This is a genomic window from Sphingopyxis sp. (assembly GCF_016704835.1).
GTDB lineage: Bacteria > Pseudomonadota > Alphaproteobacteria > Sphingomonadales > Sphingomonadaceae > Sphingopyxis.
The window spans coordinates 1-115,343 of record NZ_JADIZJ010000005.1 but is presented as its reverse complement, the minus strand read 5'-3'; the positions used below and the strand labels follow the sequence as shown (position 1 = coordinate 115,343).

Genomic DNA, 115,343 nt, shown 5'->3' with positions numbered 1-115,343 from the left:
TGGCGTGGCTTATCCTCACCTTGCCGCTCACGCGCGATCGCGTCGAGCCGCGCGGCAAGTTCGGCCTCGGGCACCACCTCTTCGCCGATATACAGCGTGTCGTCGGCGTTGATCGACAGTTGCACCGGTTCCTGTTCCTCGGTCTCGACCGGCTTCGCACGGCTTTCGGGCAGGTCGATCGGCACGGCGGAGGCGAGCAAGGGGGCGGTGATCATGAAGATGATCAGCAGCACCAGCATGACATCGACGAGCGGGGTGACGTTGATGTCGGCGATCGGGGCACGGCGGTGGCCGCGACCGCGCCGTCCGCCGAAGCCGCCCGAGGGGCCGGACATCGCCATCAGGCTTCGACCTCGAGCTCGCGGCTGAAGGTCGCGTGCAGCCCGTCGGCAAAGCGGCCAAGGCGCGATTCGAGCCGGTTCAGGCGCTGCGAAAAGGCGTTGTAGGCGATCACTGCGGGGATCGCGGCGAACAGGCCGATCGCGGTCGCAAACAAAGCCTCGGCGATGCCGGGGGCGACGACCGCCAAGCTGCTGTTATTCTCGGCCGCAATCGCGGTGAAGCTGCGCATAATGCCCCACACGGTGCCGAACAGCCCGACGAAGGGCGCGACCGATCCGATGGTCGCCAGCGTGCCGATCTTTTCGGCGAGCCGGTCGACTTCGCCTGCAACCGCGCTGTTCATCGCGATACCGAGGCGCTCGCGCGTGCCGTCGCGATCGACATTTTTGGTCTTGGTCGAACGGCGCCATTCGCTGATCCCGGCGCCGAGCACCTTGGCGCTTGGCAACTCCTCGCTGCCATTTTTATCGAAGAATTTGTCGATATTATCTGCGCGCCAGAAATCGCGCTCGAAGTTTTCGGACGCCCGCATCAGCGTGTTGACGCTGCGGCCGTGCGTGAAGATCACCGCCCAGACATAGATCGACGCCAGCAGCAGCCCGATCATCACCGCCTTGACGATGATATCGGCCTGGAGGAACAGCGCGACGGGGGAAAGCGTCGCCGCGTCGGCGGCCAGCGAGATATTGTCTAGCAAGGGATTTTCTCTCCATTCATGATGGCGGTAAAGCGGTCGGCCCAGCCCGCGGGCTGGCGGCGCGGCCGACCCTCAGGCGACAGAAAGGCAGCGGTGACCCGCCCGTCGGTCAATGTCTCGCCGGTTAACGTGTCAGTTCCGCGAAGGATGCGCTGTGCGATGATCACGCTGGCGCCGCGCACCGCTTCGACGGTGCTGACGACGAGCAGGTCATTGTCGAGCCGCGCGGGGCTTCGGTATTTGATCGTCAGGTCGGTGACCGCCCAGCTGCCGTCGCCCGCGTCCATCGCCGCACGCTGGTCGATGCCCGCGATCCGCAGCATGTCCGACCGCGCCCGCTCCATATAGCGCAGGTAATTGGCGTGGTAGACGATGCCCGACAGGTCGGTATCCTCGAAATAGACGCGCGCACGGTAGTGATGCTCCGCCCCGACGAAGGCGCCGGGGATGAAGGGGGGCGGGGCGTTTACCATAGGGTTGATCGATAGCGGGCCTTCGACTCGTCGCAAAGGGGTGATATTCGGTTCGTCGCACACGAGGCCCTATTCGCGGGGAAAACGCGGAAGTAGGCGACGGCTGCGCGTAGCGATCGCGACGACGCGATTTGACATGTGTCACCTATAGGTTACATATGTCACCCTTAGGTTACTTAGGGGGGATGGCCGATGACGAGCGACGATTTTGCTTTAGCCGAAAAATTGAGCGCGCGGCGGGCGCGGGTTTCGACCGTGCTGGCGGTATTTTTCCTCGCCAGCATGGCGACGAGCCTGGGCACCGATGTGCCCACGTCGCGGCCCGAGACGGTCAAGCTGGCGGCGTGGATCGTTTGGGCGGCGGCGCTTTTGTTCCTGCTCGCGGTGGGTGGCGGGCTGCTGCGGGGTCGCAACGTGCGCGCGCTGATGAACGACGAGACGACGATCGCCAACCGCCGCGACGCAATGGTGAAGGGGTTCTGGGCGATGATCGCAACCGCGTTCGCACTTTACGCCTTGAGTTTCTTCGAAGATATTGCCGCGCGCGAGACATTGCGCCTGATGCTGAGCGCCGGGGTTGCGACGGCGGTGCTGCGCTTTGGCATACTCGAACGGCGGTCGATGCGTGGCTGAACAGCTTGGTAATGACCTGCGCAGCGCGCGTGAGGCGTGTGGTTGGACGCAGGCCGAACTGGCCGAACTGATCGGGGTGAGCCGCAAGACGATCAACACCGTCGAAAACGGGGTGTTTGTCCCCTCAACGCTGCTCGCGCTTAAACTGGCGCGGGCGCTGGGGCGGCCGGTCGAGGCGTTATTTACCCTCGTCGAATAGCCCGTCCTGCGACCCCGCAGGCGGATTGAGGCCAAGATGTTTCCACGCACTGGCGTTGAGCATCCGCCCGCGCGCGGTGCGCGCGATCAGGCCGACCTGGAGCAGATAGGGCTCGATCACATCCTCGATCGTGTCGCGCGGTTCGGACAGCCCCGCCGCCATCGTCTCGACCCCGACCGGACCGCCGCGGTAAATATCGGCGATCATCGTCAGGTAGCGCCGGTCCATCGCGTCGAGGCCGAGCGCGTCGACTTCGAGCCGGTTGAGCGCGGCGTCGGCCGATTTGGCGTCGACGATGGCATGGCCCGCGACGGTCGCGAAATCGCGCACGCGGCGGAGCAGCCGCCCGGCGATGCGCGGAGTGCCGCGTGAGCGCTTGGCGATTTCGAGCGCCCCGTCGGAGGCGATCGGCAACGCCAGCAGGCGCGCGGCGCGGGTGATCACCTGTTCGAGCTCGCCGTGCGTATAAAAATTGAGCCGCACCGGGATGCCGAAGCGGTCGCGCAATGGCGTCGTCAGCAGCCCCTGCCGCGTCGTTGCGCCGACCAGCGTAAACTTCGGCAGGTCGATGCGGACGGAGCGCGCCGACGGTCCTTCGCCGATCATGATGTCGAGCGCGCGGTCTTCCATCGCCGGATAGAGGATTTCCTCGACCGCGGGCGACAGGCGGTGGATCTCGTCGATGAACAGGACATCGCCATCCTCGAGATTGGTGAGCAGCGCCGCGAGGTCGCCGGCCTTGGCGATCACCGGACCGGAGGTGGCACGGAAGCCGACGCCAAGCTCGCGCGCCACGATCTGCGCCAGCGTCGTCTTGCCGAGGCCGGGCGGGCCGTAGAACAGCACATGGTCGAGCGCGTCGGAGCGCGACTTTGCCGCCTCGATAAAGATCCGCAAATTCTCGCGCGCCGCCGCCTGGCCGACGAATTCGGCGAGCGTTTTGGGGCGCAGCGCGGCGTCGGCGTCCTCGGGGGTGCGAATGGGAGTGGTGAGGTCGGTCAAATCAGCATCCCAGTTGCGCCGCCAAGGCGGTCAGGCTGTCGGCGCTATACTCCCAATCCTGCGCCGCGTCGGCATCGGGTGCGCGAGCACCGCCATATTCCAGCGGGCGGTCGATATGGGCGGTCATCAGCCCGCAAGCACGCGCGCCGGCAAGGTCGCTGTGATGCGAGGCGACGAGGCAAAGCTCTTGCGGCGGCAGCGCCAGCGCGTCGGCGGCTGCGAGATAGGCGGCGGGTTGCGGTTTATACGCTCGGGCATATTCGGCGCCGAGGATGGCATCCCATATGATGCCGGCGCGGCGCGCCATATCGATCATCAGCGACACATTGCCGTTCGACAGCGTGACGACGGGAAAGGCGGTGCGCAGCCGCGCGATCCCCGCGACGCTATCGGGCCAGGGATCGAGCCGGTGCCAGGCGTTGGTCCAGTCGGCGAGCAGCGCAGGGTCGAGCGCGGCGGGGTCGATGTCCAGATCGTGCAGCACCGCGTCGAGCATCTCGCGGTGTAGGATGTCGAGCTTGACGAAGCCGCGCTGCCCGCCGCTGACCGCCGCCATCGCGGGCAAATAGCGGCGACGCCACTGGTCGGCGAATTCATGGGCGTCGATGTCGCTGCGGTCGATCTTTGCGAGGAAGGTCGCGGATTCGCGGGCGATGCTGCTCCGCCAGTCGACAACGGTGCCGAAGACGTCAAAGGCAAAGGCTTTGGGGCGGCGGGCGGCGGCGGGCTCAGTCATGATGGTCTATTGCATCGCCGGTGATCGAAACCCAAGGTTCCTTGCGGTCCTCGTACACCGAATAGTCGGGAACGAAGCCGTGGCCGGGTTCGAAATTGCCGAGCGGAATAGCATAGGCGTCATGATAGGGGTGCGCCCGGTACCAGACGCCCGAGCCGCAGGTGGCGCAGAAGTAGAAGTCGGCGCTGTTGCCGCTGTCGCCGGTATATTGCCACATCCGCGCCTTCGCCTCGCCTTCGGTGCGAACCTGCTCGGCGGGGAAGCGGACCTGCGCGGCAAAGGCGCTGCCGCTGCGCGCCTTGCACTCGCGGCAATGGCAGACGGACACGCGGATGGGTTCGCCGGAGCAGGCGATGCGGATCTGGCCGCAGCGGCAGGAGGCGTTGCGGGTGGGGGCGGTCACTTTGCCGCTTTCTTGAGCGCCACACGAACGAGCGCATCGAGGCTGGCATCCGCGCCCAATTCCTCGCTTGCAGCCGCAACCGCGGCGCTCGCTTCGCCGGGTTTGAAGCCGAGGCCGGTGAGGGCGGTGACGGCGTCGGCGAGGGGGCCGGGGGTGGCGGATATGTAGGACGCGCCGCTGCCCGATATGCCGCCAAGCGCGCCCGCCTTGTCCTTCAGTTCATGCGTGATCCGCTGCGCCAGTTTCGGGCCCACGCCGTTGGCGCGCGCGATCATCGCGCTGTCGCTGCTCGCGAGCGCGCGTTGCAGGTCGGTGATTTCGAGCGCCGAAAGGATCGCGAGCGCGACCTTGGCGCCGACGCCCTGGACGCTGGTAAGCAGGCGGAACCAGTCGCGTTCCTCGGCCTTGGCGAATCCGAGCAGGCGCAGGAAATCCTCGCCGACCAGCATTTCGGTATGGATGGTGACCTCGCCGCCGGTGGCGCCGAGCGCGTCGAGGGTGCGCGCCGATGCCTCGACCAGATAACCGACGCCGCCGACGTCGATCACCGCATGGCCTGCGCCGCTGGAGTCCAGCCGTCCGGTGAGTTTCGCGATCATGCTGAGGGGTTAGCGCGCCCTCGCCGCTGCCGCAAGAAAAGAGAACAGGACGCGAACTTAACCCTCTCTCGTTGGGAGAGAGGGGCTCATCGCGGGCGATGGTTCGCGTGGCAGATCGCGACCGCCAGCGCATCCGCCGCATCGGCTCCCACCACCTTTGCTCCGGGCAGCAACACGCGCAGCATCGCCTGCACCTGTTCCTTTGCAGCAGTACCTGTGCCGACGATCGCTTTCTTGACCAGCCGCGGCGCATATTCTCCCACCGTCAGTCCGGCGCGCGCGCAGCCGAGGAGGACGACGCCGCGGGCGTGGGCGAGCTTCAGCGTCGATTGGGGGTTATCGTTGACGAAGACTTCCTCGACCGCGGCGCACTGCGGCGCGTGGTCAGCGATTACCGATGCAAGCACGGTGTCAATGTGTGCCAGCCGATCGGGCAGGGCGGCTTTTGCGTCGGTCTTGATCTGGCCGTTCGCGATGTGGCTGATCCGGCTGCCCTCGATACGGATGATCCCCCAGCCGGTGCAGCTGAGCGAGGGGTCGAGGCCGAGGATGATCATCGCGAACCCTCTCCCCTTGGGAGAGAGGCTTGCCAGCGTGTCTGGCTAGCCGGATTTGGTGAGGGCATAAGGGCTTCGTATACCCTCACCCAGCTGCGGCTAGCGGGCAGAGCCCGCAAGTCTGGGCAACCCTCTCCCCCAAGGGGAGAGGGGTAAATCAACCCAGTTTCTCCATCACCGCGTCGGGGATTTCGTAATTGCCCCACACGGTCTGCACATCGTCGTCGTCGTCGAGCGTGTCGATCAGCTTGAACAGCGTCTGCGCCGTCGCTTCATCGGCGATTTCGCTCTTCATCGTCGGTCGCCACGCGAGCTTCACGCCCTCGGCCTCGCCCAGCTTGGCTTCCAAGGCCTTGGCAACTTCGTGCAGGCCGTCGATTTCGGTCCAGATGTCGTGGCCGTCCTCGGACGATTCGACGTCGCTGGCGCCGGCATCAAGTGCCGCTTCGAACACCGTGTCGGCGTCGCCTGCCTTGGCGGGATAGCTGATCAGCCCGAGACGGTCGAAGCCGTGCGCGACGCTGCCCGACGTGCCGAGGTTGCCGCCGTTCTTGGCAAAGGCGGTGCGGACGTTCGTGGCGGTGCGGTTGCGGTTATCGGTCAGCGCCTCGACGATCAGCGACACGCCGCCGGGGCCATAGCCCTCGTAACGGATCTCTTCGTAATTATCGCCGTCGCCGCCGGTCGCCTTGTCGATCGCGCGCTGGATATTGTCCTTGGGCATCGACTGCGCTTTGGCGGCGTTGACCGCCGCGCGCAGGCGCGCGTTCGCGTCGGGATCGGGCAGCCCCATCTTCGCCGCGACGGTGACCTCGCGTGCGAGCTTCGAAAACAGCGTGCTGCGCTTTTTGTCCTGCGCACCCTTGCGGTGCATGATGTTCTTGAATTTACTATGGCCGGCCACGGGAGGATCCTGCTTGAAAGTGATTTGATGAAGCGGCCTATCGCGTAGCGGGCGACAATTTTCAACGCCCTTGCGCCTCAGCCTTTGCCTATTCAGCCGGTTTTCCTGTGCGCAGATCGATCACGCGCCCGCGTTCGTAGCCCAAGATGCCGGGAACCGGGGCAAGCCGATTGATCCAGTCGGCCCCAGGTTCGGGAAACAGCCCCACCGCGTGATAGTCGGCGTTCTCCAAGGGAAGGGCGGCAAGCGAAACCGGTCGAATAAGAGCATCGGTTGGCGGAACAAGCGCTTGCCCCAAGGTGAAGCCATAGGCGAACATCGACGGTCCCAAATTGTCCTCGAGATGCGGAATCGGTGATTCTTTGTGTACCTTGTCGGCGAACAGCGAGCCCATCTCGGTAATCACTCCGGGGCGCGCCGCAAATTTGACGGTGCCAAGACAATTACAGGTGGTGATGCCGCGTCCGCCCACCGAAACGCCGTAGAGAATATAGGTTCCCACAGGCACCTCGACCAGAAAGGTGCGCATCGCGCCATCTTCCAGAAAATCCCCGGCATCGACGGCAAAGGCGTTTACCGGCCCATCATAGGTAAAGGCATATTCGTCGATCGTCGGCGGCTTCCCGTCCCTCGCCTTTTTGGTGAGCTTTGGCAGATCTGCCGCGTAAGCGGCTTCCTTCGCGTTGCGATAGGCGGCGATTTCCGCCTCGGCCGGGATACGCAGGAAAATATGCTCGATGTTGATCATGCCCGATTTCGCGGTGCTCGACCGGAACAGCAGATAGGCCTTGGCGGGATCGAGAGTGGCGGGCGCGACTGTGTGGTTGAGGACGCCGTCGCCGCCTTTTGCCAGCGCGATTCCGGGTGCGAACACCAGCAAACAGGCAAGGAGCAGGCGGATCATTCGCTGACCTCCGTCGTCGAGGGTTTGGGGCCGGACGCGAGTTTTGCCTGCATCGCGATGAGGGTCGCCGCATCGCCGTCGTTCAACCGGTCCCAATCCGCCTCGGCGATCGCGTAGCGGGCGTAGCCGCGGGGCTGCATGCAGCGGCGCAGCTTGTTGTTGCGCTGTCCGCGTTCCAGCTTCGGCACGATGATCGAAGCCATCGCTGCGCCGACGAGACCATAGGAGCCAGCGGTATAGCCTTGGGGCTTGCGCTTGAGGGGTTCGGCCCAGGGCCGGAAGGTCGGCAAGGTCGTCACGCCGTCGCGAACCAGAAAGCTGCGGCATTCGGCAATGTCGGCATAGGCTTGGGCGAAACTGACGGCCGGATTGTGAAAGAAGAAGAATTTATACCCTTCCTTTTGCACCTTGGGATCGGCTGACGGCGCTATGTCGGGGACGTTGATCGTCGCAGGATCGGGCAGGGTATCCCGCGCCGCGACCTGTCCGCCGAACATCGCCGCGGCGAATATCAGCGCCGCCCCCCTCGTCGATCGGGCCCCCATAAACACTCCTGTCAGATGATGACCGCCGTCCCGCTGGCCGATACCATCAGCATCGACCCGTTCTGGCCGAGTACTTCATAGTCGAGGTCGACCCCCACCACCGCATTGCCCCCGAGCCGCGCGGCTTCGGCTTCCATTTCGCTGATCGCTTCCTTGCGGGCGCGGGCGAGGACATCCTCATATTTGCCCGAGCGGCCGCCGACGATGTCGGTGATGGACGCGAACAGGTCGCGGAACAGGTTCGCGCCGACGATCACTTCGCCGGTGACGATGCCCAGATATTCGCGGACCGGACGGCCTTCGACGGTATTGGTGGTGGTGCTGAACATCGTCATTCTCCTGTGCTGATCGTTGCTGGGCTCAGTCGATGCCGAGCGCCGATTTATACACGTCGAGGATCGCTTCCATTTCCTTGCGGTCGTTGACGGGCAATTTGCGTAGGCGCACGATCTGGCGCATGATCTTCGGGTCGTAACCCTGTGATTTCGCTTCGTTATAGGTGTCGCGAATGTCGTCGGCGACGCCCTTTTTCTCTTCTTCCATCCGTTCGATGCGCTCGATGAAAAGGCGCAGTTGTTCGTCGGATACGGTGGCTTCGCTCATTTTATGCTCCGGTGATTGGGATGATGCGTCGCGAGAATCGCGGTTGGCGCGTCCTAAAGCCCCGGAGGATTTTTGGCCATGCTTTCTTGGTGGCGCCGCGTCACTCGGGCGGAAAGGCCTGGCGCTTGCCGTCCAGTCTGTGGACGACGCCGCGCCGCATCACAAAATTGACCTTTTCGAGCGCGGTGACGTCGGCCAGCGGGTCGCCGCCGACGGCAATGATGTCGGCCTCGCGCCCCGGCAGGATCGCCCCGATCGGCCGGGCGAGTTCGGCCGCATTGTCGCTGGTCGCGGCCTTGATTGCCTGCGCCGGGGTCATCCCGGCCTTGACCATCAGCGCAAATTCCTTGGCATTGTCGCCGTGGGGCGCAACGCCCGAATCCGTGCCGAACAGGATGCGGACATTGCCCTTGATTGCCCGCGCCATGCTGGCGGCGTGCGACGCTGCCGCTTCCTCGGCCTTGGCAAGCTGCGGACCCGGCGCGTCGCCGCGCCGCGCCTGCGCCAGCGCAGCGATCGGCGCGACCGCGGTCGGCACCAGCGCCGCATTGGACGCCTTGAACAACTTGACCGTCTCATCGTCGATGAAGCTGCCATGCTCGATCGAATCGACTCCAGCGCGCAGCGCGGCATCGATGCCTTCCTTGCCATGCGCATGAGCGGTGACCTTCCGGCCAAAGCTGTGCGCGGTGTCGACCACCGATTTCATCTCGGCATCGGACATCTGCTTGCCCAGCCCGCCCGCGACATTTGAGCGCACCCCGCCGGTCGCCGCGAACTTGATGACCTCTGCGCCGAGCGAAATCTGGGCGCGGACGGCGCTGGCGCAGCTGTCGGGTCCGTCGCAGATATTGGTCCGCTCGGCCGCAACCGCATGGGTCAGCGTGCGGTTCAGTCCATTGACCCCACCGTGGCCGCCGGTCACCGAAATCATTGTCCCCGCCGGGATGACGGTCGGGCCAACGATCACGCCGTTGTTGATCGCATCGCGCAGCGTGGTCGTGGTCCGGCCATCGCCGCCCAGGTCGCGCACGGTCGTAAACCCCGCTTCCAGCGTCTTGCGGGCATTGTCCTGAGCGATGACGAACACATCCTCGACGTCGCGCCCGGAGGATTCGAGGCGGCTACGCAGCAGGTTATCGTCACTCGAGATATGAACGTGCATGTCGATCAGCCCGGGCAGGACAAAAGCGTTTGTCAGGTCGATGACCCGCGCACCGCCTTCGGGAGCGGCAAAGCCATCGCGCACTTCGGCGATCTTGCCGTCGCGGACGATGATCGTCGATTGTCCGCGCGGCTCTCGTCCCGGCTGGTCGAGCAAACGCCCGGCATGGATATAGGTGGTGGTGGATGGTTGCGCGGCGAGCGGCGTACTCGCGATCAGTCCTGCCGCGATCGTCGCTGCGGCCCATGTCATACGCATCCCGATAGTCTCCCTGTTGGCCGTGTCGGTCCGGCCGGTTGCTCGATCATGTCGCGAAAGCCGGGCCGTAGCAAGGTCAGCGGCCTGGGTTCTTCGCCATGCTCTCTTCCATCCGGGCGAGTTGTTCGGGGGTAGCCGCGGTGTGATGCAGTGCCTTCCACTCCGCGGTCGGCATGCCGTGGACGATCGCGCGGCCGGTTTCCTTGTCCATGCCGCCCGCCTCGGCGATCCAGTCGCCCAGACAGTTGCGGCAGAAACCGGCGAGGCCCATGAGGTCGATGTTCGCGGCGTCGCTGCGATGCTGGAGCAGCCGGACCAGACGGCGGAAGGCCGCGGCGGCAGCCGCGTTGTCAAGCGTATCAAGGGCGTCATTCTTAGCGGCCTGATCGTCGCTGCAGGACATGGCGGATTTCCTTCTGATGGTGGCATGAATAGCTATACGTGGCTTGCCTTGCCGGGGGCAACGCGCCTACGCAAGCGACCCCAGCTTTTTATCGGTTCGGAGCATTTGTGGTCCAGAGTTTTACCCCCCGCCAGCGCAAGGTGCGCATCTTGGCGACGCTTGGCCCTGCGAGCGCGAATCCCGAGATGATCGCGGCGCTGCACCGCGCCGGTGCCGACGCATTTCGCGTCAATATGAGTCATGGCGATCATGCCGGTCATGCCAAGGTCATCGCCGCGATCCGCGCGCTGGAGAAAGAAACCGGCCGCCCGACGACGATTCTCGTCGATCTGCAGGGGCCAAAGCTGCGCGTCGGCGCGTTCAAGGATGGCCCGGTCGAACTGGTCAAGGGCGAGCCGTTCGCGCTTGATGCCGACACGGCACCAGGTGACGTGGCCCGGGTTCATTTGCCGCACCCCGAATTGTTCGCCGCGCTGGAGGCAGGCACGCGGCTGCTGATCGACGACGGCAAGCTGGTGCTGCGCGTGAAAGCGGTGTCGCCGACGCGGATCGACACGGTGGTCGAGGTCGGCGGCAAGATTTCGGATCGCAAGGGGGTCAATGTCCCTGACGTCGTTGTGCCGCTCGCGGCGCTGACCGAAAAGGATCGCAAGGATCTGACCTTCGCGCTCGAACAGCATGTCGACTGGATCGCCTTGTCGTTCGTCCAGCGGCCCGAGGACGTCGCCGAGGCGCGGACGCTGATCGGTGGCAAAGCGGCGCTGCTGGTGAAGTTTGAAAAGCCGTCGGGGGTGCAGCGGATCGAGGAAATCCTCGAGCTCGCCGACGCTGCCATGGTTGCGCGCGGCGACCTGGGGGTTGAATTGCCGCCCGAAGCGGTGCCGCCGTTGCAAAAGCGCATCGTCGCGACCGCGCGCCGCATGGGCAAGCCCGTCGTCGTGGCGACCCAAATGCTCGAATCGATGATCGTTTCGCCGTCGCCGACGCGCGCCGAAGTGAGCGATGTTGCCACCGCGATCTACGACGGCGCCGATGCGATCATGCTGTCGGCCGAAACTGCCGCGGGCGCCTGGCCGATCGAGGCGGTGACGATGATGGACAGCATCGCGCGATCGGTCGAAAGCGACCCCGATTATTTCCGCCGCTTGCATTTCACCGAAACGCTGCCCGATGCGACGACCGCCGATGCGCTGGCCGAAGCCGCGGGCAGCATCATCGCAACGATCGCCGCCGACGCGATCATCTGTTTCACCGCGTCGGGATCGACCGCGCGCCGCGTCGCGCGCGAGCGGCCGAACGCGCCTTTGCTGGTGCTGACGCCGAAGAAGGAGGCGGCGCGGCGGCTCGGGCTGCTGTGGGGCGCGCATGCGGTGCCGACCAAAGACATCGGCAGTTTCGAAGAGATGATCGCCAAGGGCAAGCGCATGGCGCTGCGCCACGGCATCGGCAAGGCGGGCGCCAAGCTGGTGATGATGGCGGGGGTTCCGTTCGGTACCCCGGGGTCGACCAACGTGCTCCACGTGGCGACGCTGACCGGCGACGAACTGCGCGGGTATAGCTGAGCAGCTGTCGTCATCCCGACCTTCGCCGGGATGAAGGATATGGGGGCTTGAGACCGGGGAGTGTCAAAGCCCGACCCCTTTGATTCAAAACGGCACAATCCTTACCGCGCGATTCAGATAATTTTCGACCTGAGTCAGAACGGCACGACTAAAAATGGTAAACAGACTTTGCACCATTGACGCCGCGCGGCATAGTTGGTGGGTGGTGATCGTCGGACCCGCGTCGGGGGGATTCCGCATCGCCTTTCTGGAGGTCCAAACCGCGTGTCCGCACCGTTCCGTTTTCCAAGATTTTTCGTCACCAGCCCGGCGCCTTGCCCCTATCTGGCGGGCAAGACCGAGCGCAAGGTGTTCACCGAGCTCAGCGGCAATACGGCGAACGAGCTGAACGACGCGCTCGGCCGGATCGGCTTCCGGCGCAGCCAGTCGGTGGCGTACCGCCCGAGCTGTGCTGATTGTTCGGCATGCGTGTCGGTGCGCGTCTGCGCGAGCGAGTTTGTCCCCAGCAGCTCGCAGAAACGTACCATTCGCCGCAACAGCGACCTGGTCGCCACCGCGTGCAAGCCATGGGCGACCGAAGAACAATATAGCCTGCTGCGTTCGTATCTCGGCGCGCGCCACCCCAATGGCGGCATGGCCGACATGGACGAGCAGGATTTCGCCGACATGGTCGAACAGACCCCGGTCGATAGCTACATGATCGAATATCGCGAGCCGACCAGCGACGGCAGCAAGGGCCGACTGATCGGCTGCTGCCTGACCGACCGGCAGGGCGACGGATTGTCGATGATCTACAGCTTCTTCGACGCAGCGCATCCGTTGCGCGAGGGGCTGGGCACCTATATCATCGCCGACCATGTCCAGCGCGCCGCGCGCGCCGGACTGCCTTACGTCTATCTCGGCTATTGGATCGAAGGGTCGGCGCGCATGGCGTACAAGGCGCGATTCCGCCCGATCGAACGGCTTGGCCCCGATGGCTGGGCGCGGTTCGAGCCGACCGCGTCGACCGGCGTGGCAGCGATGTTCGAACTCGCCTGACCGCTGCCGCCGCCGGCGGTGTGCGAGTTGTGATGTCCATCACAGGCGCCGTTTGAATGGCGGCTTACGTCCGTCGCATGCACGGCGACCGGGCGAGATACATCCTTGGCGTTTCACGCTATTTGGGCATGGCCTTCGATATTGACCTGGGTCATGCGGAACGATGACGCCATTTTTCGTAGCGCCTAAACCCATGCGTGAAGAAGCTTGCCTCGCGTCTTCGCAGTGGAAAATATTTATATGAATTTGTTCAATGTTGTTGGCTTGCCGGTCATTTTGGGTCTGACAGCCATGGTGCCCAGAATGGCGCATGCTCAATCCGCCGAGCAACATGCCCGCGATATGAACGACATCGCTGCGAGCCCGCCACAGGGTGGGGACAAAGGATCCGCCACGAAACCCTACGAGATGCCATCGGCTACGCTTCGGCCGCGCCCGATGAGGCCGGGCCTTGTCGCCACCGCCTATCATGTCGACACGGGGTCAATATGGGCGTCGTCTACGGTGGACACCTTGCAGTGGCTCGGCACCTAGGTCGCCTTTGGCTTGGTATGCTTTTCCTTTGGAAATAGCGGTCGCGGTCGCCGCAGCGGCTGAGCTTTGCTGTACCGCTTTGTCATGTCGCGTCCGTTGCGGCGGTATATTCTCGGTTTCGACGGACATTTCCATGCCACCGGTTGACCTTTCCCCGCTTTCAAGGGCATAGCTTTGCGTCCAGGACATATAGTCCGGGTCGCATCCGTTATGAATTCGCCGGGGGGCTGGCGAGAGGGGGGTAGGATGCCCGTGCGCGCGTTCGTCAGCATCACGACCAGCGATTGCGATAGCGGCTTTTGCCGCCGCTTGGTCGCACGCGCATGAGCGAGGCAGTCAAGGTCGCGATCATCGGGTCTGGGCCGGCGGGGCTGAGCGCGGCATCGCGCGCCGCACAGCTGGGTCTCAGCCATATCCTGCTCGAAAAGACCGACCATCTGTCGGACACCATCTTCAAATATCAAAAGGGCAAGCGCGTGCTCGCGACGCCCGAGCGGCTCGACCTGCGCTCCGACTGCCGCTTTGCCGAGGGTGCGCGCGAATATATCCTGGGCAATTGGGACGAGGACGCCGCGAACAACAAGGTGAATGTAGCGTACCACGCCGAGGTGACCGAGGTGACCGGCGAAAAGGGCGCGTTCGCGATCAAGACCGCCAAGGGCGACGTCTTTCACGCCGAGAATATCGTGCTGGCGATCGGGACGCAGGGCAATCCGAACCGGATGCGATGCGAGGGCGCCGACCTGCCGCACATCATCTATCAGGTCGACGATCCCGAGGATTTCAAGGACAAGCATATCACCGTGGTCGGATCGGGTGACGCGGGGATCGAAAACGCGCTCGGTGTCGCCGAAGAAGCGCTCGAAAACACCGTCACCATCCTCAACCGCTCAAAGGATTTCGCACGCGCCAAGGCGAAGAATGTCGCCGACATGACCGAGGCGGGCGAGAACGGCTTCATGTCGATCCGCACCGAGACGCAGCCGACGAAGGTCGAGCCCGGCTGGCTGACGCTCGACACCCCGAACGGCGAGGAAAAGATCGAGTGCGACGTGATCGTCGCGCGATTGGGATCGGTCGCGCCGCGCGGCTTTGTCGAATCGATGGGGATCGAATTTACCGGCCCCGACCGTGAGGCTTTTCCGAAACTGTCGCCGACGTTCGAGACGACGGTCCCCGGCCTCTATGTCATCGGCGCGCTCGCGGGCTATCCGCTGATCAAGCATTGCATGAATCAGGGCTATGACGTTGTCGAGTTCCTGAACGGCAACGCGGCGCTCACCTCTGCGGACGAAAAGGATCTGGCGGCGATTTTTGCCGGCCTGCCGCAGCAGAAATCGGTCAGCGAGTGGCTGGAGTATCTGCGAGCGCGGGTCAGCATCTTTGCCGATGTTTCGCCGCTGCAGATGCGCGAGTTCATGCTCGATTCGAAGGTCGCTTTTTATCGCAAGGGCGACGTCGTGTTCGAAAAAGGCGAGCCGGGGTCTTCGCTGTTCGCGATCGCCGACGGTCATGCGGTGGTCGAGGTCGGCCCCGATTTCACCGTATCGATTGAGCAGGGGTCGATCTTTGGCGAGGTCGGGCTGATTTCGGGCCGCAAGCGCGGCGCGACGATCCGCGCCGGCGAAGACAGCATTTTTGTCGAAGTGTCGCGCACCGCGGCGCTCAAGCTGATGGCGTCGGTGCCGGGCGCGAAGCGGGTGATCAACCGCATCTCGCTCGAGCGCCAATTGCTCCAGATTTTCAAGGGCGGGCTGACCGTCGATGATCTGGGACCGGTGGTCGATACCGCCGAGGTCGAGCGTGTGCCCGCGGGCAAGGTCGTGCTGACCGAGGGCGAGCAAGGCGACGACGTCTATGTGATCCGGTCGGGGTCGATGGTGGTCGAGAAGGACATCGGCGGCAAACCGATCTTCCTGCGCTATCTCCCCGCGGGCAGCTTTTTCGGCGAAATGGGCGTGCTCAGCGGGCAGCCGCGCAACGCCACGGTGAAGGCCGCGGTCGGCGCCGAATTGATCAAGCTGACCGGCGAAAGCTTCCGCAAGATGCTCGCGGCGCGCCCGCAAGTGCGCGCCGCGACCGAGGCTGCGGTGGCCGAGCGCGCGCAGATGAACGACTTCATCGAATCACGCAAAGCCAGCTATTCGAGCGCGGTCGATCTCTATTCGGACACCGCGACCTTCATCATGAGGGAGGGTCTGGGCGAGGCGACCGATGCGCTGCTGATCGATGAGAATCTGTGCGTCGGCTGCGACAATTGCGAGAAGGCGTGCGCCGACAGCCACGAAGGCTTGTCGCGGCTCGACCGCGAGGCGGGCAAGACCTTTGCGCATCTGCATGTGCCAACCAGCTGCCGCCACTGCGAGCATCCGCATTGCATGGCCGACTGCCCGCCCAACGTCATCCACCGCGGCCCTGACGGCGAAGTGTTCATGGAGCCGGGGTGCATCGGGTGCGGCAACTGCATGCGCAACTGCCCCTATGGCGTGATCCGCATGGAAGCGGCGCCGCCCGAAAAGCCGAGCCTGCTGCGCTGGCTGCTAACCGGTTTCGGCCCCGGCCCCGGCGAGCCGTCGCCCAAATGGACCAAGCAGCAGCTGGGTGACGAGAAGCCGAAGAAGATCGCGGTCAAATGCGACATGTGCAAGGGCATCGCGGGCGGCCCGGCGTGCGTGCGCGCCTGTCCGACCGGCGCCGCGATCCGCGTATCGCCCGAAGAGTTTCTGTCGATCGCGCGGCTGGAAGAGGGGACCGACTGATGGCCTTGCTCTTTCAACGGCGGCGCAACAAGGCGACCCAGACCGAGCGGGTCCGCGAGCGCAAGCATGAGGGATTTCTGCGCTATGCGGGCTTTCGCTGGGCGAAGATTTCGGGCGGGATGTGCCTGCTGATCATCATCTCCTACGCGCTGGTCGATGCAACACCGCGGCACAATGGCGGCAGCTGGTACGGTTATACGTTGGGGACGATCGGCGCGGGACTGATCCTGTGGCTGACCGCGCTCGGCTATCGCAAGCGCAAGATGACGAATGACTATTGGTCGCTTAAGGCATGGACCTCGGCGCATGTCTATCTCGGGCTCAGCCTGATCGTCATCGGCACCTGGCACACCGGGTTCCAGCTGGGCTGGAACGTCCACACGCTGGCGTGGGCATTGATGATGCTGGTGATCCTGTCGGGGCTCTATGGGGTGATCGTCTATGCGACCTTGCCCGCAGCGCTGTCGAACAACCGCGACGAGATGACGCAGATGCAGATGCTCGAGGCGATCCGCGCTTTCGACCGGCAGCTGCATAGCGCGGCGCAGCCTCTGACGCCGGAGGATACCGCGCCGGTGCTTGCCGCGCTCGATGAAGATCCCTTCGCTGGCGGCATCGTCGCGCGCCTGGGCGGGCGCTATCCGAACTGCGCGACGGCGGCAGCGCTGCGTACGCTGGCGGCGTCGCACAGCAGCGATGCCGCGGCGCGCGAAAAGGTCGTCGGGCTGCTCAAGCAGAAGGTTGCGGCGCTGGCGCGATTGCGCGCGCATCTGCGGCTGCGTGCGCTGCTCGAAATCTGGCTCTATGTGCATGTGCCGCTGACCTTTGCGCTGATCGCAGCGCTGTCGGCGCACATCATCAGCGTCTTTTTCTATTGGTAAGGCGGGGATCATGAGCTTCATCCTGCGCCGTATTTCGACGACGAAAACCGGCAAACAGATCATCCGCGACACGCCATTGCCCGGCGACGCGATCACGCTCGGCCGCGAGGGCAGCAATATCATTCACGTTGCCGATCTGGCGGTGAACCCGCACCATGCGACGATCAGCAGCGCCGATGGCCGTCATGTCCGCGTCGCGGCGAGCGAGGGACTGGGGTTCGACCTCAACGGGCGCAGCGAGACCGTCGCCGACATCGACAGCGCCGCGGGCGGCGAGCTGCGTTTTGGCGGGCATCGGCTGACGATCGCACGCGAGGGTGAGGATATCATCCTGCTCGTCGAGCGGATCGATGAGCTGTCGCAGTCGTCGAAGGATGTCGACGAGGCCAAGGCCTTCTCGCTGCAGGGCGTGATGCTGGGCAAGCGGATGGGGGCTTGGGCGTTCGGTATATTGATGCTGCTGGCGTTTCTGATCGGACCAATCTGGGCGTGGTACAGCTACAAGAATGTGAACGAGCGCCCTGACGGTTATCATGCCGACAGCGCGTGGCTCTCGGGCCCGCTGTCGAGCGCGCATGCCAGCCTGAAGAACGACTGCCAGTCGTGTCATGTCGAACCATTTGTCGCAGTGACCGACAAGGCCTGCGTCGGCTGCCACACCGGTGAGCACAAGGCGATGAGCATGGCACACGCCAATGCACCGACCGCGATGCTGCTGGCGGCGCGGCATCCGCCGGGCGTCGGCGAGCGCATCCTCGCGGGCTTCGCGAAGACCTTCAACAAGCCACAGGGGCGCTGCGTCGAGTGCCATACCGAGCATGAGGGTTCGGGGCCGATGCCCGCGACGCCGCAGAAATTCTGCGCCGATTGCCACGACGGGATGTCGGCTCGGCTCAAGACGGCGGGGCATCCCACCACGCTCGCCGACGCGGCCGATTTTGGCACCAGCCATCCAGAATTCCGCCCGGTCGTCCGCGCTGCACCCGGCGCGAGGCTGGCGCGCGCGGCGCCGGGCAAGGGGACGGTCGACTATAACGGCCTGAAATTCCCGCACGACATGCATTTGCAGGCGACCGGCGGGGTCGCGCGGATGGCGGCGAGTTTCCGCGGGCGTTACGACTTCGGGCAAAAGCTGGAGTGTGAAAATTGCCACCGCGTCGAGGCCGACGGGGTGCGCGTCAAGCCGGTCGAAATGGAACGCGACTGCGCGATGTGCCACAGCCTGGCATTCGAGACCGTCGGCGGCACGACGCGCACGCTGCGCCATGGCGAGCCCGATCAGGTTGTCGCCGACCTCACCGCCTATTACCGCTCGACCCCGCCTTCGCGGCCGCTCCAGCTGGGCGGGATGCAGCGGCGGCGCCCCGGCGCTTATGCCGAGGGACAGGTGTATAATATCTATTTCCGCGAAGTCGCGGTTCGGCCCGGCCGCGCCGAGGACGCGGTGCGCGCGGTGTTCTCAAAGGGCGGCGCCTGTTACGACTGCCATACGATCTTTGCCCCGCAGACCGGGAACAGCTGGCGCGTGGCAGCGGTGGTTCAAACCGCGCGCTACCTGCAAAAGGGCTGGTTCGACCATGACGCGCACCGCGAAACCGACTGCGCCGATTGCCACACCGCTGCGACGGGGTCGAAAACATCGGCGGACCTGCTCGTGCCGGGCCTGCGCCAATGTCGCGATTGTCATGTCGGCGAGGGCGGGGCGCGGATCGTGAAGGTCGAAACCGCGACCGAATCGCCGTGCGCGATGTGCCACGAATATCATTCGGATGGTGGCCAGCCATGGGTTCCGAACCGTCAGCGGAAGGTAAATGCCGCAGCAATCACAAATAAACCTCTGCGTGGTACCTATGATGTGAGCTTGATCACAGTCACCGGGGCGCGGGGTCTTTACAAAGTGATGTGGCGCACACCTGCTTTGCACGCGGCAAGTCGGGGCGGATAGGTTTAGGACCGGGGCCGATAATGGACCGGAGCAGGGGACGGATGTGCTGATCGCCCAGATCACCGATATCCACTTGGGATTTGATCCGGACAATCCGGCCGAGTATAACCGCAAGCGGCTCGACGAGGTGCTCGACGTGCTGATCGACGGGCCGAACCGTCCCGATCTGCTTCTCGCGACGGGCGACATTACCGATCGCGGCGACGAAGAAAGCTACCGCCGCCTCGCCAACGCCTTTTCGCGCTGCCCCTTTCCGGTGTGGGCCAGCGTCGGCAACCATGATCTGCGCGACAATTTTCATGCGCGTTTTCCCGGCCTCGATGACGGTAACGGCTTTGTCCAATATGCGATCGACCTGCCCGAACTGCGGCTGGTGACGATCGATACACTGGAGGAAGGGCGCCATGGCGGCGCCTTTTGCGACACGCGCGCCGCGTGGCTCGACGCCGAACTGGCGAAGGATCCGGCCAAGCCGACCTATATCGTCATGCACCATCCGCCGATTGAAAGCGGCATCGAATGGATGAACACGCATCCCGACGAGCCGTGGGTCAAGACCTTCACCGATGTCGTCAGCCGCAATCCGCAGGTGCGCGGGCTGATCTGCGGTCACCTGCATCGCAGCGTCACCGTGGCGTGGGAGGGGCGCACTGTCGCCATCTGTTCATCGACCGCGCCGCAGGTCTCGCTCGACCTGCGCCCGATCGATGCGAATCGACCCGACGACCGGCCAATGATCGTTGCCGAAGACCCCGCCTACGCGCTCCACCGCTGGAACGGGCGCGAACTGGTGAGCTTTTACGATTTTGCCGGCGCGCACACGATGCTGGCGAAATATGATGCGAACTTGCAGCCGCTGGTGCGGGAGTTGAAGGCCGAGCGGCCGCGCTGACCCGCGACCGCGACGTATCCATGTCGATCGTCACAGCGACGCCGTCTCCGCGTTAACGTCATTTTTATCGCGATTTCATATCGATACGTCGAACCGCGCAGTTTGTTTTCGAACGATGGGTGGCGCACCTGACACCGTTGGATCCGAATGCAGACACGCCCTTCCCCGGACAGATTGTTGCGACTCGACGGATTGCGCGGGTTAGCGGCCTGCTTCATCAGCTTTGTCTTCCATCTACGGATATTGTTCAGTCAAGAATCCAACCCGCTCAACGGCGTTCCGGGATTGGGTTGGTTTCAGCATTGGGGCTGGTCGATGGTCGATCTCTTCTTCGTACTGTCCGGCTTCGTCTTCGCACATTGCTATCTTGATGGCTGGCGCCTGCGCGCCGGGACGACGATTTCGTCTTTCGCCTTGTCCCGGTTTGCCCGTCTTTGGCCACTGCATGCCGTTTCGTTGGCCTGCATCATATTGATACTACGAGATGCTCCTGAAACCACGGTGGCGAACGCGATGACCTCGCTTGCCATGCTGCATGTTTTTCTTCCAGCACCGACCCAGACGTTGAACGGTCCAGCTTGGTCTCTTTCGGTGGAGGTGTTTTGCTACGCCGTGTTCATCCTTGCGGCGACGGCCGGTGCGCGGGCGCTTCGAGTCAGCGCTGTGGTTGCGATCTTCGCCGGAACCTATTGCATCTTTGCGCTAGGGGCCTGGGAAGCGCTCATCGGCCGCGGCCTGTTGGGGTTCTTCTGCGGGGTCATTCTGCGGCGGTATGTGAAGTTTGCCGATCCAATACCGGGCGCTGTTCTAATTGTTCCAGCGGCCTTGCCTTTTGTCATAGTCCCGGAAGGCGCTTGGTTGATCCTCACCAGCGTAGTGGCTTGGCCGGCTACCATTCTGTTGGCTTTGCGGACCAAAGTTCTGGAATCTCGCGTGATGATCTGGTTCGGCGATCGCAGTTATTCAATCTACCTGATTCATGTGCCGGTATATTTACTGGCCGCTACAGCCGTTTCGCAGCTCGGGGAACTGGGTCGGACCGGATCGATGGTCGCGACAATCATGGTTTGGATCCTGATTTTGCTCATTGCCGATTTATTCTACCGCCACCTCGAAATGCCCAGCCAAAAAGCCATATTGCAGTGGTTTCGGAAACGAGAGGGCGGTGTGCAACAACCTGCCAATGCGCTCGGTATGGAATGACCGTTCGCCCGGATTTCGCTAAAGAATCCTGAGCTTGCTCTGCCGCGCCGTTCAATAGCCCAGGGTCAGATCGACTCGCGGCTCAACCGCCGCCCCGTTATGCCAGCGCTCTAGATTCTCCAGAAACCGCTGCGCCGACCGCACGAACATCTTGTCCTGCGCGCGGCCCGACAGGTGCATGGTGATGTGGGCGTTGTCGAGGCTCCACAGCGGGTCATCGGCGGGGAGCGGTTCGGGGGTCGTGACGTCAAGGAAGGCGGACGCGATCTGCTTTTCGTTCAGCGCGGCGACGAGCGCATCCTGATCGACGACGCTGCCGCGCGCGATGTTGATGAGGGTCGCGGTCGGTTTCATTGCCGCCAACTCCTCGGCGCCGATCATGCCGTCGGTTTCAGAAGTTGCGGGGACCGCGAGGATCACCCAGTCGAAATTGCTCAGCTGTGCGCGCCATTGATCGGGTGCCAGCGTGTTCGGACCGGGCGAACGGCGCACGACGGTCATGTCGACCGCGAACGCCTTCAGCCGTTCCTCGATCAGCTTGCCGATCGCGCCATAGCCGAGCAGCAACGCCTTCGACCCGAACAGTTCGACCTTGCCCGGCGAGTCCATCAGCCATTCGCGGCGTTCCTGCGCGCGGACGACATCGCGGTATCCTTTGGCAACGGTCAGCATGCCCATCACGACATATTCGGCGATGGTGATCGCGTTGATTCCGGCGCCGTTGGTGACGACCGTGCCGCGCTGCCCAAGCAGATCGAGCGGCATGCCGTCGACGCCGGCGTAGATCGAGTTGAGCCATTTGAGGTTCGTCGCTGCGGTAATGATCGCCGCCATGTCCTTCTTGTCATACATGTCGAACCAGCCGATTTCGGCGTCGGGTGCGAGGCTGAGGGCTTCGTCCTTCGACCGGAAAAAGCGCGGCTCGACCCAGTCGGGCAGGCGGGTTTCGACGAGCGGCCGGATGAGCCCCGACAGGACGGTGACGGTCTTGGTCATAAAATCCCTACTGCTGAAATGCGTGCCGGCCTGCCCAAGCGAGCGGGACGAGGCCGATCAGATCGACGAGCGCGATGGTGGTGAGTTGAGCTGGGCGCCCGTATGACTGGTAGAGAAACAGGAAGCTGAGCATCGAGATCGCGGCGAGCATGGTCGCGATCTTGCGCCCGCCGGGGTCGAAGGCGGCCCAGACGCACGCGACGAGCACCGCGAAGAACAGCGCCGCGCGGTGATGCATCAAGAGGAAGAGCGCACTGTCCGGCGCGACGCCATAAAGCCGCGTGATCAGCGCCGGCCGGACCAGCGCGAGCGCGGGGACAAGATGGGCAAGACCGACAAGCAGCCAGCAGATCAGTTGCGACATGCAACGAAGCTAGCAGTCCGCCGAGTCAGGGCAAGTCTCTAATTGGCGTCGAGCCGCCAATCCCACCCGAGCGGGTCGCCATCCATCACCTCCACCCCCGCGGCGATGAGCTCGTCGCGGAGTGCGTCGGAGGCGGCGAAGTCCTTTGCGGCGCGCGCGTCCTGGCGGCGCCCCAGCGTGGCTTTGATCTCGTCCTCGCCGATCGTTGTGGACTTGGGCCGAACGCGCAGATCGCTGCGCTCGATGGTCAACAGGTCGAGCCCGAGCACGGCATCCATTGCTGCGAGCGTTGCGCGCTTCTGGCCTGCGTCGATCTTTTTCATCGCCGCCGCTTCCTCGATCAAGGTCAGCGCGACCGCCGTGTTGAGATCATCCGAAATCGCCATGTCGAATTTCGCGAGCAGATCGGTTAGCCGGTGGTCGGTGACCTCGGCGCTCTCGGCCTCGCGGACCGGCACGGCAGCCATGACGAGCCGTTTGAGCCGCGTCAGCGCGGCGCCAAGGCCTTCCCACGAAAACTCCAGCTCGCTGCGGTAATGCGCCTGCAGGCACATCAGCCGAAAGGCGAGCGGGTGGTAGCCCTTATCGATCAGCAACTGGACGCGCAGGAATTCGCCGCTCGATTTCGACATCTTGCCGCTGCGTTCGATCAGGAAATTATTGTGCATCCAGATGCGCGCGCCGCTGGCGTCGCTGCAGCTGTGCGCCTGGTTCTGCGCGATCTCGTTTGGGTGGTGGATCTCGCGGTGGTCGATGCCGCCGGTGTGGATGTCGAAGGGGAAACCGAGCAACGCTTCGGACATCACCGAACATTCGAGGTGCCAGCCGGGGGCTCCGCGGCCCCAGGGCGAATCCCATTCCATCTGGCGCGTCTCGCCCGCCGGGGTTTTGCGCCAGATCGCGAAGTCGGCGGCGTGGCGCTTGCCTTCGACCTCTTCGATACGGCCTTCACCATCCTCGGTTTTTGCGCGTGCGAGAGCGCCATAGCGGGCGACCGTTGAGGTGTCGAAATAGAGGCCGCCCTCCAGCTCGTAGCAATGCTTGGCCGCAATCGCCTTCGCAAACTCGATCATCTGCGGCACATAATCGGTGGCGATCGACCAGTGCGCCGGCTGGCGGATGTTGAGCGCTTTCACATCGGCCCAATAGGCCTCGGTATAATGGCGCGCGATGTCCCAGATTGACTGCGCCTTTTCTGCCGCCATCTTTTCCATCTTGTCTTCGCCCGCATCGGCGTCGTCGGTCAGATGGCCGACGTCGGTGATGTTGATGACGTGGGTGAGCTTGTAACCCTTGAACGACAGCGTGCGGCCCAGCGTGTCGGCAAAGACGTAGGCGCGCATGTTGCCGATGTGCGGGTAATTATAGACCGTCGGGCCGCAGCTATAGACACGCGCCTCGCCGGGGTGGACGGGCTGGAATTCTTCCAGCTGGCGCGTCAGGCTGTTGAACAGCATCAGCGGCTGCGGGGCAGGGGCGTCGGTCATATCCGCGCCCATGCCCCGCCCCACGCGGCTGCGTCAACCGAAAGCCTTACGGCTGCTCGGTCGGCGTCCACAGATCGTCGTTGCCCGCGCCCGTAACCGGATCGTCGAGCAGCGGCTCGCCGCTCAGCGGATCGAGGTCGCGCATCGTGATCAGCGGCACTGGCAGGCTCTGGCCGTTGCCGTCCTCATCCTCGGCATCGGCCTCTTCCTCGATCACATCCTGGACCGGGAAGCTCGATTCAAACTCGGGTTCCGGGGGCGGCAGCACGCCGCAGGCGGCAGGGTTGGCGATGAAGCACCCGTTGAAGGTCGAGCGCGGGTCGAAGCTCCCCGCCGACGGCGCCGATCCGCCGATGGTCAGCAACGGCACGGTGTCGAGCCCTGTGACCTGACCATTCGGCCCGATTTGAACGCCATTGACGACGATCCGCGAGCCGCTTCCTTCAGTCAGGACGTCGAGCCCACCAGCGCCAAAGGTCAATCCGCGGCGGCTGGCGAAATCGGTGCCGCTGCCGCTGTTCTGGACATAGAAGCCGCCGATGATTTCGGCGCGGATGCCGCGCGCGAACAGCGAGCCTTCGTCGAGCACCACGCCGTCGTTCTGCGCAAGGCGGGCTTCGATCGCGTCGGTCGTCGTTGCCGCGCCGACATCGTTTATCGCGGCAGTGGTTGCGACGATGATGTCGTCGGACACCATGTTGAGCTGTCCGGCGGCGGCGCTGCCGTTGACCAGCCGCACCGTGCCCTGGCCCAGAATGACTTCGAGTGCATCGTCGGCGAACAGGTTCAGCGCGTTGGTATCAGACAGTCCAGTCAGCCGGACATTGCCGATGACGCGCATCTTGCCCGGGGTGCGGATGGTCAGCGCACCATTGGCGCCAAGGTTCGACCCGGCAGCCCCCCCGGCGACCGTGAAGCTGTCGATGATGACATCGGGCGGAGCGCTGCTGCCAACCGATGTATTGTTCGCCGCTTCGACGTTCGGCGCAAAGACCTCGATATTCGTGCCGAACAGCCGCGTCAGTTCGGCGGCGTCAAGGTGGAAGCCGCTGCGTGTTCCGGTGCCACCGACGAAGGTCTGGCGGAAGACGTCGTTGTTCTCGATCGACAGCGCTTCGGTGCTGCCCGCGGTGCCGACGCGCGCGCCGCTGGCGATGGTGATGTCGTTCGATTGCAGCGCGATATTGCGCGCGGTCAACACGTTGTTGATGATGATGTCACCTTGCGTCGTCGCGTTGGCGACGTTGGCCGCGAGTTGATCGATGACGATATCGCCGCTGCTCAGCGAACTGAGTGCCGCCCGTCCGGCCACGACGCTCGACGTAATCGTCAGCGAGCCCGAGGTGCTGGTCACCGCTGCGTCGCCGACATCGGCGTCGAGCACCGCAAAGACAATGTTGCCGTTGGTGCGCAGGTCGATGCTGTTGCCCGTCGCAGTCACCGGACCCCCGGAAGCCAGCCCGTTGGAGGTCACCGCGCCATTGCTCGCATCGAGCAACGTCGCGCCGCCGGCCTGGATGCTGTCTGCGTTGACCCCGTTCGGTCCGGTCAGCGTCAACTGGCCGGTGCCGGTGGTCTGGGCGCGGACGATGGCGATGCTGTCGCCGGTGAGCAGCAGATCGCCTCCTGCGCTGACGCGTCCGCCGGTAATGTCGCCCGATGTCGTGATCGTCAGGTTGTTTCCGGCGCGCACCGTGTCGATGAACGTGCCGCCGGGGGTGGCCAGTGCCTGGAGATCGGCGGCCAACGCGGTCATCGTGACGTTGCGCCCGGCTTCGACGGGTCCGGTGATGTTGATCGCACCTGTCGAAGCGACAAGGACGTCGGTGAATGCGTCCAGCCCCGCCAGCGTCGTGTCGCCGCCCTGCGTCTGAATATCGCTGCTGCTGCCGATGACACCAAGACCTTGCGTGGCGGCGCCACTGATCGCGATCGTGCCGGGCGTGAAGGCGAAAATATCGTCGCCTGCCGACAGCGCCGATGCGCCGATCGACCCTCCCGCCGAAAGGCGGACATCGGACCCGTCGGTCGCCGAGACCCCTTCGCCCGAACTGATCGTAAAGCCGTTGCCCGCGACAAACCCCAGAATGGCTGTGTCGGCGCCGGCGCCCGTCGAGTTGACGCCGGTTGCGGTCAGATCGCCGCCCGCGCGTACATCGACATCGTCGCCCGCCGTAATGCCATTGAGCGATGCCGTCGTGCCTGCGATGACCAGCATGTCTTCACCCGCATTGCCGCCCGTGATGGTTGCCGACCCACCGGCGCTGACACCGAACATGCGGGCCGCGGCGCTGTTCGCCAGCACGACATCTCCCGCGGCCTCGACGAACAGATTGCCCTGGGTCGCAATTCCGCTGGGATCCGCGAAGCCACCATTTGCGGTTGCCGAAGCATTGACATTCGCGTTGGAATTCAGACGGATGTCGCCACCTGCGATATAGGTTCCGGTCAAATTCCCGTCGGCAAAGATCGAAATCGTTCCGGCGACATCGGCCTGATTGACAGCCACTGCGCCGCCCAATCCCAACGCGAAGAGCGAGGCGCCGCCCGTCACGGCGCCGGTGAGCGCGATGCTGTCGCCGGTCAGGTTGATGTCGCTGCCCGCCGCAATGTCGGCGCCTGAGATCGCGTTCACGGCCGAAAGATCGACCGTGCTGCCGGCATCGATCGCCGCAAAGCCGATACTGTCGCCGTCGATGCTGGTCGCAAGACCCGATGCCAGTGTGCCGGTGGTGGTCACTGCGCCCGCCGCCGTCAGCGCCAGATTGTCGAACGCCGCCATGTTGCCGCCGCCGATGCCGCCCGCCGATGCGGTGAGCACGATGTTCGAGTCGTTGGGGGGCGAGAAGTTGATCTGGAAGAAGCTGGGGCCGGGTGGGCTGAACGGTCCATAGGTCAGCGTGCCGTCGTCGGGGCCGGTACCGGTGGTTGCGATGCCGTTGGCGATAATTCCGCCCGGTGCGGTCACCGTCAGATCGTCGCCCGCGGTGATGTCGGTCAGCGTTGCCGTCGTTCCGGCGAGCACGAGCAGATCTTCACCGATGTTGGCCCCGTTCATCGAGGCCGACCCGCCCGCGCGCACCCCGAACATCCCGGCGGCGCTGCTGTCGGTCATGGCGACATCGCCGTCGGCGTCGACAAAGACGCTGGCGGCGATAGGCGTGCCGCTGCTCGAGCTTTCAAATCCGGTCGCATTCGCCGAGGCGCCGATATTGGCGCCGGAGGTGAGGCGAATATCGCCTTCAGCGTTATAGGCACCAGTAATATCGCCGGTCGCGACGATCGTAATATCGTCGACGACATTGGCGAGGGCGATGGCCACCGGACCGGCGCTGCCGCTGGCGAACAGCGAGCCGCCCGCCGCGAGCGTGCCGCCGATCGCAATCACGCTGGCGTTGAGGTTGATGTTGCCGCCCGCGGCGATCGACCCGCCGGTGATTCCTTGGGCCCCAAGCGTGTTGCCGGTGGCGTTCAGGAATACCGAGAACCCGGCGTCGATGTTGTTAAAAACGATCGACTGGCCATCGACCTGCACAAAGCCGCCCGCGGTCGAATTGCCCAGATCGACTGCGCCGGGCGATGTAATGAGGATGTCCCCGCCGGTGATGATCGAGTTGAGCCCGGTCCGGAAGCTGGCGCCGCTGGCGGTGAAATCGTTGGTCGCTTCGGCATGTTCGACCGACGCGGCTCCCGCGGCCGCGATGACGATATTGTTGCCGTCGAGCCGGTCGATCCCGATGCCGCCGAGCGTCGAGGTGAGCGACAGCGTGCCGCCTGCGTCCAGCAAGCTGCCCGGCGCACTGCTGATGCTGCCCGCGGTTGCGGTGAGATTGCCGCTCGCGGTGATTGTCGGCGCGGTTCCTACGCGCAAATCGTGCCGGATGTCGATCTGATCGGCGGCGGTGATGCTGAGGTCGCCGCCGACGGCAACGGTGCCGTTCGATTGGGCATAGGTACCCAGCGAACTGTCGGTGGTCAGCGTCATATCGCCGCTGGTCGAAATCGTGCCGCCCGTTGCAGCGAGAAAGATTCCCGCGGGCGCTTCGTCGGTGTCGTTGTTCGTCGGCGGTGCGGACCCCAATGCTTCGGCCGTCAGGCTGGCGAAGCTGATATTGCCCGTGTTGCGGATTTCGATCCGGCCTGCGGAGTCGCCGTTCGCCGCGATCGTGGTCGTGCCAAGCGCGATCGCTCCCATCCCCGCCGACGTGACGGAGGTGTCGATGACAGCCCGCCCGCCGGTTGTGCCGAACACCCCGCCGGCGGCGCCATTGCCCGCCGTTCCGGTGCCGCCGCTGCCCTCCGCGCCCGACGCGCCGCTGACCGTGATGTCGACGGCACTGCCATTCGAGGTGATCGTGCCGCCATTGGCCGACAGGCGCACCGTGCCGCCCGCACCGCCGCCGCCGATGCCGCCATCGCCGCCAACGCGCATGCCGCCGAAGCCGTTGAAAGCGCCGTTGCCGCCGTTGCCGCCGGTCGCCGCGCTACTGAGCGACACGATGCCGCTGGTTTCGGGTGTCATCGCGACCGTCGCGCCGTTGCTCGCTGCGATTTCGAGGGTGCCGCCGGTCGCATCGCCGCCGTTGCCGCCAGCGCCGCCAACGATGTTATCCGAAAAGAAGTTGCTGTTCGCGCTGCCACCGTTGCCGCCAGTGGCCGCGGTGACGAAATTGGCTTGAGTGACGCTGATGTTCGCGTTGGCACCGTCCGCCTCGATCCGCCCGGTGCCGCCGCTCGCGGTGCCGCCGTTGCCGCCTGCACCGTCATCGCCAAAGCCGCCGTTACCGCCATCGGCCGACGCATTCACGGTCAACGCCAGTGCGCCCGCATCGAAATCGGTTACGATGACTTGCGCTAGCCCGCCGATGCCGCCGCCGCCGCCGCCGCCCACGGTTCCAAACCCGCCCGCCCCGCCTGAGCCGGTTGAAGCGCTGTTGACCGTCCCGGTGGCGGTGAATCCCGTCGCGAAATCGATTGTTGCGATGCCGCCCTGACCGCGTCCGCCAGTCCCGCCGACGCCGATTCCGGTCACCGATCCCGAACTGCTCGACGCCAGCACATTGCCGCCGTCACCCCCGATGCTGCCGGCATCGACAATCAGGTCGTTCGTCGTCAGCGTACCCGATAGGATGTTGATTGTCGCAGACCCACCCAGCCCATCGCCGCCATCACCGCCATCGCCGGCCACGCCGTTAAAGACAAAAAAGGCGCCGCCTTCGCCGCCCTCGCCACCGGCATAGGCGGCAAGCGTCGCGGTTTGCACCACCGCGGTGCCGTCAATGTTGATCGTTGCGGTACCGCCCTGGCCGTTGCCGCCCCTCCCGGTCGGCGTCGGCAGTGCCGGATCATCGTCGTCGCCGTTCGCGCCGTTGCCCCCAGTGCCGTCGGCGGAAGCCGAAACATTGCCGCCGGTCAGGGCGCCGCCGAACAGGTTGATCGTCGCGGTGCCGCCGATCCCGAGGCCGGAAACGGCGGTATCGAAACCGCCGCGACCCGATGCCGAAACCGACAGCGTGCCGACCGTGACGGTGCCGCCGGTTTGGGTAAATGTCGCGGTGCCGCCGCGCCCCGTTCCGGCGACGATGCCGCCAATACCATTTGCGCTGATGTCGAGCAGGGTGGCGGTAAAGGTGCCGCTCTGCATGTCAAAGGTCGCGGTGCCGCCGACGGCGCCAGCGGCACCATTGCCGGCGTTGATGCCCTCAGAAAAGCTCTGGGTGGCGCCATTCGCATTAAAAAAGATATCATCGAACGTCATGCTGCCGGTGCCGGTGGCGCTGTTGCGCACCCGGATCAGCACCGTCCCGCCGACGCCGGATTCAAGCGGCGACGCCGCTTCGGTCAAGTTGCCGCCTGATACGCCGCTGGCCGAGAAGCTGGCGAAATTGGCCATCGAAATTGTGCCGCCGTCGGCAATCATCTGGATTGTGCCGCCGCGGGCAAGGACGTCATTGGCGGCGGCGCCGCTGGACGCCGTCGCCAAAAATTCGTTGAAGCCGCCGGAATTGGTTGCGCTGATCGTGCCGTTGTTGATTGCGGTCAGGTCGATGGTGCCGCCGGTGACCGCCCCGCCGCTGGTGTCGGCATTGGGGCGCTGGGCGCCGGCATCGACAAAAAAGGATCCCGTGGTGATCGTGCCGCTATCGGCGGTCAGGTCGATATTGCCGCCCAGCGCGGTGCCCGCGGCCAGCGCTCCCGACGACACGAAATTGCCGCCTGCCGCATTGATGTTCGTATTGCCATCGGTGGAAAACAGGCCGCCGGTTGTCGCACTGATTACGACATCGCCGCCCGTACCGTTTCCGATGCTTTCGCTGACGCTGGTAAGGCCGCTGACGTTGATCGACGTGTTGCCGTCGTTGATGATGCTGCTGCCGTTCGCGACGGCGAGCATGACGGTGCCGCCGACCGCGTCGCCCGACGCGGCGGTCAGGTTGCTGGGCGACAGTGCGCCGCCGCTGCCGGCGACCGCGCTGAGCGCCAGATCGGTCATATCGACCGCAATGCCGCCATCGACCGACAGGCTGACCGTGCCCCCGGTGCCATCGGCGCCGGTCGCGCCTTCGATCCCGCTGCTGTCACCGCCGATCCCGTTGGCGGACATGGCGACTGCGCCCATATTGACGATTGTCGTGGCGGGTGCGTTGATCTCGATCGCGGCGCTGCCGCCGGTTCCTGCGCCGCCATTTTCGGTCGGTATTGCGGCCAGCGATTGCGAAATGCCGGTGCCGCCTACGCCATCGGCGCTGACGCTGGTTCCCAGCGTATTGAACGATGTTCCGTCGCCCGTTACGTTAATCCGCGTGGTCCCGCCCGTTCCGCTGCCCGACTGGATATTGCCCGTCTGGCCGATCCCGGCCGCGGCGACGCTGAGCTGGCCGTTGATCGAAAGCGCGCCGCCGTTTTCGACGGTCAGCGTCGCATTGCCGCCGGTGCCATTGCCGCTGTTGTCGACCGCAGTCCCCACGCCACTTGAGTCGAAGGTGACGCCGCCGCCGATGCCCGTCGATTGAATATTCAGGCCGTTGGCAGTGAGCGTGCTGCCGGTACCCGAGATCAGGACGGCCGCGTCGCCTCCCGCCCCGTCGCCGCCGTCGCCGCCGGTTCCGATGCCTCCCGCGCCGATCGATGCGACGGTGATGAAGCCGGCCGTGACCGAGCCGCCGAGGGCCGACAAGGTCGCGTTGCCGCCCTGCCGTGACCCGTCGGCCTGAAGCTGTCCCAGCGACTGGAGCGACAAGGTGCCGTCGACTTCGATCGCTTGATCGGCCCCGGCGGTCAGCGTCGCGCCGGTGTCGCCGCCGAAATCGGCGTCGCCAAGGACGATGATCTTGCCGGTTTGCGGGGTCAGAGGCGCGCTGGGCGGGATCATATTGTCGGGCCGACCGGCAAAGGTGCCGCTGGCGTGCGCCACCACGCTGCTGCTGAACAACGTATCGCCGACGGTGATGTTTGCGGCGGTCGCGTTCACCGGTGTATCGTTGAGCTCGCCATTGGTGATGTTGTACCCGGCCGACAGGCGCACCGCGCCGTTGGGATCGACCTGCGCCGATACGGCGTCATAGCCGATCTGCCCCGACACCAGCATCGTGACCGCCAGATTCTTGGGGATCGCGACCATATAGACGCGGCTGTCGTTCGGGTTGCTGTCCACATGTCCGGGGCCGCCGGTGGTGCCGGTGTGGGTGATGACGTTGCCGCCCTCGGCGCCGACCAGCACATTGATGTCGAAGAGACCGCCGTTGATGCGGATGTCGGCCTGTTCGGCGGCGACATAGCCGACCGATCCGTCGACGCGAACCGCGCCCGCCTGAACCACGCGCGGGGCGACCAGTGCGACATAGCTGCTCCCGGGACTCAACGCATTATTGGCGTTGATCGCACCGTTGACGGTGATCGCCGACGTACTGCCTGACGCGCCACGGAAGCGGATTTCGCCCGACGGGCCAAGCAGGCCGCCAGCGGTGAGGACGTCGTTTGCTGTCAGCACCAGGCTGCCGACGTTGAGGACCCCGGTCGCGCCGATCAGGATCCCGCCGGCATTGTAGAACCAGATATTGCCGCCGCGTCCGCCCGAAGTGGCGAAGTCGATGCTGTTGACGGTGCCGTTGATCGCGATCTGATCGGCGATCGGCAGGCCCGCGCCCGATACGAAGCGGTTGAGCACGATATATTGCCCGGTGCCCGTAAAGTTCAGCGCATTGCCGGTCGGCAGAAAATCGATCACGCCGCCGACCGGCGCGTTCGACGGCGTCCAGTTGATGATCGTCTGATCGCCTGTCGTGGTGACGGTGGTTGGTCCCGGTCCCGGCGGCGAGATGGTCGGGGTGCTGAGCCCGGGACCGGTGACGCCCTGTCCGGCACCCGCGACTTGCGCGAGGGCGGGGCCGCCATGGGCGAGCGCGGCAAGCCCCGCCATGATGGCGCAACTTTCGAGGAGGTGGCGCCTGCCGTTGCGGGTCGGTGCGAAATTGGCCGTGGCACGCATGTCTGTGGTCCTCGAGGTCATCGTCATGGGTCAGCGCGCCTTCACACCAAATTGAGTCGTCAGCGACACCAGCAAGCGCGGATCAGGCTTTTGCGCCAGGAAACCACCGCGGTTGAGCGGCACCGCCGCCGTCACGTCGAGCCGCGCGACATCCCCATAGGCAACGCGGACCCCGCCGCCTGCCGAATAGAGTTTCTGCGGATTGATGCCGTTAAAGGCGGTGTCCTTGTTCCACACCCACGCAGCGTCGAAAAAGGCGAAGGGCTGGATCGCAAACGCCTTGGTATTGGCGGGAACGAAAGAGCCGTAGCGCGCCTCAAGCGCGACCCCGACGCCGCTGTCGCCGATGATCGTGCCGGGGTCGAAGCCGCGCCCAACGGTGAAATTGCCGCCGGAAAATTCTTCATAGGCAAGCAGCGGGTCGCTCGCCCATTGGGCGCGCGGCGCAGCGGACAGGGTGAACAATTTATGCGGCCGCCATTCGGCGAGCGCGTTGGCGCGCAGCAGGAACGCGTCGGGCTTGCCCTCGACGCGGGTCAGCGGCACCGCGCCGGGCAGGAAACAGGTGGCGCCGCCCGGACCGCAATTGTCGCTGGCGCCGAGGAAATTGACCCCCTGCCGCGCTTCGAGCGCGGTCGATAGCGCCCAGCGCGGTTCGCTGGGGCTGAACCCGTCACGGCCGGCGACCGATCCCGTATCGATCCAGCTGGCATCGGCGCGCAGATTGAACACGCGCAGCCGGTCACGGTTGATCGGTACGCCGCCAAGGCCGATGTCCTGATCGATCAGGTCGAGACCGCCCCCGATCGTCAGGCGCCGCGCTTGCGTCAGTGTCACCGGATAGGAGGCGAACAGGCTGGCGATCTGCGTTTTCGATTTGATCGGGAAGGCGGCAATGTCGGGACGCGTCCACGCGTAGGTGTAGCTGGCACCCAAGCGCAGCCCTTCGCCGCCGACGCGGAACTCGTGCGCCAACTGGACAACTTGCTGTTCGTCGAAATCGGGGGTCGAATAGAAGCTGGCGGTGGTAAGGTCGCCCATGCCGGTCAATCCGGCAAAGCGGACGCGCGCCACGCCGCCCCAGCGTCCGACGTCGCGCGAGCCGAAATTCTGGACGTTGAAGTCGACGAGGATCGGGGTGCGCGCCACCGTGACTTCGCCGACCACCTCGCCCGGCGCGCTGCCGGGGCGCAGCGTCAGCCGCGCATCCATCCCCGGAATATCGCGCGCGAGGAGCAGATAGCGTTCGGCATCGATAATGTTGAACACCGGCTGGTCGTCGAGGCGCGAGAGATAGCGTTGCAGCAGCGGTTCGTTGGCGCCGGCGTCGCCGCGCACTTCGATCCGCGACATCCGCGCCGCGAGAATGTCGAGCCGCACGACCCCGTCGTCGATCGTTTGCGGCGGCACGCGAACCGCCGCCAGATAGCCTTGCGCGCGCAGCATCGTCGCCGCGCGATCGCGAATGTCGCAGACGACCGAAATCGGCAGATCCTGACCGACCCGGTCGGACCAGCTGGGTGCCAGCATCGCGTTATCAATGCCCTCGACGCTCGAAAATTCGACCCCGCGCAGCGTGATGCGGACGTTGGCGAATTCGGGATTGGCCAGCGGACAGGGCGCGCGCTCGATGCCGTCGTCGGCAGTCACCACCTGTTCGGTGGGGGGAGCTGGTGGGGGGAGCGTCGGTTGCTGGATTTCCTCGCGGGTCGGAATCTGCGGGGTGGCCTGCGCCAGCGCCGCGCTCGGCAATGTGGCGGCGGCGATCAGCGCCGCCGAACCGCAAAGTCTGTTGCGAAGGGTGGCCCGTTGCTCTCGAACCCCCTCAAATATCCCCTGAGCCCCCGTGAACATCATCACCCCTTGTGTACGAACGCAGCCGCGAAATCGCGGTCCGGAAATTCTTCAGGCTCTGCCGAACAGTGGCAGCGCGAATTTTTCGACCCAAGGAAAGTTTCCACCGATAAATCGATAGGTTTTCTTCTTATTGTTATCAGATGGTATCAGCACGTTCAATATTTCTGCATTTTGGTTAACCTTATCCTGCTTCAGCTTCCGACATTGCATCGACGAGGCGGTTGAGCTGCGGTGCACAGCCCTTTGCCATTAGCATATCCACCGATCCTTCGATCGTGTCGGGGGCATTTTCCAGCGGGGTGAAGCGTACCTTGACCGGCGCGGACAGGCCGCCGCCCGACAGGCGGTAATCGATGCCATATTGCACCGGCAGGGTGTCGGTCGGCCATTTGCGGAAGTTGGCCCCATCGACGATGGCCACTGTTGTCTTCTTGCCTGCGCTTTCGATTTCCAGCGCTGTGTCACCTTCCATGTTCGGACGCCACAGCATCAACGTGGCGGGATCGGCAACGCAAAAGGTGCCGCCTTCGCGATAGTCGAGCAGCCACAGGTTCGGCGCGCGCGATTCGACCGGTGCAGCATCGCCCGGGCCGCGCGAAAATCCGCCGCGTGAGCGCAACGTCGGCCCCTTGGCGAGCATGCGCGTCACGGTGCCGCTCATCGACTGGCTGGCCTGGATCGTGCCGCTGGCGCCAAAGGTGCCGGGGCCGGACAGGGTGCGCGTCTTGCCGGCCTGCATCAACACGACCTTGTCGCCCGAAACCAGCGTCAGCTTGTCGGCCGACTTCAACTTGGCGCCGGTCGGATATTTGCTCGCCGACGGCCCGGTCGAGCGCACAACCATCGATTGTGCGGCAGCAGTGCCGACGACGGTCATCGCCATAATGGCGGCGGCGGTGAGGCTCAGGCGGCGCATGGGCAGGTCAGGAAAGGACATAGCTTTCTCCTTTTTCGGTATTGTTCAGGCGTTCTATCAGAAACATGATGGCTGGATCCTGACCGAATTCCGCCTGTATTGCTGTGGCACAGGTCACATAGGCATTCTTATCGCCTGCCGTGTGCGCTGCGACCATCGCCGCGATCCGGGCGCGTTGTTCGGGGGCGATGTCGGCGCGTGGGGTGAGCACATCGACCGGCTGGGCGCGACCGCGCAGCGTCACCCGCCCCATTTGTATCAGGTCGTCGCGGCCCGATCGCGCCGCCGCCTCGGCCGAGATCAGGACGCCCGTTTTCAAGCCCTTGTTCGCCGCTTCGAGGCGCGAAGCGGTGTTCATGCTGTCACCGAGCGCGGTATATTGGATACGCCCCTCGCCGCCGAAATTGCCGACGATCGCGTCGCCGACGTGCAAGCCGACGCGCGTCATGCCGAGCGGCGGCACGCCCTCGGCCAGGTCGACGCGGAATTTCTCGCCAGCCTGATACATCGCCAGTGCCGCGGCGGCGGCGCGCGGACCATCGTCGGGGCGGCTGAGCGGCGCGCCCCAAAAGGCCACGATGGCGTCGCCGACGAACTTGTCGATCGTACCGCCATGGTCGAGCACGATGTCGGACAAGCGATCGAGATAGGCGTTAAGCAGCCGCGCGACGGTTTCCGGCGTCACCGCGTGGCTGAGCTTGGTAAAGCCTTCCAGGTCGGTGAAAACGCAGAAGATGTTGCGGCGTTCGCCGTGCAGCGACAGCTGGTCGGGATCGCGCATGATCTGCGCCGCAACGTCGGCGGGCAGATATTTGCCGAGCGCTGACTGGGCAAAGGCACGCTGGCGCGACCCAATGGTGCGCGCCGCGGTGCCCACTGCGGCATAGCCGAACAGCCAGCCAATCGCCCAGCCAAAGGTCGGCAGCGTCGTTGTATCGACGCCGCGGCCCTGCAACCAGAAGGGAAAGGCGATGAAAAAGGCCAGCTGCCCCAGAAATACAAGCGCGACCCAGCGCGCGCGCAGATCGATCAGGCTGGTCAAGCCGCCCGCCAGCACGATCAGCACAGCGAGAATCCACAGCACCGGCCCAGCGAGCGGGCGCGACCAGGCGTTGTCGAGCTGCTGTGCCAGCATATGGGCGTGGACCTCCAGCCCGATCATCGTTTCATGCTGGCCGGTAATCGGATCGGTAAAGCGGCTGAGCGGCGTATTGAACTGGTCGTTGTCGATGATGTCGCCGCCGATCAGAACGTAGCGACCCTTGACCAGCTCCGAGAAGCCCGCACGCATGTCGGCGTCCATCGGCATGGCGAAGGTATCGATCGGAATATTGGCAAAGACGGGTTCCTCCTGACCTTTTGCGGCGCGCGCGGGGGCAAGGAAGCGGATATTCCCCTGAAAATTCGTGTGCGCCGGATCGACCGGCGCCATGGCGTTCGACATCAGTGGCGGCAGATTCCTGGGCCGGTCGGGCCAGTTGCGGATCACGCTGTCGTCATCGGTGCGGAACAGCACGCTTGTTGGCTTGGTCTTGTCGGTCGTGACCGCGGCGATGAAGGCTTCGAGAAATTTCTGTTGTTCGTAAAAGATGGTGTTCGGATTGCTCGCTTGCTCGGCATAGGCGAGCCAGGTCGGCGTCGTCATCGCGCGCAGCTGAGTCTTCAGCACCTCGTCGTCCGGGCGCGGCGAATCGAACGCGATATCAATGCCGATCGCCTTGGCGCCCATCTGGTCGATATTGCCAAGCGCATTGGCAAGCAGGGTGCGATCTAGCGGCGAGCGGATGCCGGTGTTGAACAGAGTTTCGTCATTATAAGTGATCAGGACGATACGTTTGTCCTGATCGACATGCGGCGCCATCAGCGTCACCCGCGCGTCGTACAGCGCCCGTTCGGCGGCATCAACCAACGGCATTTGCCAGCTAAAGCGCGCGATCAATATTGCGACGATGAGAAACAGGATCGTCGCCGCCATGCGCGACGGGCCAAGCTGCATGATCAGTCGGCGCACGCGCTTGCCCAGCGGAACCGCGGGCCGCTGACCGTCGGGCGCGGCCGGATCAGCCGCGGGTGGCATGGTGTCGGATAGGTCCATCGGTCTAGCGGGCGGCGCGGCCAGCCACCTCCCCGATTGGCGCGGCAGCGGCGGCGGTGTTGCCGTGCAGCAGCGCCTGACCGCCGTCACCGATGATTGCAAACCCCGCCCAATAATAGGGATGCGACGTTTGCTTGTCGTCCATCAGCGTCTTCTGCGTTCCCCACATCGCGTCGGCGACGCTGGTGCCTTGACCGACGGCGAACAGCCCGCCGATCAGCCGCTTGGTTGCATCAAAATCATCGGGAGCGGGCCAGTGGCTTGCGATCACTGAACGGCCGCCGGCACCGATAAAGCTGCGTACCAGTCCGTCGAGCGCATTGCCGCCGCCAGACAGTCCAGCTTCGCGCGTCGCTGCGATCGATGCGGCGCCCGCGGTGTCGCACGCCGACAGGATGACAAGGTCGGCGTTGATCTTGAGATCGAAGATCTCCTGGAAGGTCAGCAGCCCGTCCGAATCGCCGTCGCCGAACGAGGTAACCAGCGCCGGACGCGCGGGGCAGGCAGGGCGCGGCGCGGTCACGAGCCCGTGGGTGGCAAAATGGATGATGCGATAGTCATTGAGGTCGGTGCGGTTCTTGACCGCGCTGTCGGTGAAGGCGCCGCCGGTCAGCAGCGTCGCAGCGTCGCGGCCCATTGCGTTGCGCGCGGTAACGAGCTCATCAGCGGAAATCGGCCGTGCCCATTGGGACACGTCCCATTGGCAGTCGCCGTCGATGCTGCTGGCTGCTGCGCCGCGGGTGCCGAGCGACGGCAGCGACGTGCCGTTCACCGGCAGATTCTGCCCCAGCCCGAAATATTGGTTTGTCGCTTTCGACGGTGCCGCCTGCCGCGCATTGCGAAAGGCGAGCGTGGAAACCGCGGTGCTCGGCCGCGTCGTGCGCCCGAGCCATGCGACCTGGCGCATGTCGAACGGATCGGCGTTGGGATCGAGCAGTCGCTGCTCATAGGCGGCTAGGCCCGTATCGGCGGTGACAAGCAGATTGATCGGCAGTCGCAGCATGGCGCCGTCGGGTTCGAAAATCAGATGCGCGACCGTTGGCAGCCTGGCCGCGACCGGACCGAACAGCTGGCCATAGAGTTTGTAGGCGGTTGCGGCGTCGAACGGATAGGTGACGCGGCGGCCGTTTTCGACGATCGAGATGGTCGATCGGATTGTATCAACCGCGGTGTCGAGCGCCGCCGCGCTGATGTCCGATTTCCACAGCTGCGCACTGCCGGGCTCGATCAGCATCGCATAAACCGCATCGCTGACGACGAGCATTTTCAGATAGGCTTCGTCAGGACGCAGCACCTGCTGCAATTCGGGCAGGTCGAGCTTGCCGGGGGCGACGACGCGATATTGCGGGAAGGCGGCAAGGGCGATGATCGTTTCGGCCTGCTGGAACGACAGATTGTCGATCTGGGTCTTCAGATCGGCGCGCAGCGCATTGATTTCAGGCGAAACCGGCAATTGCCCGAGCCGCGCATCCTCAATCCGGGCGCGTTCGATATCGCGGTTCAGCGTCGTCGCCTGCCGGAACAGCCGCGCGCCGTCGTCGCTTCCGCTCGACAATTCGCGCGCCAGCACCGCTTGCGTGTCGGCGACGCCGGGGCGAACCTGCAACTGGCTGGCGACGAAAAAATCGCCGACGGCGGCCGGATCACTCGCTGCGCGGCTGGCGAGCAGCCGGTAATAGGGCGCCATCATGTTCGCCATGCCGGTGGTCGAGCGCTGTGACTGCGCCAGCGCGGTGACGACTTCGCGATAGATGGTGAGCGCTTTGTCGTCCTGACCATGGCGGGTGAGGAACGCTGCATAGCGCGCGCGCGCCGAGGCGAGCGCGTTGGTTTCGGGATATTCGACGGCCAGAGCGTTTACCGACTCAAGGAAGCGCGCATCGGCGGCGGCGGTGTCGCCCAGCGCCTCTTCGGCGAGCGCGAGTTCGCCGAGCATCTGCGAACGGAGGCGCACGATCGAGGTGACGCGGCCTTCGCGCACCGCGAGCGCATCGGAAAGGCCTTTGAGCTGCGCCGCCTTGGCCGCTGCGCCATTGCCGCGCAGCCGTTCGACGATGCCGAGCAGGTGGACCGCCTGCGCGTCGATGATCTGGGCGCGTTCGAGCGGGGTCAGTCGTTCGCGGTCGGAACCTTGCTGGACGGCGCGGGCATTGCTGCCGCTGTTGACCCCGGCGACAATCGTCGGCGTCAACGTGACGCTGGCGCCATCGACGGTGACCGCGCTGGTCAGCGGCGGGATCGGCCGCTGCAGCAGGTCGGCCGCGCCGTCATAATCGCGCTGGTTCAGCGCATGGATGGCGCGGAAGTTGCGGCGCAGGCGCAGCTGGACGGGGTCGCTGGTCGGGGCCGCCTCGGACTCGGCGAACAGCCGCTCGGCTTCGCCGAACTCGCCGAGGTTCGAGCGTTGCAGCGCGCGATTCAGCGTGAACTCGGTGGGGTCGATGTCGGCGGCGTCCTGGTCGCCCTGCGTGCGGCGCGACAATGTTTCGAAAAATTCGGCGGCTTCGGCATAGTCGCCGCTGTGGTTGCGCCGGTATCCCTCGGCCAATGCCTTATCGACATCGATCGCGCCCGCCAGCGTGCGGGCGAAGCCGTCGTTGGCGCCGACCGATGTCGTCGCGACCTTGATGACGCCGGGGACGACCTTCCGCTGCCGGATCGATTCGAGCGCGAGGTTCAGCGCGTCACCGTAGGCGGCAAAACCTTCGACCGTGTAAGCGGTGTTGCCCTCAGTCTCGATCCGCGTTTGCCATACAACGCTGCTGTCCTTGACCGTGCAAGTGCCGTCGGCGGCGCAGGTGACGGTGGCGGCGCGGCCGCGTTCGATCCGCGTGCGGGCTTGGTCGGATCCGGCGCGGAGCATACGGACAGTGCCGACCGGCTGACTGGCGTCGCGGCAAAGGATCACCCAAGCGCGGTCGAACATGCCATCGATCACGCTGTCGCGCACCGTCGCCTGCACCGCGCAGAGCGAACCGCCCTGATCGCCGATTGAAAAACTGTCGCGGAGCGTGGGGTCGGTGCCCTGCGCCTGCGCGGCTCCGGGCGCCGCCAAGGCGAGCGCTGCCAGAATCGGCAGGCAAAACGGACGTCGAGCGGTCATCACCTATCCCCCAAACACAAGGCTAGAGGCGCCCTGCCGATGCATATGCGGCAAGGCGCAGTCTTCATTGCTGCGGTACGACCCATTCCCTGATCGGACCCTAACCCCTCCGTCCGTAAAAGGGAAGTGATCAGCGGCACAGGTCGCTTGCGCCCTTGGGGCGCGCAACCTATCTGCAAGGCGACAGTTTCAAACCCATGAGGACATTATGAGCGGATTCGACGATCGTGAACGCGCCTTCGAGGCCCAATTCGCCCGTGATCAGGACGTGCAGTTCCGTATTACCGCGCGGCGCAACCGGCTGGTCGGCGAGTGGGCGGCCGAGCGCATGGGGCTGACGCCTGAGGAAACCGACGCTTATGCCAAGGCGGTCGTACAGGCCGATTTCGAGGAAGCGGGCGACGAAGACGTAATCCGCAAGCTTGCGGGCGATTTAACCGCAGCGCAGGTCGAAATCAGCGACGCTGAAATCCGCGCCGCGCTGAACGACAAGGCCGTCGAAGCCCGGCGTCAGTTCATGGACAAGCAGGGCTGATCCGATGGGCATGCGCGCCGATGATCTGCGGGCGATGATCGCTGCGGCGTTTCCCGATGCCGAGGTCGCGATCACCGATCTGGCGGGCGACAACGACCATTATGCGGCGCATGTGATCAGTGAATCCTTTCGCGGCATGACGCGGGTGGCGCAGCACAAGGCGGTCTATGCGGCGCTCGGCGGACGCATGGGCGGCGAACTTCATGCCTTGCAATTGACCACGGCCGTCCCTTCATAGGGGCCAGCATCAAATTTCTGGCGCAACGCGCCAACGGAGACGATTATGACCGAACCCACGCATGACCGCATCGCCAAGCTGGTCGCCGACAATTCCGTCCTGTTGTTCATGAAGGGCACGCCGCTGTTTCCGCAGTGCGGCTTTTCCTCGCGCGCGATTGCGATGCTCGACCGCCTGGGCGTCGAATATGAGACCGTCGACGTGCTGCAGGACATGGAAGTCCGGCAGGGCATCAAGGAATTTTCCGACTGGCCGACGATCCCCCAGCTCTATGTGAAGGGCGAGTTCGTCGGCGGCAGCGACATTATGATGGAAATGTGGGAAGCCGGCGAGCTGCACACGCTGATGACGGGGATCCCGGCACGGGCGGAGTAAGCCGCGCCCAACGACGACAGGCCCGTCGGAGCATGCGTTCCGGCGGGCTTTTGTTTGGCTGATTGGGGTTGCGAGCGGACTTTCCCTTTTCGCCGGGATGACGAGGTTGTGGGTGACCGACCTTCGTTGTTGCCAACCGTCGGCCGTATTCGAGAATCCTGCAAGGCAGCGCGTCCGGGGGGCGGGGCCTTTCGGCCGCTCCGCCCCCCGTCTGCATCGGGGGCAAGTGGAGATTTCCCGGTGGGGGCAGGGGGCATCAGGGACCAGACCGATGCCCCCCACCGCTCCAATTGAGCGGAACACTCGGGAACATCTGATACCATTCAATTGCCGTGCCAATCTGGCGCGGCGACGGATATGCGCGCGAGACGGTGGTTAGCGATTCCTTACCAGCATCCGAGCTTGTCAAAAATCCCGACACATTGGCGATCTCCCTGTTTCGTCAGCTCGCCGAAAGCCGGGATCTCAACCTCGCGCCGAACGCATCGTCGCGATTCCGGCATTCACCGGGATGAGGGATGCTGGGCCGTTCAGTTTCGTTCATCGACCATTCAGCCCGTTGACTACATTTGTAGTCGCATCGCAGATGAGCGGTGCCAATAGGAGGGGTTCTGATGGCAGAAAGAGCAAGCGAGTCGGAAATGCAGGTGCTGTCGGCCCTGTGGGACGACTCCCCGCAGACCGCGGCCCATCTCACCACCCGGATCGGCAAGGCCAATGGCTGGACGCAGGCGACGGTCAAGACGTTGCTGGCGCGGCTGGTCCAGAAAGGTGCGGTGACCGCCGCCGCCGATGGCCGCCGTTACCTGTATAGCCCGGCTATCGAACGCGCCGACGCCGTCGGCGAGGAATCGCAGCGCTTCGTCGACCGCCTGTTTGGCGGCCGCGTCAGCCCGCTGATCGCGCATCTTGCCGATCGCGAGGCGCTGACCGACACCGACATCGCCGAGATTGAAGCGTTGCTGCGGAAGCTCAAGTCATGAGCGCCGCGACATGGATGCAGGTGTGGGGCGACACGATGCTCACCACCGCGCTGCTGGTGCTGGCGGTGCTGCTGGTCCGCAAACCTTTTGCGCGCCATTTCGGGCCGCGGCTGGCTTACAGCCTGTGGCTGATCCCGGCGCTGCGGCTGGTCTTGCCGCCGCTGCCCTTTGCCGACCCCGTGACCGTGTCGGGCGCCAGCGAGGTTATGATGATCGCGGTCGATGCGCCAGTGATGGTGCCGGCGACACCCGCCTGGTCAATCGCCGATGCCATGCCCTATGCTTTTGTGCTGTGGGCGATGGGCATGGCGGCAGTGCTGGCGATGGCGTTGTTGTCGCATCGCCGCTTTCGCGCTTCGGTGCTGGCCGAAGCGGTCGAGCTCGAACCGATCGGAACGATCCGGCTGGTGATGACCGACGCGGTCGATGGCCCCGTTGCTTTCGGTCTGTGGCGCCGCATCGTTGCCGTGCCGCAGGATTTCTTTGCCCGCTATGCCGCCGACGAGCGTGCCCTCGCGGTCGATCACGAATTGGCGCACCATCGCCACGGCGATCTGTGGGCGAATGCCGCCGCGCTCGTGCTGCTGGCGTCGCAATGGTTCAACCCATTTGCCTGGCGCGCGATCCGCGCCTTTCGCTTCGATCAGGAGGCGGCGTGCGATGCGCGCGTGCTGACGATGGCCGACGCGGACATGCGCGGCGAGCGCACCGCGCGTTATGCGACCGCGATCGCCAAGGCTGCGGTCGGATCGCGGCTATCGCTGGCGGCGCCGATGGCAGTTCACGACAATTTGCAGGAGAGGCTGACGATGTTGATGCGGAGGGACATTTCGAAACAGCGCGGACGGGCGGGCCGGTTGCTGATCGGCGGCACGACGCTGGCGGTGTTGGGGGCGACGGCAACCTTGGTGCCGGCGGGGGTCGTCATGGCCACCGCGCAGACGGTCGATATCGCCGAACCGCCGGCGCCGCCCGAAGCCCCGCTGCCCCCCGAAGCGCCGGTCGCACCCGAAGCCCCCGGCGTCATGGTCTTCACCGATCACAGCGAGGACGTCACGACTGACAAGGATGGCAAGAAACGCGAAGTGCATCGCATTGTCATCCGCCGCGACGGCGACGGCGAGGGTAATGCCTCGACGGTGATGGTCGCCCCCGCCGGCGGCAAGGACAAGATGCGCCGTATCGACGTCCGCATGCCGGGCAGCCTGTCGCGCGACGATGTGCTCGCGACGCTGAAGGAACAGGGCATCACCGGCAAGCAGGCCGACGCGATTGCCGACAAGCTGGAAGCGAAACGCAAGGAACGCATGCGCACCGTGCTGGCCCCGATGCCGCCGATGCCTCCGCTGCCTCCCATGCACGGCACCTGGAGCACTCACGGACAGACGATGATCATGGGTAAGTGCGGAGACGGCACGAAGGCCGCGCCGATCGTCAACCGTGACGAAGCCGATGGCAACAAGCGCACCCGCGTTCATATGTTCGCGTGCAATGACAGCGCCGAAGGTAAGGCGGCGCGGCTGTCGGCGCTGAAAAAGGCACGCGAGGCCTTTGCCGAGGGCGAACGCGCGCGCGGCCTGTCCGACGACATGCGCGCCAAAGTCGCCGCCGATCTGGAAAAGGCGATCGCCGACATCGAGAAATCGGGCAACTGAGCCCGCGCAGCTTTGGCGTCAGCCTTTGCTCCCCGGTGGGGCTGGCGGCAGGGGCGGGGAAAGGGAGTGGGCGACCGCTCCCTTTTTCGTTTGGGGGGTCGACGTGACGGCTGTTGCGGGGCGATGAACGGACTTGGCCATGGCGCCCTGCGGCGAAGCCATGGCGAGGGGGACCGCCGCCGCAGGCGGTGTGAAAGGGGCGGCGACGCGGCGTCATGGCCCCTCCGTCAGCGCTTCGCGCTGCCACCTCCCCATCGCTGCGCGACAGGGAGGATCAACGGGCGGCATCGGTTCACGCGGGTCCTTGTTGCCAAATGATCGCCGCCACCCCTTTCGCTCGGCGCCCTGCACTGCCACATAAAGCCCATGAGCGAAGAAAAACCCTGGCCCGACAGCATCCGCGCCGGCGATTGCGAGCAGCATGAGCCGTTGGTTCGCCGCGTGCTGGCGCCGAATCCTTCGCCCTACACGTTCACAGGCACGCAGACGTGGATCGTCGGCGCGGGCAGCGATGTTGCGGTGATCGACCCCGGTCCGACCGGATCGGGCATGAGCATCGGCGATCCGCCCGATGCCAATGGGCAGGGGCATGTCGACGCCATCCTGCGCGCGGTGGAAGGGCAGCGGGTTGCCGCGATCCTGTGTACCCACACCCACCGCGATCACAGCCCGGCTGCGGCGCCGCTGAAAGCCGCAACCGGCGCTCCGATCATCGGCTGTGCGCCGCTCGCGCTGCGCGACGACGGCCCGCGCGCCGATTCGGCGTTCGATCCCGACTATGCCCCCGACCGGGTGCTGAGCGATGGCGAGCAAATTTCGGGCGACGGGTGGACGATCGAAACGGTTGCGACCCCCGGGCACACGTCGAACCATCTGTGTTACGGCCTGATCGAAAGCGGCGCGCTGTTCACCGGCGACCATGTGATGGCTTGGTCAACCAGCGTCGTCAGCCCGCCCGATGGCGACATGGCCGCCTATATGGCGAGCCTGTCGAAACTCTATCAGCGCGAAGACCGCGTCTATTATCCCGCACACGGGCCCGCGGTGACCAAGCCGCGGCAGCTCGTCCGCGGCATGCTGGGGCATCGCAAACAGCGCGAGCGGCAGATTCTTCGCGAGCTGGAAAAAGGAACCCGGGTCATCCCGGTGATGGTCGAGCATATGTACAAAGGGTTGGACCCGCGACTGACCGGCGCCGCCGGCCGCTCGGTGCTCGCGCATCTGTTTGACCTGCGCACGCGCGGCGTGGTGCGTGAACGCGATGACGAATGGGAACTTGCCTGACATGCTTTTGACGATGCTGCTCGCCGGAGCGCAGCCAGCCGCCGACACCGCACCCTTCGCCGCCCACTCGCGCATTCTGGACCTGACCGCCCGCGAAGACGGCCAGTATTGCCTGCCCGATGGTCAGATATGCTTTGAACTGTCGGGCGATGTCGATGCAGGCGAGCGGCCGGCCCATCTGCTCCTCTCGTTTCCGGGGTCAGGCGATACCGAAAAAGCCGCGCTGCCGCTCCCCGACTTTGCGGACGAGCCGCAGGGCCTGCGGCTGTGGCCGCATGTCGTTTCGGTGCATGGCGTCGATAAAGCCGATGGAGGAGCAGGATTGGAGATGCTGGTCGGGGTGATCGGCGAACAGCGTTCGATGTATTCGGGCGGCGGAGGATTGGGCAGTCGGCTCCACCTGCTGCGCTTCGGCATGGCGCCGCATGCGATTGGGCTCGGCGGCGAAGTGCTCGATGTCGTCTGGGACAGCTCGCTGATGATCCGCGCCTGTTTTTCGGAGCAGGATGCCAAGGACAGGCTCGACGCCTGCCACGACGAATATGATTTCAAGGCGGTGCTCAACCCCGGTCCGGACGATGGCGGCGAATTGCCGACGCTGACCTATCGCAGCTTTGCCACCGCCTATCCGCAGACATCGCGGCGGAGCGAAGACAATAGCGGGCAGAAACTCAAAATCGCCGACCTGGCCCATTGGCAAGATACCGACTGCAGCTACGAACGCGTGCTGCGATACAATGGAGCGACAGGGCGCTATGAAATGGATCGCCCGGCACCCGATTGTTCGGTCTATACAACCCCATGACCACGAATCCTTCCTCGCCCGCCGCGAGCCTTGCCGCGCGTCTGATCCTGCTCGCTGCCGCTGCGATGCTGCTACTTGCCGTCTGGTGGGCGGTGTCGGCATGGCGTGACTGGCAAAAGGGCTATGACCCAGAGACGGTTGTCGCGGCGAGCTTGCAGGGCTTGCAGGAACAGAATGTGCTGGTGCCGTTCACTGCACGCTATGTCGCGGTCGTCACCTCGACGCAGAGCCGGATGGGGCTGAGTGCGAAGAAGACGCTGATCATGCCGGGCACCGTGCGCTACGAGGTCGACCTGGGCAAGCTCAAGCAGTCGGATCTCGACTGGGACGCGGCGACCAATGCGCTGACCGTCACCCTGCCGCCGCTGCGGCTTGCCGGACCCGAAATCGATCTCGATGCGATCAGCGAGTTTCGCGACGGTGCGATCTTGCTGACGCTGACCGACGCCGAAGCCTCGCTCGACGCCGCGAACCGCAAGGCAGCGCAGGCCGAGCTGATCAAGCAGGCGAAGGGGACGACTCCGATGCGCCTGGCACAGGGCGCGGCGCGGGCCGCGGTCGAGCAGAGTTTCGCGATGCCGCTCAAGGCCGCGGGGATCGATGCCAAGGTTACCGCGCGCTTCGGCAATACCCCTGCTGGCTAGGCGGCTTTCGCGCGCCGTCATCCCGCGTTAGTCTGGCGGTGATTCCGGCCGACAGGGGGTAGGGCGTGGCGACAGCGATAACCGGCGCGGGGCGCGCTGAACTTTTCTGGCAGCGTATGGCGATCGGCCTCGCGCTGTTTATCATTTTCGGTTTCCTGCAATTCGCGCTGCGCGGTTTTGTCGATCCGGTCGCGGCGCCCTTTTGGGTCCATCTGCATGGCGTGTTGATGCTCGCGTGGCTGGCCCTGCTGGTCGTGCAGCCGACGTTGGTGTCGCGGCAGAATTTGGCGCTCCACCGGCGGCTTGGATGGACCGGTGCGGTGCTGGCGATCATTATCACCGGACTGGGCATCTTTATCGGAATCGCGTCGCTGGTGCTCGGCCGCTTCCCGCCCTTTTTCTCGCCGTCCTATTTTCTTGCGCTGACCGCCATCGAATCGATCGTATTCGGGACGATGGTGGGGGCAGCGGTTCGGCGGCGCCACATGACGGCGTGGCACCGGCGATTGATGATCGGCGCGACGATCATCATTCTCGAACCCGCAGTCGGCCGGATTTTGCCAATGCCGCTGCTGATCGGCTGGTCCGACATTCCGATCGGGCTGATCCAGCTCGCCGTCGTCGGCATCATCGCGCTTTATGATCGCCGGACGCTGGGGAGCGTGCATCCCGCGACAAAGGCGATCGCGGCGATTGTCATCGCGGTGCGCCTCACCATCTATCTGGCAGCGTTGATGCCCCCTGTCATTGCGCTCGCGGACCGGCTCGTTGGCGGCTGACGCCGCGTTGCCCTGTCCGGGGTCGCGGTGTAGGGGGGAGGCCAAGGCAAAAGCCAGATAAGGAAAAGCGATGACTGCTCCCATTCGCGAGAATCTCTCGGGCCTCGACCTGCGCGCCGAAATCGAGCGCCTCCGCAAAGAACGCAACGCGGTGATTCTGGCGCATTATTATCAGAAGCCGGAAATTCAGGATCTCGCCGATTTCGTCGGCGATTCGCTTGAGCTGTCGCGCAAGGCCGCCGACACCGACGCCGATGTCATCGCCTTTTGCGGCGTGAAGTTCATGGCCGAGACCGCGAAGATCCTGAGCCCCGAGAAGATCGTGATCCTGCCCGACATGGACGCGGGTTGCTCGCTCGAGGACAGCTGCCCGCCCGAGCAGTTCAAACGCTTCCGCGAAAAACACCCCGACCATATCGCGTTGACCTACATCAACTGCTCCGCAGCGGTTAAGGCATTGAGCGATATCATCGTCACCTCGTCGAGCGCCGAGACGATCATCAGCCAGATTCCGGAAAACCAGCCGATCATTTTTGGCCCCGATCGCCACCTCGGCGGCTATCTCAACCGCAAGTTCGGGCGCGAGATGCTGCTGTGGCCCGGCGTGTGCATCGTCCACGAAGCGTTCAGCGAGACCGAGCTGCTCAAGCTCAAGGCGCAGCACCCCGGCGCGCCGGTCGCTGCGCATCCCGAATGCCCGCCGCATATTGTCGACCATGCCGACTATGTCGGGTCGACCAGCGGTATTTTGCAATTCGCCAAGAGCTTCCCCGGCGACACACTGATCGTCGCGACCGAGCCGCACATCATCCACCAGATGGAACTGGCGATCCCGGACAAGACCTTCATCGGCGCGCCGGGGGCCGACGGCAACTGCAACTGCAACATCTGCCCGTACATGGCGCTCAACACGATGGAAAAGCTCTACCTCGCGCTGCGCGACCTGAAGCCGCAGATCGAGATGGAGGAAGGCCTGCGGCTGGCAGCACGCAAGAGCCTTGACCGGATGCTGGAGATGGCGTCGGGGACAATTGGGCAGGGCGATCTGGGACGGGCTTAGTTCCCAAGCGAGTCGGATTTGCGACTCGCCGCTACGAGTCGGCGGACGACTTGCGAGGGCTGAGCGGCAAATCCGAATCCGAAAATGCGGCATGCTTGTTACAAAAATGCTGCGCCGAATCCGCTTGTTGCTAATGCCGGACTTATCCACAGCAGCTGACGCTCGGCGAGGGCATTTGAGCGTTTTTCGGTTGGCGCTGCGAACGCTTCATGTCAGCTTCAAATCATCGGACGATGGAAACGAAAGACCGCCGGGACATCAAGGGTAGTTGCAAGACTAGCCAGAAGAGAACGGACCGGACTTACGAAGAAATCGACCGATAGCCTGGTCACGGAACGTAGCGATTCCCACGAGTTGATGCGGACCCGATCAGGTACAGGAAATGCAGTCCATCGCTTGGACAGCGACTGCTTCGGCAGACGCAGGAAGAGATGATGAAGGGCTTTCCAGGTGCGGCCGGCCCCCGAAAGGGGGCCGACCAAACCGTCGCCGGGTTGTTCCGGCGTGCGCCGCAACGCATCGTTTTGCGGGCTGCTGATCGCAAGAGAAGCGGACCGGGATGAGGTGAGGCGGAGTATGCCGGGGCAGGACCGGATAGTGGGGGTTGGCAGCGATGTCGGCCCCCATTTCGTTTGGGCAAAGCGCGCTGCGCGACGCCGAACCACCACCCCTCATGAATTTTTTTCCCGCGTGTGACGTTCGTCACATCGCAGTCAAACGCGGCTGCTTAAAGCTATGGTTGCGACCCGGAGCAGTTCTTGATCTGGAACTGATCCCACTTTCCCGGCCGCGTCCTTTGGGACCGGCCGGGAACCTTTCGCTTCCTTTCCGCATTATGTCGGCATCGTTGAAACGATGTCTGGGCGCGACCGGACGTTCATATTTCCGCCGGGTATCTGCGTTTGTCCGGCGGTTCAGGAAGGGAAAAACCATGGGCTTGATCATCACTTTGATTGTTGGCGGCATCATCGGCTGGCTGGCCAGCATCGTCATGCGCACGGATGGGCAGCAGGGCATCATTCTGAATGTCGTCGTCGGTATCGTTGGGGCTTTTCTCGGCAATTTCCTCGGCGGCTTTTTCGGTATGGGTGCCAGTCTCGACACCTTCAGCCCGATCGGTCTGCTGTGGGCGTTTATTGGCGCCGTGGTGCTGCTGGGGATCATCAATCTGATCCGCCGCGGCAGCGTCCGCTAAGCAAAACGGGTGGCGGCGGTGCGCGGGCGCGCCGCCGCCATTCTGTTAGGCGATTTCAAATATCCGGGTTATCAAAGCTATGCCTGCAATGTCGGGCAACACCAATGATCGTAGGGGGTCAATATCATGGATTTCATTATCGCAATCATCATGGGCGGCGTGATCGGCTGGCTGGCCAGCATCGTGATGCGCACTGATGCCCAGCAAGGTATCTTCCTCAACATCATCGTCGGCTGTATCGGGTCAATTCTTGGTCGTTTTCTCTTCGGCCAGTTCCTGGGCGGCGGTCACCTGCGCGGCAACGCCTTTGACCCGATGACCCTGCTCACCGCCTTTATCGGCGCCGTCGTGCTGCTCGCCATCGTTAACCTGGTGCGCCGCGGACGCGTTCGCTGAACGGACATTAGCGTGCGCCGGTCGTAATTGAGACCGGCCGGACAAAAGGGTGGCGCGCCGACCGGCGCGCCACCTTTTTTCATGTCTGCAACCACTGGAATTCGCAACAATATCCACCTATGAACCGCCCCCCGGGGCACAGGGGCGGAGGCAGGTTTTGTCCTCTTGCATCTGGTGATTTAATTGGGTAATACACCTCCTGCAGGATTTTGGTCCTGGCATGTGGGCCTGGGGGGGCGAAGCGCTGTCGCGCTCGCCGCACCGATGCCGCCTGCGGCTGGGAGGATTCGGCGTGAACTACGAGCGGAAAGTGGATTCGATGGACAGCCTCGCGGGTTCGACCCAGAGTTATTATGAAGAGGCGGACAGCCGCCGCAAGCGGACGCGCCTGATCATCGCATTGGTGCTGATCGCGCTCGCGCTGGCGGCGACGTGGTACGCGTTCAGTTCGAGCAAAGACGGTGCCGCCGGCGACGGCGGTGCGGCGGGCGGCAAAGGCGAAGCGGCAGTGCCGAGCATCACCGTCATGGTGCCTGGCCGCGAGTCGGTTCAGTCGACCATTTCGACCAACGGGACGATCGCGGCGCGGCGCGAAATGCCCGTCGGAATCGCCGGTGAAGGCGGCCAGGTCGTCCGCGTGCTCGTCGAACCTGGCCAGTGGGTCGGCGCCGGACAGCCGCTCGCGGTCATCGATCGCTCGGTGCAGACGCAGCAGGCCGCGAGCCTCGCGGCATCGATCCGCGTCGCGCAGGCCGATGCCGATCTGGCGCAGGCCGAACTCACGCGCGCCGATGCACTGGTAGCGCGCGGCTTTATTTCGAAGGCGGACATGGACCGCAAGCGCGCCACCCGCGATGCCGCGAACGCGCGCGTCCGCGTCGCGCAGGCGCAATATGCCGAGGCGCAGGCCCGCAACGGCCGTCTCAACATCGTCGCCCCCGCCGCCGGCCTGGTCCTGACGCGCGGCGTTGAGCCCGGGCAGATCGTTGGCGCAGGCAGCGGGGTGCTGTTCCGCATGGCCCGCGGCGGCGAGATGGAATTGCTGGCGCAGATGGCCGAGGCCGATTTGCAGCGGGTGCGCGTCGGCACGCGCGCTACAATCACGCCGGTTGGCAGCAATCTGAACGTCGAAGGACAGGTGTGGCAGGTGTCGCCGGTGATCAACCCCGACACGCGTCAGGGCATGGTCCGCATCGCGGTACCGTACAGCGCAGCGCTTCGCCCCGGCGGCTTTGCCGACGCACGATTGATTTCGGGAACAGAAGAAGCTCCGTTGCTGCCCGAAAGCGCTGTCCAGAGCGGCCCCGAGGGCAATTATGTGCTGATCGTGGACAATAAGAACACGATCCAGCGTCGCGCGATCAAGGTGGGAACGGTGACCGACGACGGCGTGTCGATCGCCTCGGGCCTTGCCGGCAACGAACGGGTGGTCGTACTGGCCGGTGCCTTCCTGAACGTCGGCGACAAGGTGAAGCCGGTGGTTCAGAAATCGCCGCAATAGTCGTCCCGGACCGCATACGCACAAAAGGCGTTTGAATCATGAGCTTTCGCAACATCTCCGCCTGGTGCATCCGCAATCCGGTGCCGCCGATCGTCATGTTCGTGCTGTTGCTGCTGGCGGGGATCGTCAGCTTCAACCGGATGGACGTGAACGACAATCCGGACATCGAATTTCCTGCGGTGCAGGTCATTGTTGCCCAGCCGGGCGCCGCGCCTTCAGAGCTTGAAACGCAAGTGACGCAGCGCGTCGAAGCCGCGGTTCGCGGGGTCAGCGGGGTCGACGAAATGTCGTCCTATGTCGGCGAGGGTAACAGCCGCACGATGGTGCAGTTCGCGATCGGCACCCCGATCGACCGCGCCTATAACGATGTGAATCAGGCGGTTCAGCAGATCCGCAGCGACCTGCCTGACGGGATCCTCGAACCGCAGGTGGTGCGCGTCGACATCGCCGGTGGCCCGATCACCTATTTTGCCGTCGAAGCGTCGGACATGACGCTGGAACAATTGTCGTGGTACGTCGACAATACGGTTGCCAAAGAGCTGCTGGCAATCCCCGGCATGAGCCAAGTACGCCGTTCGGGCGGGGTCGACCGCGAAATCCGCGTCATCCTCGATCCCGCGCGCATGCAAAGCTATGGCCTGACCGCGAGCCAGGTAAACCAGCAGCTGCGCCAGACCAACGTCAACGCTGCGGGCGGCCGCACCGAAATCGCGGGCAGCGAACAGGCCGTGCGCGTGCTTGGCAACGCCGCGAACGCCTTTGAACTTGGCGACACCCGACTGTCGATCGGCAACGGTCGTACCGTGCGCCTGTCCGACGTCGCCAAGGTCACCGACGGCTATGCCGAACAGCGCAATCTGGCAAAGATCAAGGGGCGGCAGGTGCTCAGCTTCTCGATCGAAAAGGCCAAGGGCGCGTCCGACGTCACCGTCCATGACGAGACGATGAAGAAGCTGGCAGAGATCAAGAAGGCCAATCCCAAGGTCGATTTCAAGATCCTGTTCACGCGCACCGAATATACCAAGGAACAATATCGCAGTTCGATGCTGGCGATGGGCGAGGGGGCGGTGCTCGCGGTCATCGTCGTGTTCCTCTTCCTGCGCGACTGGCGCGCGACGCTGATCAGTGCGCTGGCGATCCCGCTGTCGGCGATCCCGACCTTTTGGTTCATGGACCTGATGGGCTTCTCGCTGAACAGCCTGTCGCTGCTCGCGCTCAGTCTGGTCGCCGGGGTGCTGGTCGATGACGCCATCGTCGAGATCGAAAATATCGTCCGGCACATGCGCATGGGCAAGACCGCCTATCAGGCGTCGATCGACGCCGCGGACGAGATCGGCCTGGCGGTCGTCGCGACAACAATGTCGATCGTCGCAGTGTTCCTGCCCGTTGCGCTGATGCCCGGCATTTCGGGCCAGTTCTTCGTCCAGTTCGGGATGACCGTCGTGTTCGCGGTGCTCGTCAGTCTGGCGGTCGCGCGTATGATCACGCCGATGATTGCCGCCTATTTCCTGTCGGCGCAGGGCGAGCAGGAGCATGCGGCGGGGCCGTGGGTCGATCGCTACGAGCGGCTGCTCGCGTGGACGCTCGACAGCAGCAAGCAGCAGGCGGTGCGCGCGCGCTATGACGGCACGCAGACCAAGATCGCCTTTCTTGCGGTGCCGCTCGTTCTGGCCGGACTCTATGTCCTCTATTCAATCTTCTCATATTTCCAGCCCGTTCCGGCGGGACAGGATGGCCCGAATCCGGCAGTCCATTTCCTCGTGTTGACGCCGCTGATGGCGATTGTCACCTTCTTGGCGGCGAGCCTGCTTGCCATCCTGATCGGCGCTCTCGCTTACGCGATGGGGATGCGCCAATGGGCCATGACCCATTGGGCGAAGTTCATGGCCCAGCGCGCCTGGGCGCGGCTGCATGACCATCGCGTCTGGATCGTCGGCATCGGTCTGCTTGCCTTTCTATCGAGCATTGGCTTGTTCGCGGTGTTGCCGCAGCAGTTCCAGCCGACGACGAACAGCGATTACAGTCAGGTGCGTTACGAGCTGCCGCCGGGTTCGACGCTGGCGCAGAGCGAAACCATCGCGCGGCAGATTGGCGCGATACTCGACAACAGCCCTGTGGTTCAAACGGCTTTTTACGACGTCAATGTTGGCGGCGGGAATGGCTTCATCACGCTCAAGAAAGATCGTGAAATTAGCAGCGTCGAATGGGAACGCAGTCTGCAACCCAAGCTGGCGGCGATCCCCGATGCGCGGGTGTCGTTCCAGAGCCAGTCTGGCGGCTTTTCAGGCCGCGACATCACGATGGTGATTGGCGGCGACGATCCGGTCGCACTCGAAAAACATGCCCGCACAATCGTTGCCCAGATGGGCGGCGTGAAAGAATTGCGCGCACCGCGCATCGAGGGTGACATTCCGCGTCCCGAAATCATCGTCAATCCGCGCATGGACCTGGCCGCCGAGCTCGGCGTGACCACAGCGGCGCTCAGCCAGACGATCCGCATCGCGACCTTGGGCGACATCGATCAGAATGCCGCGAAATTCTCGCTGTCCGATCGCCAGATCCCGATCCGGGTGCTCTTGTCCGAAGATTCGCGCCGCAGCCTGGCAACGATCGAGAATTTGCCCGTTCCCACCTCGCGCGGAACGACGGTGCCGCTCAAATCGGTCGCCGAAATCGGGTTCGGCGCAGGGCCGACCGAATTGCGCCGGTACAACCAGACGCGGCGTATCGTTATCGGCGCCGATCTCGCGCCAGGGCTGGTCACGGGAGAGGCGCAGAAAAGGATCGACGCGCTGCCTGCGGTCAAGAATATGCCGCAAGGCATCCGCAGAGTGGTGCAGGGCGATGCCAAATGGCAGGCCGAGCTGATCAACAACTTCATCATCGCGGTGGTGTCGGGACTGCTCCTCGTCTTTTCGACGCTGGTGCTGCTCTATCGCCGTTTCCTGTCGCCGCTGGTCAACATGTCGTCGCTGCTGCTCGCGCCGCTCGGCGGGCTGCTCGGCCTCGCGATCACCGGCATGGAAATTTCGATGCCGGTCTATATCGGGCTGCTGATGCTGCTTGGGATCGTCGCCAAAAACTCGATCCTGCTCGTCGATTTCGCGATCGAGGAGATGGATCACGGGGTCGGCAAGATGGAGGCATTGCTCGATGCAGGGCGCAAGCGCGCCCAGCCGATCGTGATGACCACGGTTGCGATGGTCGCGGGCATGGTGCCGACGGCGATCTCGCTGTCGGGCGACGGCGCCTGGCGCGCGCCGATGGGCGTGGTCGTGATCGGCGGGCTGATCCTGTCGACGCTGCTGACGCTGCTGATCGTTCCGGCGGGCTTTAGCCTGGCCGACAGCGTCGAAAAACGTCTTGGCCGCTTCTTCTCGCGCAATCTGCTCACCTATCGGCATGGCGATGATACCAAGCCGCACGGGGAGCCGGCGCCGCAGCCGGCCGAGTGACCGGGCGCGGCCAAATGTGCCGCGTTGGTTGCAACTTTTGCGCCGCTTCGCCATTTGATGGTGATGATCGATAATCCCTCGCCCCCGGACGAGATGGGACGCGCCCACCCCATGCGGGTGGGCGTTGCCGTTCCGACCGGCGGGCTGAACATTCGCGTCGTCGCGACCGGCATGCTGGTGGTGATGGCGCTGGTGTTCATCACCGCCAAATTTTATCAGGACGTTCACCCGGCGGTGGGCTTTGTCCGCGCGTTTGCCGAGGCGGCGATGGTCGGCGGGCTCGCCGACTGGTTCGCGGTCACCGCGCTGTTCCGGCACCCGATGGGGATCCCGATCCCGCACACCGCGATCGTTCCGCGCAACAAGAACCGCATCGGCGATACGCTTGCGCGTTTCCTGCTGACCAACTTCCTGCTGCCGCGCCTGATTGCGCGCAAAATGCAGACGCTCGACGTCGCCGGAGCGGTCGGTGCCTTTCTGTCGCAACCGGCCGAGGGGGGCGGGCGGCTCAAGATCGGCGCGTCGCGGATCATCGCCGACGCGCTCGGCGCCCTCGACCAGCAACGGCTGGGCGGGATGGTCAAATCGGCGATCGCCGATCGCCTGCGCGAACTCGACGTCGCGCCCTTGCTGGGTCAGGCATTGCAGGCGGCGTTGGCCGAGGGACGGCACCAGCCGCTGCTCGACGCGATGGTCAAATGGGGGTCGAAGACGCTCGAACTCAACGATCATCTGATTCATCAGATGGTCCACGACAATTCGAACGCGATTGTCCGCTTCACCGGGCTCGACGAGAGCATTTCGAACCGCATCGTCGCCGGGCTGTCGAAGCTGCTCAGCGAGATGGCGGTGGATGAGACGCACCCGCTGCGCATTCGCGTCGAGGAAGGGCTCGCCAAGATGGCGCTCGACCTGCAGCACGACGCCGAAGTGAAAGCCAAGGTTGCCAAGGTCCGCGACGAGCTGCTCGAGAACAAGGCCGTCAAACGCTGGCTCGACGGCTTGTGGGAACAGGGCCGCGGCGCGCTGCTCAAGGCGGCGCGCGACCCCGAAACGATGCTGGCGGGACGGATCGGCGAACTGGTCACGCAATTTGGCGCGATGCTGGGCGAGGATGCCCATATCAAACGCACGCTCAACCGCTACGCCCGCCGCGCCGTCGTCGGCATGGTTGACAGCTATGGCGAGACGGCGCTGAAACTGGTGTCGGACACGATCCGCGGCTGGGATGCCAAGACGATCACCGACCGGTTGGAAAGCGCTGTCGGCGACGACTTGCAATATATTCGCATCAACGGAACGCTGGTCGGCGGACTTGTCGGCGTGCTGATCCACACGGTGGATGTGTTGATCTGATCCATCGCGAGGGTGGCGGTTAAGCGCAGGCCACTAATCCTTCACGAAAACTCGGATAGCGCGGTGTCCAGCCCAGCAGCCGTCTGGCTTTGCCGTTCGCGACCCGGCGATTTTCAGCGTAGAAGGCGCGCGCCGCGGGTGACAGACCTGCCTCGTCGAGCGATTGCAGCGGCGGCAGCGGCGCCCCCAGCATCCGGCAGCCCCATTCGACCAAGCGGTTCTGGTGACAGGGTTCGTCGTCGGCGAGATTAAAGACCCCCGCCGGTCCCTTGAACGACGCGATCACGCCGCCCGTAATGTCATCGACATGGACGCGACTGAAGACCTGGTCGGGGTGGTCGATCCGGTGCGCCCGCCCCTCGGCAATGCGGTTGAGGATCGAACGACCGGGACCGTAGATACCGGGGAGGCGAAAGACCGACACATCGCTACGCAGCGCCGTCCATGCCGCGTCCGCGGCCGTGCGGTCGCGGCGGCGGCCTTTGATGGGTGCGCTTTCGTCGACCCATGCGCCGCCGGCGTCACCATAGACGCCGGTCGAAGACAGATAGCCGACCCACGCCGCCGGGGCGATCGCGATGGCATCGCCATAGCGCGCCAGCACGGGGTCAGCGCCGGCGACCGGTGGCACCGACGACAGAATATGCGTCGCCGACCGTAGCGCCGCGAGCACTGCGCCGTCGTCTGCGAACGCGATGCTGTCGCCGCGACCGTCCTGCGTCGTCCCGGCCACCTCCCAGCCCCGTGCGCGCAAGCGGCCGGCGAGATGGCTCGCGGCATAGCCCATCCCGAAAATCAGCATCTGTCTCATCGCCCGCCTTATTGCGCGCTCCGCGCCCCGCGCCTAGACCCGAAACATGACCGACGCCTCTTCCACCCCCGCCATCCCCGTCACCATCCACCGCGGCGATTATCGCCCGCCCGACTGGCAGGTGCCCGACGTTGCGCTCGATTTCGCATTGGCGGTCGAAGCGACGCGCGTCGGGGCGGCACTGTCGGTGGTGCGCCAAGCCGATGCGCCGGTGCCGCTCGTCCTGCGCGGCGACGGGTTGACCCCCGCGGCGGTGCGCGTCGATACTGAAGTGTGGAACGATTGGCGCATGGACGGCCAGGACCTGGTCATCGAGCTGGGCGAGCGGACCGCGGCGACGGTCGAGATCGATACGCTGATCCATCCTGCGTCGAACACCCAGCTGATGGGGCTCTATGCGTCAAACGGGATGCTGTGCACCCAGTGCGAGGCTGAGGGTTTCCGCCGTATCACTTTTCACCCCGACCGCCCCGATGTGCTGAGCCGCTATAAGGTGCGGATGGAAGGCGACAAGGCGGCGTTCCCGATCCTGCTGTCGAACGGCAATTGCATCGCCAAGGGCGATGGCGCCGGCGGCAATCATTGGGCGCTGTGGGAAGATCCGTGGCCCAAGCCGAGCTATCTTTTCGCGCTGGTCGCGGGCGACCTGGTGGTCAACCGCGACAGCTTCACGACGATGTCGGGGCGCAAGGTCGAGCTGGGCATCTGGGTCCGCGACGGCGACCTCGATCGCACCGGCCACGCGATGCAGGCTCTGAAGGACAGCATGGCGTGGGACGAGCGCGTCTACGGCCGCGAATATGACCTCGACCTGTTCAACATCGTCGCGGTCAGCGATTTCAACATGGGGGCGATGGAGAACAAGGGGCTCAACGTCTTCAACACGCGTTATATCCTCGCCGACTCTGACACCGCGACCGACGTCGATTATGACGGGGTCGAGGGCGTCGTGGCGCACGAATATTTCCACAACTGGTCGGGCAACCGTGTCACCTGCCGCGACTGGTTCCAGTTGTCGTTGAAAGAGGGCTTTACCGTCTATCGCGATCAGTGTTTCTCGGCCGATATGGGTTCGCCATCGGTCAAAAGGATCGAGGATGTGCGCCTGCTCCGCGCCGCGCAATTTCCTGAGGATGCCGGGCCACTCGCGCACCCGATCCGTCCCGACAGCTTTCAGGAAATCTCAAACTTCTACACCGCCACCATCTATAACAAAGGCGCAGAGATCATCCGCATGATGGCGACGATGGTCGGGGCGGAGCGATTCCGCAAAGGTAGTGACCTCTATTTCGATCGCCACGATGGCGAGGCGGCGACGTGTGAGGACTTCGTGCGCGCGATCGAGGATGGCGCGGGCATAGACCTGACGCAATTTCGCCTGTGGTACAGCCAGGCGGGGACGCCGCGGGTCACCGCGCGGATCGCCACCGACGCGGCGACGGGTGAGCACACACTGCACCTTGCCCAGACTGTCCCGGCGACCCCCGGCCAGCCCGACAAGCAGCCGATGCTGATCCCGCTGCGGATCAAACCCTTTGACCGCGACAGCGGCAACGCGGCGGCAGAGCAGCTGGTGCTGCTTGACTGCGCCGATATGGCGGTGCCGCTGGGCGCGGGTCGCAGCCGCCCGATGCTGTCGCTCAACCGCGGTTTTTCGGCGCCAGTGATCGTCGATTTCGCGCGTCAGGATGGCGAACTCGCATGGCTCGCTGCGAACGACGACGATCCGTTCGCACGCTACGAGGCGTTGCAGCAGCTGATGCTCGACACGCTGGTCGCTGCGGTGTCGGGCGAGGCGCGCGATAACCGGGCAGTGATCGACGCGATCGGGCAGACGCTCACAGGCGCTGCGAGCGATCCAGCATTTGTCGCCGAGGCGGTGCTGCTGCCCAGCGAAGCCTTTATCGGTGACCAGATGGTGACCGTCGACCCCGACGCGATCCGCCGCGAGCGGCTGGCGCTGCAGGCGGCGATCGGCACCGCGCTCGAACAGGATTGGCGCGCGCTCCTCACCAGCAACGCGCCACCCGCGACCGACCTGTCGCGCAAGGCGAAAGGCGGCCGCCGTCTGCGCGGCGTGGCGCTGGCATATCTGGCAGCAACGGCGATGGAGGATGTGGCGGCGCTGGCGTTCAAGATCTTCTCCGCCGCCGACGGCATGACCGAACGGCAGGCGGCGCTCGCAACGCTCGCGCATGGCGACAGCGACGAGCGCGTGGCGGCGCTCGATATCTTCTACCAGCGCTATCGCGACGATCCGCTGGTGCTCGACAAATGGTTTCAGGTGCAGGCGTGGTCGCTGCGCCCCGATACCGTCGATGCGGTGAAGGAGCTGGCGCAGCATCCGGACTTCACCTTCGCGAACCCGAACCGCGTTCGGTCGCTATATGGCGCCCTGTCGGGCAATCAGGCGGCGTTTCATCAGGCCGATGGCGAGGGGTACCGGCTGATCGCCGATCTCGTCATCGCACTCGACCCGAAAAACCCGCAAACAGCGGCACGCATGATCCCCCCGCTCGGCCGCTGGAAGCGCTTCGACGAGGCGCGCGCCGCGATGATGAAGGCCGAGCTGGAGCGGATATTGGCGCAGCCGGGCTTGTCGCGCGATGTGACCGAGCAGGCGAGCAAGAGTTTGATGGGGTAGCGTATTGGGCTGCTTTGGGGCGGAAAGCGGCAGTTGCCTCTGCGTCCATCGACCCTACTTCTCTTACGATCGACTCGCTTTTTCGCGCAGGTTGGAACGCCGTGATTGTCTTCATCAATGTCTTTCGAGTCGATCCGTCCGACCAACAGCGATTGGTCGATATATTGACCAAGGTCACGGGCGAGATCGTCAGCAAAGCGCCTGGGTTCATTTCGTCGACCCTTCATCGCAGCACGGACGGCAGCAAGGTCACCATGTACGCTAAATGGGCCAGCCTCGCTGACTATGAGGCCATGCGCCAAGACCCAGCCCCACGCCCATATCTCGAAGAAGCCCTGTCATTCGCCACATTTGATCCCGGCATGTATGACGTGGTTGGCGAGTTCCGTTCAAAAACGAACGATGGAAAATCCCCTCCGCTTTGAAGGTCCACACATGGTCGCTAGCCGTTATTGAACCCAAGCGCCCGCGCCAGCGCCGCCCATTCGCCAACACTGATCGTCTCGGCACGGCGCGTCGGGTCGATGCCGAGCGTCTCCGCCGCGGCGACGGCACCTTCAACGCCTTTCAGGCTCTGCCGCAACATCTTGCGGCGTTGTCCGAAGCCCTTTTCGGTCAGTTTCGACAGCAGTTTCGGATTGACGCCTTCGGGTTGGTCGGCGGGAACGACATGGACGATCGCCGACATGACCTTCGGCGGCGGGGTGAAGGCCGAGCGGTGAACCTTCATGGCGATCTTCGCGGTGGAGCGCCACTGCGCCAGCACGGCGAGGCGCCCAAAGGCGCTGGCGCCAACCGGCGCGACGATGCGTTCGGCGACTTCCTGCTGGAACATCAAGGTCAGCGATACCCAGCGCGGCGGCCAGCTTGCCGGTTCAAGCCAGCGTGTGAACAGCGCGGTGCCGACATTATAGGGCAGGTTTGCGACGACATGATAAGGCGTTCCGCCGGTCAGCGCATCGACATCGACCGCCATCGCGTCGTCGGCGATGACCGTGAGCTGCCCCGGAAAAGCGTCGGCCAGCTCGGTGAGCAGCGGCAGGCAGCGGTCATCGCGTTCGACCGCGATCACCTTCGCCCCGGCGCGGAGTAACGCGCGCGTCAGCCCGCCGGGGCCGGGGCCAACCTCGAACACAGTGGCACCGTCGAGGTCGCCGGGGATAGCCGCGATGCGATCAAGCAATTGTTCGTCGAACAGGAAATTCTGGCCGAGGGCCTTGCTCGCCTGCAATCCGTGCGCACGCACCGTCTCGCGCAGTGGCGGCAGGTGGGGCGCCGCTCGCGCCGTCACTTGGCCGGCGCGCAGCTGCGCTCGCGCGCGATCGCCAGCTTGGCGGCCATGGCGATCGCCGCGATCGTCGGGCCGGGATCTGCGCGCCCGGTCCCGGCGATATTGAACGCGGTGCCATGGTCGGGCGAGGTGCGGATGATCGGCAGGCCGAGGGTCAGATTGACCCCGTCGTGGAAATGCAGCGCCTTGAACGGGGTCAGCGCCTGATCGTGATACGCGCAGAGCAGCGCGTCGTAACGGACGCGAACGGCGGGCGCGAACAGGCCGTCGGCGGCAAGCGGGCCATCGACGATGATGCCTTCCTCGGCCAGTTGGGCGACGGCGGGCATCATGATCCGCTCTTCCTCGCTGCCGAGCTGGCCGCTTTCGCCGGCATGGGGATTGAGCCCCGCGAGCGCGATGCGCGGCGCTGCGATGCCGAAATCGCGTTTGAGGCCGCGCACGACGATCCGCGCCTTGGCGACGATCAATTCGGTGGTCAGTCGCTCGGACACTTCGCTGAGCGGGATATGCACGGTCAGCGGCACGACGCGCAGCGCCGGCCCCGCGAGCATCATCACCGCGTTGGTTGCGGTCACGCCGCAGCGTTCGGCAATAAACTCGGTCTGGCCGGGATGGGTATATCCGATGCCGTGCAGTGCGAATTTCGACACCGATCCCGTGACCAGCGCCGAACTCGCCTGGTTGCGGGTCAGCCCGATGCCGGTTTCAAGCGCGTGGAGCGCGCAGGCCGCACCCGCGGCGGTCGGCGTACCGGGCGTCACCGGCCCGCTGTCCTCAAGATGCCAGACGGGCAGCGCGTCGTCAAAGGCCTGCTGGACCTCGCCCATATCGCCGACCCGCGCAATCGGGCCATCCCAGACGGCGGTGATCGCCGCAGCGTCGCCGATGGCGACGAAGGGGGGCAGATTATGGTCGCGGCGCGCGGCCCAGGCGCGGGCGGTGACTTCGGGTCCGACGCCGGCCGGGTCACCCAGGGTGACCGCGATCGGCTGTCGAAGATAGGAATACGACATTAGCTATATTCGATCACGGCATCCCGGCGCAGGTCACGCAAATAACGCTGCGCCCGCTTGTTGACCTTTTCTTCGAGCAGACGCTGTTCAATTTGCTCGATGTTCGGTGCGGTCGCCGTTTGCGGCATGTCGCGTCCGCATAACACCAGGACGCTGACGCCCTCGTTCACCGCACCAAAGGGCTGGGTGGTTTGCCCGATCTGCAAGTTGATCAACGTATTCTGCAACGGTGCGGGCAAAACGCGCATTTCGATATTGTCGCGCGATACCACATTGGCGCCAAGCTGCGCCGCAACCGCCTCGGCGCCGCCGCAACCCGCGATATTGCGCGTTGCTTCGGCGAACTGGCTGGCAAGCTCGGACGCGCGCGCCTGCGTGGTCCCGGCAGGGAAATCGAGCGAAATCTGCTTGAGGCTTAGGATTGCGTCGCGCGGATCGGCCGTGAGAACCTGGCGCCGATCGATCATCAGCATGATCGACACGCCGCCCGGAACCTGGATCGGCCCGACCAGCTGGCCCGCCTGCATCTGCGCGGCAGCTTCGGCCATCGAAGTCGGCAATTGGCCGGCCTTAACCCAGCCCAGGTCGCCGCCGACGACCGCGGTCGATGCTTCCGAAAACTGGCGGGCATAGGCGGCAAAGCTGCCTCCTGCCTGTAGCGCCTGCATGATTTTCTGCGCGTTTTCGGTCACCGCCGCGACATTTTCGGGCGGAGACGACAGATAGATTTCGCCAAGATGGAACTCGTCCTGACCCTTGGAATCGTTCATCCGCTGGACCACCGATTCGACCTCGTCGGTTGAAACATTGGTGGTCGACTGGATGTTGCGCGACAACAGGCGATCCCAGGCGAATTCGCCGCGAATCTGTTGCTTGACCGCCGCGGCGGACGAGCCTTTCGAGGTCAGGTAGGTCGTAAACTGGTCAGGCGTCTGCTTGAAGCGGAGCGCGAGCCGGGCGAACTGGTCGTTGACGACATTTTCGTCAATCGTGATTTCAGCGGCCTTGGCTTCCTGAATCTGCAGCTTCTCGTCGATCAGGTTGCTGAAGACCTGCTGACGCAGCCGCTGAAGCTCCTCGGGCGGCAGTTCGACATTGTTGTTGGCGATCCGGATCAGCGCCATGCGCTGTTCGATGTCGGTCGCGGTTATGATCTCGCCGTTCACCGTCGCCGAGGGGCGATAGACGTTGTTTTTGGCGTCGCCGAAAATCTGGACATCGCCCGGGATTTTGAGGCTGGTCGTCGGGACTTGGTCGTCGCCGACGGTCTGAGCCACCACGGGCGTAATGCCGACTGCGGCCACGGCGATCAGGCCGATCATGGTCGAAAATTTGGTCATCTTTACCCTATTCGAGACGGTTCGGACGCTCCGTATCAGCGGACACGCCCGATGGTCCAGCGCAATCCGCCATATTGACCCTTTGAAGGCCGCGGATAGCGCGCGAACGCTGAACCTAGGCTGAGCGATCTGTTCAGAACCCCAGATTGCGGAAGGCGATGCGGAACGAGAAACTGTTGCCCCGCTTGGCATCGCCGGTGTCGGCATAGTCGCGGCGCCAGGTCAGGGCGATCGACAGGCAGTCGTCGTCATAAGCGACGCCGAGGCGATGACGAATCGGCTCGAAACCATCGGCGCTGCTCAGCGGGTCGTCGCTTTGCTGGGTCAGGTCGACGATCGCCGATCCGAACACAGACCAGTTGCGCGCCACCGCGACGCGGCCGCCGACACGCGCTTCCGAGCGGTCCTGCAAATCCTCGCCGAGCAGCAGGATGTCGCGGTTGAGCCGCGAATAGCCGAGTACGGCATAAGTCGAGCGGCTGCCAATCGTCGCGTCGAATTCGTTGCGCCGGATCGCGAAACTATCCTTGTCGAGCCGGTAACGGTGGGTGAGGCGCAAGAAGTCGCGGTAGGCAATCGTCGTGCGCCCGACGACGTCCGACGTGCGGTCGGTCAACCCGGTGCCGTCGGGGAACAGGCTCGGCTTGTCCGAGAGGCGATAGCTTTGGCCGACGACACTGCTGATGTTGAAGCCAGGGCGGCTGTAATTCCATTCGACGCCATAGGTGATGCGCGCGCCGTCCTCGAAGCGGTCGTAGCCGTTGAAGCGGTTGATCGCGAAGAGGTTGCTGTCTTCGAGATCGAAGGCGCGCGAATCCTCGTTTGGAATGTCGAGGTTCTTGATCGGCGGGGTGGCGACGATCTGGACGCGCGGGGTCAGCGTCTGGGTGCCGCCCGCAAATTCGCCGACGAAGGGCCAACGCATATCTGCAGCCACGGCCGCAATCCCGCGCGCCTGCCAGCCCGACTTGCCGCGATAACCGGGGATCGCAGTCAGCAGATTTTCGTCGCTGTGATAGACGTCGCCGCGGACCAATGCGGTCAGCGTGACCTCTTGCCCCAGCCGCGTCAGTCCCCGCAAATCCCAGCGAGCGCCGGCAAAAGCGCGCTGGGTGTCCTGTCCCGCGGTGCGACCGATCGCCAGCGTATTGAGCTGCAACTCGAACTGGCCACCGAGCCACGGATCGGCCAGGCGCTGGCGATAATCGATAATCGGCAGCGCGATCGGCTGCTGCCCCTGTTCGTCGTTGCGACGCAGCGTCTGCGTCGCCCAGCCCGCGATCGAGAGGTAAGCATTGCCACCGATCCGTTCGAGCTCGAAGGTCGAACGCAGTCGATCGTCGCGGCTGATGTCATAGCGGCGCATGAAGGTGCGGTCGGTCGCGATACGGCCTGAATAGCTCAGGCTCCAGCGCGGATCGAATTGAAACTTTCCGGCGCTTTCGAGGTAGCCGCGAAAGCGCTTGCGGCTGTCGGGATCTTCGCCGGTCAGCGGAACCAACGAGCCATAGGTCGCATAGCCGTTGATGCGGAATGAACCGATGTCGGTCAGCGCCCGGAATTCGCCCTCGAGCATCGGCGCCGCGCCCGTGTAGAGATGCGGCGTGATCGTTATGTCGCGATCAGCGGCGAGGCGCAGATAATAGGGCACCGCCACTTCGAAGCCGTTGCTGCGATCGAGCCGGATTTCAGGCACCAAAATGCCGCTACCTGCTTCGCTGTTTGCCGGATGGCTGAGTCCAGGCAACGGAATCAATGGCAGGCCGAAAATTTCGACCCGCGCCCCCTTGTAGCGAATCTTGTTCTTCGCACGGTCATAAGTCACGCGCACGGCGCGGATCTGCCAGCTCGGGTTCTTGGGGCAGCCCTCGGCATCTTCGACCGGGCAAGGGGTGTAGGCGGCGTTTTCCAGCTCGATATTGCCATTCTCGAACCGCGTGCCTTTGATCGCCGCCAGGCGCGATCCATTGTCGAGTACGACGAGCAAATTTTCGACCACGCCATCGCGCAAACTGTCGGTCAGCTCGATGCGGTCGCCGTAGGCGGTGTCGCCCTCGGGACTCTTGATGGCGACATTGCCCTCGGCAAAGACCTGCCCCGTCTTGCGGTTCCAGGTAACCTTGTCGGCGCGCATCGAAATCGCCTCGCGATTCATCGCGACACTGCCCTCAGCCACCACAACCTCGCTGTCGCCGTCGTAATTGAGGTTGTCGGCAGCAAAGCCAATCTGGTTTTCGGCGGCGACCGCGGGGGCATCGGCGGTGACCGGTGCGACATCAGGGGTCTGGAGGTCGGGTTCGCCAGCAATTTCCTGTCGGGGAGGCGATTCGGCGGCCTGCTGCTCGCCGGCCTGCTGCGCGGCCGCGGGACTGGCAAGCAAAGCAAAGCCGCTCGCTGTCGCCAGCCACAGCGGCGGCGATCGGTGCGCTTGTCGGAACAAAGCCCAGCTCATTTAATCACTTTGTCCCACTTATCGATCGCGTCCGCCCGGGTTGGACCGGCTGCTTTGTTTTTGCAACTCGCAAGCGAAACCCCTATCGGTCCCGCACGCTGCAATCAATCATCGCATGAGAGAGTTACCGAATGGACATTCACTTTGTCGCGCAAATCGATGCGTCTGCCGACGTTGTCGCTTTTCCGGTCCGCAAGGGCGAACTCGCCGCCTTTGTCCAGGCGCTGGGCGCGCCGCATGGCGCGCTGCTGGGCGGCACCGCGGCGCAGGCGCGGTTCGAAGGCGCGGCGGGCGGCATTGCCGAAACCGCGGCGGTCGATGGCGGCCGCGTCCTGCGCTTGCTGCTGGTGGGAATTGGCGAAGGCACGGTGCATGATCTCGAGCGCGCGGGCGGCGCGCTGACCGGACGGCTGCAAACCAGCGGCGCCGCGGCAGTCCATGTCGATTTTGCGAGCGCGGGCGCGGTCGATGAAGAGGATGTGCTGGCATTCGCGATGGGCGCGAAACTGCGCGACTGGCGGATCGATACCTATCGGACGCGGTTGGCGGAGACTGCCAAGCCGAGCCTCAAATCGCTGACCATCGCGTCGCCGTATCGCGATCTGTCGGCGCGCTGGGCCGCAAATGAAGCGATTGCCGACGGCGTGGCGCTGACCCAGACGCTCGTCGCCGAGCCGCCGAACATTCTTTATCCCGAAAGCTTCGTTGAACGCTGCCAGCATCTCGCTGACCTCGGCGTCGAAATCGAAGTGCTCGACGAACGCCAGATGAAAGCACTCGGCATGGGGGCGCTGCTCGGCGTCGCGCAGGGCTCGACGCGCCCGCCGCGACTGCTCGCGATGCGCTGGAATGGCGGTAATGCGGGCGACAAGCCGGTGGTATTCATCGGCAAGGGGGTGACCTTCGACACCGGCGGTATCAGCATCAAGCCCGCCGCGGGCATGGACATGATGAAATGGGACATGGGCGGCGCGGGCGCCGTAGCGGGCGCGATGAAGGCGATCGCCGGGCGCAAGGCGAAGGCGAATGTCGTCGGCGTCGTCGGGCTGGTCGAAAACATGCCCGATGGCAATGCGATGCGCCCCGGCGACATCGTCACGACCATGTCGGGTCAGACGGTCGAAGTGCTCAACACCGATGCCGAGGGACGGCTGGTGCTGTGCGACGCGATCACCTGGGCGCAGAAGATGTATTCGCCCAAGGTCATCGTCGACCTCGCGACCTTGACCGGCGCGATGGTCATCTCGCTCGGCCATGAATATGCGGGTATTTTCGCAAATGACGATGCACTGGCGGACAAGCTGATCACGGCGGGCGAGACGAGCAATAACAAGCTGTGGCGCTTCCCGCTGACGGCGGCTTACGACAAGCTGATCGACAGCCCGATCGCCGATATGAAAAATGTCGGTCCGCGCGAAGCCGGCTCGATTACCGCGGCGCAGTTCCTCAAACGCTATGTCGACGACGGCGTCGCCTGGGCGCATCTCGACATCGCCGGCATGGCGTGGGCCGACAAGGATGGCCCGGTGTGGGCGAAGGGCGCGACGGGTTACGGTGTCCGCCTGCTCGACCGCTACATCGCCGAAAACCACGAAGGCTGATTTCATGCTCGTCATTGCGAGCGAAGCGAAGCCATCCAGAGCGGTTTACGCCTACTCTGGATTGCCGCGTCGCCTTCGGCTCCTCGCAATTACGATCGATTTGTAGCGAAATGGTGCGCGTCGATTTTTACCGGCTGACCCGCGACCCCGTCGAACGGGTGCTCCCTGCCATTGCGACACGCATATTGGGCGCCGGCGACCGGCTGCTGATCGTCGCCGCCCCGGCGATGCAGCGACAGGCGATCGATGAGGCGTTGTGGACAATGACCCCGGCGAGCTTTTTGCCGCACGGCGCCGCCGGTTCGCCCGATGAGGAAATCGAACCGATCCTGATTTCGGGAAAGCTCGACGCCGCGCCGCCCAACCGCGCCCGGCTGATTGCGCTCGCCGATGGCGAGTGGCGCGACGAAGCTTTGGGCTTCGAGCGCACCTTCCTGCTCTTCGACAACAGCCGCATCGACGACGCGCGCGCGACCTGGCGCAAGCTGAGCAACGCCGATGATGTCGAAACCCATTTCTGGAAACAGGATGATCGAGGGCGCTGGACGGAGGGGCCGTAGCAGCCAAGCGCTCTATCCTTGCGATACAGCCAAAGCGCGTCTAGAGGCGCGCGCATCGCAAACCATAACAAAGCAGGAGCTTCCCCCATGGCGGTCACTCGCACTTTTTCGATCATCAAGCCCGACGCCACGCGCCGCAACATCACCGGCGCCGTCACCAAGATGCTGGAAGACGCCGGCCTGCGCGTCGTCGCGTCGAAGCGTATCCACATGAGCCGCGAACAGGCCGAAGGCTTTTACGCGGTCCACAAGGAACGCCCCTTCTTCGGCGAGCTCGTCGATTTCATGATCAGCGGCCCGGTCGTTGTCCAGGTTCTGGAAGGCGAAAACGCCATGCAGCGTAACCGCGATATCATGGGCGCCACCAACCCCGCGAACGCCGAGCCGGGCACGATCCGCAAGGAACTGGCCGAGAGCATCGAAGCGAACACCGTGCATGGCTCGGACAGCGACGAAAACGCCGCAATCGAAATCGCCTATTTCTTTAAGCCTGAAGAAATCGTCGGCTGATTGCGCTGCGATGGTTCAATTCCCTTCGCGCCACTAACGATCTCAGGAGCCCGCGAGCGTTGCCTCGCGGGCTCTACTGATTCCCGCAATCGCCATTGGCGTGCGCGCTAGCGAACCAGTTCGCCGAGCGTGCTGGCTGATCATGCTGGCGACCACGAACAACATGACTGCGTGAAGCAACATCGAATTACCCAAGCGGCGATAGTTCAGGCGTATTCGGACCGGCTATTCCTACAATTTCTAAGAGACACTGGCACAGCATAGGCGGCTGCCCTGCCGCAACATGCGGGACCATTCAAAATTCGTCTGCAATCCCCATCAGCCCCGCCAGCTTCTTCGGTGCGACGGCCAGCCAGCTCTTGCGCAGCCAATCGCCGATCGCGTCCCAGTCGGTATCGCCCAGGTCCAGCCGGATGGCGACCCAGCCGTCGCCGAAATAGGCGGGGCGGAAATAGCGGTCTTCGTCCATCTCGATCAGCGCCGCCTGCTCGTCGGCGCCGCTGATCTTGACCAGTAGCGCGATCTTACCATCCCCGTGATGATCTTCGGTGAAATAGGCAAATTTCTTGCCCTTCACGATACCAAAGCAGGGCATGCCGTGCGAGGTCACCTCGTCGGCTTCGGGCAGTGCCATCGCGAGTTCGCGGACGCGGCCGATCAGATAGTCCGGCGATCGCTCGCGGGTTACAAAAGCGGCAAGCGTCGGCGGATACAGCTGATGCTCGGCAATCCGCACCCGCGCACTGAGCGTTTCGACCGTGTCGCCGAGCAGAATCGCGACCGGCGTCTGCGCCAGCACCGGGCCGTCGTCGACGCCGGGCGTGACGATATGCACGCTGCACCCGCCGAACTTGTCCCCCGCGTCGATCGCCTGCTGGTGGGTGTCGAGCCCCTTGTAGAGCGGCAGCAGGCTGGGGTGGATATTGAGCATCTTGCCCTGCCAGCGCGCAACGAAGTCGTCGCTCAGGATCCGCATATAGCCTGCAAGCGCGACATATTCGGCCTTGGCCGCGCGCAATTGCGCCTCGACCAGCGCGTCGAAGGCGGCGCGGTTCAGGCCCTTGTGCGACAGGCTCCAGGTCGCGATCCCTTCGGCGGCGGCAATGGTCAGGCCCGGCGCGTCGGGATTGTTGCTGGCGACCAGCACGATCTCATAGGGGCAGTCGGCGGCTTTCGCGGCATATAGCAGCGCCGCCATATTGGTTCCGGCGCCGGAAATCAGGACCGCGACCCTCGCTTTCACTTCAATCCACCTTGTCGCGAAGCGAGGGGGGAGGGGGAGTGCGCCCCCCCCGCCCCCCCCCCCCCGGGGGGGGGCGGCCCCCCCCCCGCAAAGCAGTGGTGGAGGGGCCGAAGTCTCGCGTCTATCGCCTCTCGGTCAGCCTCTGCGAGGCTGCCACCTCCCCATTGCTGCGCAATCGGGAGGATTTTATGCATTATGCGTCGCACTCCACGCGCCCATCGCGCTCCAGGTTTCGACGCTTCCGGTAACGGTGCAGCCCTTCGCACCCGCCGCGATATGCCCGATGCGAAATACCGTTTCGCCCGCGGCCTGAAGTGTCGCGGTGACGTCGACAACATCGCCCTCGGCAACCACAACCGCCATCCCGATCCCGCAGTTGAACGTCCGCGCCATTTCTTCGGGCTCGATATTTCCCTGCGCCTGCAAAAACGCCATCAACCGCGACTGTTCCCACGCATCGGCATCGACATGGGCGTGCAAGGTCTTGGGCAGGACGCGCGGGATGTTTTCGAGCAGCCCGCCGCCGGTGATATGCGCGAGCGCGTGGATCTTGCCGGTCTTCACCAGCGGCAGCAGGCTTTTCACATAGATGCGCGTCGGCGCCATCAGCGCGTCGATCAGCAGGATCGTCTGGTCGAACAGCGCAGGACGGTCGAGCTTCCACCCCTTGTCCGCCGCCAGCCGCCGCACGAGCGAAAAGCCGTTCGAATGCACCCCCGACGAGGCAAGGCCGAGGATGACGTCGCCCGCGGTAACCTTGTCGGCCGTTAGCACCTGATCGCGCTCGACCGCGCCGACGCAGAACCCGGCGAGGTCATAATCGCCGTCGCTGTACATCCCCGGCATTTCGGCGGTTTCGCCCCCGATCAGCGCGCAGCCGGCCTGTTTGCAGCCCTCGGCAATGCTTGCGACCACTTGCGTCGCGATGTCGTTGTCGAGCTTGGCAGTCGCATAATAATCGAGGAAGAACAGCGGTTCGGCGCCCTGCACGATCAGGTCGTTGACGCACATCGCGACCAGATCGATGCCGACCCCGTCATGGCGGCCCGATTCGATCGCCAGTTTCAGCTTGGTGCCGACCCCATCATTCGCCGCGACGAGCAGGGGGTCGTTGAATCCAGCTGCTTTCAGGTCGAAAAAGCCGCCAAAGCCGCCGAGGTCGGCGTCGGCGCCGGGGCGCCGTGTCGCTCGCGCCAGCGGGGCGATGGCACGGACCAGCGCATTGCCGGCATCGATCGACACCCCAGACTGCGCATAAGTGTAGGAGGCGGGCGGGTTGTGCTTGGAATCCATGGCACGCGCGACTAACGGTTCCAGCCGACAAATGCCATGATTTCCTTGTCCGCGCGTGCGCTTTTGGGCAGAGCATAGAGAAGAGATGATTTCCACCGCTCCCCTTCCGTTCGCCCACCGGTTCAAAATCGTTGCGTTGCCGCGCGACGGGCGCTGGCTTGCGCTTCTCGGCCTGTTCTTCGCGATCCTGCTCGTCGGCGTCGTCGAGGGTCAGATCAGCCGCGGCGATCGCGGCATCACCCCGATCAACAGTAGCGGCGATTTTCTGGCGAGCGGTATCCTGGTCGATGTCACCGGCGACAATGCCGACGACGCGCGCACCAAAGGCTGGCGCGAGGCGCAGCGCAAGGGCTGGACCCAGCTCTATCGCAAATTGAACGGCAGCGACGGGCCGGCGCTCGGCGATTCGGTGCTCGACGGCATCGTCACCGCGATTGTGGTTGAGGAAGAGCAGATCGGCCCGCGTCGTTATGTGGCAAAGCTCGGCATCCAGTTCGACCGCGTCCGCGCCGGACAGATCCTCGGCGTCAGCGGCCGGACGCTTCGCTCGCCGCCGCTGCTGGTCATCCCGGTCTATTCGATCGATGGCATCCCGCAGGTGTTCGAACAGCGCAGCGCGTGGCAGCGCGCTTGGGCGGAATATAATACGGGGCAAAGCGCGATTGACTATGTCCGCACGGCGGGTACCGGCGCGGACACCTTGCTGCTCAATGCGGGCCAGACCGGCCGCCGCGGGCGCATCTGGTGGCGCGTCATCCTCGATCAATATGGCGCCGCCGACGTGCTGACTCCGATCGCGCGGGTCGAATATTCGTATCCGGGCGGGCCGATCAGAGGCTATTTCACCGCGCGCTTTGGCCCCGACAGCAAGCTGATTTCCAGCTTCACGATGACCGGACCCAGCCCCGCGGCGCTGCCCGACATGATGGAGAAAGCGGTTGCGCGGATGGACCGCATTTATATCGACGCGCTGGCGGCCGGCGTGCTGCGTACCGACACCTATCTTGTCCTCGAAAAGCCGGTCGAGCGCGAAGACCTGCCCGAGGAGGCCGCGACGACCGACGAGGATGCGCTTCCCAGCGAAACCGACAGCAGTGTGCCGACCACCGCGCCTGCGGGCGTGCAGAGCTTCACCGTCCAGTACAGCTCGCCCGACGTCGAATCGGTCACCGCAACCGAACGCGCCGTCGGCGGGACTGCAGGCGTCCAGTCGGCATCGACCACCAGCCTTGCGCTCGGCGGTACCTCGGTGATGCGCGTGACCTTCCGCGGCGACATCAAGGCGCTGAGCGCGGCGCTCGCGGCGCGGGGTTACAAGGTGCAGGAAGGCGGCAGCACGCTGCGGATCAGCCGTTGATGGCGCGCTTGACCAGCCAGATCGCTCTGCCGCTCGACTGGAGCGCCGGGGGCAGCAACGACGCTCCGCTGGTTGTCGGGACCAGCAACGCCGATGCGATCCGCTATCTGCGTCATGTTGCGACCTGGCCGGTGCGAACCGCGGTGCTCACCGGGCCGCGCGCGTCGGGGCGCAGCCTGATTGGCCGACTGTTCGCCGCGGAAACCGGCGGTCGGGTGATCGACGGTCATGGCAGCGCGTCCGAAGAAGAGATTTTCCATGCCTGGAATGCGGCGCAATCGTCGAACACACCGCTGCTGATCATCGCCGACGCACCGCCATCCGAATGGGGAATCGCGCTTCCCGACCTCGCTTCGCGGCTGCGCGCCGTACCGGTGCTGGCGATCGCCGAGCCCGACGATTGCCTTGCCCGCGATCTGATCGAGGCGCTGTTCGCGCAGCGCGGGATCGCGCTGGCGCCCGAAGTCGCCGCCTATATCGTCCCGCGGATGGAGCGCAGCTATGCGATGATCCATCGCATAGTTGCGGCGCTCGACGCCGCCTCGCTCGAGCAGGGGCGTCGCGTCGGCATTCGTCTTACGCGTGAAACATTACTGTCACAGGGGCTGATCGATCCCGATCTGCTCGAACGACAGGACCATGACGCATGACGCTCTCCGGACAGCCACTTCGCGCCGACAACGACGCCAATACCGGCCTTCCGTCCTTCGGGCCCGAACGCTTTTTCAACCGCGAACTCAGCTGGCTGGCGTTCAACCGCCGGGTGATGGAGGAGGCGCGCAACCCGGCGCATCCGCTGCTCGAACGCCTCCGCTTCCTGTCGATTTCGGGCAGTAACCTCGACGAATTTTTCATGGTCCGCGTCGCGGGGCTGAAGGGGCAGCAGCTGCAGGGGATCGACGATCCCTCCGCCGATGGCCGCTCGCCGGGACAGCAACTGGCCGAGATCGAGGCCGAGGTGAACCGCCTCGTCGATCAGCAGCAGAGCGAGTGGCAGCGTCTCCACAGGTTGCTCGGTGAACAGGGTATCGTCGTCCATGGCACCGGTTCCGACCGCGAACCGCTGCGCGCCGCGCTGCGCCAATATTTCATCGACCAGATTTTCCCGATCCTGACCCCGCAGGTGCTCGACCCTGCGCACCCCTTTCCCTTCATCCCCAATCGCGGGCTGGGGATCATTTTCGACCTGCAGCGCAAGGCAACGGGCGAGACGGTGCGCGAACTGGTGCTGATCCCGGCGGCGTTGCCGCGCTTCGTGGCAGTGCCAGGGCAGGCGCAGGCTTTCGTGCCGATCGAATATCTGATCGAAATTTTTGGCGACCTGCTGTTCCCCGGTTTCACCATCCGCTCGCTCGGGGTGTTCCGCATCATCCGTGACAGCGATATCGAACTGGAAGAAGAGGCCGAAGATCTGGTGCGCCTGTTCCGCACCGCGATCCGCCGCCGCCGCCGCGGCCGCGTCATCCTGCTCGAACTCGAAGCTGACATGCCCGGCGAGATTGCCGAAGTGCTCAACGCCGATATTCAGGGGCATGAGGCGATCGTCGCCAAGATCGGCGGCTTCGTCGGGCTGGCGGCGCTGTCGGCGCTCGTCGATGTCGATCGGCCCGACCTGAAATTCCCTGCGTATTCGGCGCGTTTCCCCGAACGCATCCGCGAACATGGCGGCGATTGCTTCGCGGCGATCCGCAGCAAGGACATCCTCGTCCACCATCCCTATGAAAGCTTCGAGGTCGTTCTCGCTTTCCTGCGACAGGCCGCCGCTGATCCCGACGTCGTTGCGATCAAGCAGACGCTCTATCGCGCCGGCGACCAGTCGCCGGTGATCCGTGCGCTGATCGAGGCGGCCGAGGCAGGCAAGTCGGTGACCGCCGTGGTCGAGCTCAAGGCGCGCTTCGACGAAGAACAGAATCTCCTCTGGGCGAACCAGCTTGAACGCGCCGGCGTGCAGGTGGTGTACGGCTTTATCGAGTGGAAGACCCACGCCAAGATTTCGATGGTCGTGCGCCGCGAAGGGCAGGGGTATCGCACCTATTGCCACTTCGGCACCGGCAATTACCACCCGGTCACCGCGCGCATCTATACCGATCTCAGCTTTTTCACCGCCGATCCGCGCGCCGGGCGCGATGCGGCGCAGCTGTTCAATTATATCACCGGCTATGTCGAACCCGAACGGCTCGACATGATCACCATGTCGCCGCTCAACATGCGCGCGCATCTGTGCGACCTGATCGACGCCGAAATCGCGGCGGCCAAGGCCGGGCAACCGTCGGGCGTGTGGGCGAAGATGAACAGCCTCGTCGATCCCGACATCATCGACAAATTGTACGAGGCTAGCGTGGCTGGGGTGCCGATCGAGTTGATCGTCCGCGGAATCTGCTGCCTGCGCCCCGACGTCCAGGGCCTGTCGGAGACGATCCGCGTCAAATCGGTGGTCGGCCGTTTTCTCGAACATAGCCGCGTGTGGGCGTTCGCCAATGGCGCCTCGCTGCCGCACCAGCGCGCCAAGCTCTACATCAGCAGCGCCGACTGGATGCCGCGCAATTTCGACCGCCGCGTCGAATATATGATCCCGATCGAAAATCCGACCGTCCACGACCAGATATTGGACCAGGTGCTCGTCGCGAACCTGATCGACAATGAACAAAGCTGGGTGCTGCAATCCGACGGCACCTATATCCGCACAGCACCGGGCGACAAACCGTTCAATCTGCATCATTATTTTATGAACAATCCATCGCTGTCGGGCCGCGGGACGGCGCTTCACAAGCGCCAGGATGTCCCGACGCTCGCCTTTGACATGCGTGATGATTGACACTTTGGGACTGTTGCGAACCTCAAAACAGGCGATCCACCGTTCAGCGGTCATCGACATCGGGTCGAACTCGGTGCGCCTCGTCGTCTATGAAGGACCGGCGCGGGCGCCAGCGGTGATCTTTAACGAAAAGGTCGCGGCGGGCCTTGGCCGCGGCCTCGCGATCGACGGCCGTATCGCCGACGAGGATGCTGCGCGCGGCCTCACTGCGCTGAGGCGCTATGCGCTGCTCGCCAAGCATATGGAGGTCAAAAACCTCCAATGCGTCGCGACCGCAGCCGTACGCGACGCCGACAACGGCCCAGAATTTATCGCCGCCGCGGCCAAGGCAGGTCTCAAGATTCGGCTACTTTCGGGTGAGGAAGAGGCTGAAGCCGCGGGTTATGGCGTGCTGTCGGCAATCCCCGACGCGCATGGGGTAGCGGTCGATCTGGGTGGCGGCAGCCTCGAGCTTGCCGAGGTGGTCGATGGCCGGGTCGGACGCCGCGCGTCTTTCCCCCTTGGCGTGCTGCGCCTGCCGGCGCTGCGCAAAGAGGGGCAGCAGAATTTCGAACGCGCGGTCCGCAAGATGCTGCGGACGGCGGGATGGCCCGACGGGATGACCGGATTGCCGCTCTATCTGGTCGGCGGTTCGTGGCGCGCGCTGTCGCGTCTCGATCTCGAACTGACGCACGATCCGCTCGCGGTGCTCGACCAGCACTGCCTGCCGCGCAGCGCATTGCGGCGTCTCGTTCGTGCCACCAACCGGCTGACGTTCGAAGAATTAAGGGCGATCCCCGGCATGGCATCGAACCGCGCTGCGGCCTTGCCCGATGCGGCGGCGTTGCTCGCGGCGTTGGTCAACATCCTCGATGTCCCCGAAATGACCGTATCGTCGTCGGGGCTGCGCGAAGGCTTGCTATACCAGGCGCTCGATGCCGAAACGCGCGCGCAGGATCCGTTGATCGTCGCCGCCGAATTCGAAGGGCGCCGCCTCGCGCGTTTTGCGCCGCACGGCCGGGCGATCACCGAATGGATCGCGCCACTATTTGCCGGCGAAGCTCCTGCCGACAACCGAGTGCTCCTCGCTGCCAGCCTGCTGAGCGACGTCGCATGGTCGGCCAACCCCGATTTCCGCGCCGAACGCGGCACCGAGATCGGATTGCACGGCAATTGGCGCGGCATCGACATTCCGGGGCGTATCCTGCTGGCGCGCGCTCTCCACGCCGGGTTTGGCGGCGCCGACAGCGATTTTCCCGACATGGGTCCGCTGGTGGCGCCCGAACGCCTCGCGCGGGCGCGGCAATGGGGACTGGCGATCCGGCTCGCGCAACGTCTGACCGGCGGGGTCGAGGCGCCGCTGAAGGCCAGCCATATCGCGCTGGTCGACGGAAAGCTGCGGCTCAGCCTCGACCGCGGCTGGCATCATCTGGCGGGGGAATCGGTCGAGCGCCGCCTGCGCTCGCTGGCGCAGGCGCTGGATACGAAGCCGGAGATGGTGCTGCTGTAGCGCTGCATCGCCAATGCCGGACTTCGTGCGAATGGGGCGGTTGGAAGGCCGCGACCTCCCACCCGGCAACCGACATAATAGTCCGGCGCGTCGTGCCGCACCGCCTTGCTCACCGCTCCGCCGCGTGCAATAGGCGCCGCCCCCGCCGATCCACAGGAGCACGCCATGACCAGCCATGCAACGGCGCGCGCGCTTGGGCTCGATTTCGGGACGACCAATACGGTGGTTGCGCTCACCGACGGGCAGGGCGGATCTGAGCTGGTCGAGTTTGCCGGGGACGATGCGACGGGAGCGGTGTTTCGTTCGGCGCTGTGCTTCTGGGAAGAGGAGCGAGCGTGGCAGGGGATTGCGCACGAGGCGGGGCCATGGGCGATCGCCGAATATCTCCAGTCGCCGCTCGACAGCCGCTTCGTTCAGTCGTTCAAGAGCGTCGCGGCGAGCGCCTCGTTCGAGCGCGCGCTGATTTTTAACAAGCCGTACCGATTCGAGGATATGGGAAGACTTTTCCTGCAGCGGCTGGTCGCGCATGCCGGGGGGCGGCTCGATACGCTGCCGCAGCGTGTGATCGTCGGGCGGCCGGTCGAATATGCCGGGGCGCGCCCCGATGCGGCGCTGGCGCGGCAGCGCTATGATGCGATGCTCGAAGCCTTTGGCACCGAGATCATTTATGTCCACGAGCCGCTCGGCGCGGCGCACAGCTATGCCGCGCGGCTGACCGAGCCCGCGACGATCCTCGTCGCCGATTTCGGCGGCGGAACGACCGACTTTTCGATCGTGCGGGTGGCCGCGCCGGGGGCGCCGCGGCGCTGCGTGCCGCTGGCGTCGTCGGGGATCGGGATCGCGGGCGACCGCTTCGATTACCGGATTATCGACCGGCTGGTGCTGCCGCTGCTCGGCAAGGGGGGCTTGTATCGTTCGTTCGACAAGCTGCTCGAGATTCCGGGTGGGCATTTCCGCGATTTTGCCGACTGGTCGCGGCTGGCGCTGATGCGCAACCGGCGGACGCTGAGCGAACTGGCGCGGTTGCAGCGCGACGCGGTCGATCCCGAACCGATCGGGCGGATGATCGCGCTCATCGAGCATGAGCAGGGTTTTCCGCTATATGATGCGGTGGGGCGGCTGAAGCGTGCGCTGTCGAGCGAAAGCCAAGCCGCGTTTCGCTTCTCCGGCGACGGGGTCGAGATCGAGGCGACCGTGCGCCGCGCCGATTTCGAGGCGTGGATTGCCGATGATTTGCGGCGGATCGAGGCGGCGATGGATGCGGCGTTGGCGCGCGCAGGGGTGGCGCCGGAGGCGATTGACCGGGTGTTCCTGACCGGCGGATCGTCGCTGATCCCGGCGATCGGGGCACTGTTCGAGCGGCGGTTTGGGGTTGAGCGGATCGCGACCGGGGGCGAGTTGACGTCGATCGCGCACGGGCTGGCGCTGATTGGCGAGGAAGACGATCCGGGCGAATGGGCGGCTTGATTGGGAGACGGCGCCTGTGGCTATCTTCTTTCGCCTCCCCAAAAGGGAGGGATCCCTCTTGCGCGCCGCAAATCGGCGCAGCGCAATCGCCCCCCCCCGCCCGATCGGCCCGTTGACACTTCGCTCGCTCAAACCTATATCGCCGTCACACCCCATCGTTCGAGATAGAGTCCGCCTTGCGCAGCGGATTGTACGGATAGGTCGGCGGGGATTTCGACAGGCGTTGGAAAGCTGCGGTAAACCGGCAACGGTTGCCTGCGGCTTTTTTCGCGTCGGAGCGCCCGCGATTTGGATTTTTGACAGGCGAGACAATCACTTATGGCGACCAAGGCGAAGTCGGTGGGCAAGGCCCTCGAAGCAACCGCGAGCAAGCGAATCCGCAAGCTGTTTGGCAACATCCACGAAGCGGTGGAGATGCCCAACCTCATCGAGGTGCAGCGCGAATCCTATGAACAGTTCCTGCGGTCCGACCCGTCGGTCGGTTATGTTTCGGGGCTGGAAAAGACGCTGCGCAGCGTGTTCCCGATCCGCGATTTCGCCGGCACCGCCGAGCTCGACTTCGTGCATTACGAACTCGAAGCGCCAAAGTACGACGTCGACGAGTGCCGCCAGCGCGGCATCACCTATGCAGCGCCGATGAAGGTCACGCTGCGCCTGATCGTCTTTGAAGTCGACAGCGAAACCGACACCCGTTCGGTCCTGGATATCAAGGAGCAGGACGTTTACATGGGCGACATGCCCCTGATGACGGGCAACGGCACCTTCTTTGTCAATGGCACCGAGCGCGTCATCGTGTCGCAGATGCACCGTTCGCCGGGTGTGCTGTTCGATCATGACCGCGGCAAGACCCACTCGTCGGGCAAGTTCCTGTTTGCCGCGCGCGTCATTCCGTACCGCGGTTCGTGGCTCGATTTCGAATTCGACGCCAAGGACATCGTCAACGTCCGCATCGACCGCAAGCGCAAGCTGCCGGTCACCAGCCTGCTCTACGCGCTGGGCATGTCGGGCGAGGAAATCCTCAACCATTTCTATGATCGCCTGATCTTCGAGCGCGCCGCCAACGGCTGGCGCGTGCCGTTCATGGTCGAAAACTGGCGCGGGTCGAAGCCGGCGTTCGACGTCGTCGACGCCAAGACCGGCGAAGTCGTGTTCGCGGCGGGTCATAAGATCAGCCCGCGCCTGGCCAACAAGGCCGCCAAGGACGGTCTCGACACGCTGCTGATCCCGACCGAGGAAATCTTTGGCCGTTATTCGGCTTATGATCTGGTCAATGATGCGACCGGTGAGATTTACATTGAAGCCGGTGACGAAGTGTCGGCCGAGAATCTCGAGAAGATCGACGCGGCGGGCATCGACAAGCTCGTGCTGCTCGACATCGACCACAACAACACCGGTCCGTGGATCCGCAACACGCTGAAGGCCGACAAGGCCGAGGATCGCGATCAGGCACTCTCCGACATCTACCGCGTCATGCGCCCCGGCGAACCGCCGACGCGCGAAACCGCGGAAGCGTTGTTCGGCGGCCTGTTCTTTGACCCCGAGCGCTACGACCTGTCGGCGGTCGGCCGCGTCAAGCTCAACATGCGCCTTGGCCTCGATGCCGAGGACACGGTCACCACGCTGCGCAGCGACGACATCCTCGCCGTCGTCAAGGAGCTGGTGAACCTGAAGGACGGCAAGGGCGAAATCGACGATATCGATAACCTCGGTAACCGCCGTGTCCGCTCGGTCGGCGAATTGCTCGAGAACCAGTATCGCGTCGGCCTGCTCCGCATGGAGCGCGCGGTGAAGGAGCGCATGAGCTCGGTCGATGTGTCGACCGTGATGCCGAACGATCTGATCAACGCCAAGCCCGCGGTCGCCGCGGTTCGCGAATTCTTTGGCTCGTCGCAGCTGTCGCAGTTCATGGATCAGACCAACCCGCTGTCGGAAGTCACCCACAAGCGCCGCGTGTCGGCGCTTGGGCCGGGCGGTCTGACGCGCGAGCGCGCGGGCTTTGAAGTCCGCGACGTTCACCCGACCCACTATGGCCGTATCTGCCCGATTGAAACGCCGGAAGGCCCGAACATCGGTCTGATCAACTCGCTCGCCACTTTTGCGCGGGTGAACAAATATGGCTTTATCGAAACCCCGTACCGCAAGATCATCGACGGCAAGGTCACGAGCGACGTCGTCTATCTGTCGGCGATGGAAGAGCAGAAGCACACGGTTGCGCAGGCGAACGCCGACCTCAACCCCGATGGCAGCTTTATCGACGAGCTGATCTCGGCGCGCGAAGCGGGTGAATTCCTGATGGCGCCGCGCGAGCAGATCACGTTGATGGACGTGTCGCCCAAGCAGCTGGTTTCGGTCGCGGCATCGCTGATCCCGTTCCTGGAAAACGATGACGCCAACCGCGCGCTGATGGGTTCGAACATGCAGCGTCAAGCTGTGCCGTTGCTTCGTGCAGAGGCTCCGGTTGTTGGTACCGGCATGGAAGAAACCGTGGCGCGTGACTCGGGCGCCGCCATCGCGGCGCGCCGCGGCGGCGTGATCGACCAGGTCGATGCGACGCGTATCGTCATCCGTGCGACCGACATGGTCGAGCCCGGCAAATCGGGCGTCGACATCTATCGCCTCCAGAAGTTCCAGCGTTCGAACCAGAACACCTGCATCAACCAGCGTCCGCTGGTGAAGGTGGGCGAGATTGTCCGCACCGGCGACATCATCGCCGACGGTCCGTCGACCGAGCTGGGCGAGCTGGCGCTGGGCAAGAATGTGCTCGTCGCGTTCATGCCGTGGAACGGCTATAACTATGAGGACAGTATCCTCATCAGCGAACGCATCGTTAAGGACGACGTCTTCACCTCGATCCATATCGAGGAATTCGAAGTCACTGCGCGCGACACGCGCCTGGGGCCAGAAGACATCACCCGCGACATCCCGAACGTCGGCGAGGAAGCGCTTCGCAACCTCGACGAAGCGGGCATTGTCTATATCGGCGCCGAAGTCGGCCCGGGCGACATTCTCGCCGGCAAGATCACCCCCAAGGGTGAATCGCCGATGACGCCGGAAGAAAAGCTGCTGCGCGCGATCTTTGGCGAAAAGGCCAGCGACGTGCGCGACACCTCGCTTCGCCTGCCGCCGGGCGTTTCGGGCACCGTCGTCGAAGTCCGCGTTTTCAACCGCCACGGGATCGACAAGGACGAGCGCGCGATTGCGATCGAACGCGAAGAAATCGAGCGTCTGAAGCAGGACGCCGACGATGAGCGCGCGATCCTCAACCGCGCGACCTTCTCGAGCCTGAAGGACCTGCTGATCGGTCAAGCGACCAGCGCGGTGCCGAAGGGCCTTAAGAAGGGTGATGTCGTCACCGAAGAGATGTTGACCGAACTCGACCGCGGCGACTGGTGGAAGCTGGCGGTTGTCGAGGACAACAGCCAGACCGCTTTGGAAGCGATCAAGGCGCAGTATGACGACGCGATCAAGCGCATCAACGCGAAGTATGAAGATCGCGTCGAAAAGCTGCAGCGCGGCGACGAACTCGCCCCGGGCGTGCTCAAGATGGTCAAGGTATTCGTCGCGGTGAAGCGCAAGCTGCAGCCGGGCGACAAAATGGCCGGGCGTCACGGCAACAAGGGCGTCATTTCGCGCATGCTGCCCGTCGAGGACATGCCGTTCCTGGAGGATGGTACCCACGTCGATATCGTGCTGAACCCACTCGGCGTGCCGTCGCGCATGAACGTCGGGCAGATCCTCGAAACCCACCTTGGTTGGGCTTCGCGCGGGCTGGGGCAAAAGGTGACGCAGGCGCTCGACGAATGGCGCGATGCCAATCCGGATGTGACCAGCGGCCAGATGCCTGAAGCCGTCCGCGACGCGCTGCAGCATGTCTACGGCGCCGAATATGCCGACGACATCAAGTCGCGCGATGCCGATAACATCGTCGAAATGGCCGAAAATCTGCGGGTTGGCGTGCCGTTCGCGACCCCGGTGTTCGATGGCGCCAAGGAAGCCGATGTGACCAACATGCTGACCCTCGCGGGTCTGGATGAATCGGGTCAGTCGGACCTGTACGACGGCCGCACCGGCGATCGTTTCGACCGCAAGGTAACCGTGGGCATCATCTACATGTTGAAGCTGCATCACTTGGTCGACGACAAGATCCACGCGCGTTCGATCGGCCCCTACAGCCTCGTCACCCAGCAGCCGCTGGGCGGTAAGGCGCAGTTCGGTGGCCAGCGCTTCGGGGAAATGGAGGTCTGGGCGCTCCAGGCCTATGGCGCGGCATATACGCTCCAGGAAATGCTGACGGTGAAGTCCGATGACGTGATCGGCCGCACCAAGGTTTACGAAGCGATCGTCAAGGGCGACGACACCTTCGAGGCCGGCATTCCCGAAAGCTTCAACGTGCTCGTCAAGGAAATGCGCTCGCTGGGCCTCAACGTCGAACTGTCATCCCATGCGGATCAGGATCCCGACGAACGGCCCGACGCGCTTCCCGAAGCCGCCGAGTAAACAGATATTGCCTCACCCCTCTCGCCGCGCGCGAGAGGGGCAGCGGAGCTAAATTATGAACCAGCTTACCAACTTCATGAACCCGGTCGCCAAGCCCGAAACCTTTGACATGATCAAGATTGGCATCGCGAGCCCGGACCGTATCCGCTCATGGTCGTTCGGCGAGATCAAGAAGCCCGAGACCATCAACTACCGCACGTTCAAGCCCGAGCGTGACGGCCTGTTCTGCGCACGCATCTTTGGTCCGATCAAGGATTATGAATGCCTGTGCGGCAAGTATAAGCGCATGAAATACAAGGGCATCGTCTGCGAAAAATGCGGTGTCGAAGTCACGGTGACCAAGGTTCGCCGCGAGCGGATGGGCCATATCGAGCTCGCCGCGCCGGTCGCGCACATCTGGTTCCTGAAGTCGCTGCCGTCGCGCATCGGCCTGCTGCTCGACATGCAGCTCAAGCAGCTCGAGCGCGTCCTCTATTTCGAAGCCTATATCGTTCTTGAACCCGGACTGACCCCGCTCGAGAAATTCCAGCTGCTGACCGAAGACGAGCTCCTCGACGCGCAGGACGAATATGGCGAAGACGCCTTCTCGGCCGGTATCGGCGCCGAAGCGATCCGCGTCCTGCTCGAGAATCTCGATCTGGAGCAGGAACGCGCCGATCTGATGGAGGACCTCGCGACGACCACGTCGGAGCTGAAGCCCAAGAAGATCATCAAGCGGCTGAAGGTCGTCGAAAGCTTCATCGATTCGGGCAACCGCCCCGAGTGGATGATCCTGGAAGTCGTCCCCGTGATCCCGCCCGAACTGCGCCCGCTGGTGCCGCTCGACGGCGGCCGCTTCGCAACGTCCGATCTGAACGACCTCTATCGCCGCGTCATCAACCGTAACAACCGTTTGAAGCGTCTGATGGAACTGCGCGCGCCGGACATCATTGTCCGCAACGAAAAGCGCATGTTGCAGGAAGCCGTCGACGCCTTGTTCGACAACGGCCGCCGCGGCCGCACGATCACCGGCGCTAACAAGCGTCCGCTGAAGTCGCTGTCCGACATGCTCAAGGGAAAGCAGGGCCGCTTCCGTCAGAACCTGCTCGGCAAGCGCGTCGATTATTCGGGTCGTTCGGTCATCGTGACCGGCCCCGAACTCAAGCTGCACCAGTGCGGCCTGCCGAAGAAGATGGCACTCGAGCTGTTCAAGCCGTTCATCTATGCGCGCCTCGACGCCAAGGGTCTGTCGATGACCCTGAAACAGGCGAAGAAGTGGGTCGAAAAGGAACGCAAGGAAGTCTGGGACATCCTCGACGAAGTCATTCGCGAGCACCCCGTCCTGCTGAACCGCGCCCCGACGCTTCACCGCCTGGGCATCCAGGCGTTCGAGCCCGTGCTGATCGAAGGCAAGGCGATCCAGCTGCACCCGCTGGTCTGCGCCGCGTTCAACGCCGACTTCGACGGTGACCAGATGGCCGTCCACGTACCGCTCTCGCTGGAAGCCCAGCTGGAAGCGCGCGTCCTGATGATGTCGACGAACAACATCCTGTCGCCCGCGAACGGCAAGCCGATCATCGTGCCGTCGCAGGACATGGTGCTGGGTCTCTATTATCTGTCGATGGAGCGCGAAGGCGAGCCCGGCGAGGGCATGCTGCTCGCCGACATGGCCGAAGTGCATCAGGCGCTGTTCATTGGTGCCGTGACCCTGCACACCAAGGTGATCAGCCGCGTCCCGCAGACCGATGAGAAGGGCAATGAATATTTTCAGCGCTTCGAAACGACCCCGGGCCGCATGCTCATCGCCGAGTGCCTGCCGAAGTCGCACACCGTGCCCTTCGACGTCGTCAATCGCCTTCTGACCAAGAAGGAAATCGGTGACGTGATCGATCAGGTCTATCGTCACACCGGGCAGAAAGAGACCGTGTTGTTCGCTGACGCCATCATGGCGCTGGGCTTCCGCAACGCGTTCAAGGCCGGCATCTCGTTCGGCAAGGATGACATGATCATCCCGGCGTCGAAGGTCGGTATGGTTGATGAAACCCGCGCCTTGGTGAAGGATTTCGAGCAGCAGTATCAGGACGGACTGATCACGCAGCAGGAAAAATACAACAAGGCGATCGACGCCTGGTCGCAGTGCGGCGACAAGGTCGCGAACGCGATGATGGACGAAATTCGCGCCGAGCCCAGGGATCCGAAAACCGGCCGTCTGGCCCCGATCAACTCCATCTATATGATGGCGCACTCGGGTGCCCGTGGTTCGCAGGCGCAGATGAAGCAGCTTGCCGGCATGCGCGGCCTGATGGCGAAGCCTTCGGGCGAGATCATCGAAACGCCGATCATCTCGAACTTCAAGGAAGGCCTGACCGTTCTCGAGTATTTCAACTCGACCCACGGCGCGCGTAAGGGTCTGGCTGATACGGCGCTCAAGACGGCAAACTCGGGTTATCTGACCCGCCGTCTGGTCGACGTGTCGCAGGATTGCGTCGTGATCGAGGAAGATTGCGGCACCGAACGCGGCATGGAAATGCGGGCAATCATCCAGGGCGGTTCGACGATCGCCTCGCTGGGCGAACGCATCCTTGGCCGTACGACGCTGGAAGACGTGCTCGACAAGGACGGCAATGTGCTGGCCCCCGTCGGCACCCTGCTCGACGAACCGACGACGCAGCGCATCGAAGATGCCGAAGTCCAGTCGGTCAAGATCCGCTCGCCGCTGGTTTGCGAAGCAGTGCTGGGCGTTTGCGGCAAATGCTATGGCCGTGACCTTGCCCGCGGTACCCCGGTGAACATCGGTGAAGCGGTCGGCGTTATCGCCGCTCAGTCGATCGGTGAACCCGGCACCCAGCTGACCATGCGTACCTTCCACATCGGTGGCGCGGCGCAGGTCAACGAGCAGTCGAACGTCGAGTCGATCTCGGACGGAACGATCGAATATCGCGACATGCCGACGATCGTCGACCAGCGTGGCCGCCGTCTGGCGCTGGCGCGTTCGGGCGAAGTCGCGGTGATCGACAGCGAAGGCCGCGAGCGCGCGTCGCACAAGCTGCCTTATGGTGCGCATATCCTGTTCAAGGATGGCGACAAGGTGAAGAAGGGCGAACGGATTGCCGAATGGGATCCGTTCACCATGCCGCTGATCACCGAAAAGCAGGGCGTCGTGAAATATCAGGATCTGGAAGATACCAAGACCCTGATCGAACAGGTCGACGAAGCGACGGGCATCGCCCAGCGCGTCGTGATCGAATATCGTTCGGCGGGCCGCGCCAAGAAGGAAGACCTTCAGCCGCGCCTGACCCTGCTCGACGATGCATCGGGTGAAGCCGCGCGCTATCTGCTCGCGGTCGGCACGATGCTGTCGGTCGAGGATGGTCAGACGGTGCAGGCGGGCGACGTTCTGGCTCGTGTCAGCCGCGAAGCATCGAAGACGCGCGACATCACAGGCGGTCTGCCGCGGGTGGCCGAGCTGTTCGAAGCGCGCATTCCGAAGGACAACAGCGTTATCGCCAAGATCAGCGGTCGCATTGAATTCGTCAAGGATTACAAGGCGAAGCGCAAGATTGCGATCGTTCCGGAAGAAGGCGATCCGATCGAATATCTGATCCCCAAGTCGAAGGTCCTGGAAGTGCAGGAAGGCGATCAGGTCAAGCGCGGCGACGCCTTGATCAGCGGTTCGCCGAACCCGCACGACATCCTCGACGTCATGGGCGTCGAGGCGCTGGCTGAATATCTGGTCGCCGAAATCCAGGAAGTGTACCGACTGCAGGGCGTGAAGATCAACGACAAGCACATCGAAGTGATCGTTCGCCAGATGCTGCAGAAGGTCGAGATCACTGCTGGCGGCGACACCACCTTGCTGCCGGGCGAGCAGCTCGATTATCTGGAGATGATGGAATATAACGCCAAGCTGCCGAAGAATGGCGTGCCTGCGGAGGGCCGTCCGGTCCTGCTGGGCATCACCAAGGCGTCGCTGCAAACGCGCAGCTTCGTTTCGGCGGCATCGTTCCAGGAGACGACGCGCGTTCTCACCGAAGCTTCGGTGCAGGGCAAGATCGACTCGCTGATCGGGCTGAAAGAAAACGTCATCGTCGGCCGCTTGATCCCGGCGGGTACCGGCGCCGCGATGAACCGCGTCCGCGTCACTGCGTCGAGCAAAGATGCCGCCCTGCGCGCATCGATGCGCGCTGCGAGCCAAGTGGACCTGATCGCGCCGGCGAGCGCCGCCGCCGAGCATGCCGCCGAACTGGCGCAAGGCCCGGAAGCCGCGATGGGCGACGATCCGCTGGGCAAGGTCCAGGGCGAAGACTTCACGACCGATGACGTGATGGTCGAAGATCGTCCGGAGAGTGAGGGCGAAGCGTAAGCTTCGCTCGGTCTGCAAGGACGGACAGAAATAAGCCCCGCCGGAGCAATCCGGCGGGGCTTTTTCTTGGGATTTCTGGATTGCCGGTTTTGGGGCGGGAAGCGGACCTCATGCTGCCGGCGAATGCCGGGATCCAGTGCGTTGAAGAGCAAGCGTCGCGTCGTGACGCTGTGGGGCTCCGCTTGACCCGCGAGCCAATTTTTCGTTCAACGCAGGTATAAACGGACCAAGTCCGGGGTGATGAAGGAAAGCGACGCTTGCATGACCGAACCTGACGCGCCCTATCATGCCCATATCTATTATGACCCCGCCGAGCGGCCTGCCGCTGCCGCGCTGCGCGATGCGTTCGGCCACGATCGCGCGATCCTGTTCGTCGGCGATTTGACGGACGGGGCGGCGGGGCCGCATCCGATCGCGCAATATGAGGTACATTTTCAGGCCAGAACCGCGCCGGCGGTGATTGCGGCGATCGAGGCGACGGGGCTCCGCGCGCTCGTTCATCCGCTTACCGATGACGATCTTGCCGACCATAGCACGCTCGCGCACTGGATTGGCGAGCCTGTCGAGCTCGACGTGACCGTGCTCGATCCGCCCGGGATCAATCAGGGTATCGCGCGCTTCGGTATTTCGGACTTTTAGGCTTCGACCGGCCCTTCGGGGCCAAGCCGCCAGCCGCAGCCCAGCGCGCGCGCATCATCGGTGTCGGACAGCGCCGCCACCGTCTGCCAGTCGTCGGCGCGCAGGCTGGCCGCGAGCGCCGAATCGTGGCCCAGCGGCAGGAAAATGCGGCGGTCGCTGTCGTCTTCGATGCCGAGTCCGGCGTCGATCAGCGGATCGGGGTAGAGCGAAAAGCCGACAGCGGCCTCCTCCAGTTCGCCGACCGGGATCGAATAGCCGCCGCCGCGACCGACCGCGTCGCCTTGCCCCGGAACGAAGATCTGAAACCCGAACCAGCTTTGATAGGCAAAGCCATGGCGCTCGGTCGGGTCGAGGGTCAGCGTTACGCGGTCGCGCACCGGCGCCGCAATCGCTTCGAGCGCGTCGATGCGCGCGCTGAGTGCGCCCGATGTGTCGAAAGCGCGCAGGTCGGCCATCGCCTGATCGAACGGGCCCGTCGCGCGGAGCAGCGGCAGATAGGCCTGGGCTCCGAGGCGGGTCAGCGCGCCAGCATCCTTGGCGTCGAGTTCGTCACGCAGTTGCTGGATATCGACCTCGACTGGGAGCGGTCCGTTCGCGAGCAGGTCGACGACGTCGGGCAGGGTGAAATCGATCGTGACAGGGCCGATCCCCGCAGCCTCCAGCGCATCGATCGCGACAGACACGATTTCGCGCGCCGCGGCGACGCTGTCGCTGCCGATCAGCTCGGCGCCGACCTGCAGCATCTCGCGCGCGGGGCGCAGCTGGCTCGCGCGCAGTTTCACGACCTGCCCGGCGTAGCAAAGACGCAGCGGCCGTGGCGCCCCCGCGAGCAGCGAGGTCGCGATGCGGCCGACCTGCCGCGTGATGTCGGGGCGCAGCGCGAGGGTGCGCTGCGACACCGGATCGGTGAAGCGGAGCAGGTCGCGGGTCGTTCGATCGTCATCGCCGCCCAGCGTCTCGCGAAATTCGGCCAGCGGCGGCGACACACGGCCATAGCCATGCGCGCGCATCGCATCGACGAGCGCACGGGTGACGCGCGACGCGGCTTCCGCCTGTTGGGGGAGGCGATCGCGCAGCCCTTCGGGCAGCAGGGCAGGGGCCTTGGTCATGCGTGCGGCCTTAGAACGGCGGGAGGCGGAGTCAATAACTCCCCTCCCGCAAGCGGGAGGGGGACGCAAGTTCAGAACTTCAAACCCTTCACCGTCTTCACCCCCGGCAACTGGCACAGCTGCCACAGCAAAGGCTCGGGCATCGGGGAGTCGAGTGACAGCAGCAGCACCGCCTCGCCGCCCGCCGCGCGGCGGCCAAGGTGAAAGGTGCCGATATTGAGCCCCGCGTCGCCGAGCGTGGTGCCGATGCGACCAATGAAGCCCGGGGCGTCTTCGTTGACGATATAGAGCATGTCGCCGTCGAGATCCGCCTCGACCTTGATCCCGAACATCTCGACGAGGCGCGGATCGCCGTTGCTGAACAAGGTCCCCGCGACCGAGCGGTCGCCATCGCTGGTCGCCACGGTGACGCGGACGAGCGTATGGTAATCGCCGTCGCGGTCGTGGCGCACTTCGCGCACATCAAGCCCGCGCTCGCGCGCCAGATGCGGCGCGTTGACCATGTTCACGGCGTCCGAATAACGACGCATCAGGCCGGTGAGCACCGCAGCGGTGATCGGCTTGAGGTTGAGTTCGGCCGCAGCCCCTTCGACCTCGACCGAGATCGTCGTGAGATTGTCGTGCGCAAGCTGGCCGACGAGGCTGCCCAGCTTCTCGGCAAGGCTCATATAGGGACGCAGCTTCGGCGCTTCCTCGGCCGACAGGCTGGGCACGTTAAGCGCGTTCGTGATGCCGCCGGTGAGCAGATAATCGCTGATCTGTTCGGCGACCTGAATCGCGACATTGACCTGCGCTTCGTCGGTCGACGCGCCAAGGTGCGGGGTGCAGATGAAGTTCGGCGCGCTAAACAGCGGATGGTCGGCGGCCGGCGGCTCCTGCGCAAACACGTCAAGCGCGGCGCCCGCGACATGGCCCGATTCGAGCGCGTCCTTCAGCGCCGCTTCGTCGATCAGCCCGCCGCGCGCGCAGTTGATGATCCGCACGCCCTTCTTCGCCTTCGCGATGTTCTCCGCCGACAATATGTTGCGCGTCTGGTCGGTCAGCGGCGTGTGCAGCGTGATGAAATCGGCCTTGGCGAGCAGGGTGTCGAGATCGGCCTTTTCGACGCCGAGTTCGATCGCGCGTTCGGGGGTCAGGAAGGGATCGAAGGCGACAACCTTCATGCGCAGGCCCAGCGCGCGCTCGGCGACGATGCTGCCGATATTGCCGCAGCCGATCAGGCCGAGCGTCTTCGAGGTCAGCTCGACCCCCATGAAATCATTCTTCGGCCATTTGCCCGCCTGCGTTCCGGCGTTGGCTTCGGGGATCTGACGCGCGAGCGCGAACATCATCGCGATCGCATGTTCGGCGGTGGTGATGCTGTTGCCGAAAGGGGTGTTCATCACGATGACACCCTTCTTCGACGCCTCGGGAATGTCGACATTGTCGACGCCGATCCCGGCGCGGCCGACGACCTTCAAGTTCGTCGCGGCGGCCAGCACGTCGGCGGTGACCTTGGTGGCCGAGCGGATCGCGAGGCCGTCATAGGCGCCGATCATCGCGATCAGCTCGTCCTTGGTCTTGCCGGTGATGACGTCGACGTCGATGCCGCGTTCCTTGAAGATCGCAGCGGCTTTGGGGTCCATCTTGTCGGAAATGAGGACTTTGGGTGCGGTCATTTTATGTCTCCGTATCCCGGCGAAAGCCGGGTCCTGTGGCGGAACTGGGAAAGAGGCCCCGGCTTTCGCCGGGGCGCATGAACGTCAGGCCGAAAGGCTTGCGTAAGCCCAGTCGAGCCACGGGCCGAGCGCTTCGATATCGGCGGTGTCGACGGTCGCGCCGCACCAGATACGAAGCCCCGGGGGCGCATCACGATAGCCCGCGATGTCGTATGCCGCGCCTTCCTTGTCGAGCAGGCCGGCGAATTTCTTGATGAAATCCTCGTCGGCACCGGCGACGGACAGGCAGACCGAAGTCTTCGAGCGGCTGGCGGGATCGGCGGCGAGGTGGCTCAGCCAGTCTCGGTCTTCGACGATCCTGTCGAGCGCCGCGGCGTTCGCATCGCTGCGCGCTTTCAGCCCGTCGAGACCGCCGAGCGACTTCGCCCATTCGAGCGCGAAGACCGCATCTTCGACCGCAAGCATCGACGGCGTATTGATCGTCTCGCCCTTGAACACGCCTTCGGCGAGCGCGCCCTTGGAAACGAGGCGAAACACTTTCGGCAGCGGCCAGGCGGGGGTGTAGGTTTCGAGGCGTTCGACGGCGCGCGGGCCAAGGATCAGCACGCCATGGCCGCCTTCGCCGCCGAGCACTTTTTGCCAGCTGAAGGTCGCGACGTCGATCTTGTCCCACGGCAGGTCATAGGCGAACACCGCGCTGGTCGCATCGGCAAAGCTCAGCCCGTCGCGGTCGTCGGCGATCCAGTCGCCGTTGGGGACGCGCACGCCGCTGGTGGTTCCGTTCCAGGTGAAGAGCACGTCGTTCGACCAGTCGACCTGGGTCAGATCGGGAAGCTGGCCGTAATCGGCGCGAATAACCGTCGGATCGAGTTTGAGCTGCTTCGCGGCATCGGTGACCCAACCCTCACCGAAGCTCTCCCACGCGAGCGTCGTCACGGGGCGAGCGCCGAGCATCGTCCACATCGCCATCTCGAAGGCGCCCGTGTCGGAGCCCGGAACGATGCCGATGCGGTGGGTGTCGGGGAGCTGCAGCATCTCGCGCATCAGGTCGATGCAAAGCGCAAGGCGCGTCTTGCCGATCTTGGCGCGGTGCGAGCGGCCCAGCGATTCGGTCGCGATTTTGGAGGCATCCCATCCGGGCGGCTTGGCGCAGGGACCGGAGGAGAAATAGGGGCGCGCAGGGCGCACTTGTGGTGTCGGCACGTCAGTCATGTAATCTCTCCTTGCAGAGAGCACGCGCGGCGTTGGGACCGCGTGGCCCGGCGCTGCGTTTAGGGAGGGCCGCGCAACTGTCAAATAAAATGCGTGGGCTGCGCGAAATTTCCGGTGAGCCGAGCCAAAGTTAAACAACTTGTTAACCATATTATCGGTATTTTGACGGCCATGTCTTTTCCGACCGTCTTGCAGCCCCGGATCCTGATCGCCGCGTCCGCTGCGCTGGCACTCTCGGCCTGTTTCGGCAGCCCCGACGTCATGAAGCGCGGCGATCAAAAACGTCCCATCGCGAGCGCGCCGAAACGTCCGCAAATTGCGCCGACGCCTTCGTTCACCAGCGCCGAGGCGCAACAGTGCGCGTTCGAGTTGAAGCAGGCCGGGGTGCGCTTCACACCGCTTGCCAACCAGGATCATGGCGGCGGATGCAGCTCGATCGATTCGGTCAAGCTGCTCGATATCGGCACTCCTACGACCAACCTTGGCGCAATGACCTGTCCGCTGGCGAAGAGTTTCGCCGGCTGGGCGCAATTTGCGGTGAAGCCCGCGGCGCGCAAATATTTCGGGCAGGAGGTCGTGAAGATCGAGACCTTCGGCACCTACAGCTGCCGCAACATCTACGGCGGCCGCTCGGGCCGCCTGTCGCAGCATGCCTACTCGAACGCGGTGGACGTGTCGGGATTTGTGCTCGCCGACGGGCGGCGCATCATGCTCGACGGCGGGTGGAAGGGTGACAAGGTGTCGCAGGACTTCCTGCGCGCGCTGCACAAATCGGGCTGCCGCCGTTTCGGAACGGTGCTCGGGCCGGATTATAATGCCGCCCATTACAACCATTTCCATTTCGACATGAGCGGCAACGGCTACTGCCGCTGACACAAGCCCGTCTTGGCAAAGTCACGCCGAGCGGCTAGCCGCTGTTCAATGGCAGAAGATAAACAACCCCATCGTTCGCGTTTCCACAAAGCCAAGGATGACGCGCAGTTCGCCAAGCAGGCGACCACCACCCCGCAGACGGCGAGCGCCGCGTACAAGCTGGCGTTTCAGGACAATGACTTCCTGCTCCGCGAAGACTTGCGCCCGGTCCGCTTTCAGCTTGAGCTGCTTAAGCCCGAACTGCTGCTCGACGAGGCGAAGATCGAATCGATGCTCGTCATCTATGGGTCGGCGCGGATTCCCGAGCCCGCGCAAGCCGACGCGCTCGAAGCCGCGGCGACCGACGATGTCCAGCGCAACATCGCGCGCCGCCTGAAGGCCAAGGCGAGATATTATGACGAAGCGCGCAAGCTGGCGCGACTGGCGAGCCAGGTGCCGCCCGACGAAAATGGCTGCCGCCATTTCGTCGTATGTTCGGGCGGTGGCCCTTCGATCATGGAAGCGGCGAATCGCGGCGCTGCCGATGTCGGCATGGAATCGGTCGGGCTGAACATCGTGCTGCCGCACGAACAGGCGCCGAACCGGTTCGTGACGCCGTCGCTAAGCTTCCAGTTCCACTATTTTGCGCTGCGAAAGATGCACTTCCTGCTCCGCGCCCGCGCGGTGTGCGTGTTCCCCGGCGGCTTTGGCACCTTTGACGAGATGTTCGAACTGCTGACGCTGATCCAGACCGGCAAGATCAAGCCGATCCCGATCGTGCTGTTCGGGAAGGAATTCTGGGAACGTGTCGTCAATTTCGAGGCACTGGTCGAAGAGGGCGTGGTGAGCGCGCGCGATCTGGGGCTGTTCAAATTTGTCGAGACCGCGGAGGAGGCCTGGCAGATCGTGCAGGATTTCTACGCGAATATCGAAGAGCAGGGGTGATGCTTCTTTGATCCTCCCCGTCGCAAGCTATTGCGAGGGGAAAGCTATTTATTGGCGGGATCATCCGCGCAGCGGATGGTGGAGGGGCAGCGACCTCGCGCTCTGACCCCTCCGTCAGCACCTGGCCATGGCTTCGCCACCGGGAGGATCACATTACTTCGACTGCGCTTCCAGATACAGGATCAGCGCCTTGCGGTCCGCAGCGTCGATGAGCCCGGCAAACGCCATCCGCGTTCCGGGTACCGACTTCATCGGTGCTTCAAGATAGATGTCGAGCGCCGCCGCGTCCCACACGCCGCCCTTGGCCTGCATCGCGCTCGAGTAAGAAAAATCGGGTTTCGAAGCGACTGCGGCGCCGACAATGCCATGCAAATTGGGGCCAATTCCGTTGGGGCCGCCTTTGTCGATTGTGTGGCAGGCGACGCAGCGTTTGAATATCTGCTCGCCCATCGCCGCGGTTGGCGCAATTGCAGGCGCAGGCGTCGGTTCGCTTGCTGCGCTATCGGCCGGCGGGGGTTCGCTCTTGCCGCAGCTAGCAAGGGCGAAGGCGCCCGCTAGCAGGACAGGCGCGATCCGCATTATTTTTTGGCTTCGGCCGGGGCGGGGGTTGCTGCGGCAGCGTCAGTGGCCGGAGCAGCGGTGGCGTCTGCCGCCGGGGCAGCAGCGGCTTCACCTTCGGCAGGCGCGGCAGCTTCGGGCGCGGGCAGCGGCAGATTCGAGCCCTGGCTGTTCAGATAAACAATCAGATTGGCGCGATCTTCAGCGCTGCTCAGACCGGCGAAGGACATTTTCGTACCCGGCGCATATTTGCGCGGGCTCGCCAACCATGCGTCCATGCCAGCGAAGTCCCAGTTGCCGGGAACGCTCTTTAGCGCGTCTGAATAGGCAAAGCCGGCGACATGGCCGTGCGGCTTCCCGAGTGCGCCCCACAGATTCGGACCGATACCGTTAGCGCCGCCCGACGCAACAGTGTGGCACGCGGCACATTTTGCAAAGACCGCTTCGCCTTTCACCGGATCGGCGGCGGCAAGCAGGTTGGCGATTGGCACCGCGGCGGCGGCCCCGCCGCCCGCTTCGGCGTCTTCGATCGGGAAACCGGGCTTTTCCGGGTTGTGACTAGCGAACAACATGCTCGACCCGATGGTCAGGCCCAGCGCGCAAATGCCGGCGAAAAGCACCCAGCCAGCAATAGTGTTGTTGCGATTGTCCATGCTTTTGCAGCCCCGTTAGCTGGCGCCCGCTTGCCGGACGCGTATCTGATTTGGAGGCTCCCTTACTGGCGCGCGCACGGCGGCGCAAGAGGATGAAATCGGCAAGCGCGACCGGTTGCGTCGCCCCGGTCCTCCGGCTATGCGCCGCGGCTCCAATGCGGGAAGGCACTCATGGGCAGTTATTCGGCTTCGGCACAGCATCTGGTCGATGAAATGCGCTCGGCGGCGCTTGCCGAACCGGCGCGCGGCCTCGCTTTTCAGGGCGCCCCCGGCGCCAACAGCGACCTGGCCGCGCGCGAATATGATTCGAACTCGCTGCCGCTGCCCTGCTACGCGTTTCAGGACGCGATCGATGCGGTGCGCGATGGCCGCGTCGACCGCGCGATCATCCCGATCGAAAACAGCCTGCACGGCCGCGTCGCTGACATCCACTTCCTGCTCCCCGAATCCGGGCTGTCGATCGTCGGCGAGCATTTCCTGCCGATCCGCTACGGCTTGATGAGCCGTGACCTCGGCCCGGTGACGCGCGCGATGAGCCATGAGCAGGCGCTCGGCCAGTGCCGCCACTGGCTACGTGCGAACAATATCGCGCCGGTCGCGCACAGCGACACTGCGGGTGCTGCGGCGTGGGTCGCCGACAGCGACGAAGTCGGGCTTGCCGCGCTGGCGCCGCCGCACGCCGCTGAACTCTACGGGCTGACGCTCCACGGCACCGGGATGGAGGATGCCGACCACAATATGACGCGCTTCGTCGTGCTGGCGCGCGAGCCGCTCGCCGACTTCTCGGCGATCCAGGGGCCCGTCATGACCACCTTCATGTTCGAGGTGAAGAATATCCCCGCCGCGCTGTACAAGGCGCTCGGCGGCTTCGCGACCAATGGGGTCAACATGACCAAGCTGGAAAGCTATCAAACCGGCGGCAGCTTTGCCGCGACCCAATTCTACGCCGACATCGTCGGCGCGCCGGGCGACGAGCGCATCGACCGTGCGCTCGAAGAACTCGATTTCCAGACCAAGTCGCTGCGGCTGCTGGGAACTTACGCGCAGGCCCGGTTGCGACCCTAAACCCCGCGGCGGCGCAGCATGCGTGCGGTAGCCGACGTCTGGACGATAAACAGCGTCACCAGGATGCTCGACACGACCAGCGCGAACAGGTCGAACGCCGAGAAATTGGTGCCGTGAATGTCAGCGCCGCCGACAATCGGCATCGCGATCGTCATCGCCATCAGCATCAGCCGCAGCTCGGTCGGCCCGCCCGCCATATAGGACAGGCGAAACTCGCCGACGACCTTGGCGGCGATGAACGTGTGGATCGACAACAGGAAATAACCGATCACCGCCATCAACGCGACGTCGAAGCGCATATAGGGGCTCATCCCGATCGCGCTGACCATCAGCAGCGTCGCCAGTGCGTCGACGCTATGATCGACGAAATAGCCGTAATTGGGCCGCTCGACGCCGCGCCAACGCGCCAGACTGCCGTCGAGTGAATCGCCAAACCAGTTGACGACATAGCCCGCGAGGCACAGCCCAAGCCATTCGCTGTCGATCCAGCTGAGCATATATCCCGCCGCAACCATGACCGCGCCGATAAAGCCCAGCACGGTCAGCTTGTCGGGGGTCATCCATTGCGGCAGCCGCGGGCAGATCCAGTTGAGCAGGCGGCGTTCACTACGCGCGAGAATATTCTGCTGAATACGGACCGGCGCCTGCACGACGGGCTGGAACTTGCTCATGGAAATCCTTTGTTGCTGGCTGTCACATAATCGCCAGCCGAATGTCATCGGGCTGTCATAGAGCGAAAGTCGCGGGCGCGAAAGGGTAGGGTCGTCGCCGCAGCGTTCCGGAACGTCGGTCAGTCCTGCCAGGGGCCGATTTCGCCGACGTCGCCGATGGTGCGAAAGCGGACCGCATCATCGACCCATGCCACTTCCCACATCGGCGCGGGACGCGCCCATTCGCCGATCACGAATAGCGGCATCCGGCTCGCGGCGACGAAGGCGAGATCGTTGGCGGATGGGCCGGGGACGGGGGTTTCGTAGCGCTGGCGCAGGCGGACGACCGCGAGCGTGCCTTTTGGCGGCGTCGGCAAGGTCTGGCGCGACGGAAAGCCTATACTGGTGGCAATGACCGGAAATCCCTTGTCGTCGCGCGCGACCAGCAGCACCTTGTCAGCGCTCGCGATCGGACCGCCGACCGGACGTCCGGCAACTTTGCGACCGGCGATAGCGACAAATTCGCGCAGTTCGGTGTCGGCAATTGGCGCCATAACAGACGTAGCGGGCACGGGGCGCGCGGTGACGGGCTCGGCAGCAAGGGCCGCGATGATCAGCAGCGACGCGATCAATGCGCTTCGCCCCAGCTCTTGCCGATGCCGATTTCAACCTCGAGGGGAACCGACAGCGTCAGCACCGGTTCGGCGGCGCCCATCATCACCGTGCGGATCACCGCGCCGGCCGCCTCGGCTTTGTCCGCCGGGGCTTCGAACACCAGTTCGTCGTGGACCTGAAGCAGCATCTTGACGCCAGACAGGCCGGCGGCGGCGAGCGCCGCGGGCATCCGTGCCATCGCGCGTTTGATCAGGTCGGCACTGGTGCCCTGGATCGGTGCGTTGATCGCGGCGCGTTCGCTCCCGGCGCGTTCGTTCTGGTTGGCCGCCTTGATCCGCGGGAACCAGGTTTTGCGCCCGAACAGCGTCTCTGTATGGCCCTTGGCCCGCACGCTTTCGAGCGTGTCGGTGATATAATCCGAAATGCCCGGAAAGCGTTCAAAATAGCGCGCGATCAGCGCCTGTGCCTCATCCGGCGTGATCTCGAGCCGTCCCGCGAGCCCCCAACGCGAAATGCCATAGAGAATCGAGAAATTGACCGTCTTGGCCTTGCCGCGGGTGTCGCGGTTGCTCTCGCCGAACAATTCGATCGCGGTCGCCGCGTGGATGTCCTGCCCCTGCGCGAACGCCTCTTTCAGTTCGGGGACATTGGCCATATGCGCCGCCAGCCGCAGCTCGATCTGGCTATAATCGGCGGCGATCAGCACATGGCCTGGCGCCGCGATGAACGCATCACGGATCTGGCGGCCGGTTTCGGTGCGGATCGGGATGTTCTGGAGGTTCGGGTCGGTCGACGACAGCCGCCCGGTCTGCGCGCCGACCAGGCTGTAGCTGGTATGGACGCGGCCGGTCGTAGGATTGATCTGCTGCTGCAGGGCGTCGGTATAGGTCGATTTCAGCTTGGCGAGCTGGCGCCATTCCAGAATTTTTCGCGCGATCGGTACCCCGTCGCGCTCGAGCCGTTCGAGCTCGTTTTGGTCGGTTGACCAGTCCCCCGACTTGCCCTTGCGCCCGCCTTTCAGCCCTAGCTTGTCGAACAGGATTTCGCCGAGCTGCTTGGGACTGCCGATAGCGAACGGCTGGCCCGCGAGCGCGTGAATCTCGCCCTCGATCCGCAGCATTTCGGTTGCAAATTCGCCCGATAGCCTTGCCAGATAGTCGCGGTTGACCATGATCCCCGCGCGCTCCATGCCTTCGACGATGGCGGCCAAAGGACGGTCGACCATCTCGTAAACGCGCGTTCCGCCTTCGATCGGCAGCCGCAGCTTGAGCAATTTCCACAGCCGCAGCGCGACATCGGCATCCTCGGCGGCATATTCGGTCGCGCGGTCGAGTTGGACCTCGGCAAAGCTGATCTGCGATTTTCCCGTCCCGCACATGTCTTTGAACGTCAGGCAGGTGTGATCGAGGTGGAGCTTGGCGAGCTCGTCGAGCCCGTGCTGGTGCTTGCCGGCATCGAGCGCAAAGCTCATCACCAGCGTGTCGTCATAGGGCGCGATAGTGATGCCATGCTGCGCCAGCACGCCGATGTCATATTTCAGATTATGCCCGACCTTGAGCACCGCATCGTCGGCGAACAGATCGCGCAGCCGGTCGAGCGCCGCGTCCAGAGCAATCTGCTCGGGCTTTTCGGCAAACATGTCGGTCCCGCCATGGCCGAGCGGGATGTAGCAGGCTTTTCCCGGAGCGGTCGCGAGACTGACGCCGACCAGCCGTCCCGTCACGCTGTCGAGGCTGGCGGTTTCCGTATCGACCGCGACGACATGCGCGGCGCGCGCTGCAGCGATCCAGCGATCGAGCGCGTCGAGCGTCGTCACCGTCTCATAGAGCGACCGGTCGATCGCGGGCATCGGCGGCAGCGCCGGGGTCGAGGGTCCGGCATCAGGCACTGCAACAGGGCCTGTTCCGGTGCGCGGCAGCGTCGGCGGTCCACCCGGTGTCGCGCCAAGGTCGAGCTTCGCCGACAGCGAACGGAAGCCATGTTCGTCGAGAAAGGTCTTGAGCGGCAGCGGCGGGATCGCCCCGAGCTTGAGGTCCTCAAGCGCATCGGGCAACGGGCAGTCGCGCTTGAGCTCGACGAGGATCCGCGACAGCCGCGCCATGTCGGCATGCTCGATCAGATTGTCGCGCAGCTTCGATGCCTTCATGGCGTCGGCGCCAGCCAGTACCGTGTTCAGGTCGCCATATTCGACGATCAGCTTGGTCGCGGTCTTCGGCCCGACGCCGCGGACGCCGGGAACATTGTCGACGCTGTCGCCCATCAGCGCGAGGACGTCGCCGACCAGATCGGGGGTCACCCCGAACTTTTCGTTCACCGCGTCGATGCCCATCCGGACATTCTTCATCGTGTCGAGCATGTCGACGTGCGGGCCATCACCGGGTTCGCGGATCAGCTGCATCAGATCCTTGTCCGACGATACGATCGTGACATCCCACCCGGCGGCGACCGCGGCCTCGGTATAGCTGGCGATCAGGTCGTCGGCCTCGAACCCTTCAGTCTCGATGCACGGAAGCGAAAAGGCGCGCGTCGCATCGCGGATCAGCGGGAATTGCGGTCGCAGATCTTCGGGCGGTTCGGGTCGGTTCGCCTTATACTGGTCGTAAATGTCGTTGCGAAAAGACTTGCTGCTGTGATCAAGAATGACCGCCAGGTGCGTCGGCCCGTCGGCGTCGTGCAGATCCTTGGCAAGTTTCCACAGCATCGTCGTGTAGCCATAGACTGCCCCGACCGGTACCCCCTTGGGGTTCGTCAGCGGCGGCAGACGGTGATAGGCGCGGAAGATGTAGCTGGAGCCATCAACCAGATAGAGATGATTCTTTTCGGACATGGCGGGGATGTAGCAGCGGCGGTGCGGCGGGCCTAGGGCGCTGTTCCACTGCTGCGGTTCTGGTCGGTTGTCGTTCGAGAATGATGTCGCGAACGGCAACGAGGACGCCGTTGCCATTGTCGCGTAGCGTGACGATCCCGCTGCCCCCGCGTAATTCCTGGTTGCGGCGATATCCGATGGTGACGCCAAACTCGCCGACAAAGACGACATCGTCGATGTAATAGCGGGGCGGTCCGGATTCGCCTATCATCAGATGAATATGCGCCTGCCCCGCCATATCCGGAAAGGGTGCCGGCCTGACCGCGTGAAAGCTGTGACGACCGTCGGCATCGGTTTTGGCCCATCCGCGCAGTCGCCCATGCCGGCGGCTCCTTGTGGCACGAATTCTGGCTTTCTGACCGCTTCGTCCGGCGCCGGATGCTGTTGGATGGGTGAGCCGCGGCGGGGGCGGCATGTCGATCGTTATGATTTGCGATAGTCGATGACGAGCTTCGCCGCAGCGGCGACCGCTGCCGCCCGTGCCTGGTCGGTGGTCGCGCCAGCAACGCGGGCAAGCGTGACGCCCATGCGCCGATACGGGCGCGTCACGGGTTTGCCGAAAATGCGCACGTCAACCGAGGTTTTGGCATCGGGCTGCACCAGCGCATCGGCGAGACCGGTGATCTTAAAATCCGCAGCGTCTCGGTCCGCCAGTAACACCGCACTTGCACATGCATCGGGCACGACGATCGCGGGGATCGGCAGGCCCAGGATCGCCCGCGCATGGAGGTCGAATTCGGACAGGGACTGCGAGATCAGCGTCACCATGCCGGTGTCGTGCGGGCGCGGGCTCAGTTCGGAGAAGATGACCGCGTCGCCCTTGACGAAAAACTCGACGCCGAAAATCCCATGGCCGCCAAGGGCGTCGACGACCTTCGTCGCCATCTCCTGCGCCGCTTTGAGCGCGGCATCCGACATCGCTGCGGGCTGCCAGCTCTCGCGATAGTCGCCGCGTTCCTGGCGATGGCCGATCGGCGGGCAAAAGGTCACGCCATCCTTGTGCCGCACGGTCAGCAGCGTAATCTCATAGTCGAAATCGATAAACGCCTCGGCAATCACGCGCAGCCGGTCGCCGCGCATTCCGGCGGCGGCATAATCCCACGCCGCGTCGATGTCGCCCGCGTCCTTGACCGTGCTCTGGCCTTTGCCCGATGACGACATCACGGGTTTGACCACCAGCGGAAAGCCGATGCGCGCCGCCGCCGCGTGCAACGCTTCGCGCGTTTCGGCATATTCGAACGTCGAGGTGGTGAGGCCAAGTTCGCTGGCAGCAAGGTCGCGTATTGCGTCGCGGTTCATTGTCAGCTGCGCGGCGCGTGCAGAAGGCACGACATGGAAGCCCGCCGCCTCGACATCGGCGAGCACTTCGGTGCGGATCGCTTCGACCTCGGGGACGATATGGTCGGGGCGGTGTTTCTCGATTGTCGCGCGCAGCGCGTCGCCGTCGAGCATGGAGAACACCTCGAAGCCATCGGCGAACTGCATCGCGGGAGCGCCTTCATAGCTGTCGCAGGCGATCACGCGGCACCCGAGCCGCTTCGCCGAAATCACGAATTCGCGGCCCAGTTCGCCCGAGCCGAGAAGGAGGATCGTGGCGGTGGGGATCATAGGGGCCAGCTTTCGGTGTCTTGGTCGGGGTGTTGGTGGTTGCTCGCCTGGATCGCGGCGACATAGGCGCTCATCGTTTCTTCGGTGGTGCCTTCGGACTTTATGGAAAGGCCTTCGAACGCAGGCAAGCGTCCCTCGAGACCGTACTGGACCTGCGGCGGAAACTGCGCCGGGTCGTCAAACGATCCGGTGGTCAGGTTGATGTGCTTGCTTTCAAAATAATCGTAGAGCAGCGGCGTACCGCAGTCGCGGCAAAACCCGCGCGCCGCCTTGTCCGAACTGTTGAAGGTCGCAGGCTGGCCGCGCGTCCAGGTGATCGCATCTCGCGGAACACCGATCAGCGCCGCGAAAAAATTGCCCGCCGCTTTTTGACACATCCGGCAATGGCAGATGTGCGACGTGTCGAGCAACGCGGTGACATGGTACCGCACCGCACCGCATTGGCAGCCGCCAGATGCTTCGACATCAAGCCGGTTGGGGCTGCCCATGATGCTTCACTCCCACTCGATTGTCTGCCAACATAATAAGCGACTGTTTTTCTATCCCAAAAATGTCTTTTTCGCTTTGCGACGCCGCTCCCGATGCGGCCAAAAAAGGCTGTTGCTTCTGTTGGTATTATTTGACCCTTCTCGGAACCGGATTTCCAGATCAATCGCTACCTTTTGCCCCATTGATCGCACTGGTTTCCCATCAAGTGTTATCTAAGCTGTCAAGGCCTCGCTTCGAAAATACCGTCAGAACCAGTGCCTGGCCATTCACCGGGCTCGGGAAATGCCGTTAGTAAGCCGGTACCAAATTGCCGACAATGCTCACGAACATCGCCCGGTGTGATTTCGGTGAGCAGGCGGCAGGCGAACCGCTATTATTCGAGCGCGTTTGCGAGGCGCGGCAGACGTTCCGCAATGGCACTGGCGACGCTGTCATGGATTTCGCGGGCGAAATCCTTTGGCATGCGACCCAGCGCTCGCCCGGCGGCGCCCGGCGCCTTGGCCAAGACTTCTTCGACCATGGCGCGGATCTGGGCTTTGCCGAACCCCGCCTCGCGCCCCGTTTCGACAAAATGCCGCCCCGCAATATCGAGTATCCTGTATTTGCGGTTGGTGCCGACCGACATCGCAAGCTTGTAGCGATTGGTCGGGATCTGCTTCTTGTCGAAGGCCGGCTGAGCCGAGAGCACATCGTAAAAGGGCGTCAGGGCAAAGCCGCCGCCGGGCCGCAGGTAGATGCTGAAATTCTTTCCATGTCCGTCGGTGGCGCCGATCAGCCAGAAAATGATCTGGCTTTTGAAGAAGTCGGCCCGGTCCTTTGCCGGTTCGTCGCTCGCGGCGAGCAATTTCAGAATGTCGACCGCGCTTGGCCCGTTCTGGTGTCCGATGACGGTCGATTGATATTTGCGCGCCGGGGGAATTCCGAGCGCCTGGCAGCAATCCTCCTGAGGGAGGCGCAGAAGCTCTTGCTCGCCCCGCCATTGCCGATCGAAGCGCTCGACGACCAGGACGCGCCGTTTTCCAAAGGTTGCGATGCGTGACCGGGCAACGGTGAGGCCAAAACTCTCGAGTAGGGTCAGGCAATAATGTTCATTGTCGACACTCGCGGCCATGTCGATGACGCCGCTCGAGGTCGGTATTTCGCCAATCTGGGGCTTGAGAATATGCGTCGTCGGCGTGGATCCCGTCGGGATCATCCATCGCTCCTGGAAATGAAGAAGTGCCGTCTTTTCCTGAGCGCCCGCAATCGAAATACGAAACTCATGCTCCGGATCGATGCCGAGCGGTACGCTGCCTAGATTGGCGAGCATCGTCTCGATCGATTTGTCGCTAATTGGCTCGCCATGGATGCTGTGATCGCCGCTTCGTTCCTCGCTCTGCGGCAAAAATCGCATCGCGCCGACGCAGTCGCGGCCGATCTGTTCGAGCAGGCCATAGGCGTCGTTGCCCGCGGCGCCGGTGCGTTCGGCCACGCGTTTTCGTATATTGGGATTGTCGGGGAGCAGGTTTTCGAAGACCGCGACGACCGGCGCGCCGATAGATGGTGCTGCGCAAAGGAAGAGAGCGAAATCGCGAAGCGATGCCGCCATTCGAGCCAGCTTTCATCGTAACGAAAGCGGATCGCGCCGCTCGTCTCTTTTTCCAATTGGCCGACAAGCCGCCCGTTGATCAGGATATCGAGCGGGATATGGGTCTTTTGGCGCGCCATGTCAGAAGATGTCGGCGATATCGGGGCTGGCTTTGGAGCGCTTGCTCATTTCCATGTTCAGATCGAGCGCGGCAAGCACAAGGAGAAGCGTTTCCAGCTTCGTGCCTTTATTGCCTTGTTCGATGCTCGAAATGGTTTTCTGGTGCTTGCCGATCATCTCGGCAAGTTGTTGCTGCGAGATGCCGGCGCGCAGGCGTGCCTCCTGGATATGGGCGCCCAATTGGGTGGCGGTGCGGATCATCTGGTTCATGTCGTATCTCCGCAAGCATTCATACCCTCTAAGGTATAAACATGCAATATACCTTCTAGGGTATAGCTTACGATTATACCCTGCAAGGTTTAACATCACATTATACCCTTCAGGGTATTTCGTCGCGCGACAAGCATCCCTCTGACCTCACTGATGATCGCCGTGAAATGACCGTAAGACCGATCGTTAAGGAGCTACACTTTCTGAAATTGAACGGGAAATTGCCAATTTTGACAAGATCTCAAATTCGAAGACAATCGGCCACAATTGAGCGTCGCATTCTCATAATCGAGACTATGACCGTTTTAGGCTCATCGATAAACACCATCAGTGATCTGAATCCTCCCAAATATCTCTATCATGCAACGTCCGCTTCGCGCCTCATTTCGGCTTGGAATTGGAAATCTTTGCTTGTTCCGAGGCGGGGTTTCGCGCGATGATCGCGTTAGGGGTTGTCGACCGGTTCGAGTGATGGGCAGGCCGCCTGTGGAGGACTCATGAACGGCTTGGCTCTCGGGCTTGCTTTTGCTCTCGCATCGATAGGCGCAGCGGCGTCGGCTGAGACGCCTCGCAGCGCGGACATTTTTGTGGACCCGGATAGCACGACATTGCAAGCCGCGGCGCGGCTGGAGGGTCAATCGCGGCACGACGCCCTTTTATTGTCACGCATCGCTTCGGCGTCATGGTTCGCCGGTCAGACGCCCGACATGGTGGAAGCCAAGGTTCGCGACATCGTCGATCGTGCTACGGCCGCGGGGCAGGTTCCGGTTCTTGTTGCTTACAATATTCCCTTCCGGGACTGTGCGCTCTATTCGGCCGGCGGCGCGTCCAATGGCGCGGCTTATCTTGCGTGGATCAAGGGTTTCGCCGCCGGCATCGGCGAGCGCAACGCCATCGTCATTCTCGAACCCGACGGCCTTGGCATCATACCTTGGCACCGCACGCTCGATGGGACAGTCGAATCTTGCCAGCCCGCTGGACAGGACAGCCGTGCGGCTGATGCGCGTTATGAACAATTGCGCGGCGCGGTCGCGATCCTTGTCGGCTTGCCCAATACGCGCGTGTATCTCGATGGAACCGGCAGCATCTGGCTTGCCCCTGGCGAAGCCGTAAATCGCCTGATCAAAGCCGACGTCGCTCGAACCACGGGCTTTTTTCTCAACGTCTCGAATTTTGAAAGCGACGCGCGCGTTGTTCCTGTGCGCGCTGGGTCAGCGACTGCATCACCCTTGTCACGCGCGGCGCCCTCGACCCGCGCGACTGTCCCAGCCAATATGCGCCTGCGGATTTCAGGATCATGCGACATGGGGGGCGACCGACGCAGCGTTTGACCGTTTGTTCGAACGGACCGGGCTGCGGCGCGATCCCGCATCGCAAAAACATGCGGTGATCGATACCAGCCGCAACGGCAGGGGATCGTGGCACCCGCCGATCGGCAAATATTCGGATGCGGAAGTCTGGTGCAATCCGCCGGACCGCGGATTGGGCCGCCGACCGACGCTCGAGAGTGGCAATCCCTATGTCGATGCATTTCTGTGGATCAAGATACCGGGCGAGTCCGACGGAGAATGCCATCGCGGCCGCGGTGGTCCGGCGGACCCTGAGCGCAGCCTCACCGCACCGGCTGCGGGATCCTGGTTTGCTCAGCAGGCGCGCGAACTGATCGAATTTGCCAACCCGCCGATGACCGAGGATTGATCTGCGGGCTGCCGCGAGATGGACTATCCTGTCGAGGCGGGCGGGGCGGTCGAACCGCGAACGAGCAATTCGTGCAGATGATCGCGGCGGCGCGGCGCGTCAGCATCGGTGTCCCCGTCGAGCATCGCAATGAGCCGGTTTGCCGCGTCCCACGCCATTTCGCGCACGGGTTGATGGACGGTGGTGAGCGGCGGCCTCGCCCAAGATGATGCCGACGCGGCGATGCCCGAGCGACAGCATATGCGCGGCGACGGTATGACCCGCAGCGACCTCGTCCATCGCCACGACCAGCCCGCGGTCGAGATCGCTGTGCGGGGTGATGCGGGCATACGGAAGCCTCTGCCGTTCGAGCATGTCGAGCAGCACCGGCTGGTCGCACGCGGGCGGTGCCAGCAGGACGCCGTCGAGCCCGGCGCGCAGGAGCAGCTTGCCAAGCTCTTCAGGGCGACTGGCGACATGGTTGAACGGAAGGACGATAAGGCGATAGCGTTCATTTTCGAGACGGCCGAGCGCACCGTTCTGCAGTTCAACGACATAGCTGGGGCTGGGACGTTCGTATGTCAGGCCGATCAGATACGAGCGCCGTGCGATCAGGCTCTGCGCGGCAAGATTGGGATGATAGTCGAGTGCAGCCGCGGCTTCCTTGACCTTGCGGCGCACCGCTTCGCTGACATGGGGGGCATCATTAAGTGCACGCGACACGGTCTTGGGGGTGACCCCCGCGACCCGCGCAATATCGACGATCGTTGATCGTTTCGAAATTTCCCTCTCCGATCAAGCAGGTAGCTCGCTTTGCGGCTTTGCTGCCGCGTCCCATGCTTTCCCTTTAGCGCCTCTATTGACTTTTGTCGAGAATCGACGGTAAACGTTGACCGTCAAAACGGTAAACGTTGACATAAAATGGGGAGAGGGAATTGAGTCTGTCACGTACGGCTGTCCTGGCGCTGGGAGCGACGTCGATCTTCGCGGTCGTTTCACCCAATCTTATTCAACGCGCCGCCGCCCAAACGGCTGGCGCAGCAATGGACGCGCGGGCGACACCTGAAAACTGGCCCGCACGCGCCGCGACGGTTGTTGCGGATCCGGCGGTAGAGCGCCGGGTTGACGCGCTGCTGGCTGCGATGTCGATCGAACAGAAGGTCGGACAGATTATCCAGGCCGACATCGCCAGTGTCACGCCCGATGAGGTCTATCGCTATCATCTGGGCTCGGTGCTCAATGGCGGCAATTCGGATCCGGGTGGCCGCTATAACGCGCCAGCAAAGGATTGGCTGGCCGCCGCGGACGCCTTTTACGCCGCGTCGATGAAGCGCCATGGCAAGCTACCCCGGATCCCGGTGATCTGGGGAAGCGACGCGGTCCACGGCCATAACAATGTCGTCGGTGCGACGCTGTTTCCGCACAATATCGGGCTCGGCGCGGCGCGTAATCCCGATCTCATCCGGCGGATCGGCGCCGCAACGGCGATCGAGATGCGCGTCACCGGGCTCGACTGGACCTTTGCGCCGACGTTGGCCGTTGTCCGCGACGACCGTTGGGGCCGCACTTATGAGGGCTTCGGCGAGGCGCCCGAAATCGCAACCAGCTATGCCGCGCCGCTGATCGAAGGCTTGCAGGGCAAAATCGGCGACAAGGAGTGGCTGCGCGGGCCGCATATCATTGCCACCGCAAAACATTTCCTGGGCGACGGCGGCACCAGCGGCGGCAAGGATCAGGGCGACGCCGTCATGCCCGAAGCGCGCTCCGCGACCTGTTCAGCCCGCCCTATCTCCCCGCGCTCGACGCGGGCGTGCAGTCGGTGATGATTAGCTTCTCGAGTTGGAACGGCGTCAAAATGCATGGGCATCAGTCGCTGATGACCGGTGTAATGAAGGACCGCTGGAATTTCGACGGTTTCCTCGTCGGCGACTGGAACGGCCATGGCCAGGTCGTAGGCTGCACCGCCACCGATTGTCCGCAATCGGTGATCGCCGGGCTGGACATGTATATGGCGCCCGACAGCTGGAAAAACCTGTACCGCACCACGCTCGCCCACGCGCAGAACGGAACGCTGCCGATGGCACGGCTCGATGATGCGGTGCGCCGTGTCCTGCGCGTCAAGGTGCGCGCCGGACTGTTCGAATCGCGAAAGCCGTCGTCGCGGCCCTATGGCGGCCGGTTCGAACTGCTCGGGAGTAAAGAGCACCGCGCAGTGGCACGCGAGGCGGTGCGCGAATCGCTCGTGCTCCTTAAAAACGCTGGCGGATTGCTGCCGCTCAAGGCGGGTGGCCGGATATTGGTGGCGGGCGACGGTGCCGATAATCTGACCAAGCAGACCGGCGGCTGGACGCTCAGCTGGCAGGGTACCGGCACCAAGCGCAGCGATTTTCCCAATGCCCAGTCGATCTGGGAAGGGATCGACGAGGCGGTCAAGGCCGCCGGTGGCACAGCAACGCTCTCGGTCGATGGGCGCTATGCATGCAAGCCGGACGTCGCCATCGTCGTGTTTGGCGAGGATCCCTATGCCGAGTTCAGGGCGACCGTCCCGACGTCGGCTATGATGACGTCAAAAACCTGGCTTTGCTGCGTTCGCTCAAAGCGGCGGGCGTGCCAACGGTTGCGGTGTTCCTGTCGGGGCGCGCCATGTGGGTCAATCCCTTCTGAACACGTCGGATGCGTTCGTTGCCGCTTGGCTGCCGGGATCCGAAGGCGGCGGCGTGGCGGACATCTTGTTCGGCAAGGCCGATTTCCGCGGTAAGCTGCCCTACAGCTGGCCTCGGTCGAGCGACCAGACCGCGGTCAATATCGGCGACGCCAACTATGATCCGCTGTTTGCTTATGGCTTCGGCCTGAGTTTCGCCGACAAGGGCGATCTCTCACCGCTAACCGAAGAGCGCGCAAGTGCTGCGATTGCCGACCCCGGCACCCTGTTCGCGGCCGGAAAGCCTGGAAGCGGTCGCCGCCTGTTGTTGGGTGCTCCGGACGCACTTTCGACCAATCCCGGCCCGCAATTGATCGAGGCGCGCCCAGCCGACCGCGCAGCGCAGGAGGATTCGGTCCGTCTTCGCTGGACGGGGGCAGGGCATGCTGTTGCGACAATTGCCCAGGACACGCCCGCCGATCTGACGCGCCAGACCAACGGTGATCTCGCGCTGGAACTTGAGATCAAGGTCAACGCGGCCCCGTCTGCCGACGTCAGCCTTTTGATGGGATGCGGCACGAACTGTGCGGGGGGCATCCCGGTGCGCAGCCTGCTCACCGAAGCGGCGAAGTTGGACAAATGGACGCGCATCGCGGTCCCGCTGCGCTGCTTCGAAAAGTCCGGGGTCGACATGGCCCGCGTTGAAACGCCGCTGACTTTCGCGACCGCCGGAAGTCTCGACATCACTTTATCCTCGGCGCGTATCGTCTCGCCGTCGGGCCCGCAACTTGCATGCAAATAAGAAGACAAATTAGGGAGGACGTTATGAACAAGGGAATTTTAGGGCGTTCCGCGCTTTTCGTGCTGCTTTCCACCGTCGCAGCCATTCCGGCTTATGCGCAGGAGCCGGTGGCCACCGAAACGGCCGCCGAGGATCGCGACGAGGTCATCGTCGTCACCGCAAACCGCCGCGAGGAAAATCTGCAGGATGTGTCGGGCGTCGTCCAGACGCTCGGTGCCGACCAGCTCCGCCGCGACGGCATCAGCGAACTGCGCCAGTTGCAGGTCGCGATTCCCGCCTCAGCATTTCCAACCAGGAGGGCAATGTCGAAATCTTTATCCGCGGCGTCGGTTCGGCGAACAGCACCGAGCTCGGCGATCCCGGCGCGGCACCCCACCTCAACGGCACCTACATTCCGCGTCCGCGCGGACTGGGGCTGATGTTCTATGACCTTGAACGGGTCGAGGTGAACAAGGGACCGCAGGGCACGCTCTATGGCCGCAACGCGGTCGCGGGGACGCTCAACATCATCACCGCGAAACCGCGGCTCGGCGAATTTGGCGGCTATGCGCAGGCCGAGTTCGGCAATCGCTCGTCCTACGGCGCCGAAGGCGCGATCAATATCCCGCTCGGCGATACCTTTGCGCTACGCGCCGCGGGCTATTACATCAATCGCGACTTTGGTTTCAAAAATGTCTCGACCGGCGTGCTCGCCAGCGACTTGAAGCCCGCGGGACTCGAAGAGAATTACGCCGGCCGTCTGTCGCTGCTCTGGGAACCAAGCGACCAGCTCAGCATCTCGATCGTCGGCGACTATGGCAAGGAAACCGGCACTGGTTACCCGGGCGCGAACATCTTCAGCGCCGTTCAGGCGACCGGCCTCCGCCCCGATAAGCTCAACCTCAAAAATGTCGTCTATCGCGGCCTGCAGGGCGAAATGGAAAACGAGCTGTGGGGCGTGCAAGGCAAGATCAACTATGACTTCGGCACCTTCGGCGCCGAACTGACCGGGAGCTACCGCTCGGTCGACTTTTATCAGGTGAATGCGTCGAGCGAAGGCATCGACTATCCGGGCCGCGATCTGTCGGCGGTCCTGTATGACAATTATTCGGGCAACTTCTGGCAGACCAAGTCCAAAAGCCAGGTCTATGAGGCGCGGCTGTTTGCCAATGAGGATCAGCGCTTCCGCTGGAATCTCGGCGGCTTCTATTTCAATGAAGACCAGCAGGTCGGCTATCTCGCGCTCGCGGACCGGGGCTATTGCTGTTACTCGGGAACCGAGTTCACGATGCCCGACGTCAATGGCGAGAGCTATGCTTTCTATGCCGATGGCACGTTCGACGTCACCGACCGACTGCGCTTTCTCGGCGGCATTCGCTATACCGACGAGAAAAAGTCGCGTTATGGCATTGGCGGTAACTGGGCGCTGACGCTGGGCGGCGAAGATTTCGCCTGCTGCTTTGCGACCCGCCTCGGTACCGAAGGCTTCAAGCCCAACCTGCTCGATCGGCCCAACTTCGATGTCACCGGTATCAACACGCCGCAGGGTCTCGCACAATTCCTGATCGAAGGCATCAAGACCCCGGGACTACGCGATACGCTGATCCAGCAAATCGGCTCGATCGCCAACGGCACTAACCCGAATGGCACCTGCATCGACCGCCCCGACATCGACAATGGTTTCGTCAATTGCCCGGCGCTGAACCCGTCCAACACGAACGGCGGTTTCAGCTATGCCAATCTTACCATTCCGGGTCAGCAGGTCGGGAGTTCGAAATTCAACTTTGTCGACTGGCGCGCCGGTATCGAGTTCGACGTGAGCGACGACAACATGCTCTATGCGAAGGTCTCGACCGGTCACAAATCGGGCGGCTTCAACGACAGCTTCAACGGATCGACGATCCCCGAAACTTTCAGCCCCGAAAAACTGCTCGTTTATGAAATCGGCAGCCGCAACAGCTTCGACGCGTTCGGGCGGCGGGCGGTCCTGAACCTCACCGGCTTCTATTACGACTATTCGAACCAGGTGTTCCAGGATCTGACCTGTATCAATCTCGACAGCACGCAAACCCCGCCGGTCTGCAACGGCTATTCGCTGGTCAACCGCAACATTGGTGCGTCGCGCATCTATGGCGCCGAAGCCGAACTGCGCCTGAGCCTGCCGGGGAATTTCGGGCTCGATATCAACGCCGCCTATCTGGACACCAGGATCACGCGCGGCACCGTGGCCGATGCGCGCGCGCAGGATTTTGGCGCGGGCGGCAATTCTCCGCTCATCAGCCTGGTCGGCAACCGTCTGCCGCTGTCGTCGAAGATGAACGTCAGCGCGCGGCTGTCGCAGTGGTTCGACGTTGGACCGGGCCGCCTCGATTGGCAGGCGCTGCTCAACTACCGCTCGTCCTACTACCTCAGCCAGTTCAACGAGGATGATATCGTGTTCCTGAGCGGCGCGCGCCAGACGTCGCTGGCGGCGGGCTTCCCCGACCGGCAAAAGGGCTATGCGACGCTCAATCTGGGGATCGGTTACACGATCGACAATTTCCGCCTCGAAGCATGGGCGAGCAACTTCCTCAACGAAGAAGTCTCGCAAAAGGCGCTGGTCGGTTCGTCGCTGAACATCCGCTTCCTGAACGATGCGCGCAGCTATGGTTTGCGCGCGCGGGTGACCTTCTAAAAAAGGGGCAGCCGCCCGGACCGCGACATGGTCTGGGCGGCTGTATTATGCCGGTTGGTAACACTATGCAGGCTGTAGGTTGGCGATGGGCGGCGTGCCCGAGCGGAGGCTTGAAAGCATTGGCAGTGGACAATGGGGCCGGAGGAGCGACGCGGCAGCCGCTCGGCTTCCTGCTTCTTTATGCGCTCGCCTATGCGGGCGGCGTTACGGCCTACATCCCTTTTCTTATGCTCGTCCTGCCGGCGCGGATTACTAACCTCGCCGGCGCCGACGACATTGTCTGGCTGGGCTATATTGTGTTCGCGGGCGCGGTCGCTGCCAGTATCTCGGGTGTCCTGTCCGGATGGCTGAGCGACCGTACCAAAAGCCGCCGTCTATGGATCGCCGTTGGCATGATGGCGACGATCCTGCTCCAGCTTGCCATGACGCAATGCGAGAGCATCGGCGCCCTGCTCTGGCTGGTCGTGGCCTGGCAGCTGGCGCTCAACCTGATGCTCGTGCCGCTCATTGCATGGGCTGGCGACTTCGTTCCCGACACGCAGAAGGGGCTACTTGGCGGTCTGCTCTCGATTGCGCCCGCGCTGGGCGCATGGTCGGGCATCCTGGTCGCCGCCGGGGGAGTGGCCTCGTTCGAGGGCAAAGCCTTGATCATCGCGGCGATGACCGCTGCGCTGATGCTGCCGTTTCTGCTTCTGGGCCATCCGCGGCGCCTGCCAGCAGCACCGGGCGGGTCAGGCGGGAGCGAGGCAAAGCCGCCGCCGCTCAAATCGGCCGCGGCTCGCATGTGGGTCGCCCGTCTCCTGATGCAAATTTCCGGCGCGGCGCTCGCCAGTTATCTCTATTTCTGGCTCCGCGCGCTCGACCCGGCGATGGGGGATGGCGAGAAGACCCTGTTGTTCGCGGGCGGCCTGTCGGCGTCGATCGTCGTCGCGCTGTTCCTCGGCCGCTGGTCGGACAGACATGGTCACCCTTTTGCGGTCTTGTCCTTGATTTCGGCGCTCGCGGGTTTGGCACTAGCCACAATGGCGCTTGCCGACGATCCCGCGATGGCGAAGCTTGCCTATGTCCTGTTCGGAATCGCCGGTGCGACCTTTCTTGCGCTGCATGCCAGCCAGACGCTCCGCGTTCTGCGCAACCCCGCGCAGCGCGGGCTGGGCATCGGGCTGTTCAACCTGACCAACACCGCGCCGTCGCTTGTCATGCCCTGGATCGCCATCTCGGTGGTTCCGGGTTTCGGGTTCGGCAGGTTGTTTCTCGTGCTTGCGCTGCTCGCGCTGTGCGCTGCGGCGTTGCTGGCGACGATGCCGCGCGATGTTTGATGCACCAGTGACCTTGCGTGGGCGAGCAACGGTGCCGCACTGTCCAACCGGCAGGCAAGCGAGACTTTGTTCGGATTATCGGGCAGCCTGCCAGCGCTGTTCTAGGAAGGCATAGACATGGGAAATTGTACCGCAGGATAGCGCGATGGACGCGGCAGCCATAGAGATCGAACAGCGATCCGAAATCAGCTCTTACAGATTGCCATGCCAGAGCGGACCGTCGTCTAGCGGCCGGATTGAGCCGAATAGCAGTCGGTCTGAAACGCGCCTCATCTAAGTCATAGCCGGCCGCGAAACCGATGCCTTAGAGCTGCCGTTCGGGCCCTTCGGATCTTACCGGCAGGAACGCGCCTGATGCACTAACCCGCTTCGCGGGATGGGTTCATGGACTGACGTGGCGGGGCACGCAGGGACGTTGAGCTAGACCGACAGTAAGCAGATCATGGAGCTCCTTCAACGAAGAGGAGCACGCCATGACTACTGTAACGACCGACGCCCCGATCACCCCGCTTCGCGAACGCATGCAGCATGATATGATGATGCGCGGACTGGGTCGGCACACCCAGCAGGATTATATCCGCCACGTTCGACGCTTCGCCGCATTCCTTGAACGCCCGCCCGATACGGCAACGGAGGAGGATATTCGTCGCTTTCAGTTGTCCCAGCACGAGCGCGGCGTCAGCGCCTCGACCATCAACGGAGCGGTCTCGGCGTTGCGCTTTCTGTTCGCCGCGACCCTTGGACGGAAGGATCTGGCGCGAGCTCTGGTGATTATCCGCTACCGGCGCAAGCTACCCGACGTGCTGAGCGTCGAAGAAGCGGCGCAGCTGCTCGAGGCGGCGCCGGGGATCAAGTACAAGGCCGCACTCGGCGTTGCTTATGGCGCGGGATTGCGAGTGTCGGAGGTCGCTCACCTCAAGGTCGATGATATCGACAGCACCCGCATGCTGATCCGCGTCGAGCAAGGCAAGGGAGGCAAGGACCGCAATGCCATGCTCTCGCCGCAGCTGCTGGAGCTGCTCCGGATGTGGTGGCGCGAGGGCAAGCGGCGCAACGTCATGCTACCCCATGGCTGGCTGTTTCCGGGGCGCAGCTATACCGACCCGGTCTCGACGCGGCAGTTGCATCGCGCGGTCCAGGAAGCCGCAGAGGTAGCTGGCATCCGCAAGCGCGTCAGTCCGCACACATTGCGCCACAGCTTTGCGACGCACCTGCTTGAGCAGGACGTCGATATCCGCGTGATCCAGGTCCTGCTTGGCCACAGCAAGCTGGAGACGACCGCGCTTTACACCAAGGTATCCACGCGAACGATCCATGCCGTCGCCGGCCCGCTCGAGCGGCTGACCGCCCTGATGGCAGAACGAACGGCGTGCCGCCCGGCTGAGCCGTGCAGACCTCGCTCGAGGTCGCCGATATTTTCCGCGCCGCTGGTCCCGCCTATCGGGCCGCCCATGCCGGGCACCTCAGCCTCCAGCAGCTCAAGGTCATGTCGGCGATCGAGCAATGCCGGACCGCGGCGCTCGGCGGCCATATCGAGGCCTGCGAGGACTGCGGCCATTGGCGCATCGCCTACAACAGCTGCCGTAACCGTCACTGCCCCAAGTGCCAGAGCGCTGCGGCGCGCACATGGCTTGAAGCCCGCGAGGCCGACCTTCTCCCGGTCGGCTATTTCCACGTCGTCTTCACCTTGCCCGCCGAGGTCGCCGACATCGCGTTCCACAACAAGGCGGCCGTCTATGATCTCCTGTTCCGGGCGGCCTCGGCAACGATGCTGACCATCGCCGCCGACCCCAGGCATCTCGGCGCCCGGATCGGCATCACCGCTGTGCTGCACACATGGGGA

The 115,343-nt window shown here is 64.0% G+C and carries 94 protein-coding genes and 2 pseudogenes (1 of these 96 running past the window's edge); 50 read left to right on the top strand and 46 right to left on the bottom strand.

The annotated features are described in order from the left end of the window. The 3 genes in view from tolR to IPF76_RS10080 are tightly spaced (each overlapping or abutting the next) and all read right to left on the bottom strand, a layout consistent with a single transcriptional unit that may run on beyond the window. A protein-coding gene (gene tolR, locus IPF76_RS10090; protein WP_293843113.1) for a protein TolR crosses the window boundary here: on the bottom strand, nucleotides 1–341 show its 5' portion. 178 nt of this gene lie to the left of the window's left edge; 341 of the gene's 519 nt are visible here — the first part of the coding sequence; the start codon lies at nucleotides 339–341; its stop codon lies off the left edge, out of view. After that, the gene (tolQ, locus tag IPF76_RS10085; RefSeq protein ID WP_293843111.1) at nucleotides 341–1,039 is read right to left on the bottom strand and encodes a protein TolQ; all 699 of its coding nucleotides are present in this window, start codon (nucleotides 1,037–1,039) and stop codon (nucleotides 341–343) included. Before tolQ ends, tolR begins: the two co-directional genes overlap by 1 nt. Next, entirely contained in the window at nucleotides 1,033–1,512 is a 480-nt protein-coding gene (locus IPF76_RS10080) for a YbgC/FadM family acyl-CoA thioesterase (RefSeq protein WP_293843109.1), read from the bottom strand. The genes tolQ and IPF76_RS10080 overlap by 7 nt, the downstream gene beginning before the upstream one ends. A 192-nt stretch (nucleotides 1,513–1,704) precedes the next feature. Here IPF76_RS10080 and IPF76_RS10075 point away from each other — a divergent pair, with 192 nt between their 5' ends. Continuing rightward, nucleotides 1,705–2,145 carry a hypothetical protein gene (locus IPF76_RS10075; RefSeq protein ID WP_293843107.1) on the top strand — a complete coding sequence of 147 codons (441 nt, stop codon included), beginning with the start codon at nucleotides 1,705–1,707 and terminating at the stop codon, nucleotides 2,143–2,145. Then, nucleotides 2,138–2,344 (top strand): helix-turn-helix domain-containing protein, encoded by a 207-nt coding sequence (locus IPF76_RS10070; RefSeq protein ID WP_293843105.1) that lies wholly within the window; start codon nucleotides 2,138–2,140, stop codon nucleotides 2,342–2,344. The genes IPF76_RS10075 and IPF76_RS10070 overlap by 8 nt, the downstream gene beginning before the upstream one ends. On the opposite strand, the gene ruvB is transcribed toward IPF76_RS10070, so the two are convergent. From ruvB to IPF76_RS10010, 12 genes are all read right to left on the bottom strand, one after another. Then, nucleotides 2,324–3,346, bottom strand: a complete 1,023-nt coding sequence (gene ruvB, locus IPF76_RS10065) for a Holliday junction branch migration DNA helicase RuvB (protein WP_293843103.1) — start codon at nucleotides 3,344–3,346, stop codon at nucleotides 2,324–2,326. The genes IPF76_RS10070 and ruvB overlap by 21 nt on opposite strands. A gap of 1 nt (nucleotide 3,347) precedes the next feature. Next, a complete protein-coding gene (locus tag IPF76_RS10060; RefSeq protein WP_293843101.1) occupies nucleotides 3,348–4,082 on the bottom strand; it encodes a haloacid dehalogenase type II in 735 nt (244 codons plus the stop codon). Then, nucleotides 4,075–4,485, bottom strand: a complete 411-nt coding sequence (locus IPF76_RS10055; protein ID WP_293843099.1) for a GFA family protein — start codon at nucleotides 4,483–4,485, stop codon at nucleotides 4,075–4,077. The genes IPF76_RS10060 and IPF76_RS10055 overlap by 8 nt, the downstream gene beginning before the upstream one ends. Then, complete coding sequence (ruvA, locus tag IPF76_RS10050; protein WP_293843097.1) at nucleotides 4,482–5,084, bottom strand: Holliday junction branch migration protein RuvA; 603 nt, start codon at nucleotides 5,082–5,084, stop codon at nucleotides 4,482–4,484. The genes IPF76_RS10055 and ruvA overlap by 4 nt, the downstream gene beginning before the upstream one ends. A gap of 86 nt (nucleotides 5,085–5,170) precedes the next feature. Continuing rightward, the gene (ruvC, locus tag IPF76_RS10045; protein WP_293843095.1) at nucleotides 5,171–5,641 is read right to left on the bottom strand and encodes a crossover junction endodeoxyribonuclease RuvC; all 471 of its coding nucleotides are present in this window, start codon (nucleotides 5,639–5,641) and stop codon (nucleotides 5,171–5,173) included. 157 nt (nucleotides 5,642–5,798) lie between these two features. Further along, nucleotides 5,799–6,545 (bottom strand): YebC/PmpR family DNA-binding transcriptional regulator, encoded by a 747-nt coding sequence (locus IPF76_RS10040; RefSeq protein WP_293843093.1) that lies wholly within the window; start codon nucleotides 6,543–6,545, stop codon nucleotides 5,799–5,801. Between the two features lie 88 nt (nucleotides 6,546–6,633). Next, nucleotides 6,634–7,449 carry a hypothetical protein gene (locus tag IPF76_RS10035; protein WP_293843091.1) on the bottom strand — a complete coding sequence of 272 codons (816 nt, stop codon included), beginning with the start codon at nucleotides 7,447–7,449 and terminating at the stop codon, nucleotides 6,634–6,636. Continuing rightward, nucleotides 7,446–7,994 (bottom strand): hypothetical protein, encoded by a 549-nt coding sequence (locus IPF76_RS10030; RefSeq protein WP_293843089.1) that lies wholly within the window; start codon nucleotides 7,992–7,994, stop codon nucleotides 7,446–7,448. The genes IPF76_RS10035 and IPF76_RS10030 overlap by 4 nt, the downstream gene beginning before the upstream one ends. Nucleotides 7,995–8,005: 11 nt before the next feature. Then, nucleotides 8,006–8,323 (bottom strand): YbjQ family protein, encoded by a 318-nt coding sequence (locus IPF76_RS10025; RefSeq protein ID WP_293843087.1) that lies wholly within the window; start codon nucleotides 8,321–8,323, stop codon nucleotides 8,006–8,008. 31 nt (nucleotides 8,324–8,354) lie between these two features. Then, complete coding sequence (locus tag IPF76_RS10020; RefSeq protein ID WP_088441254.1) at nucleotides 8,355–8,597, bottom strand: DUF2312 domain-containing protein; 243 nt, start codon at nucleotides 8,595–8,597, stop codon at nucleotides 8,355–8,357. Between the two features lie 100 nt (nucleotides 8,598–8,697). Continuing rightward, nucleotides 8,698–10,020 (bottom strand): amidohydrolase family protein, encoded by a 1,323-nt coding sequence (locus tag IPF76_RS10015; protein WP_293843085.1) that lies wholly within the window; start codon nucleotides 10,018–10,020, stop codon nucleotides 8,698–8,700. Nucleotides 10,021–10,096: 76 nt separating this feature from the next. Next, a complete protein-coding gene (locus IPF76_RS10010) occupies nucleotides 10,097–10,423 on the bottom strand; it encodes a DUF1244 domain-containing protein (protein ID WP_293843083.1) in 327 nt (108 codons plus the stop codon). A 107-nt stretch (nucleotides 10,424–10,530) separates the two neighbouring features. On the opposite strand from IPF76_RS10010, the gene pyk reads away from it, so the two are divergent. The 7 genes from pyk (at nucleotide 10,531) to IPF76_RS09975 (ending at nucleotide 21,237) form a co-directional block, all read left to right on the top strand. Next, nucleotides 10,531–11,985, top strand: coding sequence for a pyruvate kinase (gene pyk / locus IPF76_RS10005; RefSeq protein WP_293843081.1), 1,455 nt, complete (start codon nucleotides 10,531–10,533; stop codon nucleotides 11,983–11,985). Between the two features lie 264 nt (nucleotides 11,986–12,249). Further along, entirely contained in the window at nucleotides 12,250–13,023 is a 774-nt protein-coding gene (locus IPF76_RS10000) for an arginyltransferase (protein WP_293843079.1), read from the top strand. 857 nt (nucleotides 13,024–13,880) lie between these two features. Next, nucleotides 13,881–16,316, top strand: a complete 2,436-nt coding sequence (locus tag IPF76_RS09995; protein WP_293843077.1) for an NAD(P)-binding domain-containing protein — start codon at nucleotides 13,881–13,883, stop codon at nucleotides 16,314–16,316. Then, a complete protein-coding gene (locus IPF76_RS09990; protein WP_293843075.1) occupies nucleotides 16,316–17,197 on the top strand; it encodes a hypothetical protein in 882 nt (293 codons plus the stop codon). The genes IPF76_RS09995 and IPF76_RS09990 overlap by 1 nt, the downstream gene beginning before the upstream one ends. A 10-nt stretch (nucleotides 17,198–17,207) precedes the next feature. Next, nucleotides 17,208–19,142 (top strand): cytochrome c3 family protein, encoded by a 1,935-nt coding sequence (locus IPF76_RS09985; protein ID WP_293843073.1) that lies wholly within the window; start codon nucleotides 17,208–17,210, stop codon nucleotides 19,140–19,142. A gap of 43 nt (nucleotides 19,143–19,185) precedes the next feature. Beyond that, nucleotides 19,186–20,034, top strand: coding sequence for a phosphodiesterase (locus tag IPF76_RS09980; protein ID WP_293843071.1), 849 nt, complete (start codon nucleotides 19,186–19,188; stop codon nucleotides 20,032–20,034). A 177-nt stretch (nucleotides 20,035–20,211) separates the two neighbouring features. Continuing rightward, the gene (locus IPF76_RS09975; RefSeq protein ID WP_293843069.1) at nucleotides 20,212–21,237 is read left to right on the top strand and encodes an acyltransferase; all 1,026 of its coding nucleotides are present in this window, start codon (nucleotides 20,212–20,214) and stop codon (nucleotides 21,235–21,237) included. Nucleotides 21,238–21,288: 51 nt separating this feature from the next. Here IPF76_RS09975 and IPF76_RS09970 read toward each other — a convergent pair whose 3' ends face one another. From IPF76_RS09970 to IPF76_RS09935, 8 genes are all read right to left on the bottom strand, one after another. After that, nucleotides 21,289–22,233 (bottom strand): D-2-hydroxyacid dehydrogenase, encoded by a 945-nt coding sequence (locus tag IPF76_RS09970; protein ID WP_293843067.1) that lies wholly within the window; start codon nucleotides 22,231–22,233, stop codon nucleotides 21,289–21,291. Between the two features lie 7 nt (nucleotides 22,234–22,240). After that, the gene (locus IPF76_RS09965) at nucleotides 22,241–22,597 is read right to left on the bottom strand and encodes a hypothetical protein (RefSeq protein WP_293843065.1); all 357 of its coding nucleotides are present in this window, start codon (nucleotides 22,595–22,597) and stop codon (nucleotides 22,241–22,243) included. A 38-nt stretch (nucleotides 22,598–22,635) separates the two neighbouring features. Then, nucleotides 22,636–24,084 carry a cysteine--tRNA ligase gene (cysS, locus tag IPF76_RS09960; RefSeq protein ID WP_293843063.1) on the bottom strand — a complete coding sequence of 483 codons (1,449 nt, stop codon included), beginning with the start codon at nucleotides 24,082–24,084 and terminating at the stop codon, nucleotides 22,636–22,638. Nucleotides 24,085–24,130: 46 nt separating this feature from the next. After that, on the bottom strand, nucleotides 24,131–32,572 hold the full coding sequence (locus tag IPF76_RS09955) for a hypothetical protein (RefSeq protein WP_293843061.1): 8,442 nt from the start codon (nucleotides 32,570–32,572) through the stop codon (nucleotides 24,131–24,133). 30 nt (nucleotides 32,573–32,602) lie between these two features. Next, the gene (locus tag IPF76_RS09950) at nucleotides 32,603–34,429 is read right to left on the bottom strand and encodes a ShlB/FhaC/HecB family hemolysin secretion/activation protein (RefSeq protein WP_293843059.1); all 1,827 of its coding nucleotides are present in this window, start codon (nucleotides 34,427–34,429) and stop codon (nucleotides 32,603–32,605) included. A 181-nt stretch (nucleotides 34,430–34,610) separates the two neighbouring features. Next, nucleotides 34,611–35,366, bottom strand: coding sequence for a hypothetical protein (locus tag IPF76_RS09945; RefSeq protein WP_293843057.1), 756 nt, complete (start codon nucleotides 35,364–35,366; stop codon nucleotides 34,611–34,613). Then, a complete protein-coding gene (locus tag IPF76_RS09940; protein ID WP_293843055.1) occupies nucleotides 35,353–37,422 on the bottom strand; it encodes an adenylate/guanylate cyclase domain-containing protein in 2,070 nt (689 codons plus the stop codon). Before IPF76_RS09940 ends, IPF76_RS09945 begins: the two co-directional genes overlap by 14 nt. 22 nt (nucleotides 37,423–37,444) lie before the next feature. After that, nucleotides 37,445–40,543: a CHAT domain-containing protein gene (locus IPF76_RS09935; protein ID WP_293843053.1), complete on the bottom strand. Its 3,099-nt coding sequence runs from the start codon at nucleotides 40,541–40,543 to the stop codon at nucleotides 37,445–37,447. A gap of 208 nt (nucleotides 40,544–40,751) precedes the next feature. Here IPF76_RS09935 and IPF76_RS09930 point away from each other — a divergent pair, with 208 nt between their 5' ends. The 15 genes from IPF76_RS09930 to IPF76_RS09860 all read left to right on the top strand — a co-directional run bounded on the left by IPF76_RS09930 (nucleotide 40,752) and on the right by IPF76_RS09860 (nucleotide 56,804). Next, a complete protein-coding gene (locus IPF76_RS09930; RefSeq protein WP_293843051.1) occupies nucleotides 40,752–41,078 on the top strand; it encodes a DUF1476 domain-containing protein in 327 nt (108 codons plus the stop codon). A 4-nt stretch (nucleotides 41,079–41,082) separates the two neighbouring features. Continuing rightward, nucleotides 41,083–41,316: a BolA family protein gene (locus IPF76_RS09925; protein WP_293703916.1), complete on the top strand. Its 234-nt coding sequence runs from the start codon at nucleotides 41,083–41,085 to the stop codon at nucleotides 41,314–41,316. Between the two features lie 45 nt (nucleotides 41,317–41,361). Then, nucleotides 41,362–41,691 (top strand): Grx4 family monothiol glutaredoxin, encoded by a 330-nt coding sequence (gene grxD, locus IPF76_RS09920; RefSeq protein ID WP_293843049.1) that lies wholly within the window; start codon nucleotides 41,362–41,364, stop codon nucleotides 41,689–41,691. Nucleotides 41,692–42,305: 614 nt separating this feature from the next. After that, nucleotides 42,306–42,674: a BlaI/MecI/CopY family transcriptional regulator gene (locus IPF76_RS09915; protein WP_293843047.1), complete on the top strand. Its 369-nt coding sequence runs from the start codon at nucleotides 42,306–42,308 to the stop codon at nucleotides 42,672–42,674. Continuing rightward, nucleotides 42,671–44,329, top strand: coding sequence for a M56 family metallopeptidase (locus IPF76_RS09910; RefSeq protein ID WP_293843045.1), 1,659 nt, complete (start codon nucleotides 42,671–42,673; stop codon nucleotides 44,327–44,329). Before IPF76_RS09915 ends, IPF76_RS09910 begins: the two co-directional genes overlap by 4 nt. Before the next feature lie 366 nt (nucleotides 44,330–44,695). Further along, the gene (locus IPF76_RS09905) at nucleotides 44,696–45,613 is read left to right on the top strand and encodes an MBL fold metallo-hydrolase (protein ID WP_293843043.1); all 918 of its coding nucleotides are present in this window, start codon (nucleotides 44,696–44,698) and stop codon (nucleotides 45,611–45,613) included. Beyond that, the gene (locus IPF76_RS09900) at nucleotides 45,606–46,418 is read left to right on the top strand and encodes a hypothetical protein (protein ID WP_293843041.1); all 813 of its coding nucleotides are present in this window, start codon (nucleotides 45,606–45,608) and stop codon (nucleotides 46,416–46,418) included. The genes IPF76_RS09905 and IPF76_RS09900 overlap by 8 nt, the downstream gene beginning before the upstream one ends. Next, the gene (locus tag IPF76_RS09895) at nucleotides 46,415–47,062 is read left to right on the top strand and encodes a DUF4230 domain-containing protein (RefSeq protein ID WP_293843039.1); all 648 of its coding nucleotides are present in this window, start codon (nucleotides 46,415–46,417) and stop codon (nucleotides 47,060–47,062) included. Before IPF76_RS09900 ends, IPF76_RS09895 begins: the two co-directional genes overlap by 4 nt. Before the next feature lie 65 nt (nucleotides 47,063–47,127). Beyond that, nucleotides 47,128–47,841 (top strand): adenylate cyclase, encoded by a 714-nt coding sequence (locus IPF76_RS09890; RefSeq protein WP_293843037.1) that lies wholly within the window; start codon nucleotides 47,128–47,130, stop codon nucleotides 47,839–47,841. Between the two features lie 70 nt (nucleotides 47,842–47,911). Beyond that, nucleotides 47,912–48,901: a quinolinate synthase NadA gene (nadA, locus tag IPF76_RS09885; protein ID WP_293843035.1), complete on the top strand. Its 990-nt coding sequence runs from the start codon at nucleotides 47,912–47,914 to the stop codon at nucleotides 48,899–48,901. A gap of 931 nt (nucleotides 48,902–49,832) precedes the next feature. Continuing rightward, on the top strand, nucleotides 49,833–50,096 hold the full coding sequence (locus IPF76_RS09880) for a GlsB/YeaQ/YmgE family stress response membrane protein (protein ID WP_293843820.1): 264 nt from the start codon (nucleotides 49,833–49,835) through the stop codon (nucleotides 50,094–50,096). A gap of 126 nt (nucleotides 50,097–50,222) precedes the next feature. Then, on the top strand, nucleotides 50,223–50,492 hold the full coding sequence (locus IPF76_RS09875; RefSeq protein ID WP_088441227.1) for a GlsB/YeaQ/YmgE family stress response membrane protein: 270 nt from the start codon (nucleotides 50,223–50,225) through the stop codon (nucleotides 50,490–50,492). Between the two features lie 319 nt (nucleotides 50,493–50,811). Then, nucleotides 50,812–51,993: an efflux RND transporter periplasmic adaptor subunit gene (locus tag IPF76_RS09870; protein ID WP_293843817.1), complete on the top strand. Its 1,182-nt coding sequence runs from the start codon at nucleotides 50,812–50,814 to the stop codon at nucleotides 51,991–51,993. A gap of 38 nt (nucleotides 51,994–52,031) precedes the next feature. Next, nucleotides 52,032–55,448: an efflux RND transporter permease subunit gene (locus IPF76_RS09865; protein ID WP_293843033.1), complete on the top strand. Its 3,417-nt coding sequence runs from the start codon at nucleotides 52,032–52,034 to the stop codon at nucleotides 55,446–55,448. Between the two features lie 111 nt (nucleotides 55,449–55,559). Next, entirely contained in the window at nucleotides 55,560–56,804 is a 1,245-nt protein-coding gene (locus IPF76_RS09860; RefSeq protein ID WP_293843815.1) for a DUF445 domain-containing protein, read from the top strand. Between the two features lie 19 nt (nucleotides 56,805–56,823). Here IPF76_RS09860 and IPF76_RS09855 read toward each other — a convergent pair whose 3' ends face one another. Then, nucleotides 56,824–57,615, bottom strand: a complete 792-nt coding sequence (locus IPF76_RS09855; RefSeq protein ID WP_293843031.1) for an SDR family NAD(P)-dependent oxidoreductase — start codon at nucleotides 57,613–57,615, stop codon at nucleotides 56,824–56,826. Between the two features lie 46 nt (nucleotides 57,616–57,661). Between IPF76_RS09855 and pepN the strand changes: the two genes are divergently transcribed. Further along, nucleotides 57,662–60,259 (top strand): aminopeptidase N, encoded by a 2,598-nt coding sequence (gene pepN, locus IPF76_RS09850; protein WP_293843029.1) that lies wholly within the window; start codon nucleotides 57,662–57,664, stop codon nucleotides 60,257–60,259. Nucleotides 60,260–60,360: 101 nt separating this feature from the next. Next, on the top strand, nucleotides 60,361–60,684 hold the full coding sequence (locus IPF76_RS09845) for an antibiotic biosynthesis monooxygenase family protein (RefSeq protein ID WP_293843027.1): 324 nt from the start codon (nucleotides 60,361–60,363) through the stop codon (nucleotides 60,682–60,684). Between the two features lie 17 nt (nucleotides 60,685–60,701). Here IPF76_RS09845 and rsmA read toward each other — a convergent pair whose 3' ends face one another. The 4 genes from rsmA to lptD form a co-directional block, all read right to left on the bottom strand. Further along, nucleotides 60,702–61,526: a 16S rRNA (adenine(1518)-N(6)/adenine(1519)-N(6))-dimethyltransferase RsmA gene (rsmA, locus tag IPF76_RS09840; protein WP_293843813.1), complete on the bottom strand. Its 825-nt coding sequence runs from the start codon at nucleotides 61,524–61,526 to the stop codon at nucleotides 60,702–60,704. Nucleotides 61,527–61,546: 20 nt separating this feature from the next. Beyond that, nucleotides 61,547–62,566 carry a 4-hydroxythreonine-4-phosphate dehydrogenase PdxA gene (gene pdxA / locus IPF76_RS09835; protein ID WP_293843025.1) on the bottom strand — a complete coding sequence of 340 codons (1,020 nt, stop codon included), beginning with the start codon at nucleotides 62,564–62,566 and terminating at the stop codon, nucleotides 61,547–61,549. Beyond that, nucleotides 62,566–63,906, bottom strand: a complete 1,341-nt coding sequence (locus IPF76_RS09830; RefSeq protein ID WP_293843023.1) for a peptidylprolyl isomerase — start codon at nucleotides 63,904–63,906, stop codon at nucleotides 62,566–62,568. Before IPF76_RS09830 ends, pdxA begins: the two co-directional genes overlap by 1 nt. Before the next feature lie 133 nt (nucleotides 63,907–64,039). Next, entirely contained in the window at nucleotides 64,040–66,358 is a 2,319-nt protein-coding gene (gene lptD / locus IPF76_RS09825) for an LPS assembly protein LptD (RefSeq protein WP_293843021.1), read from the bottom strand. Nucleotides 66,359–66,489: 131 nt separating this feature from the next. Here lptD and IPF76_RS09820 point away from each other — a divergent pair, with 131 nt between their 5' ends. The 3 genes from IPF76_RS09820 to ndk all read left to right on the top strand — a co-directional run bounded on the left by IPF76_RS09820 (nucleotide 66,490) and on the right by ndk (nucleotide 69,029). Then, the gene (locus tag IPF76_RS09820) at nucleotides 66,490–67,959 is read left to right on the top strand and encodes a leucyl aminopeptidase (RefSeq protein WP_293843019.1); all 1,470 of its coding nucleotides are present in this window, start codon (nucleotides 66,490–66,492) and stop codon (nucleotides 67,957–67,959) included. A 110-nt stretch (nucleotides 67,960–68,069) separates the two neighbouring features. Then, nucleotides 68,070–68,519 carry a DNA polymerase III subunit chi gene (locus IPF76_RS09815; protein ID WP_293843017.1) on the top strand — a complete coding sequence of 150 codons (450 nt, stop codon included), beginning with the start codon at nucleotides 68,070–68,072 and terminating at the stop codon, nucleotides 68,517–68,519. 87 nt (nucleotides 68,520–68,606) lie between these two features. Next, entirely contained in the window at nucleotides 68,607–69,029 is a 423-nt protein-coding gene (ndk, locus tag IPF76_RS09810; protein ID WP_293843015.1) for a nucleoside-diphosphate kinase, read from the top strand. A 295-nt stretch (nucleotides 69,030–69,324) separates the two neighbouring features. Here ndk and purN read toward each other — a convergent pair whose 3' ends face one another. Beyond that, a complete protein-coding gene (purN, locus tag IPF76_RS09805) occupies nucleotides 69,325–70,272 on the bottom strand; it encodes a phosphoribosylglycinamide formyltransferase (protein ID WP_293843012.1) in 948 nt (315 codons plus the stop codon). Between the two features lie 186 nt (nucleotides 70,273–70,458). Continuing rightward, nucleotides 70,459–71,565, bottom strand: coding sequence for a phosphoribosylformylglycinamidine cyclo-ligase (gene purM / locus IPF76_RS09800; protein WP_293843010.1), 1,107 nt, complete (start codon nucleotides 71,563–71,565; stop codon nucleotides 70,459–70,461). Between the two features lie 85 nt (nucleotides 71,566–71,650). On the opposite strand from purM, the gene IPF76_RS09795 reads away from it, so the two are divergent. From IPF76_RS09795 to IPF76_RS09760, 8 genes are all read left to right on the top strand, one after another. Further along, nucleotides 71,651–72,922 (top strand): heavy-metal-associated domain-containing protein, encoded by a 1,272-nt coding sequence (locus tag IPF76_RS09795; RefSeq protein WP_293843008.1) that lies wholly within the window; start codon nucleotides 71,651–71,653, stop codon nucleotides 72,920–72,922. Next, nucleotides 72,922–73,572 (top strand): DnaA/Hda family protein, encoded by a 651-nt coding sequence (locus tag IPF76_RS09790; protein ID WP_293843006.1) that lies wholly within the window; start codon nucleotides 72,922–72,924, stop codon nucleotides 73,570–73,572. Before IPF76_RS09795 ends, IPF76_RS09790 begins: the two co-directional genes overlap by 1 nt. Beyond that, nucleotides 73,569–75,737, top strand: a complete 2,169-nt coding sequence (locus tag IPF76_RS09785; RefSeq protein ID WP_293843004.1) for an RNA degradosome polyphosphate kinase — start codon at nucleotides 73,569–73,571, stop codon at nucleotides 75,735–75,737. Before IPF76_RS09790 ends, IPF76_RS09785 begins: the two co-directional genes overlap by 4 nt. Beyond that, a complete protein-coding gene (locus IPF76_RS09780) occupies nucleotides 75,730–77,226 on the top strand; it encodes a Ppx/GppA family phosphatase (RefSeq protein ID WP_293843002.1) in 1,497 nt (498 codons plus the stop codon). The genes IPF76_RS09785 and IPF76_RS09780 overlap by 8 nt, the downstream gene beginning before the upstream one ends. A gap of 165 nt (nucleotides 77,227–77,391) precedes the next feature. Continuing rightward, nucleotides 77,392–78,693, top strand: coding sequence for an Hsp70 family protein (locus IPF76_RS09775; protein ID WP_293843000.1), 1,302 nt, complete (start codon nucleotides 77,392–77,394; stop codon nucleotides 78,691–78,693). A gap of 318 nt (nucleotides 78,694–79,011) precedes the next feature. Then, on the top strand, nucleotides 79,012–83,190 hold the full coding sequence (gene rpoB, locus IPF76_RS09770) for a DNA-directed RNA polymerase subunit beta (protein ID WP_293842998.1): 4,179 nt from the start codon (nucleotides 79,012–79,014) through the stop codon (nucleotides 83,188–83,190). Between the two features lie 55 nt (nucleotides 83,191–83,245). Then, nucleotides 83,246–87,532, top strand: a complete 4,287-nt coding sequence (rpoC, locus tag IPF76_RS09765; RefSeq protein WP_293842996.1) for a DNA-directed RNA polymerase subunit beta' — start codon at nucleotides 83,246–83,248, stop codon at nucleotides 87,530–87,532. A gap of 261 nt (nucleotides 87,533–87,793) precedes the next feature. Beyond that, nucleotides 87,794–88,171 carry a DOPA 4,5-dioxygenase family protein gene (locus IPF76_RS09760; RefSeq protein ID WP_293842994.1) on the top strand — a complete coding sequence of 126 codons (378 nt, stop codon included), beginning with the start codon at nucleotides 87,794–87,796 and terminating at the stop codon, nucleotides 88,169–88,171. On the opposite strand, the gene IPF76_RS09755 is transcribed toward IPF76_RS09760, so the two are convergent. The 3 genes from IPF76_RS09755 to IPF76_RS09745 form a co-directional block, all read right to left on the bottom strand. Beyond that, a complete protein-coding gene (locus IPF76_RS09755) occupies nucleotides 88,168–89,280 on the bottom strand; it encodes an ATP phosphoribosyltransferase regulatory subunit (RefSeq protein ID WP_293842992.1) in 1,113 nt (370 codons plus the stop codon). The two genes, IPF76_RS09760 and IPF76_RS09755, sit on opposite strands and share 4 nt — an antisense overlap. A 71-nt stretch (nucleotides 89,281–89,351) precedes the next feature. Beyond that, nucleotides 89,352–90,938, bottom strand: a complete 1,587-nt coding sequence (gene serA / locus IPF76_RS09750) for a phosphoglycerate dehydrogenase (RefSeq protein WP_293842990.1) — start codon at nucleotides 90,936–90,938, stop codon at nucleotides 89,352–89,354. An 84-nt stretch (nucleotides 90,939–91,022) separates the two neighbouring features. Beyond that, nucleotides 91,023–92,150, bottom strand: a complete 1,128-nt coding sequence (locus IPF76_RS09745; RefSeq protein WP_293842988.1) for a phosphoserine transaminase — start codon at nucleotides 92,148–92,150, stop codon at nucleotides 91,023–91,025. A 171-nt stretch (nucleotides 92,151–92,321) separates the two neighbouring features. Between IPF76_RS09745 and IPF76_RS09740 the strand changes: the two genes are divergently transcribed. Further along, nucleotides 92,322–93,023 (top strand): extensin family protein, encoded by a 702-nt coding sequence (locus tag IPF76_RS09740; protein ID WP_293842986.1) that lies wholly within the window; start codon nucleotides 92,322–92,324, stop codon nucleotides 93,021–93,023. A 48-nt stretch (nucleotides 93,024–93,071) separates the two neighbouring features. Next, a complete protein-coding gene (locus IPF76_RS09735) occupies nucleotides 93,072–93,947 on the top strand; it encodes an LOG family protein (protein ID WP_293842984.1) in 876 nt (291 codons plus the stop codon). A gap of 153 nt (nucleotides 93,948–94,100) precedes the next feature. Here IPF76_RS09735 and IPF76_RS09730 read toward each other — a convergent pair whose 3' ends face one another. Both IPF76_RS09730 and IPF76_RS09725 read right to left on the bottom strand, forming a co-directional pair. Continuing rightward, nucleotides 94,101–94,526, bottom strand: coding sequence for a cytochrome c family protein (locus IPF76_RS09730; RefSeq protein WP_293842982.1), 426 nt, complete (start codon nucleotides 94,524–94,526; stop codon nucleotides 94,101–94,103). Then, entirely contained in the window at nucleotides 94,526–95,158 is a 633-nt protein-coding gene (locus IPF76_RS09725) for a cytochrome c family protein (RefSeq protein ID WP_293842980.1), read from the bottom strand. Before IPF76_RS09725 ends, IPF76_RS09730 begins: the two co-directional genes overlap by 1 nt. Before the next feature lie 171 nt (nucleotides 95,159–95,329). Between IPF76_RS09725 and IPF76_RS09720 the strand changes: the two genes are divergently transcribed. Continuing rightward, entirely contained in the window at nucleotides 95,330–96,223 is an 894-nt protein-coding gene (locus IPF76_RS09720) for a prephenate dehydratase (protein WP_293842978.1), read from the top strand. Here IPF76_RS09720 and IPF76_RS09715 read toward each other — a convergent pair. The 9 genes and pseudogenes from IPF76_RS09715 to IPF76_RS09680 all read right to left on the bottom strand — a co-directional run bounded on the left by IPF76_RS09715 (nucleotide 96,220) and on the right by IPF76_RS09680 (nucleotide 104,408). Further along, nucleotides 96,220–96,894 (bottom strand): CDP-alcohol phosphatidyltransferase family protein, encoded by a 675-nt coding sequence (locus IPF76_RS09715; protein WP_293842976.1) that lies wholly within the window; start codon nucleotides 96,892–96,894, stop codon nucleotides 96,220–96,222. The two genes, IPF76_RS09720 and IPF76_RS09715, sit on opposite strands and share 4 nt — an antisense overlap. 119 nt (nucleotides 96,895–97,013) lie before the next feature. Continuing rightward, nucleotides 97,014–97,505, bottom strand: a complete 492-nt coding sequence (locus IPF76_RS09710) for a hypothetical protein (RefSeq protein WP_293842974.1) — start codon at nucleotides 97,503–97,505, stop codon at nucleotides 97,014–97,016. Next, on the bottom strand, nucleotides 97,502–100,315 hold the full coding sequence (gene polA, locus IPF76_RS09705) for a DNA polymerase I (RefSeq protein WP_293842972.1): 2,814 nt from the start codon (nucleotides 100,313–100,315) through the stop codon (nucleotides 97,502–97,504). Before polA ends, IPF76_RS09710 begins: the two co-directional genes overlap by 4 nt. Further along, entirely contained in the window at nucleotides 100,284–100,592 is a 309-nt protein-coding gene (locus IPF76_RS09700; protein WP_293842970.1) for a hypothetical protein, read from the bottom strand. The genes polA and IPF76_RS09700 overlap by 32 nt, the downstream gene beginning before the upstream one ends. Before the next feature lie 185 nt (nucleotides 100,593–100,777). After that, nucleotides 100,778–101,962, bottom strand: a complete 1,185-nt coding sequence (gene purT, locus IPF76_RS09695) for a formate-dependent phosphoribosylglycinamide formyltransferase (protein WP_293842968.1) — start codon at nucleotides 101,960–101,962, stop codon at nucleotides 100,778–100,780. Then, nucleotides 101,959–102,450, bottom strand: coding sequence for a GFA family protein (locus tag IPF76_RS09690; protein ID WP_293842966.1), 492 nt, complete (start codon nucleotides 102,448–102,450; stop codon nucleotides 101,959–101,961). Before IPF76_RS09690 ends, purT begins: the two co-directional genes overlap by 4 nt. Nucleotides 102,451–102,824: 374 nt before the next feature. Further along, nucleotides 102,825–104,039 carry a type II toxin-antitoxin system HipA family toxin gene (locus IPF76_RS09685; RefSeq protein ID WP_293842964.1) on the bottom strand — a complete coding sequence of 405 codons (1,215 nt, stop codon included), beginning with the start codon at nucleotides 104,037–104,039 and terminating at the stop codon, nucleotides 102,825–102,827. A gap of 20 nt (nucleotides 104,040–104,059) precedes the next feature. Next, a pseudogene (locus tag IPF76_RS20795) lies at nucleotides 104,060–104,158 on the bottom strand (hypothetical protein); the annotation flags it as partial. A 1-nt stretch (nucleotide 104,159) separates the two neighbouring features. Next, entirely contained in the window at nucleotides 104,160–104,408 is a 249-nt protein-coding gene (locus IPF76_RS09680; RefSeq protein WP_293842962.1) for a helix-turn-helix transcriptional regulator, read from the bottom strand. A gap of 587 nt (nucleotides 104,409–104,995) precedes the next feature. Between IPF76_RS09680 and IPF76_RS09675 the strand changes: the two genes are divergently transcribed. Together IPF76_RS09675 and IPF76_RS09670 are read left to right on the top strand one after the other, a co-directional pair. After that, a complete protein-coding gene (locus tag IPF76_RS09675; protein ID WP_293842960.1) occupies nucleotides 104,996–105,739 on the top strand; it encodes a glycoside hydrolase family 6 protein in 744 nt (247 codons plus the stop codon). A gap of 4 nt (nucleotides 105,740–105,743) precedes the next feature. Further along, on the top strand, nucleotides 105,744–106,106 hold the full coding sequence (locus tag IPF76_RS09670) for a glycoside hydrolase family 6 protein (RefSeq protein ID WP_293842958.1): 363 nt from the start codon (nucleotides 105,744–105,746) through the stop codon (nucleotides 106,104–106,106). A 23-nt stretch (nucleotides 106,107–106,129) separates the two neighbouring features. On the opposite strand, the gene IPF76_RS09665 is transcribed toward IPF76_RS09670, so the two are convergent. Further along, entirely contained in the window at nucleotides 106,130–106,264 is a 135-nt protein-coding gene (locus tag IPF76_RS09665) for a hypothetical protein (protein WP_293842956.1), read from the bottom strand. Beyond that, nucleotides 106,206–106,808, bottom strand: coding sequence for a LacI family DNA-binding transcriptional regulator (locus IPF76_RS09660; protein WP_293842954.1), 603 nt, complete (start codon nucleotides 106,806–106,808; stop codon nucleotides 106,206–106,208). The genes IPF76_RS09665 and IPF76_RS09660 overlap by 59 nt, the downstream gene beginning before the upstream one ends. A gap of 212 nt (nucleotides 106,809–107,020) precedes the next feature. Here IPF76_RS09660 and IPF76_RS09655 point away from each other — a divergent pair, with 212 nt between their 5' ends. From IPF76_RS09655 to IPF76_RS09615, 8 genes and pseudogenes are all read left to right on the top strand, one after another. Then, nucleotides 107,021–107,908, top strand: coding sequence for a glycoside hydrolase family 3 N-terminal domain-containing protein (locus tag IPF76_RS09655; RefSeq protein WP_366499447.1), 888 nt, complete (start codon nucleotides 107,021–107,023; stop codon nucleotides 107,906–107,908). Beyond that, nucleotides 107,908–108,843 (top strand): glycoside hydrolase family 3 N-terminal domain-containing protein, encoded by a 936-nt coding sequence (locus tag IPF76_RS09645; protein WP_366499445.1) that lies wholly within the window; start codon nucleotides 107,908–107,910, stop codon nucleotides 108,841–108,843. The genes IPF76_RS09655 and IPF76_RS09645 overlap by 1 nt, the downstream gene beginning before the upstream one ends. Beyond that, nucleotides 108,803–109,528, top strand: a complete 726-nt coding sequence (locus IPF76_RS09640) for a putative glycoside hydrolase (RefSeq protein WP_293842952.1) — start codon at nucleotides 108,803–108,805, stop codon at nucleotides 109,526–109,528. Before IPF76_RS09645 ends, IPF76_RS09640 begins: the two co-directional genes overlap by 41 nt. Nucleotides 109,529–109,551: 23 nt before the next feature. Next, the gene (locus tag IPF76_RS09635) at nucleotides 109,552–109,947 is read left to right on the top strand and encodes a hypothetical protein (RefSeq protein ID WP_293842950.1); all 396 of its coding nucleotides are present in this window, start codon (nucleotides 109,552–109,554) and stop codon (nucleotides 109,945–109,947) included. Further along, a complete protein-coding gene (locus IPF76_RS09630) occupies nucleotides 109,839–112,181 on the top strand; it encodes a TonB-dependent receptor (protein WP_366499553.1) in 2,343 nt (780 codons plus the stop codon). The genes IPF76_RS09635 and IPF76_RS09630 overlap by 109 nt, the downstream gene beginning before the upstream one ends. Before the next feature lie 125 nt (nucleotides 112,182–112,306). Next, on the top strand, nucleotides 112,307–113,500 hold the full coding sequence (locus tag IPF76_RS09625; RefSeq protein ID WP_293842948.1) for an MFS transporter: 1,194 nt from the start codon (nucleotides 112,307–112,309) through the stop codon (nucleotides 113,498–113,500). Between the two features lie 473 nt (nucleotides 113,501–113,973). Then, nucleotides 113,974–114,855: pseudogene (locus tag IPF76_RS09620) on the top strand (site-specific integrase); the annotation flags it as partial. Nucleotides 114,856–114,887: 32 nt separating this feature from the next. Continuing rightward, nucleotides 114,888–115,343: transposase zinc-binding domain-containing protein (locus tag IPF76_RS09615; protein WP_293842946.1), on the top strand; the 456-nt coding region annotated here is incomplete at its 3' end.

Coding starts and splice junctions, on each gene's coding strand:
- IPF76_RS10080 (WP_293843109.1), bottom strand. CDS start 1,512: ATGGTAAACGCCCCGCCCCCCTTCATCCCCGGCGCCTTCGTCGGGGCG.
- IPF76_RS10075 (WP_293843107.1), top strand. CDS start 1,705: ATGACGAGCGACGATTTTGCTTTAGCCGAAAAATTGAGCGCGCGGCGG.
- IPF76_RS10060 (WP_293843101.1), bottom strand. CDS start 4,082: ATGACTGAGCCCGCCGCCGCCCGCCGCCCCAAAGCCTTTGCCTTTGAC.
- ruvA (WP_293843097.1), bottom strand. CDS start 5,084: ATGATCGCGAAACTCACCGGACGGCTGGACTCCAGCGGCGCAGGCCAT.
- ruvC (WP_293843095.1), bottom strand. CDS start 5,641: ATGATCATCCTCGGCCTCGACCCCTCGCTCAGCTGCACCGGCTGGGGG.
- IPF76_RS10035 (WP_293843091.1), bottom strand. CDS start 7,449: ATGATCCGCCTGCTCCTTGCCTGTTTGCTGGTGTTCGCACCCGGAATC.
- IPF76_RS10030 (WP_293843089.1), bottom strand. CDS start 7,994: ATGGGGGCCCGATCGACGAGGGGGGCGGCGCTGATATTCGCCGCGGCG.
- IPF76_RS10025 (WP_293843087.1), bottom strand. CDS start 8,323: ATGTTCAGCACCACCACCAATACCGTCGAAGGCCGTCCGGTCCGCGAA.
- IPF76_RS10020 (WP_088441254.1), bottom strand. CDS start 8,597: ATGAGCGAAGCCACCGTATCCGACGAACAACTGCGCCTTTTCATCGAG.
- IPF76_RS10015 (WP_293843085.1), bottom strand. CDS start 10,020: ATGCGTATGACATGGGCCGCAGCGACGATCGCGGCAGGACTGATCGCG.
- IPF76_RS10010 (WP_293843083.1), bottom strand. CDS start 10,423: ATGTCCTGCAGCGACGATCAGGCCGCTAAGAATGACGCCCTTGATACG.
- IPF76_RS09995 (WP_293843077.1), top strand. CDS start 13,881: ATGAGCGAGGCAGTCAAGGTCGCGATCATCGGGTCTGGGCCGGCGGGG.
- IPF76_RS09990 (WP_293843075.1), top strand. CDS start 16,316: ATGGCCTTGCTCTTTCAACGGCGGCGCAACAAGGCGACCCAGACCGAG.
- IPF76_RS09985 (WP_293843073.1), top strand. CDS start 17,208: ATGAGCTTCATCCTGCGCCGTATTTCGACGACGAAAACCGGCAAACAG.
- IPF76_RS09970 (WP_293843067.1), bottom strand. CDS start 22,233: ATGACCAAGACCGTCACCGTCCTGTCGGGGCTCATCCGGCCGCTCGTC.
- IPF76_RS09965 (WP_293843065.1), bottom strand. CDS start 22,597: ATGTCGCAACTGATCTGCTGGCTGCTTGTCGGTCTTGCCCATCTTGTC.
- cysS (WP_293843063.1), bottom strand. CDS start 24,084: ATGACCGACGCCCCTGCCCCGCAGCCGCTGATGCTGTTCAACAGCCTG.
- IPF76_RS09955 (WP_293843061.1), bottom strand. CDS start 32,572: ATGCGTGCCACGGCCAATTTCGCACCGACCCGCAACGGCAGGCGCCAC.
- IPF76_RS09950 (WP_293843059.1), bottom strand. CDS start 34,429: ATGATGTTCACGGGGGCTCAGGGGATATTTGAGGGGGTTCGAGAGCAA.
- IPF76_RS09945 (WP_293843057.1), bottom strand. CDS start 35,366: ATGTCCTTTCCTGACCTGCCCATGCGCCGCCTGAGCCTCACCGCCGCC.
- IPF76_RS09940 (WP_293843055.1), bottom strand. CDS start 37,422: ATGCCACCCGCGGCTGATCCGGCCGCGCCCGACGGTCAGCGGCCCGCG.
- IPF76_RS09935 (WP_293843053.1), bottom strand. CDS start 40,543: ATGACCGCTCGACGTCCGTTTTGCCTGCCGATTCTGGCAGCGCTCGCC.
- IPF76_RS09930 (WP_293843051.1), top strand. CDS start 40,752: ATGAGCGGATTCGACGATCGTGAACGCGCCTTCGAGGCCCAATTCGCC.
- IPF76_RS09925 (WP_293703916.1), top strand. CDS start 41,083: ATGGGCATGCGCGCCGATGATCTGCGGGCGATGATCGCTGCGGCGTTT.
- grxD (WP_293843049.1), top strand. CDS start 41,362: ATGACCGAACCCACGCATGACCGCATCGCCAAGCTGGTCGCCGACAAT.
- IPF76_RS09915 (WP_293843047.1), top strand. CDS start 42,306: ATGGCAGAAAGAGCAAGCGAGTCGGAAATGCAGGTGCTGTCGGCCCTG.
- IPF76_RS09910 (WP_293843045.1), top strand. CDS start 42,671: ATGAGCGCCGCGACATGGATGCAGGTGTGGGGCGACACGATGCTCACC.
- IPF76_RS09905 (WP_293843043.1), top strand. CDS start 44,696: ATGAGCGAAGAAAAACCCTGGCCCGACAGCATCCGCGCCGGCGATTGC.
- IPF76_RS09895 (WP_293843039.1), top strand. CDS start 46,415: ATGACCACGAATCCTTCCTCGCCCGCCGCGAGCCTTGCCGCGCGTCTG.
- nadA (WP_293843035.1), top strand. CDS start 47,912: ATGACTGCTCCCATTCGCGAGAATCTCTCGGGCCTCGACCTGCGCGCC.
- IPF76_RS09880 (WP_293843820.1), top strand. CDS start 49,833: ATGGGCTTGATCATCACTTTGATTGTTGGCGGCATCATCGGCTGGCTG.
- IPF76_RS09875 (WP_088441227.1), top strand. CDS start 50,223: ATGGATTTCATTATCGCAATCATCATGGGCGGCGTGATCGGCTGGCTG.
- IPF76_RS09870 (WP_293843817.1), top strand. CDS start 50,812: ATGGACAGCCTCGCGGGTTCGACCCAGAGTTATTATGAAGAGGCGGAC.
- IPF76_RS09865 (WP_293843033.1), top strand. CDS start 52,032: ATGAGCTTTCGCAACATCTCCGCCTGGTGCATCCGCAATCCGGTGCCG.
- IPF76_RS09860 (WP_293843815.1), top strand. CDS start 55,560: ATGCGGGTGGGCGTTGCCGTTCCGACCGGCGGGCTGAACATTCGCGTC.
- IPF76_RS09855 (WP_293843031.1), bottom strand. CDS start 57,615: ATGAGACAGATGCTGATTTTCGGGATGGGCTATGCCGCGAGCCATCTC.
- pepN (WP_293843029.1), top strand. CDS start 57,662: ATGACCGACGCCTCTTCCACCCCCGCCATCCCCGTCACCATCCACCGC.
- pdxA (WP_293843025.1), bottom strand. CDS start 62,566: ATGTCGTATTCCTATCTTCGACAGCCGATCGCGGTCACCCTGGGTGAC.
- IPF76_RS09830 (WP_293843023.1), bottom strand. CDS start 63,906: ATGACCAAATTTTCGACCATGATCGGCCTGATCGCCGTGGCCGCAGTC.
- lptD (WP_293843021.1), bottom strand. CDS start 66,358: ATGAGCTGGGCTTTGTTCCGACAAGCGCACCGATCGCCGCCGCTGTGG.
- IPF76_RS09820 (WP_293843019.1), top strand. CDS start 66,490: ATGGACATTCACTTTGTCGCGCAAATCGATGCGTCTGCCGACGTTGTC.
- IPF76_RS09815 (WP_293843017.1), top strand. CDS start 68,070: ATGGTGCGCGTCGATTTTTACCGGCTGACCCGCGACCCCGTCGAACGG.
- ndk (WP_293843015.1), top strand. CDS start 68,607: ATGGCGGTCACTCGCACTTTTTCGATCATCAAGCCCGACGCCACGCGC.
- purM (WP_293843010.1), bottom strand. CDS start 71,565: ATGGATTCCAAGCACAACCCGCCCGCCTCCTACACTTATGCGCAGTCT.
- IPF76_RS09795 (WP_293843008.1), top strand. CDS start 71,651: ATGATTTCCACCGCTCCCCTTCCGTTCGCCCACCGGTTCAAAATCGTT.
- IPF76_RS09790 (WP_293843006.1), top strand. CDS start 72,922: ATGGCGCGCTTGACCAGCCAGATCGCTCTGCCGCTCGACTGGAGCGCC.
- IPF76_RS09785 (WP_293843004.1), top strand. CDS start 73,569: ATGACGCTCTCCGGACAGCCACTTCGCGCCGACAACGACGCCAATACC.
- IPF76_RS09780 (WP_293843002.1), top strand. CDS start 75,730: ATGATTGACACTTTGGGACTGTTGCGAACCTCAAAACAGGCGATCCAC.
- IPF76_RS09775 (WP_293843000.1), top strand. CDS start 77,392: ATGACCAGCCATGCAACGGCGCGCGCGCTTGGGCTCGATTTCGGGACG.
- rpoB (WP_293842998.1), top strand. CDS start 79,012: ATGGCGACCAAGGCGAAGTCGGTGGGCAAGGCCCTCGAAGCAACCGCG.
- rpoC (WP_293842996.1), top strand. CDS start 83,246: ATGAACCAGCTTACCAACTTCATGAACCCGGTCGCCAAGCCCGAAACC.
- IPF76_RS09760 (WP_293842994.1), top strand. CDS start 87,794: ATGACCGAACCTGACGCGCCCTATCATGCCCATATCTATTATGACCCC.
- IPF76_RS09755 (WP_293842992.1), bottom strand. CDS start 89,280: ATGACCAAGGCCCCTGCCCTGCTGCCCGAAGGGCTGCGCGATCGCCTC.
- serA (WP_293842990.1), bottom strand. CDS start 90,938: ATGACCGCACCCAAAGTCCTCATTTCCGACAAGATGGACCCCAAAGCC.
- IPF76_RS09745 (WP_293842988.1), bottom strand. CDS start 92,150: ATGACTGACGTGCCGACACCACAAGTGCGCCCTGCGCGCCCCTATTTC.
- IPF76_RS09740 (WP_293842986.1), top strand. CDS start 92,322: ATGTCTTTTCCGACCGTCTTGCAGCCCCGGATCCTGATCGCCGCGTCC.
- IPF76_RS09735 (WP_293842984.1), top strand. CDS start 93,072: ATGGCAGAAGATAAACAACCCCATCGTTCGCGTTTCCACAAAGCCAAG.
- IPF76_RS09730 (WP_293842982.1), bottom strand. CDS start 94,526: ATGCGGATCGCGCCTGTCCTGCTAGCGGGCGCCTTCGCCCTTGCTAGC.
- IPF76_RS09725 (WP_293842980.1), bottom strand. CDS start 95,158: ATGGACAATCGCAACAACACTATTGCTGGCTGGGTGCTTTTCGCCGGC.
- IPF76_RS09720 (WP_293842978.1), top strand. CDS start 95,330: ATGGGCAGTTATTCGGCTTCGGCACAGCATCTGGTCGATGAAATGCGC.
- IPF76_RS09715 (WP_293842976.1), bottom strand. CDS start 96,894: ATGAGCAAGTTCCAGCCCGTCGTGCAGGCGCCGGTCCGTATTCAGCAG.
- polA (WP_293842972.1), bottom strand. CDS start 100,315: ATGTCCGAAAAGAATCATCTCTATCTGGTTGATGGCTCCAGCTACATC.
- IPF76_RS09700 (WP_293842970.1), bottom strand. CDS start 100,592: ATGGCGGGGCAGGCGCATATTCATCTGATGATAGGCGAATCCGGACCG.
- purT (WP_293842968.1), bottom strand. CDS start 101,962: ATGATCCCCACCGCCACGATCCTCCTTCTCGGCTCGGGCGAACTGGGC.
- IPF76_RS09690 (WP_293842966.1), bottom strand. CDS start 102,450: ATGGGCAGCCCCAACCGGCTTGATGTCGAAGCATCTGGCGGCTGCCAA.
- IPF76_RS09685 (WP_293842964.1), bottom strand. CDS start 104,039: ATGGCGGCATCGCTTCGCGATTTCGCTCTCTTCCTTTGCGCAGCACCA.
- IPF76_RS09680 (WP_293842962.1), bottom strand. CDS start 104,408: ATGAACCAGATGATCCGCACCGCCACCCAATTGGGCGCCCATATCCAG.
- IPF76_RS09665 (WP_293842956.1), bottom strand. CDS start 106,264: ATGGCGTGGGACGCGGCAAACCGGCTCATTGCGATGCTCGACGGGGAC.
- IPF76_RS09645 (WP_366499445.1), top strand. CDS start 107,908: ATGATTAGCTTCTCGAGTTGGAACGGCGTCAAAATGCATGGGCATCAG.
- IPF76_RS09635 (WP_293842950.1), top strand. CDS start 109,552: ATGAACAAGGGAATTTTAGGGCGTTCCGCGCTTTTCGTGCTGCTTTCC.